At 58.5% G+C, this 112,461-nt stretch carries 103 protein-coding genes, 1 tRNA gene and 9 pseudogenes (1 of these 113 only partly in view); 72 read left to right on the top strand and 41 right to left on the bottom strand.

Translation table 11 applies throughout. The features are described 5' to 3' along the window. Window positions 1-568, bottom strand: partial view of a sulfite exporter TauE/SafE family protein gene (locus HNQ36_RS14270; RefSeq protein WP_184086161.1) — the 5' portion only. Its footprint begins 188 nt before the window's first position; 568 of the gene's 756 nt are visible here — the first part of the coding sequence; its start codon is at window positions 566-568; its stop codon lies beyond the left edge, outside the window. A 107-nt stretch (window positions 569-675) separates the two neighbouring features. Between HNQ36_RS14270 and HNQ36_RS14265 the strand changes: the two are divergent. Next, window positions 676-1,568: pseudogene (locus tag HNQ36_RS14265) on the top strand (LysR substrate-binding domain-containing protein). Window positions 1,569-1,586: 18 nt separating this feature from the next. Here the strand turns inward: HNQ36_RS14265 and hisN are convergent. Both hisN and HNQ36_RS14255 read right to left on the bottom strand, forming a co-directional pair. Next, a complete protein-coding gene (gene hisN / locus HNQ36_RS14260) occupies window positions 1,587-2,369 on the bottom strand; it encodes a histidinol-phosphatase (protein ID WP_184086159.1) in 783 nt (260 codons plus the stop codon). 565 nt (window positions 2,370-2,934) lie between these two features. Continuing rightward, window positions 2,935-3,822 (bottom strand): N-formylglutamate amidohydrolase, encoded by an 888-nt coding sequence (locus tag HNQ36_RS14255; protein ID WP_046827696.1) that lies wholly within the window; start codon window positions 3,820-3,822, stop codon window positions 2,935-2,937. A 226-nt stretch (window positions 3,823-4,048) separates the two neighbouring features. Here HNQ36_RS14255 and cpdR point away from each other — a divergent pair, with 226 nt between their 5' ends. Together cpdR and HNQ36_RS14245 are read left to right on the top strand one after the other, a co-directional pair. Further along, a complete protein-coding gene (cpdR, locus tag HNQ36_RS14250) occupies window positions 4,049-4,411 on the top strand; it encodes a cell cycle two-component system response regulator CpdR (RefSeq protein WP_002713397.1) in 363 nt (120 codons plus the stop codon). Window positions 4,412-4,517: 106 nt separating this feature from the next. Continuing rightward, a tRNA-Val gene (locus tag HNQ36_RS14245) sits at window positions 4,518-4,592 on the top strand. A gap of 258 nt (window positions 4,593-4,850) precedes the next feature. Here HNQ36_RS14245 and HNQ36_RS14240 read toward each other — a convergent pair. The 4 genes from HNQ36_RS14240 to HNQ36_RS14225 all read right to left on the bottom strand — a co-directional run bounded on the left by HNQ36_RS14240 (window position 4,851) and on the right by HNQ36_RS14225 (window position 7,773). After that, window positions 4,851-6,455 carry a recombinase family protein gene (locus HNQ36_RS14240; protein WP_184086157.1) on the bottom strand — a complete coding sequence of 535 codons (1,605 nt, stop codon included), beginning with the start codon at window positions 6,453-6,455 and terminating at the stop codon, window positions 4,851-4,853. Next, a complete protein-coding gene (locus HNQ36_RS14235) occupies window positions 6,452-6,961 on the bottom strand; it encodes a DUF2924 domain-containing protein (protein WP_184086155.1) in 510 nt (169 codons plus the stop codon). The genes HNQ36_RS14240 and HNQ36_RS14235 overlap by 4 nt, the downstream gene beginning before the upstream one ends. Window positions 6,962-6,965: 4 nt before the next feature. After that, window positions 6,966-7,439: a DUF3489 domain-containing protein gene (locus HNQ36_RS14230; RefSeq protein ID WP_184086153.1), complete on the bottom strand. Its 474-nt coding sequence runs from the start codon at window positions 7,437-7,439 to the stop codon at window positions 6,966-6,968. Window positions 7,440-7,542: 103 nt separating this feature from the next. Further along, window positions 7,543-7,773, bottom strand: a complete 231-nt coding sequence (locus HNQ36_RS14225) for a hypothetical protein (RefSeq protein WP_184086151.1) — start codon at window positions 7,771-7,773, stop codon at window positions 7,543-7,545. Between the two features lie 656 nt (window positions 7,774-8,429). Here HNQ36_RS14225 and HNQ36_RS14220 point away from each other — a divergent pair. The 4 genes from HNQ36_RS14220 to HNQ36_RS14205 all read left to right on the top strand — a co-directional run bounded on the left by HNQ36_RS14220 (window position 8,430) and on the right by HNQ36_RS14205 (window position 12,302). Continuing rightward, complete coding sequence (locus tag HNQ36_RS14220; protein ID WP_184086149.1) at window positions 8,430-8,906, top strand: ParB N-terminal domain-containing protein; 477 nt, start codon at window positions 8,430-8,432, stop codon at window positions 8,904-8,906. 10 nt (window positions 8,907-8,916) lie between these two features. After that, window positions 8,917-10,368 (top strand): DNA modification methylase, encoded by a 1,452-nt coding sequence (locus tag HNQ36_RS14215; protein ID WP_184086147.1) that lies wholly within the window; start codon window positions 8,917-8,919, stop codon window positions 10,366-10,368. Further along, window positions 10,361-10,735 carry a DUF5681 domain-containing protein gene (locus tag HNQ36_RS14210; RefSeq protein WP_184086145.1) on the top strand — a complete coding sequence of 125 codons (375 nt, stop codon included), beginning with the start codon at window positions 10,361-10,363 and terminating at the stop codon, window positions 10,733-10,735. Before HNQ36_RS14215 ends, HNQ36_RS14210 begins: the two co-directional genes overlap by 8 nt. 64 nt (window positions 10,736-10,799) lie before the next feature. After that, window positions 10,800-12,302 (top strand): phage terminase large subunit family protein, encoded by a 1,503-nt coding sequence (locus HNQ36_RS14205; protein WP_184086143.1) that lies wholly within the window; start codon window positions 10,800-10,802, stop codon window positions 12,300-12,302. A 62-nt stretch (window positions 12,303-12,364) separates the two neighbouring features. On the opposite strand, the gene HNQ36_RS14200 is transcribed toward HNQ36_RS14205, so the two are convergent. From HNQ36_RS14200 to HNQ36_RS14185, 4 genes are all read right to left on the bottom strand, one after another. Beyond that, window positions 12,365-12,754, bottom strand: coding sequence for a hypothetical protein (locus tag HNQ36_RS14200; RefSeq protein ID WP_184086141.1), 390 nt, complete (start codon window positions 12,752-12,754; stop codon window positions 12,365-12,367). A 107-nt stretch (window positions 12,755-12,861) separates the two neighbouring features. Then, on the bottom strand, window positions 12,862-13,590 hold the full coding sequence (locus HNQ36_RS14195; RefSeq protein ID WP_184086139.1) for a recombinase family protein: 729 nt from the start codon (window positions 13,588-13,590) through the stop codon (window positions 12,862-12,864). 135 nt (window positions 13,591-13,725) lie between these two features. Continuing rightward, window positions 13,726-14,709, bottom strand: coding sequence for a hypothetical protein (locus tag HNQ36_RS14190; protein WP_184086137.1), 984 nt, complete (start codon window positions 14,707-14,709; stop codon window positions 13,726-13,728). Continuing rightward, complete coding sequence (locus HNQ36_RS14185; protein WP_184086135.1) at window positions 14,706-15,953, bottom strand: MBL fold metallo-hydrolase; 1,248 nt, start codon at window positions 15,951-15,953, stop codon at window positions 14,706-14,708. The genes HNQ36_RS14190 and HNQ36_RS14185 overlap by 4 nt, the downstream gene beginning before the upstream one ends. 72 nt (window positions 15,954-16,025) lie before the next feature. Between HNQ36_RS14185 and HNQ36_RS14180 the strand changes: the two genes are divergently transcribed. The 6 genes from HNQ36_RS14180 (at window position 16,026) to HNQ36_RS14155 (ending at window position 21,755) form a co-directional block, all read left to right on the top strand. Then, complete coding sequence (locus HNQ36_RS14180) at window positions 16,026-16,286, top strand: helix-turn-helix domain-containing protein (protein ID WP_184086132.1); 261 nt, start codon at window positions 16,026-16,028, stop codon at window positions 16,284-16,286. An 854-nt stretch (window positions 16,287-17,140) separates the two neighbouring features. Next, entirely contained in the window at window positions 17,141-17,458 is a 318-nt protein-coding gene (locus HNQ36_RS14175) for a 2Fe-2S iron-sulfur cluster-binding protein (protein WP_184086130.1), read from the top strand. A 37-nt stretch (window positions 17,459-17,495) separates the two neighbouring features. Further along, complete coding sequence (locus HNQ36_RS14170) at window positions 17,496-18,767, top strand: cytochrome P450 (RefSeq protein ID WP_184086128.1); 1,272 nt, start codon at window positions 17,496-17,498, stop codon at window positions 18,765-18,767. A gap of 159 nt (window positions 18,768-18,926) precedes the next feature. Then, window positions 18,927-20,168, top strand: coding sequence for an NAD(P)/FAD-dependent oxidoreductase (locus HNQ36_RS14165; RefSeq protein ID WP_184086126.1), 1,242 nt, complete (start codon window positions 18,927-18,929; stop codon window positions 20,166-20,168). A gap of 103 nt (window positions 20,169-20,271) precedes the next feature. After that, window positions 20,272-21,084 carry a GntR family transcriptional regulator gene (locus HNQ36_RS14160; RefSeq protein WP_235098525.1) on the top strand — a complete coding sequence of 271 codons (813 nt, stop codon included), beginning with the start codon at window positions 20,272-20,274 and terminating at the stop codon, window positions 21,082-21,084. A gap of 107 nt (window positions 21,085-21,191) precedes the next feature. After that, on the top strand, window positions 21,192-21,755 hold the full coding sequence (locus tag HNQ36_RS14155) for a transposase (RefSeq protein ID WP_347339970.1): 564 nt from the start codon (window positions 21,192-21,194) through the stop codon (window positions 21,753-21,755). Window positions 21,756-21,834: 79 nt separating this feature from the next. Here the strand turns inward: HNQ36_RS14155 and HNQ36_RS14150 are convergent, their stop codons facing one another. The 3 genes from HNQ36_RS14150 to HNQ36_RS14140 all read right to left on the bottom strand — a co-directional run bounded on the left by HNQ36_RS14150 (window position 21,835) and on the right by HNQ36_RS14140 (window position 26,199). Next, on the bottom strand, window positions 21,835-22,629 hold the full coding sequence (locus HNQ36_RS14150) for a hypothetical protein (protein ID WP_184086117.1): 795 nt from the start codon (window positions 22,627-22,629) through the stop codon (window positions 21,835-21,837). Window positions 22,630-22,806: 177 nt separating this feature from the next. After that, complete coding sequence (locus HNQ36_RS14145; RefSeq protein WP_184086115.1) at window positions 22,807-24,438, bottom strand: GMC family oxidoreductase; 1,632 nt, start codon at window positions 24,436-24,438, stop codon at window positions 22,807-22,809. A gap of 492 nt (window positions 24,439-24,930) precedes the next feature. After that, window positions 24,931-26,199, bottom strand: a complete 1,269-nt coding sequence (locus HNQ36_RS14140; RefSeq protein ID WP_184086113.1) for a CaiB/BaiF CoA transferase family protein — start codon at window positions 26,197-26,199, stop codon at window positions 24,931-24,933. A 337-nt stretch (window positions 26,200-26,536) separates the two neighbouring features. Here HNQ36_RS14140 and HNQ36_RS14135 point away from each other — a divergent pair, with 337 nt between their 5' ends. The 4 genes from HNQ36_RS14135 to HNQ36_RS14120 are packed head-to-tail and all read left to right on the top strand — an operon-like array spanning window position 26,537 to window position 30,902. Then, window positions 26,537-27,697 carry an ABC transporter ATP-binding protein gene (locus HNQ36_RS14135; RefSeq protein ID WP_184086111.1) on the top strand — a complete coding sequence of 387 codons (1,161 nt, stop codon included), beginning with the start codon at window positions 26,537-26,539 and terminating at the stop codon, window positions 27,695-27,697. Continuing rightward, window positions 27,657-29,018 (top strand): ABC transporter substrate-binding protein, encoded by a 1,362-nt coding sequence (locus HNQ36_RS14130; RefSeq protein ID WP_184086109.1) that lies wholly within the window; start codon window positions 27,657-27,659, stop codon window positions 29,016-29,018. The genes HNQ36_RS14135 and HNQ36_RS14130 overlap by 41 nt, the downstream gene beginning before the upstream one ends. 28 nt (window positions 29,019-29,046) lie before the next feature. After that, on the top strand, window positions 29,047-29,919 hold the full coding sequence (locus HNQ36_RS14125; RefSeq protein ID WP_184086107.1) for a carbohydrate ABC transporter permease: 873 nt from the start codon (window positions 29,047-29,049) through the stop codon (window positions 29,917-29,919). Further along, window positions 29,916-30,902 (top strand): carbohydrate ABC transporter permease, encoded by a 987-nt coding sequence (locus HNQ36_RS14120; RefSeq protein WP_184086105.1) that lies wholly within the window; start codon window positions 29,916-29,918, stop codon window positions 30,900-30,902. The genes HNQ36_RS14125 and HNQ36_RS14120 overlap by 4 nt, the downstream gene beginning before the upstream one ends. A 610-nt stretch (window positions 30,903-31,512) precedes the next feature. Here the strand turns inward: HNQ36_RS14120 and HNQ36_RS14115 are convergent. Continuing rightward, entirely contained in the window at window positions 31,513-32,244 is a 732-nt protein-coding gene (locus tag HNQ36_RS14115; protein ID WP_184086103.1) for a FadR/GntR family transcriptional regulator, read from the bottom strand. A gap of 267 nt (window positions 32,245-32,511) precedes the next feature. Between HNQ36_RS14115 and gor the strand changes: the two genes are divergently transcribed. From gor to HNQ36_RS14060, 12 genes are all read left to right on the top strand, one after another. Next, window positions 32,512-33,897, top strand: a complete 1,386-nt coding sequence (gene gor, locus HNQ36_RS14110; protein ID WP_184086101.1) for a glutathione-disulfide reductase — start codon at window positions 32,512-32,514, stop codon at window positions 33,895-33,897. Between the two features lie 235 nt (window positions 33,898-34,132). Next, entirely contained in the window at window positions 34,133-35,674 is a 1,542-nt protein-coding gene (locus HNQ36_RS14105) for a class I adenylate-forming enzyme family protein (protein WP_184086091.1), read from the top strand. A gap of 46 nt (window positions 35,675-35,720) precedes the next feature. Then, on the top strand, window positions 35,721-37,169 hold the full coding sequence (locus tag HNQ36_RS14100; RefSeq protein ID WP_184086090.1) for an NAD-dependent succinate-semialdehyde dehydrogenase: 1,449 nt from the start codon (window positions 35,721-35,723) through the stop codon (window positions 37,167-37,169). Window positions 37,170-37,506: 337 nt separating this feature from the next. After that, window positions 37,507-39,141: an FAD-binding oxidoreductase gene (locus HNQ36_RS14095; protein WP_184086089.1), complete on the top strand. Its 1,635-nt coding sequence runs from the start codon at window positions 37,507-37,509 to the stop codon at window positions 39,139-39,141. A gap of 51 nt (window positions 39,142-39,192) precedes the next feature. Then, window positions 39,193-39,492, top strand: coding sequence for a glutathione S-transferase N-terminal domain-containing protein (locus HNQ36_RS14090; protein ID WP_347339977.1), 300 nt, complete (start codon window positions 39,193-39,195; stop codon window positions 39,490-39,492). Window positions 39,493-39,519: 27 nt separating this feature from the next. Then, on the top strand, window positions 39,520-39,846 hold the full coding sequence (locus HNQ36_RS14085; protein ID WP_184086087.1) for an NIPSNAP family protein: 327 nt from the start codon (window positions 39,520-39,522) through the stop codon (window positions 39,844-39,846). A 30-nt stretch (window positions 39,847-39,876) separates the two neighbouring features. After that, complete coding sequence (locus HNQ36_RS25950; protein WP_210312043.1) at window positions 39,877-40,032, top strand: hypothetical protein; 156 nt, start codon at window positions 39,877-39,879, stop codon at window positions 40,030-40,032. Between the two features lie 88 nt (window positions 40,033-40,120). Further along, entirely contained in the window at window positions 40,121-41,563 is a 1,443-nt protein-coding gene (locus HNQ36_RS14080) for an FAD-linked oxidase C-terminal domain-containing protein (RefSeq protein ID WP_184086086.1), read from the top strand. Window positions 41,564-41,581: 18 nt separating this feature from the next. Continuing rightward, window positions 41,582-42,769 carry an FAD-binding protein gene (locus HNQ36_RS14075; protein WP_184086085.1) on the top strand — a complete coding sequence of 396 codons (1,188 nt, stop codon included), beginning with the start codon at window positions 41,582-41,584 and terminating at the stop codon, window positions 42,767-42,769. A gap of 18 nt (window positions 42,770-42,787) precedes the next feature. Continuing rightward, window positions 42,788-44,089 (top strand): glycolate oxidase subunit GlcF, encoded by a 1,302-nt coding sequence (gene glcF, locus HNQ36_RS14070; protein WP_184086084.1) that lies wholly within the window; start codon window positions 42,788-42,790, stop codon window positions 44,087-44,089. A gap of 350 nt (window positions 44,090-44,439) precedes the next feature. Further along, window positions 44,440-46,077 carry an FAD-binding protein gene (locus HNQ36_RS14065; protein ID WP_184086083.1) on the top strand — a complete coding sequence of 546 codons (1,638 nt, stop codon included), beginning with the start codon at window positions 44,440-44,442 and terminating at the stop codon, window positions 46,075-46,077. A gap of 43 nt (window positions 46,078-46,120) precedes the next feature. Further along, window positions 46,121-46,804 carry a glutathione S-transferase N-terminal domain-containing protein gene (locus HNQ36_RS14060; RefSeq protein ID WP_184086082.1) on the top strand — a complete coding sequence of 228 codons (684 nt, stop codon included), beginning with the start codon at window positions 46,121-46,123 and terminating at the stop codon, window positions 46,802-46,804. A gap of 569 nt (window positions 46,805-47,373) precedes the next feature. Here HNQ36_RS14060 and HNQ36_RS26575 read toward each other — a convergent pair. Beyond that, window positions 47,374-47,667: a DDE-type integrase/transposase/recombinase gene (locus tag HNQ36_RS26575; RefSeq protein WP_184086081.1), complete on the bottom strand. Its 294-nt coding sequence runs from the start codon at window positions 47,665-47,667 to the stop codon at window positions 47,374-47,376. 604 nt (window positions 47,668-48,271) lie between these two features. Between HNQ36_RS26575 and HNQ36_RS14050 the strand changes: the two genes are divergently transcribed. The 6 genes and pseudogenes from HNQ36_RS14050 to HNQ36_RS14025 all read left to right on the top strand — a co-directional run. Further along, window positions 48,272-49,288 carry an ABC transporter permease subunit gene (locus tag HNQ36_RS14050; protein ID WP_235098530.1) on the top strand — a complete coding sequence of 339 codons (1,017 nt, stop codon included), beginning with the start codon at window positions 48,272-48,274 and terminating at the stop codon, window positions 49,286-49,288. Further along, on the top strand, window positions 49,288-50,193 hold the full coding sequence (locus HNQ36_RS14045) for an ABC transporter permease (protein WP_210312041.1): 906 nt from the start codon (window positions 49,288-49,290) through the stop codon (window positions 50,191-50,193). The genes HNQ36_RS14050 and HNQ36_RS14045 overlap by 1 nt, the downstream gene beginning before the upstream one ends. A 27-nt stretch (window positions 50,194-50,220) precedes the next feature. Then, on the top strand, window positions 50,221-51,921 hold the full coding sequence (locus HNQ36_RS14040; RefSeq protein ID WP_184086080.1) for an ABC transporter substrate-binding protein: 1,701 nt from the start codon (window positions 50,221-50,223) through the stop codon (window positions 51,919-51,921). 82 nt (window positions 51,922-52,003) lie between these two features. Then, on the top strand, window positions 52,004-52,984 hold the full coding sequence (locus HNQ36_RS14035) for an ABC transporter ATP-binding protein (RefSeq protein ID WP_184086079.1): 981 nt from the start codon (window positions 52,004-52,006) through the stop codon (window positions 52,982-52,984). Next, window positions 52,977-53,951, top strand: a complete 975-nt coding sequence (locus HNQ36_RS14030; RefSeq protein ID WP_184086078.1) for an ABC transporter ATP-binding protein — start codon at window positions 52,977-52,979, stop codon at window positions 53,949-53,951. The genes HNQ36_RS14035 and HNQ36_RS14030 overlap by 8 nt, the downstream gene beginning before the upstream one ends. A 133-nt stretch (window positions 53,952-54,084) precedes the next feature. Further along, window positions 54,085-54,339: pseudogene (locus tag HNQ36_RS14025) on the top strand (transposase); the annotation flags it as partial. A gap of 74 nt (window positions 54,340-54,413) precedes the next feature. Here the strand turns inward: HNQ36_RS14025 and HNQ36_RS14020 are convergent. Next, window positions 54,414-54,575 (bottom strand): annotated as a pseudogene (locus tag HNQ36_RS14020) (transposase); the annotation flags it as partial. Between the two features lie 82 nt (window positions 54,576-54,657). On the opposite strand from HNQ36_RS14020, the pseudogene HNQ36_RS14015 reads away from it, so the two are divergent. Beyond that, window positions 54,658-55,338, top strand: a pseudogene (locus tag HNQ36_RS14015) (IS3 family transposase); the annotation flags it as partial. A gap of 77 nt (window positions 55,339-55,415) precedes the next feature. On the opposite strand, the gene HNQ36_RS14010 reads toward HNQ36_RS14015, so the two are convergent. Beyond that, window positions 55,416-57,017 carry a GMC family oxidoreductase gene (locus HNQ36_RS14010; protein WP_184086077.1) on the bottom strand — a complete coding sequence of 534 codons (1,602 nt, stop codon included), beginning with the start codon at window positions 57,015-57,017 and terminating at the stop codon, window positions 55,416-55,418. 837 nt (window positions 57,018-57,854) lie between these two features. On the opposite strand from HNQ36_RS14010, the gene HNQ36_RS14005 reads away from it, so the two are divergent. Then, window positions 57,855-58,586 (top strand): FadR/GntR family transcriptional regulator, encoded by a 732-nt coding sequence (locus HNQ36_RS14005; protein WP_184086076.1) that lies wholly within the window; start codon window positions 57,855-57,857, stop codon window positions 58,584-58,586. A 101-nt stretch (window positions 58,587-58,687) separates the two neighbouring features. Next, a pseudogene (locus tag HNQ36_RS26675) lies at window positions 58,688-59,072 on the top strand (transposase); the annotation flags it as partial. Here the strand turns inward: HNQ36_RS26675 and HNQ36_RS13995 are convergent. Continuing rightward, window positions 59,064-59,279: pseudogene (locus HNQ36_RS13995) on the bottom strand (transposase); the annotation flags it as partial. The pseudogenes HNQ36_RS26675 and HNQ36_RS13995 sit on opposite strands and share 9 nt — an antisense overlap. A 349-nt stretch (window positions 59,280-59,628) precedes the next feature. Here HNQ36_RS13995 and HNQ36_RS13990 point away from each other — a divergent pair. The 3 genes from HNQ36_RS13990 (at window position 59,629) to HNQ36_RS13980 (ending at window position 62,184) form a co-directional block, all read left to right on the top strand. Beyond that, on the top strand, window positions 59,629-60,048 hold the full coding sequence (locus HNQ36_RS13990) for a hypothetical protein (protein WP_184087053.1): 420 nt from the start codon (window positions 59,629-59,631) through the stop codon (window positions 60,046-60,048). Window positions 60,049-60,312: 264 nt separating this feature from the next. After that, window positions 60,313-61,818, top strand: a complete 1,506-nt coding sequence (locus HNQ36_RS13985; RefSeq protein WP_246395387.1) for a class I adenylate-forming enzyme family protein — start codon at window positions 60,313-60,315, stop codon at window positions 61,816-61,818. Window positions 61,819-61,902: 84 nt separating this feature from the next. Then, a complete protein-coding gene (locus HNQ36_RS13980; protein ID WP_184086072.1) occupies window positions 61,903-62,184 on the top strand; it encodes a helix-turn-helix domain-containing protein in 282 nt (93 codons plus the stop codon). A gap of 28 nt (window positions 62,185-62,212) precedes the next feature. Here HNQ36_RS13980 and HNQ36_RS13975 read toward each other — a convergent pair. Next, a protein-coding gene (locus HNQ36_RS13975) for an IS3 family transposase (RefSeq protein ID WP_184086070.1) occupies window positions 62,213-63,354 on the bottom strand; the annotation gives its coding sequence in 2 pieces (ribosomal slippage) (window positions 62,213-63,090 and window positions 63,090-63,354; 1,143 coding nt in all). A gap of 64 nt (window positions 63,355-63,418) precedes the next feature. On the opposite strand from HNQ36_RS13975, the pseudogene HNQ36_RS13970 reads away from it, so the two are divergent. From HNQ36_RS13970 to HNQ36_RS13955, 4 genes and pseudogenes are all read left to right on the top strand, one after another. After that, window positions 63,419-63,691: pseudogene (locus tag HNQ36_RS13970) on the top strand (cysteine hydrolase family protein); the annotation flags it as partial. Window positions 63,692-64,117: 426 nt separating this feature from the next. Beyond that, window positions 64,118-65,731, top strand: coding sequence for a heavy metal translocating P-type ATPase (locus HNQ36_RS13965; RefSeq protein WP_347339976.1), 1,614 nt, complete (start codon window positions 64,118-64,120; stop codon window positions 65,729-65,731). A gap of 292 nt (window positions 65,732-66,023) precedes the next feature. Next, window positions 66,024-66,944: a universal stress protein gene (locus HNQ36_RS13960; protein ID WP_184086068.1), complete on the top strand. Its 921-nt coding sequence runs from the start codon at window positions 66,024-66,026 to the stop codon at window positions 66,942-66,944. A gap of 190 nt (window positions 66,945-67,134) precedes the next feature. Further along, a complete protein-coding gene (locus HNQ36_RS13955) occupies window positions 67,135-67,977 on the top strand; it encodes a universal stress protein (protein ID WP_184086066.1) in 843 nt (280 codons plus the stop codon). A 468-nt stretch (window positions 67,978-68,445) separates the two neighbouring features. Here the strand turns inward: HNQ36_RS13955 and HNQ36_RS13950 are convergent, their stop codons facing one another. Then, window positions 68,446-69,168 carry a Crp/Fnr family transcriptional regulator gene (locus HNQ36_RS13950; RefSeq protein WP_184086064.1) on the bottom strand — a complete coding sequence of 241 codons (723 nt, stop codon included), beginning with the start codon at window positions 69,166-69,168 and terminating at the stop codon, window positions 68,446-68,448. Window positions 69,169-69,389: 221 nt separating this feature from the next. Between HNQ36_RS13950 and HNQ36_RS13945 the strand changes: the two genes are divergently transcribed. The 6 genes from HNQ36_RS13945 (at window position 69,390) to HNQ36_RS13920 (ending at window position 72,531) form a co-directional block, all read left to right on the top strand. Beyond that, window positions 69,390-69,545 carry a cupredoxin domain-containing protein gene (locus HNQ36_RS13945; protein WP_347339969.1) on the top strand — a complete coding sequence of 52 codons (156 nt, stop codon included), beginning with the start codon at window positions 69,390-69,392 and terminating at the stop codon, window positions 69,543-69,545. Window positions 69,546-69,633: 88 nt separating this feature from the next. Then, a complete protein-coding gene (locus tag HNQ36_RS13940; protein ID WP_184086062.1) occupies window positions 69,634-69,840 on the top strand; it encodes a hypothetical protein in 207 nt (68 codons plus the stop codon). Then, on the top strand, window positions 69,837-71,204 hold the full coding sequence (locus tag HNQ36_RS13935; RefSeq protein ID WP_184086060.1) for a hypothetical protein: 1,368 nt from the start codon (window positions 69,837-69,839) through the stop codon (window positions 71,202-71,204). The genes HNQ36_RS13940 and HNQ36_RS13935 overlap by 4 nt, the downstream gene beginning before the upstream one ends. Continuing rightward, window positions 71,201-71,704, top strand: a complete 504-nt coding sequence (locus tag HNQ36_RS13930) for a DUF2249 domain-containing protein (RefSeq protein ID WP_184086058.1) — start codon at window positions 71,201-71,203, stop codon at window positions 71,702-71,704. The genes HNQ36_RS13935 and HNQ36_RS13930 overlap by 4 nt, the downstream gene beginning before the upstream one ends. Next, window positions 71,701-72,018, top strand: a complete 318-nt coding sequence (locus HNQ36_RS13925) for a metal-sulfur cluster assembly factor (protein WP_184086056.1) — start codon at window positions 71,701-71,703, stop codon at window positions 72,016-72,018. The genes HNQ36_RS13930 and HNQ36_RS13925 overlap by 4 nt, the downstream gene beginning before the upstream one ends. 81 nt (window positions 72,019-72,099) lie before the next feature. Beyond that, window positions 72,100-72,531 carry a hypothetical protein gene (locus HNQ36_RS13920; protein WP_184086054.1) on the top strand — a complete coding sequence of 144 codons (432 nt, stop codon included), beginning with the start codon at window positions 72,100-72,102 and terminating at the stop codon, window positions 72,529-72,531. Between the two features lie 117 nt (window positions 72,532-72,648). Here HNQ36_RS13920 and tnpC read toward each other — a convergent pair. Together tnpC and tnpA are read right to left on the bottom strand one after the other, a co-directional pair. Next, window positions 72,649-73,674 (bottom strand): annotated as a pseudogene (gene tnpC / locus HNQ36_RS13915) (IS66 family transposase); the annotation flags it as partial. A gap of 56 nt (window positions 73,675-73,730) precedes the next feature. Continuing rightward, window positions 73,731-74,237 (bottom strand): IS66 family insertion sequence element accessory protein TnpA, encoded by a 507-nt coding sequence (tnpA, locus tag HNQ36_RS13910; protein ID WP_184086052.1) that lies wholly within the window; start codon window positions 74,235-74,237, stop codon window positions 73,731-73,733. Between the two features lie 444 nt (window positions 74,238-74,681). Here tnpA and HNQ36_RS13905 point away from each other — a divergent pair, with 444 nt between their 5' ends. Both HNQ36_RS13905 and HNQ36_RS13900 read left to right on the top strand, forming a co-directional pair. After that, a complete protein-coding gene (locus HNQ36_RS13905; protein WP_184086051.1) occupies window positions 74,682-76,445 on the top strand; it encodes an outer membrane protein in 1,764 nt (587 codons plus the stop codon). A 105-nt stretch (window positions 76,446-76,550) separates the two neighbouring features. Then, window positions 76,551-76,763 carry a hypothetical protein gene (locus HNQ36_RS13900; protein ID WP_184086049.1) on the top strand — a complete coding sequence of 71 codons (213 nt, stop codon included), beginning with the start codon at window positions 76,551-76,553 and terminating at the stop codon, window positions 76,761-76,763. Between the two features lie 70 nt (window positions 76,764-76,833). On the opposite strand, the gene HNQ36_RS13895 is transcribed toward HNQ36_RS13900, so the two are convergent. After that, a complete protein-coding gene (locus HNQ36_RS13895) occupies window positions 76,834-77,157 on the bottom strand; it encodes a polyhydroxyalkanoic acid system family protein (RefSeq protein WP_184086047.1) in 324 nt (107 codons plus the stop codon). Window positions 77,158-77,328: 171 nt separating this feature from the next. On the opposite strand from HNQ36_RS13895, the gene HNQ36_RS13890 reads away from it, so the two are divergent. After that, window positions 77,329-77,526 (top strand): DUF3606 domain-containing protein, encoded by a 198-nt coding sequence (locus tag HNQ36_RS13890; protein ID WP_184086045.1) that lies wholly within the window; start codon window positions 77,329-77,331, stop codon window positions 77,524-77,526. A gap of 116 nt (window positions 77,527-77,642) precedes the next feature. Here HNQ36_RS13890 and HNQ36_RS13885 read toward each other — a convergent pair whose 3' ends face one another. The 6 genes from HNQ36_RS13885 to HNQ36_RS13855 all read right to left on the bottom strand — a co-directional run bounded on the left by HNQ36_RS13885 (window position 77,643) and on the right by HNQ36_RS13855 (window position 82,159). Continuing rightward, window positions 77,643-78,143 (bottom strand): tetratricopeptide repeat protein, encoded by a 501-nt coding sequence (locus HNQ36_RS13885; RefSeq protein WP_184086043.1) that lies wholly within the window; start codon window positions 78,141-78,143, stop codon window positions 77,643-77,645. A gap of 208 nt (window positions 78,144-78,351) precedes the next feature. Then, on the bottom strand, window positions 78,352-78,723 hold the full coding sequence (locus HNQ36_RS13880; protein ID WP_184086041.1) for a CsbD family protein: 372 nt from the start codon (window positions 78,721-78,723) through the stop codon (window positions 78,352-78,354). 130 nt (window positions 78,724-78,853) lie between these two features. Beyond that, complete coding sequence (locus tag HNQ36_RS13875) at window positions 78,854-79,678, bottom strand: alpha/beta fold hydrolase (protein WP_184086039.1); 825 nt, start codon at window positions 79,676-79,678, stop codon at window positions 78,854-78,856. A 305-nt stretch (window positions 79,679-79,983) separates the two neighbouring features. Next, window positions 79,984-80,583, bottom strand: a complete 600-nt coding sequence (gene wrbA / locus HNQ36_RS13865) for an NAD(P)H:quinone oxidoreductase (RefSeq protein WP_184086035.1) — start codon at window positions 80,581-80,583, stop codon at window positions 79,984-79,986. A 56-nt stretch (window positions 80,584-80,639) separates the two neighbouring features. Beyond that, window positions 80,640-81,338, bottom strand: coding sequence for a pirin family protein (locus tag HNQ36_RS13860; RefSeq protein ID WP_184086033.1), 699 nt, complete (start codon window positions 81,336-81,338; stop codon window positions 80,640-80,642). A 71-nt stretch (window positions 81,339-81,409) separates the two neighbouring features. Next, window positions 81,410-82,159, bottom strand: a complete 750-nt coding sequence (locus tag HNQ36_RS13855) for an SDR family NAD(P)-dependent oxidoreductase (RefSeq protein ID WP_184086031.1) — start codon at window positions 82,157-82,159, stop codon at window positions 81,410-81,412. Window positions 82,160-82,290: 131 nt separating this feature from the next. Here HNQ36_RS13855 and HNQ36_RS13850 point away from each other — a divergent pair, with 131 nt between their 5' ends. Further along, window positions 82,291-83,205, top strand: coding sequence for a LysR family transcriptional regulator (locus HNQ36_RS13850; RefSeq protein WP_184086029.1), 915 nt, complete (start codon window positions 82,291-82,293; stop codon window positions 83,203-83,205). A gap of 83 nt (window positions 83,206-83,288) precedes the next feature. Further along, complete coding sequence (locus tag HNQ36_RS13845; RefSeq protein ID WP_184086027.1) at window positions 83,289-84,863, top strand: gamma-glutamyltransferase family protein; 1,575 nt, start codon at window positions 83,289-83,291, stop codon at window positions 84,861-84,863. Window positions 84,864-84,895: 32 nt separating this feature from the next. On the opposite strand, the gene HNQ36_RS13840 is transcribed toward HNQ36_RS13845, so the two are convergent. Then, complete coding sequence (locus HNQ36_RS13840; protein ID WP_184086025.1) at window positions 84,896-85,636, bottom strand: haloacid dehalogenase type II; 741 nt, start codon at window positions 85,634-85,636, stop codon at window positions 84,896-84,898. 58 nt (window positions 85,637-85,694) lie between these two features. Between HNQ36_RS13840 and HNQ36_RS13835 the strand changes: the two genes are divergently transcribed. Next, window positions 85,695-86,693: a tripartite tricarboxylate transporter substrate binding protein gene (locus HNQ36_RS13835; RefSeq protein ID WP_184086023.1), complete on the top strand. Its 999-nt coding sequence runs from the start codon at window positions 85,695-85,697 to the stop codon at window positions 86,691-86,693. A 7-nt stretch (window positions 86,694-86,700) separates the two neighbouring features. On the opposite strand, the gene HNQ36_RS13830 is transcribed toward HNQ36_RS13835, so the two are convergent. The 3 genes from HNQ36_RS13830 to HNQ36_RS13820 form a co-directional block, all read right to left on the bottom strand. Then, window positions 86,701-87,183, bottom strand: coding sequence for a YbaK/EbsC family protein (locus HNQ36_RS13830; protein ID WP_184086021.1), 483 nt, complete (start codon window positions 87,181-87,183; stop codon window positions 86,701-86,703). 53 nt (window positions 87,184-87,236) lie between these two features. Continuing rightward, the gene (locus HNQ36_RS13825) at window positions 87,237-88,106 is read right to left on the bottom strand and encodes an amidohydrolase family protein (protein WP_046827680.1); all 870 of its coding nucleotides are present in this window, start codon (window positions 88,104-88,106) and stop codon (window positions 87,237-87,239) included. A 96-nt stretch (window positions 88,107-88,202) separates the two neighbouring features. Further along, window positions 88,203-88,973: an IclR family transcriptional regulator domain-containing protein gene (locus HNQ36_RS13820; protein ID WP_184086019.1), complete on the bottom strand. Its 771-nt coding sequence runs from the start codon at window positions 88,971-88,973 to the stop codon at window positions 88,203-88,205. 103 nt (window positions 88,974-89,076) lie between these two features. Between HNQ36_RS13820 and HNQ36_RS13815 the strand changes: the two genes are divergently transcribed. From HNQ36_RS13815 to HNQ36_RS13795, 5 genes are read left to right on the top strand one after another with little or no spacing between them, the layout of a single operon-like run. Further along, on the top strand, window positions 89,077-89,553 hold the full coding sequence (locus tag HNQ36_RS13815) for a MaoC family dehydratase (protein ID WP_019195537.1): 477 nt from the start codon (window positions 89,077-89,079) through the stop codon (window positions 89,551-89,553). A 17-nt stretch (window positions 89,554-89,570) separates the two neighbouring features. Beyond that, window positions 89,571-90,023 (top strand): MaoC family dehydratase, encoded by a 453-nt coding sequence (locus tag HNQ36_RS13810; RefSeq protein ID WP_184086017.1) that lies wholly within the window; start codon window positions 89,571-89,573, stop codon window positions 90,021-90,023. Window positions 90,024-90,039: 16 nt separating this feature from the next. Further along, entirely contained in the window at window positions 90,040-91,284 is a 1,245-nt protein-coding gene (locus HNQ36_RS13805) for an FAD-dependent monooxygenase (protein ID WP_184086015.1), read from the top strand. 46 nt (window positions 91,285-91,330) lie between these two features. After that, complete coding sequence (locus HNQ36_RS13800; protein WP_184086013.1) at window positions 91,331-92,311, top strand: Bug family tripartite tricarboxylate transporter substrate binding protein; 981 nt, start codon at window positions 91,331-91,333, stop codon at window positions 92,309-92,311. 58 nt (window positions 92,312-92,369) lie between these two features. Continuing rightward, window positions 92,370-93,341 (top strand): tripartite tricarboxylate transporter substrate binding protein, encoded by a 972-nt coding sequence (locus tag HNQ36_RS13795; protein ID WP_184086011.1) that lies wholly within the window; start codon window positions 92,370-92,372, stop codon window positions 93,339-93,341. 99 nt (window positions 93,342-93,440) lie between these two features. Here HNQ36_RS13795 and HNQ36_RS13790 read toward each other — a convergent pair whose 3' ends face one another. Continuing rightward, entirely contained in the window at window positions 93,441-94,478 is a 1,038-nt protein-coding gene (locus tag HNQ36_RS13790) for an acyl-CoA desaturase (protein ID WP_184086008.1), read from the bottom strand. A gap of 315 nt (window positions 94,479-94,793) precedes the next feature. Between HNQ36_RS13790 and ykgO the strand changes: the two genes are divergently transcribed. The 5 genes from ykgO to HNQ36_RS13760 all read left to right on the top strand — a co-directional run bounded on the left by ykgO (window position 94,794) and on the right by HNQ36_RS13760 (window position 99,366). Next, complete coding sequence (gene ykgO / locus HNQ36_RS13785; protein ID WP_002718645.1) at window positions 94,794-94,919, top strand: type B 50S ribosomal protein L36; 126 nt, start codon at window positions 94,794-94,796, stop codon at window positions 94,917-94,919. 137 nt (window positions 94,920-95,056) lie between these two features. After that, the gene (locus HNQ36_RS13780) at window positions 95,057-95,722 is read left to right on the top strand and encodes a tetratricopeptide repeat protein (RefSeq protein WP_184086006.1); all 666 of its coding nucleotides are present in this window, start codon (window positions 95,057-95,059) and stop codon (window positions 95,720-95,722) included. 111 nt (window positions 95,723-95,833) lie between these two features. Beyond that, a complete protein-coding gene (locus tag HNQ36_RS13775; protein WP_184086004.1) occupies window positions 95,834-96,802 on the top strand; it encodes an alpha/beta fold hydrolase in 969 nt (322 codons plus the stop codon). 219 nt (window positions 96,803-97,021) lie between these two features. Then, window positions 97,022-97,426 carry a phasin family protein gene (locus tag HNQ36_RS13770; protein ID WP_184086002.1) on the top strand — a complete coding sequence of 135 codons (405 nt, stop codon included), beginning with the start codon at window positions 97,022-97,024 and terminating at the stop codon, window positions 97,424-97,426. A gap of 458 nt (window positions 97,427-97,884) precedes the next feature. After that, window positions 97,885-99,366 carry a DUF1254 domain-containing protein gene (locus tag HNQ36_RS13760; RefSeq protein WP_246395386.1) on the top strand — a complete coding sequence of 494 codons (1,482 nt, stop codon included), beginning with the start codon at window positions 97,885-97,887 and terminating at the stop codon, window positions 99,364-99,366. Window positions 99,367-99,382: 16 nt separating this feature from the next. On the opposite strand, the gene pyk is transcribed toward HNQ36_RS13760, so the two are convergent. Together pyk and HNQ36_RS13750 are read right to left on the bottom strand one after the other, a co-directional pair. Further along, window positions 99,383-100,819, bottom strand: a complete 1,437-nt coding sequence (gene pyk, locus HNQ36_RS13755) for a pyruvate kinase (protein ID WP_184085998.1) — start codon at window positions 100,817-100,819, stop codon at window positions 99,383-99,385. Further along, on the bottom strand, window positions 100,816-101,367 hold the full coding sequence (locus HNQ36_RS13750) for a DUF1036 domain-containing protein (RefSeq protein WP_184085996.1): 552 nt from the start codon (window positions 101,365-101,367) through the stop codon (window positions 100,816-100,818). The genes pyk and HNQ36_RS13750 overlap by 4 nt, the downstream gene beginning before the upstream one ends. 302 nt (window positions 101,368-101,669) lie before the next feature. On the opposite strand from HNQ36_RS13750, the gene HNQ36_RS13745 reads away from it, so the two are divergent. Beyond that, window positions 101,670-101,972 carry a DUF1244 domain-containing protein gene (locus HNQ36_RS13745; protein ID WP_184085994.1) on the top strand — a complete coding sequence of 101 codons (303 nt, stop codon included), beginning with the start codon at window positions 101,670-101,672 and terminating at the stop codon, window positions 101,970-101,972. Window positions 101,973-102,158: 186 nt separating this feature from the next. Beyond that, complete coding sequence (locus HNQ36_RS13740; RefSeq protein WP_046827668.1) at window positions 102,159-102,434, top strand: DUF2312 domain-containing protein; 276 nt, start codon at window positions 102,159-102,161, stop codon at window positions 102,432-102,434. 90 nt (window positions 102,435-102,524) lie between these two features. Here HNQ36_RS13740 and HNQ36_RS13735 read toward each other — a convergent pair. The 4 genes and pseudogenes from HNQ36_RS13735 to HNQ36_RS13720 all read right to left on the bottom strand — a co-directional run bounded on the left by HNQ36_RS13735 (window position 102,525) and on the right by HNQ36_RS13720 (window position 109,498). Next, window positions 102,525-103,337 (bottom strand): annotated as a pseudogene (locus HNQ36_RS13735) (enoyl-CoA hydratase). A gap of 113 nt (window positions 103,338-103,450) precedes the next feature. After that, a complete protein-coding gene (locus tag HNQ36_RS13730) occupies window positions 103,451-105,079 on the bottom strand; it encodes a peptidoglycan L,D-endopeptidase MepK (RefSeq protein WP_184085992.1) in 1,629 nt (542 codons plus the stop codon). Window positions 105,080-105,490: 411 nt separating this feature from the next. After that, on the bottom strand, window positions 105,491-107,623 hold the full coding sequence (locus HNQ36_RS13725) for a L,D-transpeptidase family protein (RefSeq protein ID WP_184085990.1): 2,133 nt from the start codon (window positions 107,621-107,623) through the stop codon (window positions 105,491-105,493). A gap of 363 nt (window positions 107,624-107,986) precedes the next feature. Then, a complete protein-coding gene (locus tag HNQ36_RS13720) occupies window positions 107,987-109,498 on the bottom strand; it encodes a sigma-54-dependent transcriptional regulator (protein ID WP_184085988.1) in 1,512 nt (503 codons plus the stop codon). 154 nt (window positions 109,499-109,652) lie between these two features. On the opposite strand from HNQ36_RS13720, the gene HNQ36_RS13715 reads away from it, so the two are divergent. The 3 genes from HNQ36_RS13715 to HNQ36_RS13705 all read left to right on the top strand — a co-directional run. Continuing rightward, window positions 109,653-111,545 carry a M3 family oligoendopeptidase gene (locus HNQ36_RS13715; protein ID WP_184085986.1) on the top strand — a complete coding sequence of 631 codons (1,893 nt, stop codon included), beginning with the start codon at window positions 109,653-109,655 and terminating at the stop codon, window positions 111,543-111,545. A gap of 198 nt (window positions 111,546-111,743) precedes the next feature. After that, a complete protein-coding gene (locus tag HNQ36_RS13710; protein WP_046827662.1) occupies window positions 111,744-111,896 on the top strand; it encodes an aa3-type cytochrome c oxidase subunit IV in 153 nt (50 codons plus the stop codon). Between the two features lie 71 nt (window positions 111,897-111,967). Further along, window positions 111,968-112,461 (top strand): Rossmann-fold NAD(P)-binding domain-containing protein (locus HNQ36_RS13705; protein ID WP_488225939.1); only part of this gene is annotated, 494 nt, incomplete at its 3' end.

Here is a 112,461-nt window from a genome sequence, read left to right as displayed (position 1 = left end):
CCGCGCTGGTGAGGTTGAATGCCAGTGCCACAGTCGCCGTGGTGAAGAACACACCGAGCGCCTGGACCAGCTCGTCCTTTTCCATCCCGATGGCCTGCATGAAGGGCATCGATGGAATCACCTGCACGCCGGTCGCGGCCGAGATGACACCCGTGACCAGTCCGACGATGCCGCCGACCCATTTCTCGTTCCGGCGGGCGACGCTGAAGCGGACTTTGGACAGGCCGATGATCGCGTAAATCACCAGCAGCACACCGAGAATGATGGTGCCATAACGCGCATAGGGGCCGGTCATCAGTCCCGCGCCGAGCCAGATGCCGATCATCGTCGCGATCATCAGCGGCCACAGCCTGCGCACGATGTCGCGCAGATAGGGGCCGACGAAGGTTTGCCAGATGTTGGTGACGATAGCGGGCACGATCACAATGGCGAGGGCGTGTGCCGGCGGCATCCGCGTCGCAAGAAGGCCCATGGCCACAGTCGGCAGGCCGAGACCGATGGTGCCCTTGACGAAGCCCGCAAGGAGAAACACGGCGGCAATGGTGACGATGAGAATCGGATCTGACATTGAGCTGGGCATGGCACGCACATTGACCGGCAGCGGCATACTGCACAATCTGGAGAATACGGAGTTAGCCTTCGGGTTTGGCGAAGGCCGTGTAAAGGGCCCTGGCCATGCATTTTGATCTGGTGGATATGCGGCTGTTCGTGGCGGTCGCCGAAGCGCGCAGCATCACCCACGGCGCGGAACGATCGGCGCTGGCGCTGGCGTCGGCCAGCGCGCGCATCAAGAGCATGGAAGCGGCGCTGGGCGTGCCGCTGCTCGAGCGGCAACGGCGCGGCGTCCGGCTCACGGCGGCGGGTGAAAGCCTGCTCGATCATGCCCGCGTCGTGCTGCATCAGGTGGCGGCGATGCAGGGCGAACTCACTGCCTACGCGCGAGGCCTGAAGGCGCGCATTCACATGCTCGCCAACACGTCCGGCGCGAGCGAACACCTGCCGAAGGCGCTGGCGTCGTTTCTCGCGAAATATCCCGCGATCAGCGTCGACGTCGAGGAACGCGAGAGCGCGGAGATCGCCACGGCGGTGGCGTCCGGCGCGGCCGATATCGGTCTCGCTGTCGAGGCCATGCTGCCCGAGAGGCTCCACCGCTTTCCGTTCTGCGACGATCGGCTGGTGCTAGTCGCGCCGCCGGGTGACGAGATCACGCAGCGGCGGCAGACGAATTTCCGCGATGTCGCGGCGCGCGATTTCATCGGTCTCACCGAAGCCAGCGCGCTGCAAAATCATATCGCGATGCAGGCCGCTAAACTGGGAGTTCGCCTGCGGATACGGGCGCGGCTCAGAGGCTTCGATGCGACCTGCCAGATGGTGGAGGCGGGCGTCGGTCTTGCGATCATTCCGGATGCGGCCGCGCGGCGCTACAGCCGGCCATGCGGATCAGGATGGTCCGCATGGCCGATCCATGGACCAGCCGCAGGCTGGCGATCTGCATGCGCAGCCGACAGTCATTGCCCCGGCCGGTGCAGCAGCTGGCGGATCATCTGAAGGCGTTTGCGAAGGTGTAGTGCCGAGGGCTGAACGCCTTATGTATTCAGCAGCTTCAATGCCTCGTCGTGTAGCCGCTTGTCGCCGGCTGCGACGATACGGCCGCCGGACTGCGCGGGCTTGCCGTCCCAGGTGGTGATGATGCCGCCGGCGCCGGTGACGATCGGGATCAAGGCGGCAACGTCATACGATTTCAGCTCGGTTTCGATGATGAGATCGAGATGACCTGCGGCGAGCATGCAGTAAGCGTAGCAATCGCCGCCGTAGCGCGACAGCCGCACGCCGGCTTCGACGCGCTCGAACCGGGCGCGGTCCGGCGCATTCATCAAACGGGGGCTTGTGGTGAACAGCGTGGCCTCCGCAAGCGTCGCGCAGCGCCGCACCGACAGTTTGCGCTTGCCGGACGGCCCTTCATAGCGCGCGGAGCCGCCGTCGCCGCTGAAGCGCTCGCCGATGTAAGGCTGATGCATCATGCCGAACACCGGCGCGCCGTTGTGCATCAGCGCGATCAGCGTCCCCCAGATCGGCAGGCCGGCGATGAAGGACTTGGTGCCATCGATCGGATCGAGCACCCAGACATACTCCGCATCGGCCCGCTCCGATCCGAACTCCTCGCCGACGATACCGTGCAAGGGAAAGCTGTCCTTGATCATCCGGCGCATCACGGCCTCGGCGGCGCGGTCGGCTTCGGTAACCGGATCGAGGTCGCGACCCACGTTCTTGTTCTCGACGCTCAGCGAGGTGCGAAAGAAGGGAAGGATGGTGTCGCCTGAGGCGGTCGCCAGTCGTCCGATAAAAGCGGTGAAGTCGATAACCGTCACGGGGATTCCTTTGAAGCGACTGCGAGTGGGGTGGACTGTAAATGCGAACTGGTGACGGCCCTAATAAGAGTCCGGGCGACGGCGGCAAGCATCGAAAATTTGACCCACGTACCACTAATCCAAATGTTCATTCCTTACTTCCTGATTCCAAAGCGAAGGTCGAAATGAAAGGCTCTCGAGCCAAATATGGTAATATAGATTCATTTTATGGGCGCGATTCCAAGCTTTTTTGGCGGTTTGGAGAGGGCTATATTTCGATTAAGCATTTGTATTTAAAAGGGTATTTCCTCAGAAATCCCGATTTCGGTCGCAAGCCTGTTATGCGTTCAGAGCATGACAAAATCTTTAAAAATACTTGCCCTGAGTGCGCTGCGATTGCATATTGTTGCGGTGCGATAACGCCTCGCGTTATTGCTGCCCTCCTTGGGCGTTTCCTCCCTAGACTTGGGCCACTTGCTTTCGCGAGTGGCCCTTTTTTCTGTCCGGCGATGGGGAAGCAAACGCCGGCATTGATTCATCATGCACAGGAGAAATTTCGCGCGCTGAAAGAGGCGCGGGAAGATGCCTATTCAGCCGCGGCCTGGAATGGCCCGAGACTGTCGAGCGGGATCGCGGCCAGTGCCTCGGCGAGCACGATGAAATCATCAGCCACCTTGCGGAATTGCGGGCCACGCTCGCGCCGCCGCTCGTCCATGTAAATCGCGCGGTTGAGTTCGAGCTGAATCGTATGCAGTCCGCTGGCCGGGTTGCCGTAGTGTTCGGTGATAAAGCCGCCTGCGTAAGGCTTGTTGCGGCCGACCGAATAACCCTGTGCCGTCAGCGTTTCCTCGACGACATCGGGCAACAGGCTTGCGCAGCTCGTGCCGTAACGGTCGCCGATCACCACGTCGGGACGCTTCGGCTCGTCACGCGACACGCCGACCGACGGCATCGAGTGGCAATCGACCAGGACGACCGTGCCGAAAGCCTGATGCGCCTTGTTGATGAGGCGGCGCAGCGCACGGTGATAAGGCTTGTAGAGCGCCTCGATCCGGTTCAGCGCGTCCTCGACATCGAGTCGCTCGAAATAGATCTCCTGGCCGTCGCCGACCACGCGCGGGATCGTCCCGAGGCCGCCCGCGACCCGCATCGAGCGGGTATTCGCGAAACTCGGGAGCCGGCCCGCGAACATGCGCGGATCGAGCTCATAAGGCTCGCGATTGACGTCCACATAAGAGCGCGGAAAATTCACCCGGACCATGGGAAATCCGCGGCCGGTGAGGTCCGCGATGATTTCGTCCATGAACGAATCTTCCGAACGGCGCAGCGCAGCCTCATCGATGCGGGACGCGGCCAGAAACTCGCGCGGATAGACCGATCCTGAATGCGGGGAATTGAAAATGATCGGCGCGCGCCAGACCGGCGGCTCGATAATTTCGAATGGAGGCGACAACTCGTCCTCGAACTGGGTCATTGCCACCTCTCTTCGCCATTCGCACCCGCGGCGTTATTTGCGCCGCTGCTGAAATGCCTGACCGGACAACACATTTTCGCCGGAAAAGCGGGTGTTTTGTGCAACATCATTGTCCGCAAACCTGACCGATCTGCCAATAGGAACTTGGCCTTCACCCGAAATTTACTACCGTGCGGGCAAATAGAGGGCAGGGGACTTTCTCCATTCACGGGACTACACCAAGACCATGCAGCACAAAATTCTCCTTGCCGAAGACGACAACGACATGCGCCGCTTTCTGGTCAAGGCGCTGGAGAATGCCGGCTTTCAGGTGTCGTCCTACGACAACGGCTTGTCAGCCTATCAGAGGCTGCGCGAAGAGCCTTTTGAAATGCTTCTAACCGACATCGTGATGCCCGAGATGGACGGCATCGAGCTGGCGCGCCGCGCGTCGGAGCTGGATCCCGATATCAAGATCATGTTCATCACCGGCTTTGCCGCCGTGGCGCTGAATTCCGACTCCGAGGCGCCGAAAAACGCCAAGGTGCTCTCCAAGCCCGTGCATCTGCGCGAATTGGTCAGCGAAGTGAACAAGATGCTGGCGGCCTGAGGCGGCGGTCGATTGGGGGCAATTTGCCCCGAAAACACGGTTTCCCGTCCTTGCCTGCGGCGATCCAAGCCGATATAGGGACGCATCCCGGCACAAGTGGTCTTAAGGGCGCGTAGCTCAGCGGGAGAGCACCTCGTTGACATCGAGGGGGTCACAGGTTCGATCCCTGTCGCGCCCACCACCCAGTTTCCCCCGAACCGCACTCTTTCGGTTCGACTGCAAAGAGGCTGTTTTAGCGGGGATTTCCGCTGTTCTCATCTCGCATTTTCGGTCTCTGCGGGTGATTGCGGTCTCTGGGGGCGATTTTGGGCGTCCGGTCTCTGCATCCGAAAATTCCGTTCCTGGTGGCTCGAGATGGAGCGGGCAGAACGGCCGATTTCAGCACAGGAGTGACCGTGTGCATTCCAATCTGGAGACAGTTTATGGGGAGTGCCGGGAGTTATCGCGGGTTGAGTCCAAGGGCCTCGAACTGTCGGGTCCACTCGGCGGGAGCATCGCGGAGCCGCTCGACACCAATGCCACGTGGCAGCCGGCCTTCGACTGCGGCTTTAACGAGAGCGGGCGCAAGGAAGGCCAGCGAGATCGTCATATTAACCTGACGAACGCTGCACTTTTCGCGGGCGGCAATTTCTTCGACCGCCTTGATCTCACCTGACACAACCTCGTTTAGCCAGCGCCGGCCGCGAGCGATGGCAGCCACAAGGCGCGTGCGCCGTTCGGTGCGGATCGGCCGGACGTCAGCTCTCGATTTATTGTGCGGTAGCAGGATCTCTTTGAATTTTCGAGATGGCGGCTTCTCCCAAGCGATGGTTAGGCTCTCGTCGTCGCCATCTGGATGCTGCGATTTCAGGGTGAGGATCAGCCGATCAGTGTGCACATCGATGCGCGCAACATGCTCCAAGATGGAGTTACGGTCGGCCCTTTGTGCCGGGTCGGAACGAGGCTTCTCGTTTTGCGCAATGAGATGTTCATTCAGTGCGTTGGTGACGGCGTCCTCGACCTGAGTTGCAGCAATACGAGAGACCGATCCAACTAACGCAATTTTTGACTGCCCATACAAATGAGGCGACGAGACGTAGTAGCGATACCGAATGCCGGCTTTGGTCGCGTGGGTAGGGATCATGCGGTGGCCGGAACCATCGTATAGCAATCCCGTTAGCAAATAGTCCGACTTGTTGCGCTGGATGGTGCGATGAGATCGTTGGCTCGTCAGTTTCTGCTGAACCGCTTCAAACAACTCTCGTTCCACAATTGCGGGCTGCTCGCCCGATAGAATCTCATTCTTGTATGTGACCTCACCGATATAAAATCTGTTGCGCAAAAGATAACAGAGTGAGCCCCGGCCGAAGGGAATTCCCCCACGCGTTTGGCCTGTTGCAAGCAGCTTCGACTTTGTGAAGATCTTTTGATCACTGAGGTTCCGCATCAGCGCGTGCACGCCGCCGAGTTCAAGGTATCGTTGGAAGATCGTCCTGACCCGGTCGGCCTCCTCCTCGACGACCGCGATCTTGCCGTCGTTCATCGCATATCCCAAGGGGAGGGGGCCGCCGACCCATATGCCTTTACGTTTTGAGGCTGCGATTTTGTCGCGAATTCGCTCAGATGTGACTTCTCGTTCGAACTGGGCAAACGACAACAGCACGTTCAACGTCAGCCGACCCATGGAGGTCGTCGTATTGAACTGCTGGGTGACCGAGACGAACGATACGCCGTGTGCATCAAACAGTTCCACGAGCTTGGCGAAGTCGGCCAGCGATCGTGTCAACCGATCGACCTTATAGACAACGATGACGTCAATCTTCCGATCACGGATGTCGTCCAGCAGCCGTTGCAGGTCAGGACGGTCGGTTGACCCACCGGAGTACCCGCCATCGTCATACCGCGACCGGATCAGCGTCCAGCCGGCATGAGCCTGACTCTGTATATATGACGACGCTGCATCGTATTGGGCATCCAGCGAGTTGAACTCCTGATCGAGTCCATTGTCGGTCGAGACTCGCGTATAGATGGCGCAACGTACAGCCTTGATTGAGGTCGTCTTCACGATCGTGCCTCAGTCACCGATTCTTCCTTGTCTCTGAGGCCGAAGAAGCGAGGACCGTTCCATCTGGTGCCGGTAATTGCGAAGGCAATCTTGGTGAGACTGTCATAAGTTTTGCCATTCCACGCGAACCCATCCGCCGTCACCATCACTCGTTGCGACTTCCGATCCCATTCCCGCACCAATACTGTTCCGGGCGTAAGTTCAGTCCGTTTCTGATCGGAGCTTGCCAAACGCGCGGATAGCTCAATCCGTGATTCCTTGACTGTGGTCCGGTCCAGAATTTTTCTCGTCTCGTGATCAAGATCGCTGAGGCGGTCGGCCTGGATCTGATAGGCGAGAATCCTAAACAACAGATGTCGCGGCAAATGATCAGGGGCGGGTCTTTGAAACACGCTTTGCCATCGCATGCGGAGGCCCTTGAAGCCGAGACCGCGCAGATGCGCGGTCTCGTCCTCAATGGAAACTTTGACTGTGTTACGACCGTTTCCGTTTTTCCTATCGCCCATCGCATCAGGCCGCCTGTTTCGGCCTGTCGACCGCAACAGGAGAGGCCTTGCGATCCCTGATGCGATAAACCCGTCCCTTATCGCTTTCTTCGGAAACAAGATTGAGACCGAGCTTCTTCTTGACGACGCCTGCGAAGAAGCCGCGTACCGAGTGTTGCTGCCAGCTGGTCGCCTTCATGATGGCGGTAATGGTCGTGCCTTTTGGCTGGCACAGCATCGTGAGCACGGTAGCTTGCTTTGAAGACTCACGTGCGGGCTTTGCCACTGGAGCTTGGGCGGGAGGCACTTTGGATGGCTTCGAATGTGGAACAGTTTCGAAGGAACGTGCGGAGGACTGTTCAGTGACGCCTTGAACGCGTGAGCGTGCTGCCTTGGCTAAACGAGTCGTGTTCACTTTCGATGGTTGTCGTGCCTTGGCGGCGGGTTTACGCGCTACACCTCCTTTGCGGGCGGGATCTTTGGCTTTTTGGATGTTCATGGGATCTCCTGTGGGTCAACGGCAACATCGGGTGCTGCCACTGACCCGGCCCGCCGATCTCAATGCGAGGGCGGGGGAGGTCCCAGTTAGGGAAAGATAGTGATTATGTGGTTTCAGCAAACAGGTTGCGTTTGATCGTCAGCGCTGCCTTGAACAGGTCCCGTGCCTCATGCACCAGACCTTCAAAGTCCATCAGGATCTGCACGGCACGATCCACGCTGCCATCGCGCGCGCAGCTCTCGGCAGCTTTCGCGATACTTAGAGTTTCTTCCAGCTTGCCGCGGATTTCCGTTACGAGTGCGGCGACCACGTTATTTGCGGCGACATCGGTCATCAGGGTGCTCCTTTTTTGCGTACCACCACACACGCTCCGTTCGCCGCTGAAGTCGAGCGGATTGTGAGTAATCTTGTGGCTTTGTTGGCCGGTAACGGAGCATCCTGTGATCCTGGTTTTCAAGGAATTTCGCCGAGCTGCGCACGCGGAAATCACAGTGCAATTCGGGGGCGACATGGGTGCTTTTAACCGCTTGGTCGGCGTGGCCAGATACTAGGTGAATAACGCATTGCAACGGGGCTGGCTTATTGAGGTACCATCGGCGCGTGTTTCTAATAGGAACTATTTTCTCGGATTTGGCTTAGGTTAGGGCCGTGGATACGTCCGGGGCTTTCGTCCCGCGAGGTTGATGTGCGCTTTTTGCGTCATAGTGGCATTAACAAGGGGCTCACCCGTCTCCTGATGCCAATTTTATAAGTAGAGTCAGCTATATAGCGATCTACAAAGTCTCTTTTTGGCTGCCGCATAGCCCAATCCTGACAATTCGCGATTTTTGGCAAACGCTCGGGACCATGGCCGTATCTGTTACGGACGTTATGGAGACGCATTAGCGCAGCTCACCATCTCGGGCAGCGCAGGCAGATATCTCTCAAGGCGTGCAATTCGAGCTGTATGCACGTCGTCCGCCGGTGCTCCAAGGTCTAAGGAGCCCCAAAATGGTTCAAAAATTGAATACGAAGGTCATCCCTTTTTCCCGCATCCAAGTGTCCCCTTCGCGTTTGCGTCGCAAGAATGTCGCGGCGCTGCGTGAGGCGATGCAAGTGATCCGCAAATATGGTCAGCCGCGCCCGCTGATCGTCGGTCCGGACTATCAGCTTCTTTCCGACACGACTTCTTATCTGGCACTCAAAGCGTCGAACTATGAGTTTGTGAAGACGCTTAAGCTGACGACGCCTTCGCCGGCGGCCGTTCGTGCTGTCGGCCGCCTGCTGGTTTGCTTTGAGGTCATCAATCGCCAAGCGGAAGTCTTCAATGAGGCGCTGGCATCTCTCGACCGCATCGCGGAGCTTGATGTCCAATATCTTGTGCTCGAACTGCTGCCGGTCATGATTACCGGTACTGGTGAGCTGTCGCATTGCGTTTCGCCGGCCTTGGTTTCGGACGCGGGCGACCGCACCCCGCTCGAAATCTAATGGGTGCGACATGACCCATAAAAACTCTCTCGAGATTGTCTATCTCAAGGCGACGGCTATCAAGCCGTCGCCCCATGCTGCGCGCCAGCACAGCAGCGCGCAGCGTCGCAAGCTGAAGGCCATTCTGCGGCAGTTTGGTCAAGTTGTGCCGCTTCCGTTGGACGCGGCGACCGGCACGCTGATTGATGGCCATGCCGTGTTCGATGCTCTGGTCGAACTCGGTCACGACGAGATCGCCGTGGTGCAGTTGGAAAACCGCTCTGAGCCGGAGGTTCGTGCCCTCCGGCTTGCCCTGAATCGCGTCGCCCAGGACGCTGTCTGGGATAACGCCAAGCTGCGCGGCGAGTTCGAATACCTGATCAGCGTTGGTTTCGACCTTGATCTCGGCGGCTTTGAAGCGGTGGAGATCGATATGGCCTTGTCGATCGATACGCCGGCCGCCAACACCGTTGAGGAAGAAGCGCTCGATGACCTTGCGCCGATGGCTGGTCCGTCGGCCGCAAAGCCTGGCGATGTTTTCCGCCTCGGTGATCACCTGATCGGTTGTGGCGATGCCCGCGATACGGCTTTCATCCGTGACCTTGTAGGCACCAATACAGTCGCCTGCGTGTTCAGCGATCCGCCTTACAACGTGCCGATCGATGGCTTCGTGTCTGGTCTCGGCAAGACGCGTCATCGTGAGTTCGCTATGGGTACCGGCGAGATGTCGCGCGACCAGTTCGTGGCGTTCCTGAGCACGACGGTGGCCGCAATTAAGCCCGTTCTTGCCGACGGCGCGATTCTTTTTCTCTGCATGGATTGGAGGCATGGCAGTGAATTGTGCGAGGCTGCGGCGCAAAACCATCTCGAACAAAAGAATCTTTGTGTCTGGACGAAGAGCAATGCGGGCATGGGAAGTTTTTATCGCAGCCAGCACGAGCTGATTTACGTGTTCAAGCATGGCGAGGGACCGCATCAGAACAATTTCGGTCTTGGCGCCAGTGGCCGCTCCCGCTCGAACGTCTGGCAGTATCGCGGCGTCAATGCCTTCGGCAAGGACCGCATGGACCTCCTTGGTATTCATCCGACCGTGAAGCCGGTCGCGATGATCGCCGACGCATTGCGTGACGTCACCCGTCGCGGTGATCTCGTGCTCGACGTCTTCCTGGGCTCGGGGTCGACGTTGATTGCGGCCGAAGAAACCGGCCGCGTCTGCATCGGCGTCGAGCTTGATCCGGTCTATGTCGATGCCGCCATCCGGCGCTGGCAAAAGCGAACCGGCAAGAATGCGGTTCATGCCGCCACCGGCGAGACCTTTGACGCGATCGCGGAACGCGTCGTGTCGCCGGTGACAACGATGGACGTGGCTGTCGCCGAGCTGCCTGCTGGCGCGGCCGCCACCGGCGCCTTGGTCGCCGCAGACCTGCCCATCGCTTCCACCAACGTGACAGAGGCTAGCGTGACGGAGGCCGGCGATGTCTGAGCAGGAGGATGATAAGGTCGGCTACCGCAAGCCGCCCGCCGGAACCCGTTTCAAGCCCGGACAGTCCGGCAACCCGAACGGCCGCCCCAAGGGCAGCGTCAATCTGAAGACGGATCTGCGCAGTGAGCTTTCGGAAAAGATCCGGATTCGGGAGGGCGAGCGCAGCCTCAAGGTCTCCAAGCAGCGCGCCATGCTGAAGGCGCTTGTCGCCAAAGCACTGAAGGGCGACGCTCGCGCGGCCAACGTTGTCTTGACGCTGGTCGGTCGGTTGTTCGAGGCTGAAGCTGTGGCAGAGCAGGTGCCGGCGCTGACATCCGACGACCAAGCGATCCTCGAGCGCTTTCTCGCGCGGCGTCTGGCCGAATAGGAAATGCGGATCATTTCGGCCGGCGCCGATCGGCGCCGGCCGCTCGTTTCTGAAAGTAGGACCTATGCGTTCTGATCTTCAAATCTTTCGTGCGGTCATGAAGAACGACCTTCAGGCGTTTCTGGAGGGCGCCTTTCCGGTCGTTGATAACCGCTGGGCGCTCGAGGTCGCGCCCTATCTGGAATATTTGGTCAACGAACTGACGGGGGTTGCTGAAGGCCGTGACACCCGGCTCATTATCAATCTGCCGCCACGTCACCTGAAGTCCGTGTTGACGTCCATCGTGTTCGTTGCTTGGCTTCTCGGTCGCAATCCGAAGCTGCGCATTGCGGTGATTTCTCATAGCCAGGCCTTGGCCTCAGATCTGGCATCCAAAACGCTGCAGCTGATCAACTCGGATTTCTACCAGCGGGTTTTTCCGAGCTTTCAACTCCGTGACAACGGCCGCAAGGCCATGGACTTTGTCACCGTCGAGGGCGGTGGCCGCTATGCGGCCTCGTTCGAGACCGGCATCACGGGCCGTGGTTTCGACATCATCATTATCGATGACCCGATCTCGGCCCATCACGTCAAGTCGGAAAAGGAACGCCAGAACGTCAACGAAAACTTTGACGCGATGATCGCGTCGCGCCTCGACGACCAAATCAGAGGCGCCATGATCGTGGTCGGCCAGCGTATGCATGAGGATGATCTGTCCGGCAGTCTGCTTCAGAAGGGCGGCTGGAAGCACGTCTGCCTGGCTCTGGTGGCCGAGGAAGACGCGGTTTATTCCTTCGGCAACTCGACCTGGGATCGAAAGACCGGCGAGCCGCTGCTGACAAATCAGTGGCCTGCCGAGGTCATCAAGCGGAAGCGGGAAGAGGTTGGCGAGTCGATCTTTGCTGCCCAGTATCAGCAGAACCCGTCAGCGGCACTAGGTGAGCTGATCCGGCCGGGCCAGATCAAGCATTTTGATGACCTGCCGCCGGACGCGCGGCGGATTACGCTGAGCTGGGACACGGCCGTCAAAACCGGATCGGACAATAGCTACACGGTGTGTCTCGTGATCGCCCGCGATATCCGGCGTCACTATGTCATCGACGTGCTGCGCTCACGTCTCGACCCCGTTCAGATGCGCGATGCCGCTCTCGAACTGATTACGGCCTACAAGCCGGCAAAAATCCTGATTGAGGATGCCAGCTCAGGAAGCGGCCTTTACAGCATGCTGTTCGAGCGTGGTCATCATGCCGAACTTCGCCCGACCGGTGGACGCGGCAAGGAAGAGCGGCTTGAGAGCCAACTCCACGTTTTCGCGCAACACCGGGTTCTGATCAAAAAGAATCAACCCTGGACGGTTGAACTCGAAAGTGAGCTGATGCGTTTCCCATTCGGAAAGCACAACGATCAGGTGGACGCGCTGACGCAGTATCTCGCCTGGGTCGCTGAAAGTCCCATGGCCAACCCTGTGGTGATGGGCACCGGCGGGATGGATGCGCGTATCGAGCGCGCGCTTTCTCGGCGACTTTGGCCCCTCGCAAAGGGCGACAATCCACTCCGTCCACGCGGCAAACCCCTTCGCCGGCGGTAGTGACGATCGGAGGATGCGACCGGAAGGTCTCCATACGGACGTCGAAGGCCTCCTGATTGCCGTCAGAACGGCAGCATGGGTGCCTCGAGGTAGACTTGCCTTTTTTCGACGTCGGCCCAGGACATGTTGAAGTACACCGGCTTCCGCCCAAGGTTCGTAAAGACGTCGGCGACGCAAACGCGGTGACGGACTTCGTTGTTATCGTCGAGCAGGTCCTTCCCAACGACTCCTATTTCGCCGATCTTGAGCAACTTCAGGCCGAGCGCAGCTTGAGGCGCATTCTTGAAGGCATCCTGCAGCATGTCGCGGGTGGTGTTGCTGTTGCATTCGGGAATGCTGGCTGGGCCACCATAGCCGCCTGTTGCAAGGCGTAGCGTGGCGATGACACCTCCGAACAGAGTTGCGAACGCAATACTGGTCATAAGGTTCGATTTTGAAAACGACATTGTCATGGGTGGCTCTTTCTCTGTGGGAGTTTCGAAACGATCAGGTGATGGGCATGAGGCATCGTTCGCCGCCGCCGTTGAAAGGCGTGCGTCGAGGCGTCGAAGAGTGAGTATTATTTTTTCAGGTTGAGGTAGGCCGATGACAAGGGCGCAGCGCCGAGGAGTGCCGTCAGTCGCTGCGCCTGTTCGTACTGATCAATCAACGTGATCTCGAAGGCGGTGACAAAATCGCTGTCGAACATCGGATTGTAGCGATCAATCACAGCGGCGCAGCGCGCATCCAGCCGGTCGAGCGAAAATGCGGTCGGTGTCGTCGATAAGGGCTGTTCGGAGGCAGAGCCAGTCTCGTCAGCGATGGTCGGATTTGGTGTTATGAATTTCGAAGTCAGGCCGATCGTCCTGACCGTGATGGTACGAATGGCCGCATCTGTGCCATTGCACAGATAGACCGGCATGGTCTTCGGGCTGCGGAAGTCCGGAAAATACAGAGTGAGGCTGGCCGGCGCTTTCTCAGGTGCCGGGGTGACATAGCCGCGCTCCCGCGATGGCTCCGGCGCGAACGCTACCGGAATGCTTGAAATCCGCGGCGAAAACTCCGACCCGCTGCCGATGGCCTCGGTACGCGCGATCAGCAGGGTGGCGCCGGACTGTTTGCTGTCCTCCATGGCTTGCCGCAATTGCGGGCGCGCGAAGCCGTCAGTCTCGGGCTCAATGTATTCAGCCTGGACAGCTGCCTGATGGGCTTCGATCCAGGTTTTGACGGCCTCACGTTGTTCTTGCAGTGCAATATCAGAGTATGCGGGTTCACTCGATCGGATGCGGTAATAGGCAATAACCTTCATGTAGAATCCCAGATTAAAGGCACGGACAGCCCGTGCCCCTTAGATTCAAATGAGGCCCCGAGGAATTGCGGGGTTTTGCAAAGAAAGACCGAGTGTCTCCCGAAAGCCGCATTTCAGGGCGCGGGCACTGCGACATCAGAAGAATTCACCCGCCGACCGGGTGCTTCCGATCGCTTTGATTTTAAGAGCTGGCTGGTGCTCCCGCAGGCGCTTGGCGTCTCGTTCCCAGCGCCCATCGCGCTGATCGCCATCGAAACCGAACACAATCAGCCGGGGATCAGGATCAATCTCGGCCTTGACTTGGCCTGAGGCGATGGCGGCGATCAGGGGATCAGGTTCGAGTGGCAATCTGCTTGAGGGAAGGGCAGTGCGGGCCGCAGTTTGCATGGTGTGGAGACGGACCAGCGCCTGACAGACAGCGACGTAGCGCTGTCGCAGTGTTGCATCATGCTGTCTGAGCGTTGCCTGGTAACGCACGATCTGAGCCAAAACGGCAGGCTCACCTTTGGCCCTCAAGGCCGGATTGCTGAAATGCTTGGCCTCATGGAAAACGATGAACGGCTTGCCGCCGCGGTTCTCTACGGTGACGACATCCAGCCGGTCCTGAGACCGATCAATCGGCGGGGCGTCCGCTGAATGGGCATCAGTGTCTGCCAGACTTTCGTCTATGGAAGAGTTTGCCCGCAGCAGCGACAGTTCGACGTCGATCACTTTTGAACTGCCGACGATCAGCGGATGCAATCCGCTCTTTTCAGCTCCAGCAAGATCGGTGGCCGAGCGGATCATGTCGGAGAGTGTCGATGGGCCAGCGTATTGCGACCAACCGATATCGGATGGTTGAAAGTGTCCATCGTGATGAAGCTGAGCCAGCACCTGCTGCTGACGGATCAGGTATTTAGTATGGGTCCAGGGAATAAGTCGGCCGTTTCCGCCATCGTCGATCCGGAAGATCGAGGCACCCCGGTGGTAGACATTGAGTGAGTTTGCTCGCACCGCAATGAACACGTCGTCCCGTAGCAAAACGTCGCGCCACCACGATGGCTTCTGAGCGAGATTGTCGAGCGCATCGAGGAACGCCTTACTCACACCGTAGCTTGAGGACGTCTGCTGAATGGTCATGTTGCAACGTCCCACCATTCGCCATCATTCTTGAGACTGACAGCCTGGAAATGCGCTGGAAACTGCTCCGGCTCATAGGTATGGATCGGCACCAGCATCTTCGGCTGGATCGCCTCCGCCAATCGCTTCAGATCGGGGATGCTGGCGTGGCCGGAGGTATGGGCGTGATCGAGCGGGATGCCTCGTGCTTCGAGCTCGGCGAGGAGGGCGAGGCCGCGCTCCTGTTTGAGATAGCCGTCCCATTGCGACCAGATGGCGCGTGCGCCGGACAGGCAGCCGGCATGATCGAGATCGCGCAGCATAGCCGGTCGAAAGAGCATCGCCGCCCGAGGAGCCAGGTCCTCAAGTCGCTCCACGAAAACGCGGTTGGTCTTGTGAGGATCGAGCAGGTCAAAGCGGCCGCCGCGCTTGATCTGGATGCGCTGATACTGCGGGACGTACACCGCAATATGTGGCCAGTCCGATTGAGGGATACTGGCGTTCTCCGTCGCGCGAAGAATCTCGGCGGCATAGAGATCGATGATCAGCGTTCTGCCGGTGCGCTTGCAGGCCCGATACAGGCTGACCATGCGATCGATGTTTTGCGCCGAGGCTGCGACCAGCGCTAGGCCGTCCGTTGCCTCAAACAGGTCAACGAAGCGCTGTTCAACTTCGGCCTCGGCCGGAAAGACGTGATCAGAGCTGAGGCGGCCAAAACTCGATCCTTCCATCAGCATCACGTCGATGGATCGTGGAGGATGGGTCACAAGGCGCTCGAACAGTGCAGCTTTGCGGCCGTGCGCCCGGATATCGCCAGAATAGAACAGGCGCTTGCCGTCAGCTTCCACCTCAAGGGCGTAAGCATCATAGGCGGAATGATCGACCAGATGTGGCGTTACCCGGAACGGGCCGAACTGCAGCGCCGTGCCACTTGAGAACTCGATTGGTCTTACCGGCACGTATGGCTTGGGCACGAACGGGGCTGCGGCCTTCAGAATGCGGTGGGTTGCAGCGCCCAGCGCAACCGGCAGATCAGCGCCCGCGAGGTGGGCCAGCCCCCAATGATCGACATGACCATGGGACAGAACCAGAGCCAGCAAATCCCCGCCGCCTGCAAGTCCGTCTACTGACGGATGGACGCTGACCTCGTCCGCATCGCCGTTCAGAGGCAGTCCTAAATCCAGCAGAATTCGGCCACCCTCGGCGGCCAGTTCGATGCAGGTCCCGCCAATTTCCTTAGTCCCGCGATGAATGCGAATGCGCACAACTGCCCCAAATCAGTAATAGGGACATTATAGTGCGTGTTTTAATGGGCCGCCAAGTCGTTTGTTTCGCTTATGAAAGCGACAGCGCTCGTGGCCTGGAATGTCCGAAAACTGCGGGTTAAGCGCGGCCTGTCGCAGGAAGCGCTGGCGGTCGATGCCGGTGTGGACAGGTCGTACGTCGGGCGAATTGAGCGTGGGGTCGAGAATCCTACCGCCGAGACATTAGAGAGATTGGCCGCGGCCTTGGACGTCCCTGTCGCTGACCTTCTGATTGTCCCAAAAGCAAACGAAAAGCCGCCGGCTACGCTTCGGAAGGGGCGGAAGAAGCGATAGGTCGGCTTTGTTCTACGATAATAAAGTTCTGCTTGAACCCACCGCCGCATCTTCGGAATTGCTGATGCATTCACAGCAGCTCTGTCGAGTTGCCGCGTCCTACCGACGAGGCTTAGGTAATAGTGGGAATGCAGATAAGGGTTGCGTAAAAGAAGAAATCGACTCGCGGACCGCGCACTAGGCGCTTGCCTTGCCCGAGACGAGTACCTCGTGAATGAGGGGCTCCTAGCGCAAAGGCGATCTGCTGATCACTGAACTTCGACTTCTTCATCGGCCAGGCTCCCTTCGATATTAGACTAACCGGAAAACTCTCATTCAGATCGGTCCAAACTTCTCAATGCAGACCACTTCGATCAATGGGCATTCGTGATCGACCGACGTCGCGGCGTTCACCTGGCAAAACGCATTTGCTGAACGACTGATCGGTTCCATCCGACGGGAGTGTCTTGACCATGTGGGTGTGTTCGGCGAGCGCATCTCCGTCATGTGCTGCTGTCGTATATGAATTACTATAATGAAACGCGCACGCACCTTTCCTTAGATAAGGATACGCCGGTATCGCGCGCCGTCAATCGCGCCGGGCGCATTCTTTGTCGCTCAATCCTCGGCGGACTGCATCACCAATATGTTCGGAGTTGATTTACGACAGGCACAGGAAGGAGCCGTGGAAAGTATTGGCGCGCGATGTGTCGAGCGCTCGTCACCCCTGCCGTCAACGAAGATTCTCGCAGGGCATAACCGTGCCGCTGTAGGTAAGGGACGCTCAAGTTGATCCAGATTTGTTTATTATTGACATACTTATAATTTTTTACTAATATACATTATTAGGCAAGGCAGCAAGCGAAGGGAATCTCATGTCGAAATTGGTCTTCATATTGCCTGACGGTACAACGCAGACGGTAGCCGCCGTCCCTGACGCAAGTGCAATGAGGCATGCTGTCGATAACGGGGTTCCTCTCGATGCGGATTGCGGCGGCGAATGCATGTGCGCCACCTGTCATGTCCACGTTGATCCGAGATGGTTCAGCAAGCTTGAGCCAGCCGAAGAACAGGAAATCGATATGTTGGGTATCGTAGATGACCCGAGCCCAACTTCACGCCTGTCGTGCCGAATCCGAATGACCGAAAGGCTTGACGGTCTTGTACTGCATCTGCCTCCGACGCACCGCTGACCGCGCCGTCCGACGTCAACTGACGGGGAGATCTTTTATGAGTGTTGTGACCACCGAAGTCGTTCGTAACTTAGTCGCTGAGCACGAGCGTTTGGCCTATGCAATGCCTATCGAGGACATTGTCGTGGCAGACTCCGCGCTGTTTCAGCAGGGGGTATGGATGCCGTATTTTCAACGTCTGCGGCACGAGGATCCCGTTCACTTTACGCCCAAGAGCCGCTTTGGCGCGCATTGGTCAATCACGAAATTCAAGGACATCCAAACCGTTGACTCAAACTGGCGCGTGTTCTCATCCGATACTGACCGCGGTGGAGTGCATATAGGCGACAAGCCGCCGGAGAAACGCATACGTAGCTTCATCGCGTCGGATCCGCCGAGGCAAGCAGAGCAGCGGAAAGCCATCCAGCCAATTGTATCCGCCGGTAGCCTTGCAGAGATTGAGACACTCATACGGCAACGAACTGGAGCTCTTCTTGATCGATTGCCGCGTAATGAGACGTTCGATTGGGTAGCTCGCGCTTCCATCGAGCTAACGTCGATGACTCTCGCAACTATCTTTGATTTTCCGATCGAGGATCGGCGCCTACTTGCCCATTGGTCGGATGCCTCAATTGTCGATCTGTTGGCTGGTGGCCCTATAGATAGCGAGGAGAAACGAGGTGTAGAACTCGCAAAATGTTTGGATGCGTTCAAACTGCTTCGGGAGGAAAAACTTAAGCGTCAACCGGAGAACAATCTCATCTCCATGATCGCTCACAGCCCGGCTTATCAGGGCATTTCTGAGAGGGAATTTCTCGGCAATCTACTGCTGCTCATAATCGGTGGTAATGAGACAACGCGAAACTCTATGAGTGCAAGCGTTTTGCTCCTTAATGAAAATCCCAACGAGCAATGCAAACTACGTGAAAATCCTGAATTAATTGAGAGCATGGTAAGTGAGGTTATTCGCTTCCAATCACCAATTCTCGCGTTCCGGCGAACCGCGACTCAGGATACGCAGTTGGCTAATAAAATCATTCGCGAAGGCGAGAGAGTGGTAATGTGGTATATTTCGGGAAATCGGGACGAAGACGAGTTCGAAGAGCCTCACCGTTTTCTGTTGGGTCGCGACAACTATCGCAAGCACATCGCATATGGTTTCGGAGTGCACCGTTGCGTTGGGAATCGGCTAGCAGAGATGCAGTTGCGCGTACTTTGGGAAGAGATCCTCGCTCGCGACCTCAAGATTGAGGTAGTGGGTCCGCCTAAGCGGCAGTATTCGACCTTCGTGCATGGCATCATGGAATTGCCAGTGATCATCCGGCCGTAAGCAGAAAAAATTGCAGCGTTTGCGGACGATCTGTCACGCTGCATCTTGCAGGATACCCGCGAGCGCACGCAGTCTTTCGGAAACGTGCAATTCAAGCGGTCGTCACTCAGGCTGCGCAGTTTGCCCTATTAGCTGCATTATCTTTGGGAGCGCGATGACTTGGCACTCGATCCTATCGTTATCATCGGCGCCTCTCATGCGGGAGTACAGATGGCAGCTTCGGCTCGTGACGCGGGTTGGGAGAATGAAATCGTTCTCTTAGCGGAAGATGCGCTCCTACCTTATCATCGCCCACCTCTATCCAAAGGTCTCCTTACGGGAAAAATCTCCGTTGCGGAAATCCCTCTGCGTGGAGAGTCTTGGTACGAAAAGAACAATATAGTTCGCCTGACCGGACGCCGAGTCACTGCGGTCGATAGACAGCGCCATCGAGTAATTCTTCAAGGTGGCGAGCAAATTCCATACTCTCGTCTCGGACTTGCAACAGGCGCCCGTGTGCGACGTCTTTCCTTACCGGGAGGTAAACTAGACGGCGTATTGTATCTAAGAGATTTCGCAGACGTCGAGAAATTGAAGTCGCAGCTTAGACATACACACTCGGTTGTTGTTATCGGAGGTGGTTTCATAGGATTAGAGGTGGCATCTAGCCTCTGCAAAATGGGCAAGAAAGTGACCGTGCTTGAAACGTTTCAGCGCCTTATGCCCCGCGCGGTAAGCTCGGTGATTTCCGGCTGGTTTGGCCGTCGCCATACAGAACGAGGCGTCAATCTAATTTTCAATGCACGAGTTGAAATGATTTTGAATGACGGCCGCGGACGCGCGGCGGGAGTGCTCCTCAGTAACGGGCAAAAAATAGCCGCCGATTTGATCGTCGCGGGGATAGGGGTTACGCCCGCTGTTGAACTTGCCAAGGCGGCGGACCTTACCTGTAGCGATGGGATCGTTGTTGATTCATTAACTCGTACAAGTGATCCCTTTATTTTCGCCGCTGGGGATGTAACCAATCATCCGTCTGTATTTTCCGGTGGGCAACTGAGACTCGAGTCGGTCCAGAACGCAACCGATCAGGCCAAAGTAGCGGGACAGATGTTGGCCGGAATAGCCTCTATCCCTTATGACGGTGTGCCTTGGTTTTGGTCCGATCAGCACGACGTGCCATTGCAGATAGTCGGCCTAGCAAGCAGCGCGGACAACTGCGTGGTACGCGGTGATTATGCTGGTGGCAAATTCTCGGTTTTCTCTTTCTCCGGGAGGAAGTTGGTGTGTATAGAAAGCGTCGATAGCTCCCGCGATCACGTCGCGGGACGCAAGCTTTTGGCTCTAACGAACGCACGATTGACCCCCGAGGAGGCCGCAGATCCCCAGTTTGATTTACTCGCAGCCGCCCGTGAAAGAAGCTGAATCTCGGCAGAAGAGGAACATAATCCAGGCGACGATGGCCCAGATTGTCGATACCCGCTAGGCAACGGCGGTACTTGAATGCGATCTGCATTGAATGCTAAAATTGCGTCTGGAACTCGTCGATATGATAGATGACGCGCAAATACCCCGTAAAGGACCTCAACGCTCTGGATCGGCGCGGAGTGTCGATAGCGCTTCGCGCGTTGTCGCTTCAAAAGTGAAATTTACGGGCTTGGGTGCTGATCTGATCAACCACGAAGTAGATTATGGACCGGAGCCGGAGCTCAATCTAGCCGATAGCGCCTACCGCGCGATCGAGGAGATGATTTGCACCCTAGAACTGCAGCCAGGAGCTCGAGTTTCGGAAAGTTCTCTCGCAAAGCGTTTAGGAATCGGGCGCACGCCGGTGCGAGAGGCCTTGCAGCTGCTGTCACGCGATGGCCTTGTTGTTGTCTTGCGAAGACATGGGGTCCTCGTTAGCGAGATTGATGTCCGCACTCAGCTGCGAATTATCGAGGTTCGGCGGGCTTTAGAATCGCTCATGGTGCGCTTGGCTGCAGAACGAGCCACTGAGGAAGAAATTGCGCAATTCGCCAAAATCGCTGCCGCTATTTATGCCGCCGTTGATGCTAACGACGATCTTGCCTTCGTTCGGCTTGATTCGCAGCTAAATGAGCTACTCGCCCGCGCCTGCGGGAACCGTTTTGCTAGTGGCTCAATGAGTTTGATGACCCCGCTTTCGCGGCGTTTCTGGTATCGGAATTACAAATCTGCCGGTGACATGATGCTGGGTGCTCGTCTCCACGCTGAGATCGCTGACGCGATCGCCCGCAGGAAACCCGATGAAGCGGAGCAGGCAGTGAAGCGCTTGCTCGATTATATCGAAGATTTCTCTCGCAAAACACTGGATCGCTAGGGTTCGGACCCAAAACCGGGTAGCGCGACCGGGATTCCAAAAGGCTGGCGAGTCGGATTCCGTTCTCCCAAGGAGGACGGCGATGGGAGATTACGTCTGGTTTCCGGATGCGTAGTGGGCTCGGATTGAGCCGCTTTTGCCGAAGGATGTGCGCGGTAAAATGCGTAAGGATGAACGGCGGATTCCGAGCGGGATTGTCCACGCGCTCAAATGCGGTGGACGGCTGGGCCGACTGCACCGATGTCTACGGACCGAGAAGACGCACTACAATCGCTAATTGCTTTGTGCGCTGGTTTGAGCGCGGTATCTGGGGAGACATTTGCAGTACGCTGGCAGAGGTCGAGGGTGTGCTGGACCGGATATCTATCGACAGTTCCTGCATCAAGGTCCATCGTTGTGCGGGCAGCGGAAAGAGGGCCTTGGCTCATGATATCGGCCGCACGAAAGGCGGACGCAACACCAAGCTCCAGGCTATCTGCTACGAGAAAAGCCGCCCTTGGGTCCTGCTCCTGACGCTCCGAAACGTTAATGATTGCAAGGTTGCGCAGCTTTGCATCGCGGCCGCGCCGCCATCTGCCGAACTCGTCGCCAACAAGGGCTATGACAGCCAGGCGTTGTGCGAACGGCTTGAGGCGCGCCTGCGGCCGACATTGTCGCTCTCGCCGATATAGGCGATACAGAAATCAGACATCGCCGACTCGATCGCGTTCGCGGTACACCTCATAAGTATGTCAGCACCGGGAGCATGCCTCATACAGCTTGAGGTCGAGGCTGGTAGATCGCAATATGCTGGCAATGGGCGACAGGAGTCCGGCCGTTAGCAACGATGAGGGCGTCCAATTCCACAAACAAATGGCCCTTCTTTTCGTAGTTGCCCGTGATCCGTGCACGTGCGGTCAGTTGGTCGCTGTCGATAGCGGCTGATATCAGTTGCATGCGGCTGCCGATATGAATCCATGGCCCGAGAAGGGCATTTTCCATGAGCACCCTATTCATGATCTGTTGCAATACGCCAGGATGGACGAGGCCTTCGCGCGCATAGATTGGGTCGGTCTCGCGCACTCCGGCGCGGTATTCTGCACCAGCCTTACCCTGCCAGGAGCGCGGAGCAGTGCCGAGCCATTTGCCGATTCGATAAGTGTCAGCGTCGATGGGCTTCCGCGTCGCAACCGGTTCGGTCTCCGGAAAATCGGCGAGCGAGAATACCGGCGCTGTTACCGCCAACGAGGCATGTCCTGTGGCTTTGGCCTCGCCGTGTTCGACGGTTAGCGAGAGTCCTTCGCTGGACTCCTCCGCTTGAACCAGTAGGGCTTCACCATCATAGATCGGCTTAATGAACCGCGCCTCGATCAATCCTCGTTCGAGGAATGCTCGACTCCAGTTCGCAACTGGAACGTGGATCATGTAGGCGAGAATATCGATCCCCGGCACCAGACCACCTCTGAAACCGTACTTCAGGGCCACGGAATCATCGTGCATCTTATTTTCGGATAGTTTGGCGGTGTTGTAAGCCTCTACACGATACGGTTCGAGCCGCTCAGTCATGATCCATCCTTATGATTGCGGGAGACGACGGTGTTGCTTCGCGAATTACCGCAGCCTAAAGTCACGGTCTGGCATTTACCCCACGCAGTGGTCCATCAACGAAATGGGTTACTCAGTGGTTCCGAAATATTCGGACCCGATGAGTGACATGTACTCCCGCATCAAGCTGGCTGGCTTCTAGGGGCACCCGGCGCCCGGCAAGAACTGCCTTGTCTCATTACCCTCCGTAATCAACTCGGCAGCTTTTTCCGCCATAGCCATGATCGGCAGATTGGTATTTCCACTGATCACTGTCGGCATGATCGAACCATCGATGACTCTGAGATTGTCGATTCCTCGGACCCGCAACTGACCGTCGACAACAGCGTTGCTGTCTTCGCCCATGCGACAGGTGCCAACAGGATGGTAGATCGTTTCGGCGCGCTCCCGTATCCATTTTTTGCGGGAGTCCACACTGGTAAACGCATCGATGTCGATCCTTCGTTTCACGAATTTACTCAGACCCGGTTGATCGATAATCTCAGACAGTTGTCTGACACCTTCTTGCATGCTGACGAAATCCGAATCATCAGAGAGAAAACGAGGATCGATAGCGGGAGTGTCAGATGGGTCCGCCGATCGCAATCGCAGTGTTCCACGGCTCTTGGGCCGAAGTTGGCAAACGCGAATCGCGAAACCGTGAGCGATGCGTTCGTTGGGTGGCGGGTTTCGGAGCGCGACGATGAGATGAGCTTGCCACTCCGGCAGTGACGAATTTTTGTCAGGCCCCCAGAAGGCGCCAGCTTCGACGCCTTGAGACGTTGCGGGACCCGTGCCTCGGAGAATGTATTGTGCGCCCGCGAGGCCGCCCTTGATCAAGCCGAGATACGGCGTCAGCGTAACTGGCTGAGATGCCTCTAGGCGAATAGCGCAGTCCAGATGGTCGTGCAGGTTGTCTCCGACGCCAGCGGAATCGAGAACGGGCTTGATGCCAAGCGATTGCAGGTGATCCGCCGGCCCGATCCCCGACAGCATCAGCAGTTGCGGTGAGCCGATGGCTCCAGATGTCAGCAACACCTCGCGCTCTGCCGAGATGGTTACCTCGCGTCCTCCCTTCTCTATTACTACGCCGCGCGCGCACGTCCCTTCCATGGCGATCCGGCGAACTCTGCAGTTGGCCATAACGGTGAGATTGCTTCGTCCCTTCGCTCGATCAAGATATTTGAAGGCTCCGGATCGCTTCCCTTCCGCGATGGTGAGTTCGTAGAATCCGGCACCAACCTGGGACGGGCCGTTGAAGCCATTGTTCTCCGGCAAACCTGCTGACACCGCGCTTTCAATGAACGCCTTTGAAATGGGATGCTGCAGGGTGCCATAGGACAGACGAATAGGGCCGGAGTATCCCCTGTCCTGATCGCGCTTCCTTGTGACCAGGGTGGCGTCCTCGATTTTTCTGAGGTAAGGGCGCAGGTTTTCATAGCTCCATGACGGGAGGCCCTGGGCGGCCCACGAGTCGTAGTCCCAAGCGTTGCCTCGAATCGCAATCATTGAGTTAATGGAGGACGATCCACCCACAACCCGGCCACGCGGGATGTAAATCTTTCGATTATTGAGTTGAGCTTGGGGCTCGGTCCAGAACTGCCAGTTATACTTAGGACTTGTGTAGAGCACGCGAATGCCGGCCGGCATGTGGACGAAGACAGACGCGGAGGGGGCTCCGGCCTCAAGCAGCAGGACGTTAACATTTGGATCTTCGCTCAGTCGCGAAGCCAGCACGCATCCCGCCGATCCCGCGCCGACGATGATGTAGTCATATCCGGATAGTTTCATTTTCGAATCCCTCTTGGGAATGCCGGCGGCTAGTTAGCGTGTCTGGTGTAGCATGAAGCGAGTAGCCGCCGGACAAGATCCATTCCGATACGGGTGTCGTACATCGCCGTTGTATTTGAGCCGCTTTGGAATATCATTTTGGTATGTCCAAATGTATTGGCTGCGGTTCTGGCGTCAACAGAGAGATGTTTCGATGATCAGTCGCGTGTTGACTGCGGCGCTTGTGGTGTTGGCCTTCGTTGTTCTTCTTTGGGGACCGAAAGGCCCACAGCATTGGGATGCGAATATGTCCCCCCAGGAGAGGGCGGTATTTGAAAAGACAGTCTGGGCCCTCGGCCATTAGTTGAGACGGTATTCGTCAGAGCCCCGCCCGCTACGCATCAGCAACTCCGTCGTCAGATCTACGGGCAAACGGGAATATCGTCACGGGTGCTGCCACTGTGATTATCTCGGCCGTTCTCACTTCGTGGGTGCGAGTAGTGCACCTTGAACTTATTCGAGCCGGCTTGGTGAAGCCCGCCGCGGATGCGTGCCGGTATCGACGACCCGGCTGGCGTTCAGGCGCTGAATCTGCGCCTCGTCAAATTTGAGAACAGTCTTGAGGACATATTCGGTGTCCTCGCCCCGTAGCGGCGGGCTCTTCGAGTATTCGATCTTCGTTCGCGAAAACTTGATAGGGTTGCCGACGAGAGGTGAAATGGCACCGGAGGAATGAGGCAGATTGATCTGCAGCTCTCTATGGATCACCTGCGGATGGGCAAATACTTGGTCCAGCCGGTTGATCGGCGCGCAAGGAACTCCGACTGGCTCAAGCACTGATATCCACTGGTGCGTCGTTTGCGTTGCTAAATGCACATCCAGAAGTGGAATGAGCAGGTCGCGATTGTGAAGCCGATCGGTGTTCGTGAGAAAGCGGATGTCGGCTGCCAATTCCGTCAATCCCGCCGCTGCACAGAATTTCCTGAATTGTTGGTCGTTTCCGACAGCCAGCACAAACGAGCCGTCCATTGTCTTGAACACCTGATACGGGACGATATTCGGATGCGCATTACCGGACCGTTTGGGTGGAGTTCCCGTCGTGAGATAGTTCATGTTCTGGTTGGCAAGTACCGAAACTTGGACATCGAGCAGTGCCATGTCGATGTGTTGGCCCTCGCCGGTACGCTCGCGATGCAGCAACGCCGAAATAACGCCCGTCGCGCTGTACATACCGGTGAGAATATCGACGATCGGAACGCCAACTTTCTGCGGGCCGCCACCCGGCATATCGTCGCTTTCGCCCGTGATGCTCATCAGGCCGCCGATGGCCTGAATAGCCATGTCGTATCCTGCAGCATCCTTCATTGGGCCGGTTTGACCGTAACCCGTGATGGAGCAGTAAATGGTATCCGGCTTCAGTCTTCGCAGTGACTCGTAGTCCAGCCCGTATCGGGCCATGTCGCCGACTTTGTAATTTTCGATCACGATGTCAGCTTGTTGCGCTAGTGCGCGCACGATCGCGCTGCCTTCGTCAGTTGCTATGTCGATGCAGATTGAATGTTTGCCGCGGTTAGCGCTGAGAAAATACGCGCTCTCGGTTGTGTCATTCGATTCGCCATCTTTCAGGAATGGGGGACCCCATTGTCGTGTGTCGTCGCCGGTGCCGGGGCGTTCGATTTTCCAGACCTCGGCTCCGAGATCGGAAAGAAGTTGGCCCAACCACGGTCCTGCGAGAATTCTTGAAAGATCGAGTACTCGGTAGCCCACCAGAGGTCCAGCCATGACATTTCCTTGCTATTGGCGCGATCCGTTCCTGGTAAATCGTACGCCTGTTATAAGCGCACTATAATAGGATAAACCAAATTGGACAAACCAATAATAGCTTTTGGTTGATCGTCGAGTTGGTTTTGAGGCGAGATTCTGGAACGGAGGGTCTTCTCGAAAGTGCTTGTCGGGTTTTGATTCGCGAGCATCGCACTGCGCGAGTTGCTTGACAGCAAGTATATGGAGACATACGGTCAGCCAAAATGGTCTATCCAAAACGGATGGCGACTGTGCGGCTTTAAGCTTGATGCATGGTGACAATAGCTAGAGGCAACGCGAAGCGAGGTTTTGCTGTATGGCGCGAGTAACTCTCCAGAATGTATCGAAATCCTTTGGCGGAGATCGTGGGCCATGGGCAGTGCAGGATTTCTCATTGGATATTACCGACGGAGAACTGGTCGTTTTTGTCGGGCCGTCCGGCTGCGGGAAGTCGACCACGTTGCGCATGCTTGCCGGCCTCGATGATGTGACATCGGGCAAGATCATGATCGGCGGGCGGGATGTGACCGCACTCCCGCCGAAAGATCGCAATATTGCGATGGTGTTCCAGAACTACGCGCTCTATCCGCAGAAGACCGTATACGACAATATGGCATTTGGTCTTCGCGTGCGCGGAGAACCGAAAGACGAGATTGATCGTCGCGTGCGCAGCGCGGCGTCGAGCCTCGGCCTTGATCCTTTGCTCGAGCGGAAGCCGCGGCAGCTGTCGGGAGGTCAGATGCAGCGGGTTGCGCTTGGTCGTGCGCTCGTCCGAGACCCCGATGTCTTTCTGCTCGATGAGCCTCTTTCCAACCTCGACGCCAAGCTGCGCGTGAAGACTCGCGAAGAAATCGCGACGCTGCATGCCCGGCTCGGAGCCACGATGATCTTCGTGACTCACGACCAGGTCGAAGCCATGACGCTCGGTGACCGGATTGTCATCATGCGCGATGGCTGGATCCAGCAGGCCGGACGGCCGCTGGATCTTTACGACCGGCCGATGAATGTCTTTGTGGCCGCCTTCATCGGTTCGCCCGAGATGAACCTGGTTGAGGGCGATCTGCTCCGTGACGGTGATGGTCTGAAGGTTCGTTCTGGCGAACTGCAGCTCGGATTGCCGGACGGCGAGTTTGTCGAGACCGAGAAGAGCGTCACTATCGGCATCAGACCAGAGCATATCATTCGTGCTGAAGCAGCATCCGACATCGAGATGATCGTTAGCCTGGTCGAGCAAATCGGCGCCCAGACCTATGTGCTGGGGACGATATTCGGCCATAAATTTCGCGCGGTGTTTGCGCGCGACGATGTGCTCGTGGCCGGGGATAAAATCCCCGTCGTTCTGCCCGCGCAGCGGCTGCATCTATTTTCACGTGAGAGTGGAAAGGCGTTGAGGCAATCAAAATCAGTAAGTGAAATTAATATAGGGAGGGAAAATCATGACCGTGCGCAAGTCGAACCAATGGAATTCCAAGGGTAAATCATTCGGCTTTAGCCGACGGGGCTTCCTCAAAACGTCCGCGGGAGCAGTGGTTGGAGCGACAAGCTCCCTGGCGGCTCCGTACGTGAATGCTCAAGCCGGAGTGACGCTCCGATTTCTGAACAATGAAACTGCGGCCGACAGCCAGGCCGTGCTGCGACGCGCATGCGGCGCGTACGAGAGCAAGTTCGGTGTTAAGATCATCGTCGATTCGACGCCGATCAGCGGCGCATATGCGAAGACGATGGCGGCGATCAATGCCGGCACGCCGTATGACATCTCCACTCAAGGCTATATCGCCCATATTCTGCAGTACGCCCGCGGCGGTCATCTTCTTCCGATGACCGATCTTGTGAAGCAGCATTCCTGGGGGCAGATGGGCGCCTGGAAGTATCAGGGAGAGAACTGGTTCTATCCTTACGACTACAATCTGGTGACCTGTTACTATCGGAAGGATCTGTATGCCGAGAAGGGCCTTAAGATTCCTAATACATGGTCGGAATATCTCGACAACTGCCGGGCGCTGACTGTCTCAAAGGACGGCAATATCGAACGTGGCGGCTGCGTAATGCCGCTGGCGAGCGACAGTGCGACCAACTGGGCGAGCTTCGGAAACCTGTTTGCGGAAGCTCCGCAATTCTATGACGACAAATGGAATGTCGTTCTGGATGCACCTGAGAATGCGGATCGGACAGCGCGTTTCCTCGATCTTTACGGCGAACTCTACAAGACTATGCCCCCCGGATTGAACACGGTGGGTTATGCCGAGCTCATGAGTCTGTTTGTCACTGGAAAGGTCGCGCATACCCTGTATTCCGGGCGTGTGGTCGAGGCGCTCGAGGCGCGAAATCCGGATCTCGCGAGCAAGTATGGCATCTTTGCCGCACCAGACAGTGCGGGCAAGCAGAAAGCGCTGCCGTTCTCCTTCGACGGATTTGTTGCATTCAAGACCAAGCAAAGCGAGGAGACGCTCAAGTTCCTCAAATGGTTTATCGATGAGCACTACGTCGACTGGCTGCATTCGGCTTGGATGAACTTCCAGCCGGTGCGATTAGACATTTACGAGGATCCGCGCTGGAAGAAGCACCCGATGATTCAGAAGCATTGGGCAACAATGATGCAGATGAAGTCGTTCATCGATCCGGACAGCAAGGTGAGGCTCTCGTCGGTCGACTTGATCGGCCCATCGATTGATCTGCTGCCGAGCAAGGTCTTCGATGCGAACGTCATGCCTGAGATGTTGCAAAATAAGGTGCTTAAGAACATGTCATCGGCCGATTGCGTGAAAACAGCGGCCAATCGCATCCGGAAGCTTGGTTGAATTATTCGGACAAGAAGGTAGGTACCTTATGAGGCAGGATTGGCGGATCATCAGCTTGTTCGTTGGCGGCGTTTTGATACTCGGCGCCATCGTTGGCGGGCCACTCCTGTACTCTATCAAGCTCTCGTTCTACGCGGCGGAGTCCTTTATCGCTCCGCCGCGATGGGTGGGACTTGGGAATTATCTGGCCGTCCTGGAGGACAGGAATTTTTGGGACGCGTTGCTAAACGGGATAGTAATTTCTATTTCCGCGATCGTGTTGCAGGTCATGCTCGGCGTGACCATTGCGCTCGTTCTGAATCGTCAGTTCGTGGGACAAACGGTCGTTCGCGCGCTGTCGATCGTTCCTTATTTTCTTCCGACGGTAGTTGCGTGCCTTATTGCGCAATGGATGCTCGATCCGAATTACGGATTGATTAAAAGTATCTTGGCGTCGTTTGGATCCAGCATGTTTGATTGGGGCGCCAACTCGGCAACCGCAAAAGGAACGATTGTTCTCGTTAGTGTGTGGATATGGACACCATTTGTGGTGACGTGCGTGCTGGCCGGCCTGCAAACAATTCCGGCCCAGCTTTACGAAGCAGCTAGGGTCGACGGCGCCGGTGCCTGGAAGCAGTTCTGGCACATCACTCTGCCGGGCCTCAGACCTGTACTGATCGTGGTCATTCTGCTGAGAGGCATCTGGATGTTCAACAAGTTTGACGTGATCTGGTTGTTGACCAAGGGGGGGCCGCTGAATCAGACGGAGACGCTCCCGACGCTTGCTTATCGAAGAGCTTTTCTGGAGTTCGATCTCGGAGGGGGGGCGGCGGTAGCGACAATCTCGTTTGCGATTCTGGCAACCATTATGCTGATTTATCTGCGGTTTTTCCCGATCGATGAAGCAAAGCAAGGCCGATGACAGTGACACAACAGAACTCGCACTTTTCCATCGTTGCTGCTGTTGCTGACCCGCGGCAGGAGCGACTCCTTCGCAGCACGTCCCAGTTCGATCGTTTGCCGCAGGAAGCTTCAACACCTGCATCAGAACAGAAGTTGTTCGGCATTGTGGGCAAGCCAATCAAGCAGATTGCCGGGCGTATCGGTCTCTACGCGGCTGTTCTCGTGATCTGCATCTACTCGTTCTTTCCAATTTACTGGATGATTGTATCTAGTCTTCGGCCCGCGCAGCGGTTGTTTCTGGACACGTCGTTGGTGTTCTGGCCGCCAGATCTCGCTTCCTACAGATCCCTACTGGAGCTTACGAATTACACGACCAATTTTTTCAACAGCGCCCTGATGGCGATGGCAACGATCATCGTTGCTACAACGCTTTCGGCGTTCATTGCCTACGGCGCGACGCGGCTGCGGTTCCGCGGCAAGACAACATTAGTCGCGTCCATGTTGTTTGCCTATATGTTCCCGCCGTTGATGCTGGTCATTCCAATGTCAGCTTTGTTCCGCATGGTCGGGCTTTCCGACAGCCTGTGGGGTCTGCTGATTGCTCATCTCGCAATATCACTCCCGTTGGGCGTCTGGCTTCTGTGGGGCTTTTTCAAGTCGGTGCCATTTGACCTGGAAGAAGCAGCAATGGTCGATGGGTGCTCGCAGTTCAGTGCGTTCCTCAAGGTTGTCTTGCCGCTTTCCGCACCGGGTCTGATTACGGTCGGTATCTTCTCGTTCCTGCTTTCCTGGGCCGACTACGTGTTCGCTCTCATCCTGATCATGAGCGATCAGAACAAGACGCTTCCTGTCGCCTTGGCGTCGATGTTGGGGGCACAGGATCTGCGTTGGGGCGAGATCCTTGCCGGCGCATCGCTCATAGCGCTGCCGCTGTTTGTCATCTTTACGTTCTGCTACCGCTACTTCGTCGCAGGACTTACGGCAGGCGCCCTTAAAGGGTAGGTGGTATTCTAGGCCCAGGACACATATATTTTCTCGCGGATTGAAAGGATAACTGGTTCATTAGCGGCGCGCGGAGGCGTTGCAATGACTGTTTTTTGTTGTCGAAGGCGCAGATGCGCAGGATCCGCAGAAGACGATCTACAACAAGGCGCGAATGCTGGTTATCACTGCGCTAGCAAACAAATAGGCGCGCACGGTGTGAGCATTGTTCGCGCTTAACGAAGTTTACCGAGCTCCCGCCGAGGCCGCCGCATAAGCAGCGTCGCAACGCGAGGTTGTCGATGGAGTAAAGGGCGAAGGCAGGTACGGCGCAACAGTCGATGAGACGGGATCGGCATAACCCGATAGACTCACCCGGCTTCCAAGCACGCAGCTCTGATATGGAGTCGGTCCGCGAGCTCTCATACGGGCTTGCGGCATCTTATGGTCGCATCATGAGGTAGGATAGATGACAGCGCCCGACTAAAGCGCGAATGTCAAAATCCCTATTGTTTCTCCGGGGAGTCCGCAGATGAGCCTAGATGCCGCCCTGGCAAGGGATCAGTTCTGTATCCGGCCGCGCCACGAAGGATTCGAGCGGTTCGCTCGGATGGGATCTTTTGACGAGAGCCTATCGTCTTGCGAGTATTTTTGGCTCTCCCAACAGCGTCTCCCAAGTTTCTATGGTCTGGGACAGGTGCTCATTCATTTTCTGTTCTGCCTGACCGACGCGACGCCCCTCAATGGCATCAAGAATCTTGCAGTGATCTTCATAGGAGCTGCGACCGCGGTTGCGATCGGAAAAATAGATGCGGCGGCGTTGTCTGGATAGTTCATAGAATGATTTTACGACGCGGAGCAGGATATCATTTTTGGTGGCGGCAAAGATGGCCAGGTGAAATGCTTCATCTTCAAGCTCGATCGTCTGCTTTCTGGAGAGGCGCTTCTCGGTGTCGTTCAGAATGGTGCGAAGATCGCAGATGTTGGCAGATGTCCTACGAGTGCAGGCCAATCTGGCGGCCTGCACTTCGAGCATGCGTCGCACCTCGAAGACATCGGCGATTTCGTTTGACTGGAAAAGAAGGCCTGACTCGGCATAAAGGACGAGAGCCTCGATGCTGCTTTCGTTTGAATTTCGCAGGTATATGCCAGAGTTTGGCCGTCTCTCGATGACACGCATGGCTTCGAGAGCAGCCAGCGCCTCACGGACAGCGCCGCGACTTGTGTCGAACTTCTCTGCGAAGTCTCGTTCGGACGGTAGACGTTCAGCGGGCTGATAGTGGCGCTCGCGGATGAACGAGAGGATTTTTCCGATGGTGTTCGAGGGAGGCTCAGGATTGTTGGTTCGATTTCGTTCTGTCATTGCGTTTACTCTTTCTAGCCTGCGTCCAGGGAAGCCCGTCTGCTAAGCCGCCGCGCACCCGGGTGCCTGCAGATAGCCACCAATCTGAGTGATGTTCACTCTAGTCGATAGTTGATGATGTTGCAGTTACTTTGCGCGAATCCCGATCCGCAGGATAATAACGCTCTGCTAATTACGTCTTCGCACGGTCGATCGCTTGATTCCGGCGTACTGGTTATATAAGATTGGTATACCAAATAGGTACGACCGAAAAGAGCGCGCACTGGTATGTCTGATTTTGATGTCGATCTGTTTGTGATCGGCGGCGGTTCGGGTGGCGTTCGCGCCGCGCGGATCGCGGCCAGTTACGGTGCCAAGGTTATGCTTGCCGAAGAGTATCGCATGGGCGGCACCTGCGTGATCCGCGGTTGCGTGCCGAAGAAGCTGTTCGTCTACGCCTCGCACGTCCGTGAGGAAATCAGCGACGCTGCGGGTTTCGGATGGAGCATCCCCTCCGCGACGTTCGACTGGCCGGTGCTGGTCGCCAACAAGGATAAGGAAATCGCACGATTGGAGGCCGCCTATACGGCCAATGCCGAGAAGGCCGGGGCGCGGGTCGTCAAGGCTCGTGCGGTGTTCGAGGATGCGTATACGCTGCGCCTTTCGACCGGCGAAACGGTGCGGGCGAGATACATCCTGGTCGCCACCGGAAGCGCGCCGAGCCACGGCGCGGCCATTCCGGGCATCGAGCACGTCATCTCGTCGAACGAGGTCTTCCACCTGCCGACATTCCCGAAACGCATCGTGATCCAGGGTGGCGGCTACATCGCGCTGGAGTGTGCCTGCATCTTCGCCGGCCTCGGCTCCGACGTGACGCTGGTCTATCGCGGCGACAACATTCTGCGGGGGTTCGACGAGGACGTCCGCGCGCATGTGCGCGGAGAGGTCGAGAAGGCGGGTATCACCATTCTCACCGGCTGCACGGTGAGCAAGATCGAGAAGCACGGCGAGGTCTTCACCGCGTATCTGTCGGAAGGATCGCGCATCGCGGCCGATCAGGTGCTGTTCGCCATCGGCCGTCATCCGAACGTCAAGGGTCTCGGGCTCGAGAAGGCCGGCGTGGCGCTCGGTCCGACCAATGGCGGCATCGCCGTCGACAGCTTCTCACAAAGCAATGTGTCGCACATCTATGCGGTGGGCGACGTCACCAACCGGATCAATCTCACGCCGGTTGCGATCCGCGAAGGACATGCCTTCGCCGATACGGTGTTTGGCAAGCGTCCAGTACGCGTCGATCATCTCGATATTTCGACTGCGGTGTTCTCACAGCCGCAGGTAGGAACGGTCGGGCTGACCGAAGCCGAGGCGAGGGCGCGGTTCACTCACGTGGACATCTACAAGACCGATTTCAGGCCGATCAAGGCAACACTGTCGGGTAGCGGAGCTCGCGTCCTGATGAAGCTGATCGTGGATGGAACATCCGATCGCGTTATCGGGTGTCACATTGTCGGGCCGGAAGCCGCCGAGATCGTTCAGGCTGTTGCCATCGCTGTTAAGATGAAGGCGACCAAGGCTGATTTCGACGCCACCATGGCGCTGCACCCCACCTCTGCGGAGGAACTCGTGACCATGCGCACGCCGACGCAGCGTCACGTTCGCCAAGCGGCGGAATAGGCAGCTCAGAACTGTCTTTCCGCCCTGACATACCGGACGTCAGAAATCTGCGGATCGGCGCGGACTTGTCAAATACGGGTTGACAGGACTTAGTTAAATATACCAAATTGGTATTACCAATACGGCGAATAATTTCAATGATGGCGAACGCGCATCCCGCTATGACGAATTTTCATCGCGACGCGGATGCCGGTTGTTGAGTTTCAGCCCTGACCGGGAAGATGGATCGGCGAAAATGGATTTGATATCAAACCTGCCGCCCCGCATTCACGAGATACTTGATGAGGGTGCAAGGGGGGACGTTTCTCGCGTTGCGTTTACCGACGAACATGGTGTCGTATGGTCTTATCGCCGTCTGATCGACACGGTCGAGCTTGTTGCCATTGAAATGAGCCGGCTCGGTATTCGTCCGGGCGATCGAGTCATGATCGTGTGTGAAAATTCAATCGCGGCAATCGTATTGCTGTATGCGTTGAGTCGAATCGACGCATGGGCGGTCGTCACAAACGCGCGGCTCAGTCAGCATGAGTTGGACTTGATCGAGAACGACTGCCAACCGCGGCGTGTGTTCTATACTCATGCTATTTCACCTGAGGCAGATGCTCATGCATGTCGCCGGCGTGCCGATATCGAGTCGTTCATCGGGATAGGTGAGATGAAAATCGGAAGGCTTGATGCAGATTCTGTCGCGGAAAGGGTTCATCGGGATTCCTCACGGCAGGTTGCCGTTGTTATCTATAAGACGGGCACCACCGGGCGCCCAAAAGGAGTGATGCTTAGTCATCGCAGCCTTGCGTTTGTCGCGTGCCGCGGCAAAAGAACCGATACAATTCGTTCGGACGACGTCTCGCTGTGCGTGATGCCGATTTCCCATTCGTATGGGCTTACGCTCTTGCAGGGCATGCTTTTTGCGGGTGCGCATCTGAGAATCATGCCAAGATTCGCACTTGCGCAGGCGATCGATGCCATCGCCGACGGGGCGCTTACGATTTTTGCCACCGTACCAGCGTTGCTGTCGCGTATCGTCGCTCACGTCGATCAAGCTGGCCTTCAGCTCACACCGAACAGGCTCCGATATGTTTATAGTGGTACCGCTCCGCTGGACCTTTCATTGCGCCAGAACGTCGAACGTGTGTTCGGGGTGGTTCTCCACAATGGTTATGGTCTCACCGAAACGTCGCCCACGATCAGCCGGACGCAGTACGCAATGGGCAGAGACGAAGTCAACATTGGTCCCCCCATCCCAGGAGTCGAGATCAAGATTGTCGGAGCGGACGGTCATGAGGTTGAAGAGGGTTTGCCGGGAGAACTTCTCGTGCGAGGACCAAATGTCATGCTTGGCTATTATGGCCAGCCGGAGCTTACCGCAGAGGTTATCGATGAGCAGGGCTATTTGAAGACCGGCGATATTGTCAGCCGCAATACGAGCGGCGAATTGATCGTCCAAGGCCGATCAAAGGAATTGATCATTCGCTCGGGGTTCAATGTGTACCCGCCTGAGATCGAAGCGGTTCTCAACACGCATCCGACGGTTCTCAACTCTGCCGTCGTTGGACGATCGGTTGAGGGCAATGAGGAGATCATAGCCTTTGTGCAGCCGGTTCCTGGAGGTTCCGTCGAGACCAACGACCTGTTCACGTTCATCGAGGGACAGTTGGCCAGATACAAGAAGCCTCAGCAGATCATCGTGATGCAGCAGCTGCCGGTCGCGCCAAACGGCAAGATCAGAAAGCATGATTTGAAGAAGTACGCTGAAGCGTCGGCGCTTTCGGTCTAGTCATTCCAAATCGTTTAATCCCCATCGAAGGCCAATGGACATCGCCATGAAGCAGGAACGGACCTATCCGGACGTCAAAATGTTCATCGACGGGGCCTGGTGCGACGGGTCGCAAGGCAAAACTGGGGCCGTGCTGAATCCAGCGACCGGGCTTGCGATTGGGTGTGTTCCGCACGCTTCTATTGACGACCTTGATCGCGCGTTGGATGCCGCATCACGCGGCTTCAGTATATGGCGCAAGACGTCGGCGTTCGACCGCTACAAGCTCATGCGGTCGGCTGCCGAAAAGCTGCGCGAGCGGTCCGGTGAAATCGCTCGCATTCTTACGCTCGAGCAGGGAAAGCCCCTGGCGGAAGCGAAGCTGGAGGTGCTGCTCGGCGCGGACATCATCGACTGGTTTGCCGAGGAAGCTCGTCGATCCTACGGCCGCGCTATTCCTTCGCGTTCTGAGGGGGTGCAGCAATTCGTGATCAAGGAGCCGGTCGGGCCGGTGGCGGCGTTCACGCCGTGGAATTTTCCGATCAATCAGGCCGTCCGCAAGATCTCTGCTGCAATCGCGGCTGGTTGCTCCGTGATTCTCAAGGGGCCAGAGGAGACACCGGCCAGTTGCGCTGCTCTGGTGCAGGCCTACGCCGATGCCGGTCTGCCACCCGGCGTGCTCAATCTGGTTTTCGGCGTGCCCGCTGAGGTATCTTCCTATCTGATCGCTCACCCGCTCATTCGCAAGATTTCCTTCACCGGCTCGACCCAGGTCGGCAAGCAGCTTGCCGCTCTGGCGGGAAGCCATATGAAGCGTGTGACGATGGAATTGGGAGGCCATGCGCCGGCGCTCGTGTTCGGCGATGCGGACGTGAAGGAGTCAGCCAGACTGCTGTCTGCAGCGAAGTTCAGGAACGCCGGCCAAGTTTGCGTCTCGCCCACGCGTTTCATCGTGCACAAAAGCGTCTACGAGGAGTTCGTCGATCACTTCACGTCGGCTGCGAAGAATCTGGTCGTTGGCGACGGTCTTGATGCAGCGAGCCAGATGGGTCCGCTGGCCAATCATCGCCGCATAGAGGCGATGGAGGCCTTTATCGCCGACGCTATCTCGCGCGGCGGACGCGTCAGAGCGGGCGGAAAGAGAATCAGAAACGAGGGATTCTTCTTCGAGCCGACAGTTCTTACGGATGTCTCGCTGAACGCGCGCATCATGAACGAAGAGCCCTTCGGCCCCGTCGCCCCGATCAGCGCCTTCTCTGATCTGGATGAGGCCATAGCGGAGGCAAATCGTCTTCCATTTGGCCTCGCTGCCTATGCCTACACCAAATCGGCTTCCGTCATTGCTGCCATCAGCACGGGAGTCGAAAGCGGAATGATGTCGGTGAACCATCATGGCCTTGCGCTACCTGAAACGCCGTTTGGGGGCATCAAGGACTCCGGTTATGGCTCGGAGGGAGGGATCGAAGCCATGGAGGCCTACTTGAACACCAAGTTCATAACTCAAATGAACGGTTAGCCTCACGCCGGCAATCGCTTGGCCTCGAAAGAGGCGCGAGATTCCCTCGCGAAATCAAACTCTGAAGATGTTCAGAAGCCTGAATCTGCGGGCTCGCTTGGCTGTGTCCGCATCAACGAAACGCGGGCCCAGCCACTGCAATGGTGGTCTACGGCGATGATGAAATCGAGCAGCCATTGAGTATGCGCTTGACAAAAAGCATCGTTTGGGTCTTTTTGGTAAGACCAATTTGGAAGGATCGGTAGGCTACCGTAGGTTTCTTTCCCGAGTGTCGGGAAGATGAATCAGTTCGGGTGGCTTTCTAGTTTAACACGAGCGAGAAGCAAGGAGCGAAGCAATGAATGCACCGATAAGCGCGCCAAAGGGGCGCAGGAAGTTCTGGAGCTGGGGCTACGAAGGCCAGGATATCCCGCAGTCTGAAGTCGATTCGATGCACGAGCGGGTTGCGAAGCGCCTCGGGATGACCGACTTCACGATTCTCACAGATCCGACTCTTGACGAAATTGAGCTTCGTGCTCCGCGGATTCAGCCACCCGCCTCTTTGGCGAGTTTTTGCACAACCGAAAAATGGGATCGCGTTGCTCACACGTACGGCAAGAGCTTCCGCGACCTGGCAATGATCTACAAGCGCAAGTATCCGAATCCGCCGGACATCGTGGCGTATCCTCGCGACGAAAAGGATATTGCGGCCGTTCTCGACTGGTGCGGCGAAAATGGGTACGCGGCCGTGCCTTTCGGTGGCGGATCGAGTGTCACAGGCGGTATCAATCCGCCGGATGACGGTCGCTACAAAGGAATCGTGACGATTGACCTTGAGAATTTTAACCAGGTGCTTGAGGTGGATCCGATTTCACGCGCCGCTCGCATTCAAGGCGGCACGTTCGGTCCGTCGCTTGAGGCGCAGTTGAAGCCGCACGGGTTCACGTTACGCCATATTCCCCAATCTTGGGAGTTTTCGACCCTCGGCGGTTGGATCGCCACGCGCTCCTCCGGGCATTATGCGACCCACCTGACGCACATCGACGATATGGTGGAAAGTCTGCGCGTTGTGACGCCGACCGGCACCATTGAGAACCGCCGTTTGCCGGGATCCGGCGCCGGCCCGAATCCTGACCGCGCCTTTATTGGTTCGGAAGGAACCCTCGGTATCATCACAGAGGCGTGGATGCGTCTGCAGGGTCGGGTGGTCTTTCGTGCCAATGCTTCTGTCTCCTTCAAGACCTTTTACGAGGGGGCAAAGGCCGTTCGCCAGATCACCCAGGCAGGTCTCTATCCTGCAAACTGCAGGTACCTGGATGAGAAGGATGCTTTCTTCTATGGAGCTGGCGATGGCACCGAGTCTATGCTCTTGATCGGTTATGAGTCGGCGGATCATCCGGTCGATGCGTGGTTGGAACGGTCTCTAGAGATTTGCCGAGACTTTGGTGGCACGGTGAAGCAAAAGGCCGGATCCGGTGGCGAGGCCCTCGAAACCAGTCGCTCGGGTGCGCAGGGGAGTTGGCGCAATCAGTTCCGATATCTTCCGTATCTCATGCATGTGCGTGCGGCGATGGGTATCGTCAGCTTCACCTTCGAGACGGCCTATACTTGGGACAAGTTCGAATCGCTCGATACCGAGATTATGCGTCGAGTGGCTGAAGCTCAGAAAAGAATCTGTGGCGGGGGCATTGTTTGCCGGCGCTTCTCGTTCCTTTATCCAGATGGACCCGCGCCGTATTACTCAATTATGGCTCCGTCTTCCCATGAGAAGAACCTCGAACATTATGCGGCGCTGAACAAGGTCGCTTCGGACGCCCTGCTGGAGCTTGGTGCCACCATCACGCACCATCATGCCGTCGGACGCAGCTTCCGGCCTTGGTACGACAAGGAAATCGATCCGGGCTTCATCCGCATGATGAAGGCGAGCAAGCGGGAGGTCGATCCGAACTGGGTGCTCAACCCTGGCATTCTTTTCGACAGACCGGCGTCGTAATCTACCTGTCATGTCATTCGGATCAATCAAATGAAGTTGCCGCTATAATCGATCTTTGACTTCTGGACCACGCCGAATGGATACAAGGTCACGATAATGCTGGCCGAACTCGGCCTGCATTATTGTGTTCTGCTGATTGACATCACTAAGGACGATCAATTTCGTCCGGAATTTCCGAAAATCAGCCCGAACAATAGGATACCAGCCATCATCGATCATGATGGACCTGTAAGACGAGGGTTTCCGATTTTTGAAACGGGGGCGATCCTTCACTACCTTGCGGAAAAGACCGGCAAGCTGCTTCCTGGAGGCAGGACGATGACGATTGAGGTCGGAACAGATCGATCATAACGATACTGAAGAAAGAGGAGCATTCGCTTGATTTACGAGATGCGCGTCTATCGCTGTGTACCAGGGCGTTTGCCTGAGTTGCTCAAGCGTTTCGAGACCACTACGCTTAAGCTGTGGGAGAAGCATGGCATCAGGCCGGCGGGGTTTTTTACCACGCTAGTCGGAACATCGAATCAAGAACTGACCTATTTCCTGGCATGGGGTTCGATGGCTGAACGTGAGAAGAAGTGGACGGCTTTCGCCACCGATCCCGTATGGGCCTCAGCTCGAGCCGAGAGTGAGAAGGACGGTCAGATCGTCGACAACATCGTCAATCAGTTCCTGCAGCCCACGGCGTTCTCTTCTGTGAAATAGTCGCCCGTTGCACCCTTGCGCTCGCTCGCAATGGCTTGGTCGTTGGTCGCCAAGGCAGCGTGCGGATTGGATTTCATCATCCTCGGCGAATTCGGCTACCTCGATGTGCCAAAACCTAAGTTTCAAGAGAGGCTTGCTGTCATTGCTGTGGATGGCACCTGCCTAACGAACGCGGCGGACCGCTAAGATCATGAACGTTACCTTAGGCGAGGCCAACGTTTCCCACGCTGAAGATTGAAGCCTCATCGGAAATGTCGCGATGTAAGAGGTGTTTATGAGTGCTATCGCATTTTCTGAACCAGACAAAACAGTTCTCAAACGTCGCGATGAAATCGTCGAGCGTTTGGCAAGTTTGGTTTCGTCCGATGGCCTTATCACGGATAGAGATGAATGTAGGGCGTATGAGACCGACGCGCTCGCGGCCTATCGTAAGATGCCACTAGCCGTTGTATTGCCGATCTCGACGGATGAAGTACGCTCCGTTCTCAAGTTTTGCCACGACAATGACGTGAAGGTCGTGCCACGCGGTGCAGGCACCTCCCTTGCGGGAGGGGCTATTCCGACGGAGGACGCGATCGTGCTTGGGCTCTCAAGAATGAGCCGCGTGCTCGAGATCAACTACGATGATCGCTTTATTCGGGTCGAAGCGGGCGTTACCAACCTAAGCATAACGTCCGCAGTGGCGGACAGAGGCTTTTTCTACGCGCCAGACCCGTCATCCCAGCTTGCTTGTACCATTGGCGGCAATATCGCCAATAACTCGGGCGGTGCGCATTGCCTGAAATACGGCGTTACGACAAACAATCTTCTCAGCGTCAGAATGGTTCTGATCGATGGAACGATCATCGATCTAGGTGGAAATGGTCTCGATAGCGGTGGCCTGGATCTACTGGGTGTTGTGGTGGGGTCTGAAGGTCAACTCGGGATCGTGACCGAGGCTACCGTCCGGATACTGAGATCGGCCGAAGCCGCACGTCCCGTTCTGTTTGGATTCCCCTCATGCGAGGGAGCCGCCAACACAGTTGCAGAAATTATCGCCGCCGGAATCATTCCGGTTGCAATCGAATACATGGACAGAGCTGCGATCGAGATATGCGAGGCTTTTTCCAAGACCGGGTATCCTCTCGACGCGGAAGCTCTTCTGATCATCGAAGTGGAGGGCTCGAAAGCAGAAATGGACGCGACGCTTGACCGTATTATTTCCATTGCGCGAGCCAATGGCGTGCAGACGATACGGGAGAGCAAATCCGCGATTGAAACCGCGGCGATCTGGAAGGGGCGGAAGTCAGCGTTTGGTGCGACTGGGCGCGTTGCGGACTACTTGTGCATGGACGGAACCGTGCCGACGGGCAAGTTATCCTACGTGCTCGCACAGATCACCGAGATCGTGAAGCGCTATGGATTGCGTGTAGCCAATGTCTTCCATGCCGGCGATGGAAACATGCATCCTCTCATTCTCTATAACGCGAACGATCCGGCGGAGCAGTCGAAAGCAGAGGCCGCGGGCAACGATATCCTCAAGCTTTGCGTTGAAGTCGGTGGTTGTCTCACCGGCGAACACGGCGTCGGTCTTGAGAAGCGCGATTTAATGCGTCACCAATTCAGTGAGATCGATCTTACCCAACAAATACGCGTGCGTGCAGCGTTCGATTCAAAATGGCTGCTCAACACGGAAAAGGTGTTTCCCATTGACTGCCGAAACAAAAATCAAATGTAACGCTGGACGAGATGGGCAATGTCAGGAGATCTGAAGCCGCGCGACGAAAAGAACCTGTCTCAATCGATCAGGATGGCAGCGACGGAAAAAATGCCGTTGATTGTCAGCGGTGCGGGTAGCAAGTCGGGTATCGGCCGGCCGAATGGGTATGCAATGTCTGTTACAACGCAGCGCATGCAGGGAGTATCGATGTATGAGCCGACGGAGTTGGTGATCGGAGCTCTTCCTGGAACACGGTTGTCCGAGATCAACGAGGCACTTGCAACGCAGAATCAAATGCTGCCGTTCGAGCCGATGGACTATCGGCTGCTTCTCGGTGGGAGCAATGAGCCGACGATCGGCGGAATTGCAGCGGGAAACGTTTCTGGCCCGCGACGTATCATGGCAGGAGCCTGCCGTGACAGTTTGATTGGTATCCGGCTGGTAAATGGCCGCGGCGATATCGTGAAATCGGGTGGACGGGTCATGAAGAACGTCACCGGTCTCGATCTTGTAAAGCTCAGTTGTGGGGCGTGGGGTACGCTCGGTGTGTTCAGCGAGGTTACTTTCAAGGTTTTGCCAAAACCGGAAATCGCGTCCTCGCTGGTGCTGTGCGGGTTGAGTGATGCGACGGCAATCGCCGCATTGACGACGGCTCTGGGATCTCCATTTTCCGTTTCCGCTGCAGCGCATCTGCCGAAGGGCGTGGTGTTGGACCCCATGACCATTGTCCGCATCGAGGGGTTCGCGCCTTCCGTGGCGTATCGTTGCGGCGAGATCGCCAAGCTTTGGCGGCCATATGGAAAGGTAGATGTGCTGGAAGGGGAGGTGGGCACAGATATTTGGTCTGATGTGCGGGATGCGCGATGGCTGGCGGATCCTGAAGACAGTGCCATATGGCGGCTCTCGCTGGCCCCGTCGAAAGCAGCCGGTATTGTTGCCTGTATCAAGCGGATACTCGATGTGCGTCATTTCTATGACTGGGGCGGCGGCTTAGTTTGGCTCGCTGTTAACGCGTCAGAGGATGCGGGCTCCAAGGTGATCCGGGATGCAATGCGAGGCCTCGGCGGCCACGCGACGCTTTTGCGCGCAACGCCGGAGATTCGAAATAAGGTGGATATATTTGAGCCGCTTCCACCTTCGCTCGCAGAACTGACTCGAAGGATCAAGTTTGCGTTTGATCCTGACCGTATCCTTAATTTCGGAAGAATGTACTCGGGCATTTGAAGCGAAGATCGGAATCCCATGCAAACGAACTTCTCGCTGACGGCGCTCGCCGAGCCGCACATGAACGAGTCGGAGAAGATTCTTCGCGCCTGCGTCCATTGCGGTTTTTGTATTGCCACATGCCCGACCTACCTGCTGCTGGGAGACGAACTCGACAGTCCGCGCGGGCGAATCTACCTCATCAAGAATATGTTCGAGAATGAGAAGCCGGCGAGCGAGAAGGTCGTCAAACATGTGGATCGCTGCCTGTCCTGTCTCTCCTGCATGACCACATGTCCGTCCGGGGTGCACTATATGCATCTGGTGGATCATGCGCGGGCCCACATTGCGAAGACCTACAAGCGCCCTTTGGTCGATCGTGTTCTGCGGGGCATGCTGGCGGCGGTGCTGCCGAATCCGAAACGACTGAGATTGGCGCTATTGTCGGCGGCCGCGGTCAGGCCGATGAGGAAATGGCTCGCTGGGCTTCCGGGCGGCGCGCAGTTCTCCGCCATGCTCGATCTTGCTCCGGCTCTAAAACCACGGAGGTCCGCTCCCCAGGAATTGGTCGCGCAAGATAGGCGCGGCAGGGTCGCAATATTGACGGGCTGCGCCCAGCAGGTCATCGACCCGAACATCAACGACGCTGCGATCCGGCTGCTGAATCGTCATGGCATCGAGGTGACAAGCCCGCGCGATGAGGGATGTTGTGGGGCTCTCGTACATCATATGGGTTACGAGGAATCGGCGCTGGAGGCAGCCCGGCGCAACGTCGATGCCTGGACACGGGAGCTTGACGAGAGCGGGCTCGATGCCATCATTATCACAGCGTCAGGCTGCGGAACGACCATCAAAGATTATGGATACATGCTTCGCGAGGACAAGGCATACGCCCGTAAGGCTGCGCGCATTTCCGCACTCGCGCAGGATATCTCGGAGTATCTCCATAAACTTCAGCTCCAGGAGCCCGTTAGGACTACGGGGCAGATCGTCGCGTATCATTCGGCGTGCTCGATGCAGCACGGTCAGCGCATCGCGGATCAGCCGAAGTCCCTTCTGACGCAGATGGGATTTGTCGTGAAGGACGTTTCTGAAAGCCATATCTGTTGCGGTTCGGCGGGGACCTACAATATTCTGCAGCCCGAGATTGCAAACCGACTCCGGTCACGCAAGGTAGCGAACATCGAAAAGATAAGGCCGCAGATCATCGCGAGCGGGAATCTTGGGTGCATGACACAGATCGGTGCCGGGACGGCTATTCCGATAGTTCACACCGTGGAGTTGCTTGATTGGGCTACTGGCGGTCCCTTGCCCGGTGCCATGAAGGACCGCTTCAGCTAAGGGGCGTGATCTGCGTTGATAAGTTTAGACCAAGCTGAATAAATTTTCCGGTTAGGCTGATACTGAAGGGAGTCCGACTGATGAAGAACTCTAAGTTTAGTGATCAGCAGGTCGCCTTTACGTTGCAAGCCTTTTTGCGCGGATGAAGGTTCTTCCAATGATAGCCACATCAAGGTCGGAAATTGTCGATTAATACCGAAAGTGCTCTTGACAGTCAGCCTCGCTACTTTATGGTGGTAGTACCAATTTGGAAGGCGAGCGCAGAGAACAGTCAAGCCTTTCGCGAGCCCTGCTCGTAAGTAAACGCAAAAAGTTGCTGCCAGCAGCTTATGAATTGAGGAGAAGCGAACGTGAACGTACCCATAAGTGCACCCAAGGGACAACGCAGGAAATTCTGGGGGTGGGGTTACGAAGGCCAGGATATCCCGCAGTCTGAAGTTCTTGCCATGCAGCAGCGAGTTGCAAAACGGTTAGGAATGACCGATTTCACGATTCTCACCGATCCGACTCTTGACGAAATTGAGCTTCGTGCTCCGCGGATTCAGCCACCCGCCTCTTTGGCGAGTTTTTGCACAACCGAAAAATGGGAGCGCGTTGCTCACACGTACGGCAAGAGCTTTCACGATCTGGCGATGGTCTACAAGCGGCGATTTCCGAACCCGCCGGACATCGTTGCGTATCCTCGCGACGAAAAGGATATTGCGGCCGTTCTCGACTGGTGCGGCGAAAATGGGTACGCGGCCGTGCCTTTCGGTGGCGGATCAAGCGTCACGGGCGGTATCACTCCCCCAGATGACAGTCGTTACAAGGGTGTAGTCACTATCGATCTTGAGAATCTAAACCAGGTGCTTGAGGTGGATCCGATTTCACGGGCCGCTCGCATTCAAGGCGGCACGTTCGGTCCGTCGCTTGAAGCGCAGTTGAAGCCACACGGGCTCACGTTGCGCCATGTTCCGCAATCCTGGGAGTTCTCGACCCTCGGCGGTTGGATCGCCACGCGCTCCTCGGGGCATTATGCGACCCACTTGACCCACATCGACGATATGGTGGAAAGTCTGCGCGTTGTAACGCCGACCGGCACCATTGAGAACCGCCGTTTGCCGGGATCCGGCGCCGGCCCGAATCCTGACCGCGCCTTTATTGGTTCGGAAGGAACCCTCGGTATCATCACAGAGGCGTGGATGCGTCTGCAGGGTCGGGTGGTCTTTCGTGCCAATGCTTCTGTCTCCTTCAAGACCTTTTATGAGGGGGCAAAGGCCGTTCGCCAGATCACCCAGGCGGGGCTGTATCCTGCAAACTGCCGTTATCTCGATGAGCAGGATTCTCTCTTCTACGGAGCTGGCGATGGCACCGAGTCAATGCTCTTGATCGGTTATGAGTCGGCGGATCATCCGGTCGATGCGTGGCTGGAACGGTCTCTAGAAATTTGCCGAGACTTTGGCGGCACGGTGAAGCAAAAGGCCGGATCCGGTGGCGAGGCACTCGAAACCAGTCGTTCGGGTGCACAGGGGAGTTGGCGCAATCAGTTCCGATACCTTCCGTATTTGATGCACACCCGCATGGCGATGGGGATTGTCGGTTTCACCTTCGAGACGGCCTATACTTGGGACAAGTTCGAAGCGCTCGATACCGAAATATTGCGTCGAGTGGCTGAAGCTCAGAAAAGAATCTGTGGCGGGGGCATTGTTTGCCGGCGCTTCTCGTTTCTCTATCCAGATGGACCTGCGCCGTATTACTCGGTCATGGCTCCGTCTAGCCATGAAAAGAACATTGATCATTATCAAGCCCTGTCCAAGGTTGCTTCAGATACTCTGATTGAGTTTGGCGCGACGATTACTCACCACCATTCCGTGGGCCGTAGTTTCCGTCCTTGGTACGACAAGGAGATCGATCCGGGCTTCATTCGCATGATGAAGGCGAGCAAGCGGGAGGTCGATCCGAACTGGGTGCTCAACCCCGGCATTCTCTTCGACAGGCCTAATGCCTAATCCGCACAACGCTATCCATTCGATTGTTTCACAGGAAGTTCGTATGATTGATCTCTATTTCTGGACGACGCCGAATGGATACAAGGTCACGATAATGCTGGCCGAACTTGGCCTGCATTATCGTGTTCTGCCGATCGACATCACTAAGGGCGATCAGTTCGGCGCGGAGTTCCTCAAGATCAGCCCGAACAACAAGATTCCAGCCATCATCGATCATGATGGACCTGGAGGACAAGCGCTTCCGATTTTCGAAACGGGGGCGATCCTTCTCTATCTTGCCGAAAAGACCGGCAAGCTGCTTCCTGCAGAGCCGCGAGCACGAATGGAAGTGGTTCAATGGTTGATGTTTCAGATGGGTGGTGTCGGGCCGATGCTCGGTCAAGCACATCATTTTCGGCGCTATGCGCCGGAGCAAATACCGTATGCGGTCGAGCGTTACACGAAAGAGGCCGCCAGACTGTACGGCGTGATTGATCGTCGCTTGGCCGATCGTGAATATCTCGCCGGCGACTACTCGATCGCGGATATTGCGACTTTTCCTTGGATTCGTCCCTACCGGTGGCAGGGGCAGGAGCTGGACTCCTATCCTAATCTCAAGCGGTGGTTCGATGCCATAAAGGTGCGTCCTGCGGTGCAGGAGGGGCTCGCTGTTATGTCCGACACGAAGAAGTGGGATGCAAAACCGGGCACGGAATCTTGGAAAAACATGTTCGGTCAAAAAGTCTGACAACCTGCTGTCGCACAGGTGAGCAGCGGATAGGGTGTCCTCGTCGCTTTTAGGCTTGGGTTACGAATGCGATGTAGGGGCCCCAAGTTGAGTCCCTAGACGACTAAACCAGCAACGCTACGATGGTTTATGTGAACCTTCCAAACTGAGCTTGCCGAAAATAACGGCTGGCTCATTTTTTTGGTTAAACGTCGGTCATGAATGGCGATGCTCAGCTTGCATCGGAAGGATTGGTTCAAATAAGGCTAATGTTCCCAACGCTCGGTGTCGCCATCAGTGACGATTTACCGCCGTGATGTTTCAGGTCGATCGCGCGCTCCCGCATGTGTATGAGCTGTTTCCGGCTATCTGAACAGAAGCTCCGCATCGACAAGTGGAGTCTCTGCCGACGTTAGGCTGCCGTGCGGAGCAGCGGCGGAATGAAGTCGGCTTAATCCGGCGTACTACCGCGGCTGTTAGTCGAGATAGTGGCCGATCGAGTTAAGCGTCTCGCTGACGCTGCGTAGGCTCACAATATGCCCCTCGTACTCGAGGCCGCACCACAGCCGTTCGACAAACACATTATCCGGCTAAGCCCTCTTACCGTCCATGCTGGTGCCAACGCCGTTGCTGGCCAGCACACCGGTGAAGGTCGCACCTGCGAACCCTGGTCGATGTTTGAATATTTCCGGCCTGCCATGACGCTCCAAAGCATTCTCTAGAATCTCGACGTAGAATGCCGATTCCATCGTGATCGATAGCCGCCGCGCAAGAACCCGACGGGTTGCCCAGTCAAGCAACGACAGCGAGATACATGAAGCCACGCGCCATCGGATATAGGTGACGTCCATCGCCCAAACTTGGTTTGGACGCGTGATCACCATGCTGCGTAGCAAATATGGATAGATCTTGTGGCGGGGCTCAGGCTTCGTGGGGGACGGACGGTGGTAGAGCGCTTCTGTCCCCATTGTCTAAATCAGCATTTTGACGTGCCGGCGGGCGATCTTGCCCCCCGCCCTTGGCGACTGGCAGGCCTTGAAACATCCGCGAGCCCGCGGTTGGAAATTTCTAATGCAATTGGGCAAGGCGCCGCATGGTCGCGAAGTTGGTCCAAGACGCGGGGCTGGCAGATAATAAACGTTACTACGGCTCATCTTTAAAACTTCCGCCTGCCGGGTTAGCTGCAAGCAACGCAGTTGACATAGCAATCAATCGTGCACATTATTGGTCGTTCCAAAGTGGAGATACCAATCGGAGTGAGCCAAATTTGCATGGCGCATGCTATTCATGACTGGCTATCGAGTGCCCACCAACAGGTGTGATGGTTTTGGATGCGCATGCACCAGCATGCGCATAAGAGGGTGGAGTTTAGATGCGACAGCTGCCCGTTGGCTATGGGAGATACGACATGCGGGCCCGAAAAACTGTTTCAGGCTATCGAAGCGTTCCATTGGTTGCTGATTTTGCAGTCTGGAGGCTTACTGGAGCGTGCGCGGCCATTTGTCACTCAAGTTTCTTGCTTTCCAAACTTGCAGAGGTGCAGTTGTGATAGGGGGATATGTCGCGCGTCGCATTCTCGCTCTTATTCCCACGCTCTTCTTTGCCAGCCTGATTGTCTTCTTCACTATTAGGCTCATACCTGGAAGCGTCATTGATCTGATGTTGTCGCAAAATGACGGGAGTGCGTCCGGATTACCACGCGCTCAATTGGAAGCGGCGCTTGGTCTCGATCAGCCAATATACATTCAATACTTTCGCTGGCTCGGCTCGCTTCTGTTGCACGGGAACTTGGGAAACTCGCTCTGGACCGGTGCGCCCGTTATGGACGAAGTCGTCCATCGCCTTCCGGTTACGTTTGAATTAGGCGCCATGGCGCTCATCATTTCGTTGTCAATTGGCGTCCCGATTGGGGTTTACGCGGCGTTGCGTCAGAACACGATCGGCGATTACATTTTCCGTAGCGTTTCAATCTTGGCACTCGCTATTCCGGGCTTTTGGATTGGTACGCTGGTGGCGGTACTCCCTGCTTTGTGGTGGGGTTGGTCGCCAGCAATCAGCTATGTCTCACTATTACAAGATCCCGTTGCACACTTGGTGCAGTTGTTGGTCCCGGCTCTGATTCTAGCAATGGCGTCATCCGCGCTCATCATGCGGCTGACCCGAACAATGATGCTGGAGGTATTGCGGCAGGACTATATCCGTACTGCTTACGCCAAAGGTTTGCCGGTTAGGACGATCATGGTGCGCCATGCACTGCGCAATGCATTGATTCCGGTCATAACTCTCATCGGTCTTTTGGCTCCCTTACTGTTTGGTGGCACAATCATTATGGAGCAGATTTTCGCAATTCCCGGCATGGGACTCCTTTTGCTGGAGGCTGTTGGCAACAGGGATTATCCAATGATTACCGGTGTTTTTCTGATAACCGGCGTTGCTGTCATAATCATCAATTTGTTGGTCGATTTGAGCTACGGATGGTTTGATCCGAAGGTGCGGACACGCTGATGACCGAAATCACTTATCGTTCGAACTCCTCCGGTACACAGTTTATGCGCAAGCTCAGCACGTTTCGATCTTTTGTGGTTCGCTTATTCCGTGAAAACCCGTTGGGTGCGATCGGCGCCGTTGTCTGCCTAATTTTCCTGTTCGCTGCTATCTTCGCTGACCTGTTAGCGCCATATGGCTTCAACCAGATTATGCCGAGCAATCGGATGAAGCCGCCCAGCTGGCAGTTCTGGTTCGGTACCGACCATCTCGGCCGCGACGTATTTTCTCGCGTTCTTTATGGCGCGAGGCTGTCGATCATTGTTGGGCTATCCGCATCAATGCTTGCGACCATCATCTCTGTCGTCATTGGCATCATAACCGGCTACCTTGGTGGCAAGATCGATATGATTGCTCAGCGCTTCGTCGATGCATGGATGAGCTTTCCCGACATCGTCATTCTGATCGTCGTAGTGGCGGTCGTCGGCCCCGGCATGCTCCAAATCATCCTTGTACTTGGTTGTCTGTATGGGGTGGCAGGCTCACGCATCATTCGCAGCGCGGTTTTATCAGTCCGCGAGCAGAGCTTTATTCATGCCGCTCAGTCAATCGGTGGATCGAATACACGTGTGATTTGGCGTCATATTCTGCCGAACGTCATGCCTCCGATTATTGTGTTGTTCACGATGCGTGTTGGCGCGGTGATACTCGTAGAGTCCGCATTGTCTTTTTTAGGGCTGGGCGTTCCGCCTCCTACGCCGACGTGGGGCGGTATGCTCACGGGAAGTGCTCGCAACTACATGCATCTTGCGCCATGGATGGCGATAGCGCCGGGCATATGCCTGACGATTGTGGTCTTTAGCGTCAATATGTTTGGTGACGCACTACGCGATCTGCTGGACCCGCGGATGAGTGGAACTCGTTAACGATATTAGAAACTTAAGGAGGAAAAAATGCGAAACCAAGTGTGGCGTAAGCAGGTTGGCGCAGGGCTAACTGGCTTACTTCTCTTTGCAAACACAGCTATCGCTCAAACGATGGAAACTCCGAAATACGGCGGTACCCTGGAAGTCGCAAGCGTCTGGACTGCGCTTCCGGCTCTTTCCTGGGACAATTACGACTGGCAATGGAAACATAATCACGACACCGGCCAGATCTACGAGCAGCTCTTTGCGGCTGATATATCTCAGGCGAGGAGTCGCGGTGGAAAGGACTCATTGGTCCTTGATGCCTTCATTTCAAATAAAAGCATGCGTGGAGAGCTTGCGGAGAAATGGGAGTGGGAGAATCCTCTTACGCTCAAAATCACCTTGCGTAAGGGAGTGATGTTCCCGGATAAGCCTGGTGTTATGGCCTCGCGCGAACTCACCGCTGATGACATCCAATACACCTTCAATCGGCAAAATTCGAGTCCGAAGAAGATGGACGGAATTTATGACTATGTGACGAGCGTGAAAGCGACGGACAAGTACACTGTCATTTTCAATTTGAAAGAATACAACGCTGAGTGGGCTTACCGGTTCGGGTACGGATACTATTCAGCTATCATCCCTAAGGAGGTGGTTGATGCAGGTGCCGCTAACTGGAAAAACGTTAATGGTAGTGGCCCATTTACGCTGACAGATTATCTGTCCGGAAGCTCCACTACTTACGCGAAGAACCCGATCTATTGGGATGCCGAGACGATAAACGGAAAGCAGTTCAAACTCCCTTACGTTGACAAACTCGTATTGCGATCCATCAAGGATACGGTGACTCAAACAACAGCACTGCGGACCGGTAAACTCGACATACTTGAGGCTATTGGTTGGGAGGACGCCGAAAGTTTGAAGAAGAGCACCCCGAGTCTCAAATGGAATCGATGGCTAGCTACCAGCGGAACATTCTTGGCAATGCGTGTTGATACCAAGCCGTTCGACGATGTCCGTGTTCGCCGAGCGATGAACATGGCGATCAACAAGGAAGAGATTATCAAGGCTTACTACCAAGGCAATGCCGAGATGCTGGGTTTCCCGCAATATAAGGAGTTTGGTGAATACTACGAAGGTCTCGATAAGCAGCCGGTGAGTGTGCAGGAGCTATTCAAGTTTAATCCCGCGAAGGCCAAAAAGCTGTTGGCTGAAGCGGGGTATCCGAATGGCTTCACGTTCAAAACGCAGGTGTGCTCCTGCACTTCCAGTCACATGGAGCTGTTGCCGCTGATCGCGGGCTATCTGGAACAGATCGGTGTGAAGATGGAAATCCAACCGATGGAATACGCGGCGTTCCTATCGGCAATGACGTCGCGGACTAATGCAGCCGGGTACTTTATGAGCAACGGTCGGTCCAATCCTACGCGAACGTTGCACAGGAGCTTCGTCGCCGGTCAGGTCTGGAACCCCTCACAATGGAACGATCCCGCCTTCAACGTTAAGATGGATGAGGTTTACCGTGAGAGGGACGAGAGTAAGCGCATCGTGATGGTCCGCGAAATGACGACGGATATTCTCGACAAGGCACCATACATCTGGCTGCCAACGCCTTACGTGTTCACAGCCTGGTGGCCGTGGGTAAAGGGCTATGAGGGCGAGCTACGTGCGGGCGCCGAGCGTCCAGGTCCAATCTATGCGCGCATCTGGCTTGACCAGGATTTGAAGAAGAAGATGGGCCACTAAATGCAGTTCGTGTTGAAGGTGGGCAGAGGCTAATATTGACAGCAGTGCTTGAGGCACTGCTGTCGTATCTAGGAGTAAAGATTTGGCGAGTACACCTCTTCTTCAGGTTCGCAACCTCACAACTCAATTTGGAAGTGGTGCAGGGGCGTTCACCGCTGTCAACGATATCACATTTGATGTCAGCGCCGGCGAAACGGTCGCAATCGTGGGTGAGAGCGGATCTGGCAAAAGCATCACTGCGCTGTCAATTCTTCGCCTCGTGCCTAACCCCCCGGGTCATATCGTCGCTGGAGAGGTTGTGTTTGAAGGCATTGACCTTCTAAAGCTCAGCGACGCGGAGATGCGAGCGGTGCGCGGCAATCGTATAGCCATGATTTTTCAGGAACCCATGACGTCGTTGAATCCATCTCTAACCATTGGCCTGCAGATAGCGGAGCCCGTCAATTTACACAAAAGAATGCCGTGGAATATGGCCTACAAGAAAGCAAAGGAGTTGCTAGAACGAGTACGAATGCCTGATGCGCAAGGCCGACTTAACACCAATCCGCATCAGTTTAGCGGCGGCATGCGCCAGCGGATCATGATTGCGATGGCGTTGGCATGCCAGCCGAAGTTGATCATCGCTGACGAGCCGACTACTGCGCTGGACGTTACGGTGCAAGCACAGATTCTTGGACTTCTGAAGGAACTCGTACACGAAACCGGGGCGGCATTAATCCTGATCACGCACGATCTCGGCGTAGTCGCGAGGTATGCAGACCGTGTCTGTGTAATGTACGGCGGCAAGATCGTCGAAACCGCCAATGCAGGCGATCTCTATGAACAGCCGATGCATCCCTATACACGTGGCCTAATGGCCTCGATCCCGCGGCTTGATCAGCCTGCCGGCATGCGGCTTGTGCCGATAATCGGACAGCCACCCAATCTAGCACAATTACCGTCGGGGTGCGCATTCAATCCGCGTTGCAGCGAGGCGGCTGAGCGTTGCCGGCGCGACATCCCAAATCTTATGAAGGTCGGCGATGATCATTCACACGCGTGCTGGATGGTGCCCCATGGTTGACAACATTCTTGAAGTCGAGGCGTTAAAGGTCCACTTCCCTGCCCGTGGCGGATTTCTACAGCGTGAAGCCGACCCGGTGAGGGCAGTAGATGGCGTTTCGTTTTTCGTGCGAGAAGGCGAAACGCTTGGGCTCGTTGGGGAGAGCGGCTGCGGAAAATCCACGACGGGTTTAGCGGTACTGCGGATGTTGCCAGTCATGAGCGGCAAGATCACCTTCGAGGGTATCGATATAACGAACTTCGACCAGCATGAGATGCGGCCGATTCGGCGCCGTATGCAGATGGTTTATCAAGACCCCTTCGGATCGCTTGATCCACGAATGTCGATCGGCGATATCGTTAGTGAGCCGCTTGAGATCCATCGTCTGCATAACAACAAAGCCGATCGACGCGACCGCGTCCTTGAGCTGTTGCTGATGGTTGGGATTCGGCTTGACATGATCGAACGCTACCCACATCAACTTTCCGGCGGTCAGCGCCAGCGTGTAAGCATTGCGCGCGCGCTGGCGGTTGAACCACGACTCTTGATCTGCGATGAGCCAGTTTCCGCTTTAGATGTGTCGATCCAAGCGCAGGTCGTCAATCTGTTCCAGGAGTTGCAAGAAAAGCTAGGTCTTTCTACCATTTTTGTAGCACATGATCTCGCGGTGGTCCGCCATGTTAGTCAGAGGGTCGCAGTGATGTATCTCGGTATGATTGTGGAGATCGCATCTAGGGATGAGCTGTATGCAAGCCCGAAGCATCCTTATACCAAGGCATTAATGGCGGCAATTCCAGTGCCGAATCCTGTTCTTGAAGCGAGCCGAGTACACCAGACGATCGACGGCGAAATACCTAGTGCGCAGAGGCCACCAACCGGTTGTCGTTTCCACACCCGATGCATCCACGTGATGCCGATCTGCAGCGAGATAGCGCCGGAGCTACGCAGCGAAGGAAACAGCAGCGTTGCTTGTCACCTCTACTCCTGAGCAATGCAGCACTTGTTCCTACGCATAAATTTGCTCGTGCCAAAATGAGTTTCATGCGATGAAGAGTCGCTCTGAGCTGCTGCCGGTTTGATGGACATCAGGTTTTGGTGTTTCATGAAGCTGAAAACGGGTCATGCGGAGACGAAGATTCCGCCGAGGGTTCAAGCTTGAGCCGATCAGGCTAGTCAGGGAGCGCGAGGTATCGGTAGCACAAGCTGCCCGCGACCTGGACGTTCATGAGAATGTCCCGCGCAAATGGGTAGGGAAGTTCGACTCCGATCCGGTTCAGGCGTTTCCGGGCCATGGACAGATGAATCCGGAGCAGCAGGGGATTGAGCGACTGCGGCTCGAAGTTAACAAGCTAAAGGCTGAGCGGGATATCCTAAAAAATCCTTGGTGGATTCAACCGGTGAACGCAACACCTTGCGCGAGCTTAGCGCCGGGCGTGATGACGCCATGTGGTTTCATCTCCGAGGGCACGAGCCCGGCGTACTTCTTGCGCCAGTTGTAGAAGGTTGCTTCGCTGATCCCCGCCTTGCGACAGACCTCGGCAACGGCTGCGCCATCTTCTGTCTGCTTCAAAACAAATGCGATCTGCGCTTCTGAAAACTTCGATGCCTTCATGGAACTCTCCTTGTCCCCGTCCGGGGATCATAAGTGGAAAATTCCAGTTCAAACTGGCCTAATTTGGCGGGGGCACGTCAGCCTGGCGGCCAGTCGGGTGCGCCACGGCTATCGGCGTCTCCACATCCTTCTGCTGCGGGAAGGCTATCGTTTGAACCACAAGCGAACCTACCGGCTGTATCGCGAAGAAGGGCTCTCCATCAGGTCGAAAATACCGAAGCGGAAGCGAGCCTGGCGCTATCGCTCGGGTCGGCCAGAGATCGCCAGCGTGAACCAATGCTGGGCGATGGACTTCATGTCGGATGCGCTGTTCGACGGCCGCCCGTTCCGGCTTTTGACCATTGTCGATTGCCACACGCGAGAATCACTTGCGATCGTTCCGAGAACGAATTTTAGAGCCCCCCAGGTCGTCGATGTTCTCGACCAACTGGAGAAGGAGCGCGGCAAACCCCAGACTGTCCGCTGCGACAATGGCCCGGAGTTTGCCGGCAGAATGCTGGATCAATGGGCACATCTTAGCGGCGTGGAGATCGACTTCTCCAGACCTGGAAAGCCAACGGATAACGCATTTTGCGAGGCCTTCAATGGGCGGCTACGCGCAGAATGTCTCAACGCATCATGGTTCCTGTCGATGGCTGATGCCATCGATCGACTCGACGAATGGAGGCGCCACTATAACAACGACAGACCACATACCTCGCTCGGCAACTTGACGCCGAACGAGTTCGCGCGACAAACTCAAACAGCCCGAGAAATTGCCTAGAACCTGGACCACAAAACGGGGCAGCTCTAATAAGTGGAAAATTCCAGTTCAAACTGGACTAATTTGGCGGGGGCACGTCACGCGGAGTCGCCGTTGAGAATGATATCTGCAGCCTTTTCCGCTATAGCCATAATTGGCAAGTTTGTGTTCCCGCTGATCACAGTTGGCAGTATGGAGGCGTCGATAACCCTAAGGTTATCGATGCCTCGGACTCTCAACTGGGGATCAACAACAGCTTCATTGTCTTTACCCATGCGGCAAGTACCGACTGGGTGATAAATCGTTTCTGCGCGCTCACGTATCCATTTCTTAAGGGATGCCTGACCAGAAAACGCGTCGCAGTCCAGCTTGCGTTTGATATGTTGCTTCAGCGCCGATTGCTCAGCGATTTCGCACATACTCTCGATCCCGCTCTGCATGCTAACAAGGTCTGATTCCTCAGAAAGGAATCGCGGATCAATTGCAGGAGCGTCTGACGGATCCGCTGTTCGAAGTTTGAGCGTTCCTCGGCTCTTGGGACGAAGCTGGCAGACGCGGACAGCGAAACCATGAGCAATTTGCTCGCCGGACGGGGGGCTTCGCAACGCTAGGATAAGGTGGGCCTGCCATTCGGGCAGGGAAGAACTACTGTCAGGGCCCCAGAATGCGCCGGCCTCGACCCCCTGAGATGCGGCGGGACCGTTTCCGCGAAGCATGTATTGTGCACCCGCCAGACCTCCTTTTAACAGCCCAAGATAAGGAGTAAGTGTAATTGGTTGGGACGCTTCGAAACGAAGCGGGCAGTCGAGATGATCTTGCAAATTTTCTCCCACGCCGACAGAATCTAGAGTGGGTTTTATGCCGACTGATTTAAGATGATCAGCTGGACCTATCCCCGACAACATGAGGAGTTGTGGCGACCCGAGCGCTCCGGCGGCTAGTAGCACTTCGCGCTCTGCCGTGATTGTCATTTCCCGACCGCCCCTTTCGATCACCACGCCTCGCGCGCGCGACCCTTCGATCGCTAGTTGCCGGACCGCGCAATCGGTCATGATCGTGAGGTTTCTTCGATCTTTCCCCAGGTCAAGATATTTGTAAGCCCCAGATCGCTTGCCATTCGCGATGGTGAGTTCATAGAAGCCTGCACCAATCTGGGAGGTGCCGTTAAAGCCATCGTTCCTTGGCAAGCCAGCGGATACGGCGCTTTCAATGAATGCTTTAGAGATTGCATGCTGTAGCGTGCCATATGAGAGCTGAATAGGTCCTGAGTACCCTCGGTCAGGATCACAATCGTCTGCGACCGACCTAGCATCTTCAATTTTTCGAAAATATGGTCGCATAGACTCGTGACTCCAGGACGGCAGTCCTTGGGCGGCCCACGAGTCGTAGTCCCACGGATTGCCACGGATCGCGATCATGGAATTGATCGAGGACGATCCTCCGACGACCCGACCGCGAGGTATGTATATATTCCGATTGTTCAGATGGGTTTGAGGCTCAGTCCAAAAGCGCCAGTTGTACTTTTTGCTCGTGTAGAGAACACGAATGCCCGCCGGCATATGAACGAATACGGAGGATGCGGGCGATCCTGCTTCGATGAGCAAAACTTTGATCTTAGGATCCTCGCTTAACCGCGAAGCCAATACGCATCCAGCCGAACCTGCGCCAACAACGACGTAATCATATGCAAGGGATTTCATTTCCAGGTCCTCTTGAGCAAAAAGTGAGCACTCGCGGGAGAGTGTCAGCCAAACGTCACGGTAACTATTTCAATCCCGCTCGGCGTCCAAAACTTAGTCGCTCGACTTCAATTGTTGGATGGGTCTACCATATTGGTAGACCAAAATAGCTCGCCGTGGGCTCGACGTCAACCGATAGGGGGATTGTTTGGTCGCCGAGCATTGATGATCATGCTTGTTACCGCGTCCTTTCTGATCATACTGATGAAGAAAGCCGGTGACGCGCCACTGGGTCGCTTATCCAAAAAAAGAGCGAGAAGATCGTAAAATCTCTAGACCGTTAGCACTCAAATTCTGCTACGAGTAGTGATCGTACATAAAATGCGTCTGCATTCGGGGACCGCGCGTAAGCGCCCAATTCTGCGCCGATGACAAAGATCGAGCCATGTCGGTCCGAGCTGCGATATGCCCTCAAGAGGGTCGGCAACGGACTTTGTACGCCACGCCGAAGGCCGCGTTACTTGAATATCGTTCAGGGCCAGATCGGGCCTACCAATTTAGTGCACCGCAACTATATCCGTGAAGTGGGCAAAATCGAGCAGAACTGCGTCAGATTCGAATAATTTCACTTTCCATTCAATGGCCACGCTGCTGTCGATAATGCCTCGCACCCGTCTGTAGACGCTGGCTTATTCAGTGTGATCCTCCTCTAACCGAGAACACAACCTTTCAAATACACCTACTTATCGATTAAAGTGACGCATTGCAGATTTGGGCATTCTCGCGGTTGCTTGGAACGCGATCCCTATAATCGCAACCACGTGTCTTGCAGGACCAAACAACAAAGAGTGCAAAACAATGACCGAGCGCGATCGAGCTGATCAATTTATGGTACCTTCAAATGCCGTGGGAAAAATTCTCTCATTCATCCGCGAACGTCGCTACCAACCTTCGGAGCGCCTTCCGTCTGAACGCGATTTCGCTGAGAAATTTGACACCAGCCGTGGTGCTGTTCGTGAGGCATTGGCAACTTTGGAAGCGATGCGCGTTGTTGAAAGGCGCCCCAACTCCGGCATATATCTTCGAAATTCCGACGACAGTAGTATCGAAGCGCTCGTCCTTCACGCCGAATCCGGACTTCCATTCCAAGCCGATGAGATCGCCGATGTATTCGAGGTGCGGCGTATGCTTGAAGTGCAAGCTGTCAGGCTGGCTTGCAGCCGCAGAACAGCTGATAACATTCGTGATCTGCATACGATTCTAACAAACACTGCGAAGCGCATCGCAAAAAAGCAGACGATTGAGTTCGAAGATGAGGCTTTTCACCTTGGGATTTTTATTGCGACCAAAAACGACATTCTGCTTCGTGTTGTAAAATCCTTTTATGAAAGGTCCCGACAGCGGCGGCGCGTCTACTTTACGGATCAAGGGCGAGGACGTCGCTCGTATGAAGATCATTGCAAGATTCTTGAAGCGATCGAAAATCGTCGCGTCGGTCAAGCCGAACAAGTGATGAGCGACCATCTATCCCAAACGATAGAGAATTGGCAGCGCTTGCTTGGCGAGCCAAATTTGCCCAAGAAACGGTAGGCGCTCCTGAAACTTCCGAGGCTCGGCCACCGATGCGGAGATTCTGTTCAGACTGACCTGCCACTGTCGATTTCCTCCACGGAGAGTTAGAGTCCGGCCTTGTGAAGGGTGGACAAAAGCGAGCCAAGTTTACGGAAGAGCAGATTATCGAGGTTTTGCGAGAACACGAGGCGCGCGCGAAGACAGCGGATCTCGCCGCGCAAGCACGGCGTCTCGGAGGCGACGCTATTATTGGAAGCCAAATATGGTGGCATGGATGTTACCGAGGCCAAGCGACTGAAGCGGCACGAGGACAAGAATGCCAAGCTGAAGAAAATTTTGGCGGAGCAGATGCTGGATGCAGCCGCACTCCGCGAGCTTCTGGTAAAAAATGGTAGGGCCCTCGCCGCCAAGCGCGAAGGTGTCGCGCATCTGCAGGCCGCATTGGGCCTCTCAGAACGTCGGGCCTGCAACGTCGTCGATGCCGATCGCAAGATGATCCGCCACCACCCGCTTCAGCTTCGCGTTCTCGTCTTCAAGCTGTTTCAGCCGACGGATCTCGGCGACGCCCATGCCGGCGTAAACTTTCTTCCACCGGTAGAACGTCGGCTCTGAGACCCCCATCTTGCGGCAGATCTCCTCGATCGTCGTGCCGCTGTCAGCCTGCCTCAGCGCAAAGGCAATCTGCTCCTCCGAAAACCGCTTCCGCTTCATGGCATCCTCCCTCCGTGGGGTTCAGAATGCCGATCCCGAAGAGAAGCGCGGCTCCTGCGAGTTACATTTTACGTCGGATTGGTGGGAAAGGCTTGAAAGTGTTTGACCTCGATTGGCCAATTAGAGAAGTCTCTATCCCGCTGGTCCAAAATATCCGTCAGGTCATGGCGTCGCGCTCATTCCCTCAATGGTGAGATATCAGTCAGGAATTAGTTCTAGATATACTTGTCACATATCAATGTCGTGCTGACGTAACCCATCGCATCAATCTTACGCTCGTTGCGATCCGTGAGAGCCAAGCGCGTATTCGGCTATCACTCACGACGGATCGACCACAACGATATGTTGACTGTGGCATTTCCCAGCTTTAGGTCTGCACGGTAGGGCTGACCGAAGCGGAAGCCGGCGCGCAGTTCATTCGCGCCGGTATCTACAAAACCAATTTCAAGCCGATCATGGCGACGATGTAGGCAACACAAGTCGCATTTTCATGAAGCTCATTGTCGATGTTTCGACCAGTCACGTGCTTATCGGTCACACCACATCACCTGACGCCGCCGAGACTATCCAGATTGTCGGTGATGTAATCAGGATGCAAACGACTAAGGCAGATTTCGACGTCACCATCGCGGTGAATCAATCCTCGGCGAAAGAGCTTATGACCATGCGCGTGCCCACGCAGCATTACGTCGCGCGAGTGCCGGAATGGGCGGATCAGAAATATTCTCCGAACACGATGTTCCGTGCGGCCTTCCATCTCTTACGCTGATTCAGCCCGCTGAACGACGCACGGCAACTGAGGATACCTGTCAAATCTCCATTCTTGACATGGCAAAAAAATGGAATTACCAGATTGGTAGTATCAGTAGTCCAGCATCTTCTTGGGTGTGATCAACCAGTGTCGCAAGATAACATTTGGCTCCGTGTACTGAGCGGTTGTTGTGTTCTTGAGAATGTTCCCAAAGATATACATTGTGGAGAAAGATGATCGATGATTCCGGATCTATTGTCGAATTTGCCACCTAGAATCCACATGATATTGGAGGAGGGTGCAAAGGAGGGGGCGTCCCGAATTGCATTCACTGATGAAAATGGTGCGGAGTGGAGCTATCGGCGTCTGATCGACACTGTTGCCGATGTTGCTGGGAAAATGGCAGAATTGGGTGTTCGTCCTGGCGACCGTGTTATGGTGGTTTGTGAGAATTCGATCGCCGCAATTGTCCTGATGTACGCTGCAAGTCGATTGGACGCGTGGAGCGTGATGACTAGCGCTCGTCTCAGCTCACGCGAGATTGATTTAATCAAGGAAGACAGCAGTCCCCGCCGTGTATTCTACACCCACATCATTTCTTCGGAAGCGGACGCTCACGCACGGCGCCATGGCGCAACTCTGGAGCTATTTGACGAGATCGGTAGGGTGAAAGTTGGAAGCCTCGATGCGGGAACCATGGCCGAAAAGGTTGAAGGTGATCCCGCAAAGCAGGTTGCTACGCTGATCTACACAACGGGAACGACAGGCCGCCCCAAGGGGGTGATGCTGAGCCATCGTAATCTTGCATTTGTTGCCTGCCGTGGAAAAGTAACGAAGACCATTTTCGCGGATGATGTTTCGTTATGCCTCATGCCCATCTCGCATTCGTACGGGCTTGCTCTGATGCAAGGACTGCTCTTTGCGGGAGGCCATTCGCGAATTATGTCGCGCTTTTCTCTCGCGCAGACAATCGAAGTCATTCAAAATGGTACGCTGACATTTTTCGCAGCCGTGCCAGCTTTATTTGCCCGCCTCGTTGCTCATGCTGACCAAACTGATCTTCAACTCATGCCAAATCGGTTGCGGTACGCCTACACTGGGACGGCGCCGCTCGATCTATCGCTTCGCCAAAATGTCGAGCGGGTGCTCGGCGTGGTACTTCACAACGGTTATGGCCTAACTGAGACGTCGCCTACTATTAGCCGCACTCTGTATGAGATGGGAAGCAATGAGGTCAACATAGGTACTCCAATTCCTGGAGTTGAGATCAAGGTTGTTGGGTCCGATGGCTGCGAGATTATGGATGGCTCTCCGGGTGAGCTGCATGTGCGTGGACCTAACGTGATGCTTGGCTATTTCCGTCAGCCAGAGCTTACGGAGGCGGTAATTGATAAGGATGGATACTTGAATACTGGCGATGTTGTGAGCGTTAATTCAAAGCAAGAGCTGGTAGTGCAGGGGCGCACTAAAGAATTGATCATTCGTTCAGGCTTCAACGTTTATCCTCCGGAGATTGAGGCGGCGCTCAATACGCATCCAGCAGTTTTGAATTCTGCCGTCGTTGGGCGGTCAATCGAAGGTAATGAGGAAATTATCGCCTTTGTTGAGCCGGTTCCCGGCTGCCATATAGAGATAGACGCACTGTTTGCGTTGCTGGATGAGCACCTCGCTCGGTACAAAAAACCTCAGAAGATAATCGTGATGCCACAGCTTCCAATTGCTCCGAACGGCAAGATCAGAAAGAATGACTTGAAGAAGTACGCTGAAACGCTGCCTTCTTTCGCCTAGTAGGTATCTTCAAAGCTTGTAGGAATGTACGGACTTGCGAGACATCCTTTAACCTAAGCCTCAACGGCAGGAAGGATGATCAGGATGTACAAATTCAGGCGCGATGTGGACCACAAGCTGCGGGTGCTCCAACACGCTGACAAGATTGGTGATGTCGGCAAGGCGTGTCGGTATTTTGGCGTCGGCAGAGCCAGCTTCTATCGCTGGCGGACGGCTTTTCGGCAGCACGGCCTGGCAGGCCTCGAGAACTGCAAAACAGCGCCGAAGAATCCCGCCAATGGCACGTCTCCGGAGATCGTCGAGAAGGTCCTGCACCTTCGTAAGACCTATCGTCTCGGGCCCATACGGATCGTCTGGTTGACCTGACGGATATTTTGGAGCAGCGGGATAGAGATTACTGCATTGCTGCGCTCCGATCCAGATGCGTCGGTGGGGCTGATGTTTGGGGCGCCGGTGGTCGATAATTCAGGGAAGAGTGCGGTCTGATCGCGTTGTAGTGCTTGCGCCATTGCTCGAGGACGACGGTAGCCTCCTTCAGACTGAAGAATATTTCGCCGTTCAGGCATTCATCGCGCAGTTTCCCGTTGAAGGACTCGCAGTAGCCATTCTCCCATGGGCTGCCGGGCGCTATGTAGAGCGTCTTCGATCCCAGCTTTGCAAACCAGCTGCGCACAATCTTTGCCGTCATCTCCGCGCCGTTGTCAGAACGCACGTGTTCCGGCACACCGCGCTCGATCATCACGTCGGCCATGGTCTCGATAACGCCAAAGCCAAAGCTGTTGATGCGACGGGCCACCCTGATCGCCAGGCATTCCCGCGTGAACTCGTCGATCAAAGTCATCAACCGGAGTTTGCGCCCATCGTGGGTTTGCGCTTCCACAAAATCGTAGCTCCAAACATGATTGCGATGCTGCGGTCGCAACCGGATGCAGGATCCGTCGTTGAGCCACAGCCGGCCGCGCGGTCGCTGCTTCCTGGGTACCTTCAGCCCCTCACGGCGCCAGATTCGCTGAACTCGATCACAACCCACTTGCCAGCCTGCGTCGACCAGCAGAGATGTGATCCGGCGATAGCCATATCGTCCGTATTGCGATGCTAGAGAGACAATCGCTCTCGTCAGCGCATCTTCATCGGCCCGAACGATGCTGGTGTATCGCTGTGTCCCGCGAGGCTGGCTGACGATCCGGCAGGCATGGCGTTCGGAGATACCATACTTCCCTCGAATGCCCTCTACCGCCTGCCGGCGCCGCTCAGGGCTTATAAGTTTCCCGAGGCAACGTCCTTGAGCACCTGCTTCTCAAGCGACAGATCGGCGACGAGACGCTTGAGGCGGACATTCTCCCGCTCCAGGTCCTTCATCCGCTTCGCCTGATCGAGCTCAAGGCCACCGTATTCCTTTCGCCAGCGATAATAACTCTGTTGCGAAATCCCGGCTTCCCGGTACGTCACTGGCGCACCCTTACCCTGCGACATCAACACTTCGATCTGACGGAGCAACACCACGATCTGCTCCGCGCTGAACCTCTTCTTCGGCATACCAAAGCTCCTTTCCAAGCTGACTTTCTCACAAAGCTTGGTCCAAGAAACCCAGGTCAGGTCACTGCAGAATCTTGGTGTGACCCATCTCATTCTTCGCGGTATCACGACCGATGTCTGCGTGCACACGATCATGCGGCAGGCTAACGATCTCGGATATTGGTGCCTGTTGCTCAAGGACAGCGTCGGCGCGACCGATGTGGGCAACCACGATGCGGCAATCAAAATGGTAAAGATGCAGGGTGGCGTTTTCGGCTGGGTCTCGGATACCTTTCGTTTGCGTGAGGGGTTGAAAAGGGGCGAATCTGATTACGCAGTAGAGGCGCTTCAGCATTAAAGCACTTGCGATCGGCTCGAGGCAGCTCGGTCTGGAAACCTCAGGCAGGTTCAGAATGCTCGAAAAAATTGCGCTCAACATGGAACAGTTGGTGGTCAGGATCATAGCAGTATCGGCATGCCAGGCGCTGGCATGCATATTTGAGAATGTGCATGATCATAAGAATGCTCGACATTGACCGTCTTCGATAGAGTTGAATCTGCAGTGCGCCGCGTCGGCTATCGGCGCTACGGCTCCCGTCTGCTGGTTTTCGTCGCGCTGCTTGGCCTGGCGGTGGGCGGCTGGTTCTGGTGGCATGGCGATGCTGATCGGTCCCATCTCACTTGGGCGCTTGGGACGATTCCCGTTCTGCTCGCATTGTTCGTGCAGATTATCGGATCGCTGCGCCGGGGCGATATTGGGCTCGACGTCGTTGCGGCGCTTTCCATGTCGGCGGCGCTTGTTTTCGGGGAAACTCTTGCCGGCAATGTCGTAGCGTTGATGTATGCTGGCGGCCAATTGCTGGAGAGTTTTGCCGAAGGACAGGCACGGCGCGAAATGACAGCGCTTCTCGGTCGCGTCGCGTTCACTGCGATGCGCTATCGCGATCATGCCCTTGAAGAAGTTCCGATCGTGACGATCCGGCAAGGAGACCGCCTGCTCATTCGGCAGGGCGAGGTTCTACCGGTGGATGGTCACATCGTCGACGGCGTAGCTGTGCTTGACCTCTCGGCCTTAACCGGAGAATCAATACCCAAAAGTCTCACGCGCGGTGGCGAGGTGCTGAGCGGGTCCACCCTTGTCGGCGCGCCCTTCGATCTAATCGCGAGCAGGCCAGCCTCCGAAAGCACCTATGCGCGAATTGTCCGCCTCGTCGAGGCGGCTCAGGCGAGCAAATCGCCGATGGCGCGCTTGGCCGACCGCTATGCCATTGGCTTTCTGGTGCTGACCGTATCCATCGCCGCCATCGCCTGGGCCGTTAGCAACGATCCGATCCGCGCTTTGGCCGTGCTGGTGGTGGCGACGCCTTGCCCTTTGATCCTCGCCGTTCCCGTGGCGATTATCTCCGGCATGTCGCGAGCCGCGAAATCCGGGGCGTTGGTCAAAGACGGCGCAGCGCTGGAAGCGCTGGCCCGCGTGCAGACGGCTATTCTTGATAAAACCGGGACGCTCACTGAGGGACGCCCCGCGATCACGGAAATCAGGACGCGCTATGGCTTTTCCGATAACGACGTGCTCGGGCTGGCCGCAAGTTTAGATCAGGCATCGGCGCACGTCGTGGCGACGACGCTCATCCAGGCGGCCACTGAGGCGGGGCTGACGCTCTTGCCGCCCTCCGATATCACGGAAGTTCCCGGCAAGGGGATCGAGGGTACGGTCGGCGGTCGACGTGTTGCGATCGGCGGCGATACCTATGTGCGCAACCGCAGCAGTGGCGACGGCCAAATGGTTGGCGGACTCGACCCGCCCCCTGGCGTGATGTCGGTTGCGGTTGCGGTGGATGGCGTGGTCGCGGGCGTCATCCTGCTTCAGGACCAATTGCGGGAGGATGCGCGCTCCACGCTCGATGCGCTGAGGGCGGCCGGAATCGAACGGATCGTGCTGGCTTCCGGCGATATGGATCACATTGCGCAGGCGGTGGGCCAATCCCTCGGCGTCGACGAAATCCAGGGAGATTTGACGCCCGAAGGTAAAGTCGCTGCCGTTCGACGTGAAGCAGCAACGCGCCAAGTGATGATGGTGGGTGACGGCGTCAACGATGCGCCGGCTCTGGCCGCAGCCGATGTCGGGGTGGCGATGGGCGCGCGAGGCGCGGCTGCTTCTTCGGAGGCCGCGGGCGTGGTTCTGCTTGTCGATCAGCTGCTGCCGCTCGCCAGAGCGCTCGATATTGCGCGGCGGACTCGTGGCATTGCGCTGCAAAGCGTATTCGTCGGGCTGGGCCTATCCGTCTCCGGCATGGTGGTCGCGGCATTCGGCTATCTACCGCCCGTGCAGGGTGCGCTTATGCAGGAAGCGATCGACGTTGTTGTCATCCTCAATGCGCTGCGGGCGCTGCGATAGCACGGCCGTTCAGTGAATCGGCCGAGCCTTCGCGCATGCTTTTCGATCGAGGTCGAGGATCACGTGACGCCGGACGCGGCCAGCCAGCCGCTGCACGCCGTGACCGATTGGGGCCGCTATACGGAAGCTCTTTCCTACGATGATCAAACGTAAAATGTTGAGCCTGGATAACGTCTGACTTATTTCGTCTGCTAGCTTATCATTGCTTCAATTATCGTTCGGGCAGTCAACAGCATTTTCGTCGGTGCATCGGCAGTTCCGAGAACGGTCCCGATGACCACATAAAGCTGTGATGGAGGAGTATGATGATTATGATTTCGGGAGTGCCTCAAAGATGAAGATGATTCTGGCCGCTCTCGATCTGGAGATTCGAAGCGATGCGGTGCTGGCCCGAGCGGTCCAGTTGGCTGTGACACATGCTGCCCAGCTCGTGCTGCTCCATGTCATCGAAAGGGAGACGTTGTCCTATGTTGCCGGCGTATCGGGTCGCAGCGAAACCGATCTGCAGGATGAACTTAAACAGCAAATGCTCACGAGGCTTGAGGCTTTATTGAGCGAAACCGGGCGCACTCGGCGTAGCGTCTGCCGCGTTGAATTTGGATCGCCACACGAAGTCATTACTCGAGTGGCGCGTGAGATTTCCGCAGGTCTGATCGTAATCGGGCCGGGCAAAACACAATCGTTGAAGGAGAAGATTCTAGGCTCGACAGCTGACCGGGTGATCAGGACGGCGCCCACGCCGGTTCTTGTGGTCAGGCGCCAGCCAGTAAAGCCTTATATACAAGTAGCTGTCGCGGTTGATTTCTCGCCTCAATCGGCAGCTGCCGCTAGGGAAGCGCATAAACTGGCTCCGGATGGTAAAATCACGCTGATTCATGTTGACGATATTCCGCTAACCGTCGAGCAGGTCATGTTACGCGCTGGGACATCACAGGCGGCGATGGAAGAATACCGCTCGGCCAGAATCACCAAGGCTAGTCACGATCTTGCCGGATTCGCGCTTGAAGTGGCGGGCCCTAGCAAAACACAGAAGCGCAATCTGCAAGGCGTTCCTGGCGTCGTCCTCGGCCGTCTCTCACGCAGCAGCCGCGTCGATCTGCTGGCCCTCGGACCGCATGGCCGCAACGTGATTCTCCCGACCCTTCTTGGCAGCGTCACGCAACGGGTACTCAAGGAAGCAGCCTGCGACGTTCTGGTCGCCGGCCCCCGCTAACGCCCCTTGTACGCAAAGATAAAATATAACCTGATGTGGTCGTCATCGGCGGCGCGGGCATGGCCTCCTGCCGTAGTCCCTGCTCTGTAGCGTCGCGCAGGAATTTCGTCGGAAGCCAGCCGGTGATGTTCTGATTGTGGTTGATTCTCCGGACACAGCCAGGCGTTGCCAAAAAGGAGAGAGCTTCAAGATGTCGTTTAAGAAGATTCTTGTTCCGTTAGCCGATGTTGATAGTGACGCAGAAGCAATTGATGCTGCGCTCCACCTCGGTCGCGAGTTCGGAGCTCAGATCGTGGCGCTTTACGCCAAGATGGCAAACGGCAATCCATCGACCAATCGGACCAAACTTGCGGGCTCTGTCGAACGCGAGAATGGGTTCACAGATGAAACGGAGGTGGAGCGCGCCCGCACGCTGTTTCGGAATTGCTGCGCATCCCATCGCATCAACTGGCCCGGTGACATAGCGACTGAGGGGCTGTCGGCAAAGTTTCTAGAATTGCAAGGGATCGAAGCCGACTTAATTGCTCAGCATGGTCGCGTCTCCGATCTAACCGTATTCACGCATCCAAATTCACACGAATTCGACTGGCCAAACATTTCTATCCAGACCGCGCTGCGGGAGACATCTCGGCCTGTTCTGCTCGTACCAAGAACGATTACGCGAGTTGGCCAACGAAGTATAATTGCCTGGAATGGGTCATTAGAGAGTGCCCGCGCCATCGCATTTGCGATCCCTATTCTTCTGCGAAGCGCAGACACTCTCGTAGTCACAGTCGGCAACTACGACGTCCAACCCTCTGGAGAAGATGTCGTTGACTATTTAAAATGTCACGGAATCTTCGCGAAGAGCATGGTTGTTCCCATTGAACAAGAATCGGAGAGCTTAACGTTGCTTGCCGCCGCTTCGAATTTCGATGCGGATCTGACCATTCTCGGCGCATATACCCGCCATCGTAGCGGGCATCCTGTATTTGGCTCCATGACGATCGAAATGATCGAACAAAAGCAGATCGCAGTATTTATGTCTCACTAGAAATCGCTGCACTTGCCGTGGGCCTTCACCGTCAGGCTTGAATGCGTCATTGGAACGCTCTGACGGTCGTCGCTCGCGTCTAATGCGACAAGAACACTGGAATTTTGAGATTCGCACCGAAGATATCTATCGTCGCGCTACCGAACATGAGCGTTCGTTCAAATCCGTGAGCGTGTCCTCCCATTACAAGTAAATTCGCGTCTGCGCGTCTCGCATGTGTTAGGAGACTCATGCCGACGGTGAGATTCTCCCGATTGATAGTCTTGAATTTGGCATCAATGTTTCAGCGTGAGAGATAATGGCGGAGCCCGCTTTCCGAATCGGCTACCGAAAAGGTCTTGTCATCGATCACAGACACGATGTCTTCGGGAAAGTCGACTGGCGGATTGATGATGGGGGCTCGCGACCAACGGCACCATGTTTCTTCCGACGGTACGTCGGTCAACCATGGGCCTCCAGATACTGAAATCAGGGACCGGGCGTGCCGGGCCGGTCGTCTTTGTTACCTTCGGCAAGGCTGTGGAGCCGCTGCGAGTCGCGCAGGACGATTCGCTGCCGCCCGCCTTCGACCAGCCCCTGGCCTTCCCAAGCGCTGAGGATCCGGCTGACCGTGTGCAGCGTGGTGCCGGTCATCTCGGCGACGTCCTGACGGCTGATCGGGAAATCGATCTCGACCCCGGCCTCAACCTTGCGGCCGGCTTGTTTCGCAAGACGGAGGAGCGTGTGCGCGATCCGCTGTTCGACCTGTTCGTTCGAGATTTCGATCACGCGGGTCTGGGTATCCTGTAGGCGGCTACCGACGGTTTGCAGCGCGCTGCTGGAAAGGCTCGGGAATTTGGCGATCAGGCGCTGCCAAGACGATGATGGCCAAGCGAGGGCGATGCTATCGACCGCGGCCACTGCCGTCGCAGGGTAGTGTGACAGGTTCATGGCCTGTGCGACGCCGAACAGTTCGCCTGCGGACACGTAGCGAACAACGGTCTGCTGGCCTTGCGGCGTCGTCTTCTCGACGCGGAGATGGCCGTGGAGCAGCACGAAGAAGCGGTCGGCTTCCGCGCCCTGCTCGAACACGGCGGTACCCCTCGGGTAGCGGACCGAGCGAGCCTCGCGCAGCAACTCCTCCTGTTCGCCGGGATTCAGGCCGGAGAACATTGAGAGACTGGCGACCAAAGAACGGTCGACTGAGGCCATGGCACCTTTCCTTGCAATGCGCCGGACACTAACCGCCACCGCTGCAGGCCACAACACCGGGCCGAGCCTTGGGCACGGGAACCCGCCGGCTGGTTGCGCTGGCGCAAAGTCCGGGATCGACGGGTTGGATATCGAAGAAGGCGGAGCCCGGCAGTCGCCGGTCCGCAAAGGCGAGGACGAAATGACAGTAAGGTTGAAAGGCGGCACTGGTCGCTGCGATCGTGGTGCTGGCGGGAGCCGCGCATGCTGCGGAAATCGAAGTGAAGATGCTCAACAAGGGATCTGACGGGGTGGCGATGGTATTCGAGCCGTCCTTCGTGAAGATTGTGCCGGGCGATACCGTGAAGTTCGTGTCCACTCACGAGGACAACGCATGAGCGGACCGGAAAGCCGCGAAGCGCAGTTTGGGGATGCTCCCCGAAGCGGCGGCGCTGCTTGCCACACTATGGGATGGGGATAGTTGCCATGGGTTTCGAGCTTGTCGAAAAGCGTGGCGAATACCTGCTTGGCCTTGCCCGTTTGAGGCACGGCCTTCGCCTGATCGACGTTGGTCGGCGAACCGACCACGATCACGCTTCTGGTTTGCGTCGGGACAAAGAAACCGGATCGCTCCTGACTATTTTGAGGGAGACAATTGGAGGTCTCGTAATGGCGACTATGGCTCCATCATGATCGGCGGCAACCTTTCAAAATGGGCGATGAGCTACTTTGCGGCTGCGATCGTATGGTTGTTGGCAGCCGAGATCCTCATGGTCGCTGGCTTTGGCTATCCTGCTGTCGACGTCGCATCGCCCGATACGCTGGTGATAGTCCACATGATCTGCGTCGGCTGGCTCAGCATGGCGATGTGTGGGGCGTTATTCCAGTTCGTGCCCGTGCTGGTCGCGAAGCCCTTGTTTTCCGAGTGCTGGGAGCTGCCCGCTTTTGGTTTGCTCACGGCGGGTTTGATTGCACTATTGGCGGGTTTTCTGGCGCTGGGTGGGCGCCTGCCGGCCTGGCTCTGGCTGCTTCCGCTCGGTGCGACTTTGCTGATCGCCGGATTCGGTCTCATGACGATCGACCTTGTGTTGACGGTGTGGCGAGCCCGTCCCACCATGGGTCCGGCACATTTCGTGCTCGTCGGACTCGCTTCGCTGTGTGCGACAGCGTTGCTCGGCAGTGTGTTTGCGTGGTCGCTAGCCGGGCATGGTGGCGCCGCGTTCGGGGCGATTCTGGAATCGGGCGTTCCGCTTCACGCGATCGCTGGTTTGGGCGGCTGGCTGACGCTCACTGCAATGGGCGTCAGCTATCGCCTATTGTCGATGTTCATGTTGTCGCCGGACGTCGAAGGACGTCAGACTCGAGTTACGCTCCTCGCCGGTGCGGTGACGATCAGCATTGTCGTGACCGGCGGACTTCTCGCCATCGCGATGGAAACCGGACTTGACGTCGTGCTTCTGGCGACCGCTGTTCTGAGCCTCGCAACACTCTCTCTCTACGGCCGCGACATCGCGGGGCTCTACCGCAACCGCAAACGACGACAACTCGAGCTGAATACTCGCATGGCGGCCTACGGTTTCGTTAGTCTGGCCGCAGCGGCATTGCTCGGGATCGAACTGGTAGCCACCGGCTCGTTCTCGGCGCATGTCGGAGCCTTCACGTTCCTAATCGCCTTCGGTTGGCTTTCGGGGCTCGTCCTCGCCAAGCTCTACAAGATCGTCGCTTTTCTCACCTGGCTCGAAACCTATGGCCCTGCGATGGGGCGCGTGCCGACGCCCCGCGTGCAGGATCTTGTTGCCGAGCGGCGCGCTGCCAAGTGGTTCGCGGGCTATTTCATATCCGTCTGGATAGCGACCGGCGGTTTGCTGGCCGGCCAGCCGTCTGCTTTCCGTCTCGCTGTCCTCGCGATGACGGTGGCGACTGCCGGCATTGTGCGGCAACTCGTCCGGACGCGTCGCCTAAGGGATGTAGTCGAGCCGCTCCGTCTGCCGAGCGGAACGAGCTTTCCGCGACTTTTGTATTCTCGACCTGAACCATGCCGAAAGAAACAGTCATGACCCATTACATCGACGTTGACGTCCGTCCCATCCTGCGCGCGGGCGGTGAGCCGTTTTCGGCGATTATGGCTGCCCTGGATAATCTTCAACCCGACAATGGATTGCGCCTCTACGCGACCTTCAAGCCCATCCCGCTGTTCAGCGTCATGGCCGACAGGGGCTTCGTCCACTCGGAGAGAGAACTCGACGGTGGCGAGTGGGAGGTCCTGTTCACGCCAGCGGGGATAGCGCTCGCCGAATCTCCGCCGCCATCGCAAGTTTCGGATACTTGGCCGGAACCGGTCGTGCGGCTCGACAACCGGAACCTCGATCCTCCTGAACCGATGGTGCGGATCCTCAGCGCCGCCGAACAGCTCCTTCCCGGGGAGACGCTCGCTGCGCTGCTTCGCCGCGAGCCGGTCTTCCTGTTTCCGCATCTGGAAAAGCGGGGCTTCCAATGGCTCGGCGGTTTCACGTCGGACGGATCGGCCTACGAACTCACTGTCCGGGCGCCGGCATGAATGACGATGACCTCGTTGAACTGATCGGGGAAGCGCTCCGGACTGTCATCGACCCCGAACTCGGGCACAATATCGTCGACCTCGGACTTGTCTACACAATCATGGTCACCGACGGCCTCGCGCATATCGTGATGACGGCCACCACGCCGGGATGCCCGGCCGTCAGCTTTCTCAAGGATGGCGTCGCCAACTGCGCATCGCGCGTGCCTGGGGTCCGGTCGGTCGATGTCGTCATAACGTTCGACCCGCCGTGGACGCCGTTGATGATAGCAGCCGACGTCAAAGCCTTGCTCGGGTTTGCTAGCTTGCATTAAAGCTACGGCAAGTTGCGATGGCGCAAAGACGATACTCTCGCACCAGCTATCGTGATCGCGTTCAAACAGACGGAGCGCACCATGGTATCCCGTTCAAGCCCGATCCTCGGCCGCGTGATCGATAGTCTCACCGCATGGCTCGCACATCGCCGCGACATCGGAGAGCTTTCTCACCTGCCGCCGGGAGAGTTTTCCTCGATCGCAAGTGATCTTCGCCTCTCCCCGACCGATTTTGCGAGGCTGGCCGGCAAACGGCGCGGCAAGGCCGACAATCTTTGCAGACTGCTCAGCGCTCTTGGAATCGATAATTCGGCAATCGCCCGCACCGAACCGGCCGTCATGCGCGACATGGAACGCGTATGTGCTGCGTGTCTGAACACCGCGATATGTCAGGACGAACTTCGTGCCGGAACGGCGGCTCGGACCTATCAGGAATTCTGTGCAAACAGCGGCACGCTCGATGTGCTCGATCGAGAGGAGAGGCTGCCGCCGGCCCCGGCGAGAGCCTCATGAAACTCGGTTACTGAGAAAAGCCATTAGAAATGCAACAATGGCGTTGCCGGTGCTGATAACGCACCGCGCCCCTACCGTCGTTGAATTAAGTGTAAGCGTCCATTTCTTACACAAGGCCTAGGCTTTGCCTTTGATAGGTTGCCAATTCCATGGCAGCGTCTCGTCGAGACGGCTGGCGGGATGGCCGTCGATCATGCGTTGCAGGATGTCCTTTAGATAGCCAAACGGCTCGACGTTGTTGAGCTTTGCAGTGGTGATGAGTGAACAGACGGTTGCCCATCGCGCACCGCCGCCGTCCGAGCCCGCGAACAGATGGTTCTTGCGTCCCAGCGCAACGGGACGGATGGCGCGCTCGACGGTGTTGGTGTCGAGTTCGATACGCCCGTCATCGATGAACCGGCCAAGATCGCTCCAACGGGTCAACGCATAACGGATCGCATCGGCGAGGCCGCTGCGCGGCGGGATGTGTAGCAGCTTCGTCTCGAACCATAGCTTCATCGCCTCGACCAGTGGCAGTGACCGGGCTCGTCGCACGCCCTTGCGTGTACCGGCGCTCTCGCCACGGATGGTTGTCTTGATCGCATAGAGTTCGGCGATGCTCCTTAGCGCTTCAGCCGCAATGGGAGAGCCGGTCGCCTGATGGACCTCATAGAACTTGCGCCGCGTATGGACCCAACACGCGGCGAGCTGTATATTGCCGCCGACGCGGAGCCGGTCGAAGCCGGGATAACCGTCGACCTGAACAACCCCTCTGAATTGTGCCAGATGAGAAGCTGGACGTTTGGCCTTGCGATCGGGACTGTAGAAGTAGATCGCCGCCGGTGGATCAACTCCGCTCCAGGGACGGTCATCGCGGGCGTAAACCCAGAGCCTGCCGGTCTTGGTGCGACCGCCGCCGGGATCGAGCACCGGGATTGGCGTATCGTCGGCGAACAGTTTTTGCGAGGCGAAGGCGTGCTCGGCAAGCTTTGCCTGCAGCGGCTCCAGCCACCAGCAGGCGCCGCCCACCCAGTTCGCCAGGGTCGAGCGGTCGATCTCGACGCCGTGCCGGGCGAAGATTTGGCTCTGCCTGTAAAGCGGAAGGTGATCGCAGTACTTGGCGACCAGGACATGAGCGAGAAGACCGGGACTGGCGAGGCCCTTGCGCATATCGATGAAGCCGAAGGCCAGATGCACCTTTACGCCCGGAGGAAGCAGCGTCATGACACATGCTCCTTGTCGCTCAGCACCGCGTCAGTGATCTGCACGGCCACGAACATTGGCTCACCACCAACTGTCATCTCCTGCTTCCATCGAAACAGCACGCGCTCCGCGATCCCATAGTGCCGGGCAACGTCGGAGAAGCGCGCGTCTGGTCGTATCGCCTCCGCGAGGATTTGCCGTTTGTCGGCCTCGCTGAACTTCCGACGACGACCTTCACGTGCGGGTGGAATGACGGGGACCGACACTGGTAAGTCATGACTAAGACCATGACTAAGGGTATGACTTAGTCCATGACTTAAGTGGCGCCGCCGGTAGAGCAGCTTCGGTTCGGGCAGCCGGGGCTCGGCCTTGAACTTCGCCCGCCAGTTGCCGAACGTCTTGAGCGGAATGCCTTGAGCCGCGCAATACTCACGTTGATTCAACTCACTACGACACCACGCCTCATGATGCGCCCGCCAGAATGCTTCGCCATAGCGCTCACGCGGATGAAAACCCTTCGACATCTTGTCCTCCTCACCTGCAAATTGCTGGTGAGAACAGATCGCTTCCGCGATGCTAGGAACAAGTGTGCGAGAAATGGACGCTTACTTATTTGCAGGTAAAATTCCCTGTTTCGGCTTGAAAATTCCCTATTCTCCGAAAATCTTGCCTGATAAGTTGCGTAGGGAATTGCGGGAGAAGTCGCTGCAGCGCAGAGGGTTCTCGCTATGGAACTGGCTATTGGTGCCCTGGAATTGCAGAATTCCCTGTATTTTTCCCTGTTCGCAGGGAACTGCGTTGGAGACCGGTTCGCGGGTGACTGCTTCCACCACCATCCTTCCTTCTCAATGCGCGCAGCTGCGTGACTTGGCAGAGACACTCCTGGTTTGAATCTCGGCCCGCGGACGTGCGCCGATTGTAACCCACAGACTCCCCCTCTACGACTTCTTCGGGGACTGGGGGATTTCATGACCAAAACAGCCGTTTTTTCGGTGATCGCGGTGCTTGCCTTTTCGGCGCTGCCCGCATCTGCTCAAACTGCCCGCGACACTGCACTTCGGGCTTCGCCACCGGCCCCGGTGGCCAATCCCCTTTCGTGGGGCGGCCTTTACATCGGCGCGGGTTTTGGCCGCGAAAAGAAATCGCTCGATCAGGGAACGGCCTACCAGACGGTCACGCCAAGTGGGCCTGGCTTCGCGACGAACGAGCCGATCCCGTTGCAGACCACGAATTATCTCAATCGCGGTCACGTTCTTGGGGGATACCTCTGGCAGTACGAACGGCTTTTGCTCGGAGCCGAGGGAGACTATTCGTTCGGCGACCGTGTCCCGACTTCGATTCCGTTCGGGCCTGAGCCCGGCGCATGCGGCGTGGGAACGACCGGCAACTTTATCTGCGGCAGCCCGACATCCTTTGGCTCGGTCGAAACGATGGGACATTTGCGCGCGATCGCGGGCGTTGCCATCAGCCCGAACCTGATGGCTTTTGTCAGCGGCGGTGCCGCCTTCGGCAAGAGCGATACCGTCGGCTCCCATGTCGGGTTCTTTATGGCGAGCAGCCCGAGTCTACCTGTTCTTGTCACCGGAAACTCTTTAGCTCCGAACAAGAATCTGGTCGGCACATCCATCGGCGGCGGCATCCAGGTGAAAGCCAGCCAGAATCTCGTCGCCCGGCTCGAATACCTGAAGGATACCTACGATGGCGTGGTGACGAGCGGCGCTGCCGTTCAGGCCAACCTCGGCGGCACACTCGTAACGATGACGTCGCCGAGTGAAAAAGTGAAAATGACCAACGAAACCATTCGTGCGTCGCTGATCTATCGCTTCGATCCTGACATGTCGCCATCTTCGGCCGCCGCCCTCGGTTGGCAATCGTTCACGACCGATCCCGCGCTTTATGCCAACACATGGGCCGGCTTCTATGTCGGCGGCGGCATCACCCAGAACAATTACAGGATCAGCCAGGACAGCGGCATGACGCTGACCATCGATGACAGCAATACACCCGGCCTGGACGTGTCCAAACAAGGAGGTTTTGCCAGAACGATGGATCGCACCGGCGATCACCTTCTTCTCGGCTATCGCGCGCAGTTGCACAGGTTCTGGCTCGGAATCGAAGGAGATTTCGAGTTCAATTCGCTCTCAAGTCTCGCGAGCCGCAAGAGCCCCGGACAGTTCGGAGGCCCGGCGGGAGGTAACATGACCTGTTATCTCCAGTTCACGAACGCCACTCATTGCCTCGGATTGTCGATGGAGGGAAATCTTTCCGTCGAAACCAAAAATCATCTTCGCTTGATGGCCGGCTTCGTCATCACGCCTCAACTGACTGGATTTTTCTCCATCGGAAAGGCCTACGGCGTGGTCGCGGGCAGCCTCGGAACGAGCTCCGGCGGCATTGTTTCGGTCCCGCCGAGTGCGCCGCTTGTCGGCGGGGCAACGGTCACCCGGACATTCGCTCCTGAGAACCTGATCGGCAACACGATCGGCGGCGGGTTCGAATTCAAGGCGACGGAAGACCTTTCCATCCGGGGCGAATATCTGCGCGACACGTATGCGTGGAAGCATCGCCCGATCGGCGGTGCGGGCTTTGGAGGGACGATTGGTACCGTTACGACCAACAGCTTTGCTGCCGCAGCCAGCGAACATCAGATTGTGAACGAGGCGTATCGGGTCTCGCTGGTCTATCGTTTCCTGAATCCGCAGAGCGATCGGTTCTGTTCGTTCTGCTGGTGATCTTCGCTACAGGCAATCGCGCCCGCCGGTCCCGAGATCGGCGGGCGTTTTCGTGTGCGGAACTCTAAAGGCGCTGCCGCGTTGCATGTGTCGGAGGACGATCACATGCGAACTTTTCCGGGAATGGTACTGGGCTGCCTGCTGACCATCGGCGTGGTTTACGTTCATGATTCGATGGCAACATCGACGGTCGCCAGCGGCGCATCGGCGGGCACGTCACGCCAGATCGTGAACTGGGATGTCGCCGCCAGTGAGTGGGGACAGGTCAAGGAGAATGTCCGCACCACATGGCTGAAACTGAAGGCCAACAACGGCTGATAGGTTTTTGACTAGTATGTTTGAGATTGAACGAGGCTCGGCAGCAATGCCGGGCTTTTGTTCGGATGGATCAGACGTCCGTTGTCTTCTTTTCCAGCATGCGCGTAGCGCGGGATCGAATCGTCGCCTGAACGCCGTGCGCCAGGCCTGCGAGCAGCCAGGGCAGCATCACCTCGACCTTGACGTGATCCTCCGCGACATCGACCGTTCCGCTGACCTGCTGTTTCAGTGCCGTCAACTGAAACGCAAGACGGTCTCCGCTCCAGATCTCCTCGTTGATCTGGAGAATCCTTGCGTATTCCGAACGGACGCTGCCTAGCCCGGCTTTCAGGCGGCGGGCCGCTTCCTCTTTGCCGAGCTTGTGGGGAATGGAGACGATGAACGGTTGAGCCAATGTCGTGCCTCGGAACAATGCGATCCGCGTTTTGGGGCCGACTATAGCAATTCGGGCTCCGCGACGGCGGAAAATTACCCGGCCCGCGGTCCCGGCGACGGCGTTTCATCTTCATTAACGCTGAGGCGTGCGGCTGCGTGCGGCGCGGGCCTTCTCGTGCTATTTTGAAGCATGCTCCGCCTTGTGACAGTCGCGTCCGTGCTGTCGTCGAATACCGGTGCGCGTCCCGCACCTGTGATCGACATGACGGATGATGCCGCCACCGGTTATTGGGCATATCGCCTCAGCGTCTCGCCGCAGGATCTCATCGCCGCGATCGAGGAGGTCGGACCCGCTGTTGCCGCCGTACGCCGACATCTCGGCAGATAAACATCCTCCGAGCAAACAAAGCTGTCCGGTCGTTGCGCATGGGCGCACGCAAAAGCCCGGCGCGGGGCCGGGCTTGAATTCGCAACATCAGATGATCGGCTAAGCTCGCCGTTCCATCAATCGCATTGCTGATAGCCGGACGATGCGCACTTCTTCGCCTTCGCACGTGCTTCGGCGACCTGCTGTGAGCTGAGCTGGCTGGACACGGCCGCGAGTTCTTTCCTGGCCTCGTCATTCCCCTGCGTCGCGGCGATGTCGTACCACATGTACGCTTTTTCGATGTCGTCGGATTCTTTGCCTTCGCCTTTGTAGTACAGGCTTCCCAGCAGGACCTGCGCGTCCGCGTTGCCCTGCTTTGCGGCGAGCCGGCTCCACTTCTGGGCCTGTTTGCGATCCTTGGAGACGCCCAGCCCCATCTTGTGCATCAACGCAATTCGATACTGCGCGACGGCGCTTCCTTTTTCCGCAAGCGGACGAAACAGTTTCGCCGCGGCCGCATATTCCTTGCGCGCAAAAGCCTTCACGCCGTCTTCCCACGTGCCTGCCTGCGCGACAGGAGCACTGACAATCAATCCGAACGCAACGACCGCCGCAGTCAATCCAGTCAGCCTGAACATTTGCAAGACCCCGTTCCCCGATGAAATTCAGCAAGTATGGAGTTCCATATATCCTGAACGTCACATCGGCACAACGCGGACACGTTTAGCAAACTCGGCGGAGCGGGCAGCCATAGTGCAATGCACATTCTCAATCCGCGCACGCGCCTATCGCGCGCGCCAAGGCGCGCGTTGATACGCGCGCCTTTTTTGCATCTCTTGTTCGAGATTAGTAGTAGTCGCGCAACGATCTGCGGCGGCGCGGCTGCCGGTTCAGCATCAAGGCCAGCGCGAAGCCGACCGCGCCCGCGACAAGCAGCGCGCCGAGCGGCTGTTCGCGAACGGTGGATGCCATTGCCTTGCTGCCATCGCGATAAATGTCGCTGCCGGCATCGAGCGCATCCTTGGCGTAATCGCTCGCCGCATCGCCGATGTCGCGCGCGGCATCCTTCGCCTGACCGTACAGATTCTGCACAGTTCCTGCGGCTTCGCGCGCCCGCCCCGAGGCTTCGGTTGATGCATCGCCGGTTGCGCGGCCGAACGCACCTTCCACCTTGCCTGCGGCGTCCTTCGCGGCGCCTGTGATCCGATCCTTGTCCATCGTGTTGTTCTCCGGGGTGATGGACCGACAACGGTCTGACCCGCCATGGGTTCCGTCCGAAGGCGCCGCAATCTCTGAACAAATAAAAGGCCCGCTCAATGAGCGGGCCTTTCGCAGCATTCACTGCCTGTCAGCTTTTGATGAATGCCAGCAGATCGGCGTTGATCGTCTCAGCTTCGGTGGTGGGCATGCCGTGCGGAAAACCCTTGTAGGTTTTCAGGGTGCCGTTCTTCAGCAGCTTGGCGGACAGCGGCGCTGAATCGGCATACGGCACGATCTGATCGTCGTCGCCGTGCATCACCAGCACCGGCACCGTGATCTTCTTCAGGTCTTCGGTGAAATCCGTCTGCGAGAAGGCGACGATGCCGTCATAGTGTGCCTTGGCGCCGCCCATCATGCCCTGCCGCCACCAGTTCTGAATGATGCCTTCCGATGGCGTCGCGCCGGGACGGTTATAACCGTAGAACGGCCCCGCCGGCAGATCGCGATAGAATTGCGCGCGGTTGGCTGCAAGCTGCGCCTGCAGTCCGTCGAACACTTCCTTGGGCAGCCCGCCGGGATTGCTGGCAGTTTTCACCATGATCGGCGGCACTGCGCTGATCAGGACGCCCTTGGCGACGCGGCTCTCGCCATGACGCGCGATATAATGCGCAACTTCGCCGCCGCCGGTCGAGTGACCGACATGCACTGCGTTTTTCAGATCGAGATGCGCCGTCAGCGCAGCCAGATCGTCGGCGTAGTGATCCATGTCGTGGCCGCCGCCGGTCTGGGTCGAGCGGCCGTGACCGCGCCGGTCATGGGCGATGACGCGAAAGCCTTTGCTCAGAAAGAAGAGCATCTGCGTATCCCAGTCGTCCGCCGAGAGAGGCCAGCCATGGCTGAAAACGATGGGCTGTCCCGTACCCCAGTCCTTGTAAAAGATTTCAGTGCCGTCCTTGACCTTGATCGTCGGCATAATGCCTGCTCCCTCTTGCCTTGAAAGACAGAATAAACCCGGCGGAGCGGAGCCTAGCGTTTTCCGATGGCAATTGCGCGACCGTCATTGGTCGTAGCCGCGTCGCATCTGCCGCAGTGCCGATCCAACCCTGTCGTGCCGCGCAGGGCCGTGCGGCGAAGACCTCGGCACATCCAGTTTCGCGCCAGCGCGCGCAGCGGTCCGCGCGCAAGATTGAACAGATGTATTGCGTCGTTCATGGCAGTCTCTTCATCTCGGGGAGTCATGGAAACGGCGGCGCTGTTGCCAGCGCCGCCGTTTGTCGATTAGCCGTGGAGCTTCTTCGCGGTTTCCGCGATGGTGCGGCCCTGATAGCGCGCGCCGTCGAGTTCGTTCTGGCTCGGCTGGCGGCTACCGTCGCCGTCGGTGATGGTGGTCGCGCCGTAAGGCGAGCCGCCGGTGACTTCCTTGACGCCCATCTGGCCGGCGAAGCCGTAGTTCAGGCCAACCACGACCATGCCGAAGTGCAGCAGGTTGGTGATGATCGAGAACAGTGTCGTTTCCTGGCCGCCGTGTTGTGTGGCGCTTGATGAGAACGCACCGCCGACCTTGCCGTGCAGCGCGCCCTTCGCCCACAGGCCGCCGGCCTGATCGAGGAAGTTCGCCATCTGCGACGACATGCGGCCAAAGCGCGTGCCGGTGCCGACGATGATCGCGTCGTAGTTCACGAGATCGTCGATCTTGGCGACAGGGGCCGCCTGATCGACCTTGTAGTACGACGCCTTGGCGACGTCAGGCGGAACCAGTTCGGGCACGCGCTTGATGTCGACCGTCGCGCCGGCTTCGCGGGCGCCCTCGGCGACAGCATTCGCCATCGCTTCGATGTGTCCGTAGGCGGAATAGTAAAGTACGAGAACCTTGGCCATGGTGGCTTCCTTCAGTTTTTCAGAGGTGGTGGAATTGGGTGATGGAGGGATGCGGCTTACGCCGCATCCACCAGCACGAGTTCGGTGTCTTCGAGCGCGGTGATCTTCACCGACGCTTCTTTCTGGACGGCGATGCCGTCGCGGGTGTTGGCGCGCACGCCATTCACCTCGACGCTGCCGCTGGCCGGCACGAGATAGCCGTAGCGCTTCTCGCCGAGAGCATATTCGGCGGTCTCGCCGGCCTTCAGCGTGGTGGCGAGCACGCGCGCATCGGCACGGATCGGCAGCGCATCGTTGTCGGCCTTGAAGCCGCTGGCGATGGTGACGAACTTGCCGGAGCGATCGGCCTTCGGAAACGGCTTCGCACCCCAGGTTGGCTGTCCGCCGTCCTGCGTCGGCACGATCCAGATCTGGAAGATCTTGGTCGTCACCGGCTCAAGGTTGTATTCGGAGTGGCGGATGCCCGAGCCTGCACTCATCACCTGCACATCGCCGGCTTCAGTGCGTCCCTCGTTGCCGAGCGAGTCCTGATGGGTAATCGCGCCTTCGCGGACGAAGGTGATGATTTCCATGTTGGCATGAGGATGCGCAGGGAAACCGGTGTTCGGAGCGATCTCGTCGTCGTTCCAGACGCGCAGGCTGCCATGGCTGATGTTGGCAGGGTTATGATAGCTGCCGAACGAGAAGTGATGCCTGGCCTTGAGCCAGCCGTGGTCCGCGCTGCCGAGTTTATTGAATGGTCGAAGTTCGATCATGGGATATTCCTTCATTGAATATGCTTGAGGGATTGCCGGGCGCGTGATGCACCTGGCGTTGTCAATCTGGATCAGGCGCCGAAGCCGCCATCGACGTTGAGCACTGTGCCGGTCACGAACGACGCACCGGGGCTGGCGAGAAACACGACACCGGCCGCGATCTCTTCCGGTTTGCCGTAGCGCTGAAGCGCATGCAGCGTGCGCTGCGCTTCCGAGCTTGGTCCGTCAGCCGGATTCATGTCGGTGTCGATCGAGCCGGGCTGAAGCACGTTGACGGTGATGCCGCGCGGGCCGAGGTCGCGTGCCGCGCCCTTGGTGTAACCGACGATCGCAGCCTTGGTGGCGGCGTAGTCGGCCATGCCGGGGAACGATGCGCGGGTGGCGATGTCAGAGCCGATGGTGACGATGCGGCCGCCGTCGCCCATCAGTTTCGATGCGGAGCGGATGGCCGTCACGACTCCATCGATATTGATCGCGTACTGGCGGTCGAACGCGGCGGTGTCGCTGTTCGGATCGTCGACTGCGCCGGTCACCGCGACGCCCGCGTTGTTCACGAGGATGTCGAGACGGCCGAAATGCCTGGCGACGTCCTTCACCAACTGATCGACTTCGCCGCTGTTGGCCTGGTCGGCCTTGAAGGCTTTCGCCTCGACGCCCTTGGCCTTCAGGTCGCGGACGACGGCCTCGGCCTTGTCGGCGGACGCTGAGTAGCTGATGGCGACGTTCGCACCTTCATCGGCCAGCGCCTTCGCGCTGGCTGCACCGATGCCGCGCGATCCGCCGGTAACCAGAGCGACTTTGCCTTTGAGTGACTTGGACATTGGGGTCTCCTTGAGTGGGAGTTCGCTTGTTGAATTGTTCGATGGGCAATGGATAAGCGCTCGCGGATGGTGCATAAATAGAAACTATTGAAACTCATTGTTTCCATATCTGCCCCTTGAAAGGTTCCGATATGTCCAGGCTCCCGGACTTTGAGGCCCTCGCGATCTTCGCCAAAGTCGTGGAAATGCGGTCGTTTGCTGGGGCCGCGGCAGAATTGGCGCTGTCGAAAGCGACCGTTTCCAAGGCGGTCAGCCGGCTTGAAGAACGGCTCGGGGCGCGGCTGTTCAATCGCACCTCGCGGCAACTGGCGCTGACCGATGCCGGCCAGAAATTGTCCGAGCGTGCGGCGAGGCTCCTGATGGATGGCGAAGCCTTGGAAAGCGACGCGCTGGCCCAATCGTCCGTGCCGCGCGGGCTGGTGCGGTTCGCGGTGCCGATGACGTTTGGCGTCAGGGTCATCGCGCCGCTGCTGCCGGAGTTTCTCGCCGCTTATCCCGAGGTGTCCATCGACCTGCATCTGAGTGATGCCATGGTCGATCTGATCGGCGACGGCTTTGATGCCGGCATTCGTATCGCGCGCCTGCCGGATTCGTCGCTGGTGGCGCGCCGGCTGTGCGGCATGCGGCGGTACACGGTGGCGGCGCCTTCTTACCTCAAGAAGCATGGTCGTCCGACGCATCCGATGCATCTCGCCGACCACAAATGCTTCGGCTACGCGTATCTCTCGACGCCAGGGGTCTGGCACTACGTCAACTCTGCGGGCGAGCAGGCGACGGTGCGGCCTTCCGGACAGTTACGTGTGAACAACGGCGAGGCGCCAATGCCGGCGCTGCTGGCCGGGCTCGGCATTGCCGATCTGCCGGATTTCATTGTCGGCGAGGCCATCGCCGACGGGCGGCTTGAAGTGATCCTCAAGGACTGGAAGCAGCCCGAGGGTGCGGTGCATCTGGTGATGCCGCCGGGTGGCCCGCGCCCGGCGCGTGTCGAAGTGCTCGCGGATTTTCTCGCCGACAAGCTCGGCCGCACCAAACGCGCGGCGAGATAGGCATGCATCACATTCCCGGCGAGGGGTGGATCGAAGGTTCAACTCGGCTTAAAAGGGGTTTCCATCCTCGAAGGTTTCCCTGAATGCGCAATTTCATCTCGCCGTCCCGCTCCATCGCAGTGGGGGAACGCGGCATGGCCGCGACCTCGCATCCGCAGGCAACACTCGCCGCGCTCGACATTCTGAAAGCCGGCGGCAACGCCATGGACGCCGCCATTGCGGCGGTTGCGCTGCAGGGCGTGGTCGAGCCGCAGATGACCGGCGTCGGCGGCGACTGTTTCGTGCTGTATTCGCCGAAGGCCGGTAAGCCGGTGGCGCTGAACGGATCGGGCCGCACGCCGGCGAAGACCGATCTAGCGGCCGTGGCCAAGGACGCGAAGGCTCTCACGCCGACCTCGATCGAGGGCGTCACCGTTCCAGGCGCGATCGATGCATGGTGCACGCTCGCTGCGAAGTACGGCAGCAAATCGCTGGAAGAAATCTTGAAGCCCGCGATCGACTCCGCGGAGAACGGCTTCCGCATCACGCCGCGCGTCGCGTTGGACTGGTCGCGCAATCGCGCGCGGCTGGAAAGCAATCCGGCGGCGAAGGAGCAATATCTTCCCGGCGGCGTTGCGCCCGACATCGGCGACCGGCGCAGTCAGCCCACGCTCGGCAAGACACTGCGGCGCATCGCGCGCGAAGGCCGCGCGGCTTTCTATGAAGGTGAGGTAGCAGAAGAACTCGCCACCGTGCTGCAAGGCCTTGGCGGTACGCACACCGTCGCAGATTTTGCTGCGAACACGCCGGAAGACGTGACGCCGATTTCCACAAGCTACGGCGGCCATGACATTCTCGAATGTCCACCGAACGGGCAGGGCCTCGCGGCGCTGATGATCCTGCGCACGCTGGCCGGTTACGACATCAAGGCGCTTTCAGAGGTTGACCGCGTGCATCTGCTGGCGGAAGCGAGCAAGGCGGCCTACCGCGCGCGCGATGCATTTTTCTGCGATCCGGCGCACGGCAAGGTCGATGCGGCGCATTTTCTCTCGGACAGCTATATCGGTGCGATCCGTAGCAAGATCGACATGAAACGCGCGAGCGCGGCCGTCGACTGGGACGACATCGAGCACAAGGATACGGTGTACGTCACGGTGGTGGACCGCGACCTCAACGCCGTGTCGTTCATCAATTCGCTGTTTCAGCCGTTCGGCAGCGGCATCTACGCACCGAAGTCCGGCGTGCTGCTGCACAACCGCGGCTGGGGTTTCCGGCTACAGCCGGGTCATCCCAACGCGCTCGGGCCGAACAAGCGGCCGATGCACACCATCATTCCCGGCATGGTCATGAAGAACGGGCGCTGCATGATGCCGTTCGGCGTCATGGGCGGCCACTATCAGGCGACCGGCCACGGCAATTTCCTGTCCAACGTGTTCGACCTCGGCATGGACATTCAGGCCGCGTCGGAAGCGCCGCGCTCGTTCGCATTCGAAGGCGTGCTGTCGCTGGAGCCGACATTTGGCAAAGAGATCGGCACTGAACTGGCCGCGCGCGGGCATGATGTGAAATGGGCCGACGCCGCAATCGGCGGCTGTCAGGCGATCTGGATCGATCACGAACGCGGCGCCCTGCTCGGCGCCACCGACCATCGCAAGGATGGTGTCGCGCTCGGCATCTAAGCCGCGCGCCTCATCTTTGCAGCATCAGCGCGTTAGCCGGAAGCCACAAGGCTGGGCAAATCCGCCAGCGCGGAAATGCGATAGTCCGGTTCCAGGCCGTACTCGTCCATCTGCATGCGGATCGCCTTGAACATCGATAGGGGCCGCACAAGGTCGGCCTTCACGAACTCGGCCGCCATTGCCTGCGGCGTCACACGCTCGATCCATGCCACGTTCAGGCCGAAGGCCTTGGCGCCGCAGGCGTCGAACGGATTGGATGAGACGAACAGCACCTCGTGCGGCTTCACGCCGAGATTCGATTCAATCAGCTCATAAGTGCGCGGCGACGGCTTGAAGATCTTCGTCGTATCGATGCTGATAGTGGCGTCGAGAATTGTGTCGAAGCCGGTGTTGCGCACCAGCGCGTTGAGCATGTCGGTGCTGCCGTTCGACAGAATTGCAAGCTTCTGGTCTTTCAATCCTGCCAGCGCCTGTTTCGCATCCGGATAGAGATCGAGGTGGACATACTTGTCCATGATGCGCTCGAACATCGCGGCATCGAATGTCAGGCCGAGCGCCTTAAGGGTGAACGTCAGTGAGTCCCGGGTGATGACCGAGAAATCCTCGTAGCGGTCCATCAGCGAGCGCAGCCAGGTGTATTCGAGCTGCTTCAGCCGCCAGATCTGGCTGATCAGTTCGCCGTAGCCGGGAAAGGCCTCGTCGGTAACGGCGGCGACCGACTGCACGTCATAGAGCGTGCCGTAAGCATCGAACACAACGGCCTTGATCGTCATCTGCGCTTCCTTCAGGGTGTAGCGATAAAGAATAAAAACAAATTCTCAGGGAGGCATCATGAATCGGCGCGAGGTTTTGAAGGCGGCCGCTGTTCTGCCGCTGTCTCAGGTTGCATTGCACACGATCTCCGGCACTTCTCATGCGCAGGCGGCATGGCCGTCGCGCAACGTCACCATGATCGTGCCGTTTCCCGCCGGAGGACAGGCGGATCTCGCGGCGCGTCCGGTGGCGCTGGCGCTGGAGCGCATTCTCGGCAAGTCCGTGATCGTGGACAACCGCGCCGGGGGCGGCGGAGGTTCCGTCGGCAATGCGGCGGCAGCGCGCGCCGAACCTGACGGCTATACGCTATTGATGACGCTGTCGTCGCTGGCGGTCTTGCCGGAAGCGGACCGGCTGTTCGACCGCCCCGTGGCCTATGAAATGTCGCAGTTCGCGCCGGTGGCGCGGGTGCTGGCCGATCCGACCATGCTCGCGGTGCCTGCGTCCGCGCCATGGAAAACGGTGAAGGATTTCGTGGACGATGCGAAGGCGCGGCCGGGCCAGATTCCCTACGGCTCATCCGGTCCCTACGGCACGCTGCACATTGCGATGGAAATGTTCGCGGCCAGCGCCGGGATCAAGCTGCTTCATGTGCCGTTTCGCGGCGCAGCGCCGGCGCTCAACGCGCTGCTGACGGGCACCGTGCAGGCGGTGGCCTCCGCGCCGGGTACACTGCGCGCGCAGGTGGATGCCGGCAAGATGCGCGTGCTGGCCGGGTGGGGCGCAAAGCGCGTCGCAAGCTTTCCGGACGTGCCGACGTTTCAGGAACTCGGCTACAAGGATGTCGAGTTCTACATCTGGGCGGGATTGTTCGCGCAGGCGGCACTGCCTGCGCCGATCATGACAAAGTTGCGCGAAGCGATGGGCGAGGCGGTGCGCGCGCCGGAAGTGGTGAAGACGTTCGAGACCGCAGGCAGTCCCGTCGCCTACATGGATGCGCCGGAGTTTGCGAAATTCGTGGAAGCGGATAGCGCGCGGCTGATCGCGGCGGTGAAGAAGATCGGCAAGGTGGAATAGGAGGCGCTCACACCACCTCGGTCTGCTCCCGGACCTCGCTGACGTCGACCCATTCGGCGCCAGTCAGTTCGGCCATCCGCGCTGGCGAAATGCGCACGGCGCTGTTGATCGAGCCCGCAGCGGGCACGACCTCGTTGAAAGCCTGCAGCGAGACGTCGCAATAAACCGGCAGCGGCGTCTTCAGTCCGAACGGACAAATCCCGCCGACCGGATGGCCGGTGGCGTCGAGCGCTTCCTCGGCATTGAGCATGCGCGGCTTGCCGCCGAACACGGCGCGCGCCTTCTTGTTGTCGAGCCGGGCCGTGCCGCAGGTGACTACCAGCAGCACGCGGTCACCAACGCGCAGGGACAATGTCTTGGCGATTTCCGCCGGCGAGACGCCAAAGGCTTCGGCGGCGAGCGTGACGGTCGCGGAGCTTTTTTCGGATTCAATCACCGCAATGTCGGGGGCTTTGTCAGCGAAGAATGCGCGGACGGATTCGACGGTCATGCTTTTGTATGTCCAGAACGGCTGTTGGATGCAGCCTTATGCACGGTCTGGCTTCAGATGCCCAGTAGCTTGCGCGCATTGGCCTTCAGCACCTTGGGCCGCACCTCGTCGCGGATGTCGAGCTTCTCGAAATCCGCCATCCAGCGGTCGGGCGTGATCACCGGCCAGTCCGATCCGAACAGCATCTTGTCCTGCAGGATGGTGTTGACGTAGCGCACCAGGATCGGCGGGAAGTATTTCGGCGACCACCCGGAGAGGTCGATGTAGACGTTCGGCTTGTGGGTCGCGACCGACAGCGCTTCCTCCTGCCAAGGGAACGACGGATGCGCGAGAATGATTTTCATGTCGGGAAAATCCACCGCGACGTCGTCGATATACATCGGGTTGGAATATTTCAGGCGCATGCCGTTGCCACCGCGCATGCCGGAGCCGACGCCGGTCTGTCCGGTATGAAACAGCGCGATCGAGCCGGATTCGGCGATCGCCTCGTAGAGCGGATAGGCCATCCGGTCGTTCGGATAAAAGCCCTGCATGGTGGGATGAAACTTGAATCCCTTGATGCCGTAGTCGGCGACGAGTTTTCGCGCCTCGCGCGCGCCGAGCTTGCCCTTGGCGGGATCGATGCTGGCAAACGGAATCAGCACGTCGGAGTTCTGCGCCGCCAGTTCCGCCATCTCGTAGTTGTTGTAGCGGCGGAAGCCGGTCTCGCGCTCGGCATCGACGGGGAAAATCACTGCGCCGATCTTCTTGGCGCGGTAATAGGCCGCAGTCTCGGGCACGGTGGGAGGATGCTTGTGCGGCGACTTGAAGTATTCCGACATCGCGGCCTGGAAATCGTCGTAGCCGTCGTCGCCGTGGGTGCCGCAAGGCTCCTCGGCATGGGTGTGGATGTCGATGGCGATCAGGTCGTCCGGATTAAGCATGCGCATGTCCCGGCTGAGGCGTTCCCGCGTGGACGCGGGTCGCCGTGAATTGATTATAGTCTATAATCAAATCGCGCCGGGACGCAACGCGCGGCTTTAGTTGTTGGCGGTGGTCTGGGTCCGGATGTCCTGTGCGGTGCGCTTCAGCGCCACCAGGAACTTCTTCTTTGCCTCGGCCTCGGTCACCGTGCCAGAGATGGTGTTAATGCTGACGGCGGCCACGACGTGGCCGGCCTGATCGCGCACCGGCACCGCGATGCCGCAGATCGCGGGATCAAGTTCGCCGTCGATCCAGGCGTAGCCCTGCTGCTCCACGCGCGCGAGTTCCTCGGCGAGTTGGGTCGGGGAGGTCACGGTGCGAGGCGTCACCTGCTTGAATTCGATGCTGGAGATATATTGCGCGCGTTGCTCCGGCGGCAGTGCCGCGAGCAGCACGCGGCCGAGCGAGATCAGATGCGCGGGTAGGCGGCTGCCGATGCCGAGATTGGCGGTGAGAATGCGCCGCGCCGGCAGACGCAGCGCATAGACGATTTCGGTTTCGTCGAGCACCGCCAGCGCGCAGGATTCACCGATGTCGTTGCGCAGATCTTCCAGCGCGCGCTGCGCGTAGCCCCAGTAAGGCAGCGCGTTGAGATAGGACAATCCAAGGCCGAGTGCGCGCGGGCGCAGGCTGAAGTAGCGGCCGTCGGCCTCGCAATACTTCAGCGCCACCAATGTCGCCAGCATGCGCCGCGCGGTTGCGCGCGTCAGCCCGGCCGCAACTGCAGCCTCCGACAGCGTGTGCCGTCCGGGTGGACGCCCCAGCGCCTCGACCACGGAAAATCCTCTGGCAATGGCACGGACGAAGCCGTCGCTTTCCTTGGACATTCAAGTTCCCTCATCTTCCGGCTTGTCAGGTGCTGAAAGCCAGACCATAATGTTCGTGTGGTGAGTATAAAGTTCGCCTGATGAACATAGATGAGAGATTGCCATGGCGCAAGCACAAGCTTTCGAAACGGACTTCTGGAAGGACGAAAATCTGCGAAAGGTCTGGGACGAGATCGTTCCGGGTGAACCGCGCAAGACGATCCCCTACCTGCTGACGAAGGAAGCCATCGCGCTTCTTTGCAAGGCGGTCGGTGAAACCAACCCCCTTTACCTCGATGAAGCCTATGCGAAGACCACGCCTTGGGGCGGGATCATCGCGCCGCCGTCGATCCACATCCTGCTGATGTTCTCCTGCACGGAAGCGGACGACTGGATGCGCTCACCGGGCACCGTGAACGCCGGACAATCCTGGAGCTACAACAAGCCCGCGCGGCCCGGCGACACCATCACGCTGCAGGCCCGCGCGCTCGACAAGTTCATCAAGCGCGAGCGGCTGTTCGTGGTCCACGACAACGTCTTCTTCAATCAGCACGGCGACGTGATCTGTTCCGGCCGCGGCCAGACCATCCGGCCGATGTAACGCGAGGAGTTGAAAACATGACGACGACATTCGAAACCCTCACGGTAGGCGACAGCATCGACGGTCCGAAGTTCTCGGTCTCGCGCGAATCCATTCGCCTCTTCTGCGATGCATCGCTCGATTACAATCCGCTGCATCTCGACGACAACTACATGAAGGGCGATTTCGGCAAGACCAATTTCGGCGGCATCATCATGCACGGCATGAACAACTTCGGGCTGATCACCCGGATGCTGACCGACTGGGCTTATCCGGCGGGTGCCATTCATCGCCGCCTCGAAACGCGCTGGGTCAAGCCGGTGAAGCCGGGCGACACCATTCAGCCGGTGGGAATCATCAAGGCCAAGCAGACCACCAAGAATTCTCGCTTCGTGCTGATCGACGTGCTGGTGAAGAACCAGAACGACGAGAAGGTGGCTGTCGGCGAAGCCATGGTGGAATTCCCCGTCGCAGCTGCTGCTGCAGCCTGACCGGAGTTGAAGCGCGATGTCGATCGCGATCATAGGAGCGGGGGTTGGCGGACTGACGGCGGCGTTGTCTTTGCACGCCGCCGGCCGCGACGACATCCTCCTGTTCGAAGCGGCACGGGAAATTCGCGACGTCGGCGTCGGCATCAATCTGCCGCCGCATGCCGTTCGCGAATTGAGCGAGCTCGGTCTCGGCGATGTGCTTGAGAAAGCCGGTGTGCCGACCAAGGAACTGGCCTATTACGATACCACGGGCCGCCTGATCTGGGCCGAGCCGCGCGGACTCGATGCCGGTTACAAATGGCCGCAATACTCTATCCATCGCGGCACGCTGCAACGGCTTCTCGTCGAGGCGGTGCGCGAACGTCTGGGTCCGTCGTCGATCCGGATCGCGCAGCGCGTAACGGGTGTAAGCACAGCGGATGACAACAAGGTCGTGATCGAGGCGATCGATCAGACCGGCGCGGATCGTCCGGTATCTTATACTGCGGATGTTGCGATTTGCGCTGACGGTATCCGCTCGCCGGCACGCGAGAGCCTGTATGGCTCGGTCACGCCGCTCGCATCGAACGGCTGGGTCATGTATCGCGGCGTCACGAAAACCGCGCCGTTTCTCAGCGGCCGCTCGATGGTGATCATCGGGGATGAGGCCCAGCGCATCGTGGTCTATCCGATCGCGGACGGCGTGCTCAACTGGCTGCTGGTCCGTCCGAAAGACACAACGCGCGCGGAGACCGAGCTTGGAAACTGGAATGTTCCGGTTTCGACCAGTGCTATTGCAGAATTCGTCAAGGACTACCGTTTCGACTGGCTGGATGTGCATCATCTCGTGGCGTCGTCATCGGAAGCCTACGAGTATCCGATGACTGACATCGATCCGTTGCCGCGCTGGGTGTTCGGGCGTTGCGCGCTGCTTGGTGATGCCGCGCATGCGATGTATCCCTTCGGCTCCAATGGCGCCTCGCAGGCGATTCTGGATGCACGCGTGCTAGCGTATGAACTCGCCACTGCTGCGACCATCGACGATGCGCTGCGCGGCTATGAGACGCAACGCCGTCCGGTCGCCAGCGAAGTACAACTCGCGAACCGGCGGCAGGCCGGTGACGTGATGGCGCGGGTGAGCGCGCTGGCGCGCAGCGGCGCTCACGGCGATGCTGCGACCGAACTGCAGGACGTCGAGCGCCGCTACAAGCAGCTTGCGGGCTTCGACGTCGATGCCCTGAACACCCGGAAATCGTGGAGCGTTTTAACAGCTTCGCGATAACCGACCGATAAAGAGCCGGGAGCAAACCGGAACAGAGGAGACAAGAATGCGCTGGTATTTGGATGCGATGCGGTCTGGATTGCTCGCGATCGGATTGATCGCGATGCCTCAGTTGGCCGCCGCCCAGGATCCGTACCCGACCCGGCCGATCAAGCTGCTGGTCGGCTTCGCGGCGGGTGGTGCGACCGATACGACATTCCGCAAGCTCGGTGAACTCGCTGCCAAGGATCTCGGCCAGCCAATCATCATCGAAAACAGGCCGGGCGCAGGTGCGACGCTGGCGCCGTCGACGATGGCGAAAACGGAAGCGCCCGACGGATACACCATCGCGGCCGCCACAGCCGGATTGCTGCGCTATCCCTACATGCAGAAGGTGGACTGGGATCCGATCAAGGATTTCACGTGGATCACGGGTCTCGGCGGCTACACCTTCGTGCTCGCGGTCAATGCCGACTCGCCGATCAAGACCACCGCCGATTGGGTGGCCTACGCCAAGAAAAATCCCGAGAGCCTGACCGTCGCTACCGCGGGCGCTGGCACCACCATGCATCTGCTGGCGGAAGCTCTTGCCGGCATGGCCGACGTGAAGATCACCCATGTCGGCTACAAGGGCAGCAGCGAAGCTGTCACCGCGATCCTCGGCGGTCACACCATGGCGACGGTCGATGCCATCGGCACCATTCTGCCCTATGTCGAGTCGGGCAAGATGCGCGTGCTGCTGTCGTTCGATCCGCAGCCGGTCGCGTCGCTGCCCGGCGTGCCGACGGCCAAGAGTCTCGGCTACGATCTCGTCTATCCCGCGCCTTACGGATTGGTGGGACCGAAGGGTATGCCGCCGGCCGTGGTCGACAGGCTCTACAAGGCATTCAAGACCGCTGCTGACAGCGATGAATACAAGAAGCTGCTGGTGACCCTGGGTCAGACCCAGTGGCAGAAGGCCCCGGCCGACTATCAGAAGTGGGCCGGCGAATTCTATGTGTCCGAGCGCTCGCTGGTCGAACGCGCCAAGCTGTTGCGTCAGCCGTGACAACGGCTGCCGTTCGCCAACGAGATCACGTCATACAAACTTGGGTCAGGTTGAAATCATGAAGTCAGTTCTTGCAGCAGTCCTGTGCGTGTTCATGCTCGGCGCCGCCTCCGGCGATGCCAAAGCCAGCGAACAGTTTCCGCCCAACAGCATCAAGATCATCGTACCATTCCCGGCCGGCGGCACCACCGACATCCTGGCGCGTTTCGTCGCGCAGTATCTCGGCGAGAAGCTCGGTGTCACCACCATTGTCGAGAACCGTGCCGGCGCTTCGGGGACCATCGGTTCCGAAACGGTGGCGAAGTCGCCCAATGACGGCAGCGTGCTGCTGTTGACCGCGACCCATCACGTCATCAATCCGAGCCTCTACGTAAAGCTCCCTTACGACACGCAGAAGGATTTCTCGCCGATCGCCGTGGTGGCGAGCGCGCCGAACGCGCTGGTGGTCAACAAGGACTTCCCGGCGAAGAGCGTTGCCGACCTGATCGCAATGGCAAAGAAGGAGCCGGGCAAGCTGTCGTTCGGTTCAGCCGGCATCGGCGGCGCCAATCATCTGTCCGGCGAACTGTTCAAGCAGATGGCGGGCGTCGACATCGTGCACGTTCCCTACAAGGGCGCTGCGCCTGCGATGAACGACCTGATCGGCGGACACATTCCGATCATGTTCGACACGCTGCCGACGGTGTTGCCGGCTGCTGCGGCGGGCACCATCCGCGTACTGGCCGTCACCAGCAAGGAGCGTGCGGCGTCGCTGCCCAACGCGCCGACGCTCGATGAGTCCGGCGTGAAGGGGTTCGAGGCGACCGCATGGTTCGGCCTCTATATGCCGGCCGCCAATGGTAACGCGGCTCACACCAAGCTGGTTGCGGCAATGAAGGAGATCCTCGCAGCGGCGCAGACGCGCGAGAAGTTCGCGACGCAGGGCGTCGAACCCGGCAAGCTCACCGGCGCGGATTTCACCAAGTTCGTCGATGCGGAAATCAGCAAGTGGTCGGGCGTGGTGAAGACCGCGAAGGTCCCGCAGCAATAACAACCAGCCTCAAGATCGCTGAAAGCCCGCTCCGAATTGTCCGGGGCGGGCTTTTCTGCATCGAGATATGGTTGGAGAAAGAAGCGGAGTTCGCTGCGATCACTCGTCCGGCGTGTTGCTGCCGCCGCGTGTAACCATGTTCACGCCGGCCTTGGCCATCACATGGGGACTTGGCCCAACGACGTCGGTTGCGAGTCCGAGCTTTTCGAACAGGCGGATGGTCAGCCAGGTGGTGTCGAACTCCCACCACTTGTGACCGTGCCGCGCCGAGCGCGGATCGGCGTGGTGATTGTTATGCCAGCCTTCGCCGTGGGCGAGCAGGCCGATGAAAACATTGTTCCGGCTGTCCTCGTCGGTCTGGTAATTCCGGTAACCCCAGAGGTGGGTCACGGAATTCACCGCCCAGGTCTGGTGCCAGACGAACACGGTGCGCACGAACACGCCCCAGAGCAGGATGCTCAGTCCGAATTGCAGGGCCTGCATCGCCGTGCCGCCCATCGCCAGTTCGGCGAGGAAGCCGAGGCCGAAAAATACGATCCATTGCGCGAGAATGATTTTGACCTGAAGCCAGTTGCGCTCGATCGCGACATAGAACGGATCGCGCAGGATGTCCTTGGCGTAGCGGTCGTAGATTCCGAGGCGGTTCAGCTCCGGATTCTTGATGATCAGCCAGCCGATGTGGCCCCAAAGGAAATTCACCAGCGGGCTGTGCGGATCGGGCTGTTCGTCGGCATGCTGATGATGCCGGCGATGCACCGCGACCCAGCGGGCCGGTGTGTCCTGCACGCAGCAGATCGCGATGACCGCCAGCGTATGCTCGAACCACTTCGGGCACTTGAAGCCGCGATGGGTGAGCAGGCGGTGATAGCAGATGTTGATGCCGAGCAGCCCGGACAACCGTGCGGCGATGATCGCGACGATCACGCCGGTCCAGCTGAAGGTCCAGGGGATAAAGGCGAGCAGGGCGACCAGATGGTAGGCGAGGATCACGGAGGCTGTCGGCCACTCGATCCGGCGGAGGAGCACCCCGTTTGGCAGCGGCAGGCGGCCTGACTGTTCAGGCGCGGCAAGGTCGGTCCCTGTGAGTGGCACGGCCTTCGCGGCTGCCGGACGATGTGTGGTTATTTCGGCGGTCAACGGTCCAGATCTGCCTTCCGGGGGGCCAAAGCCATGTTTACCGCACGCGCCCGGGAAGATGAAGGATCGTGGGCGCGACCGGGTCCAGTCGTTTGCTTAGTAGCTGATTTGGGCCGCGGAAAGTCCGAAAATGGGTTCCAGTCGGGTCATTTTGCCCCGGTTTGAGCTGTTGAATTGGCCTGATCGGATTGACATTTGTCCCCCCGATGGCATAGAAACCGCCTGTCTCGCGCGGCCCTTGGCCTGCGGGATATGCCCATCAACCAACGGTTCATACTCGGCCCTGCAACGCGGCCTTCCAGAGAGCATTGTCCCATGAAGGTCCGTAATTCGCTGAAGTCCCTGCGCGGCCGTCACCGCAACAACCGTCTGGTCCGCCGCAAGGGCCGGGTTTACGTCATCAACAAGGTTCAGCGCCGCTTCAAGGCGCGCCAGGGTTGATCCAAACGGGCTGATTTTTCGCCTGTTTGTTCCATGACGTGTGCCGCCACCGAGGCGGCAGGTTCCTCCCCACATCACAGCCGTTTGACGCCGCTTGTACTTTGCACGCGGCGCTTTCCGCGTTTAGACTTTCCGTCATGGCATTGCGGTCCACAACCACGGCGAACTGGACGCGGGTTTTAAGGCTCGCGATCGGCATTGTTGTGCTGGCAGCAATCGCCGCGACGCCCGCCGCTGCGCAGGCTCCGCAACCGACGCCGCCGGGCGCGCAGAAGAAACTGCCGCAGGCCCCTGCCAAGCTCCCGCGCGTCATCGGTGACAAGGCCAAGAATCTCGATTTTCTGTTCGGCGCGCTGAAGGCCGCCCCGGATCAGGAAAGCGCCAAGGCTGTCGAGGCCCGGATCTGGGCGGTATGGACCGCAACGCCGAGCGATACCGCCGCGCTGCTGATGGCGCGGGCGAAACTCGCGATGGATAGCAAGGACACCGCTGTCGCCTTGAAACTGCTCGACGCCGTCATCAAGCTGCGTCCTGACTATATTGAGGCCTGGAATCGGCGCGCGACAATCCACTACCTGAAGAACGATTACAGGCGCTCGATGGAAGACATCCGGCAGGTCCTGATTCGCGAACCGCGCCACTTCGGCGCATTGGCGGGCCTCGGGATGATCATGCAGGAAACCGGCGACGAAAAGCATGCGCTCGATGCATTCCGCAAAGCGCTGGCCATCAATCCCCATCTCGAACGGGTCCCGGATCTTGTGAAGTCGTTGACCGAGAAGGTCGAGGGCCGCGATATTTAACCAGGCATTTCTGAACCCGGCCGGTTTGCGGGCGGGCGCGATTTCGACGCGAAACCTATTCAACAGCCGTTCGTATTTTCCGCCGTGCAGAAAGTTTTCCGGATTTCTTTCATGATTGTTTTGGCTGTCGCGGTCACGCTGGCGGTGCTGGCGCTGGTCACGCAGGCGGGCGTCTCCGTGCTGGAGCGCAACCATCCGCCGGAGGGCAGGTTCGTCGACGTGAAGGGCGCGCGGCTTCACGTCGTGGAGCTTGGGCCGACCTACGCGCCCGGTCTGCCGATCGTCCTTGTTCACGGCGCAAGCTCAAGCCTGCAGACGATGCGCAAGCCGCTCGGCGACAGGCTGGCGAAGGACCGCCGTGTCATCCTGATCGACCGGCCGGGCCATGGCTGGAGCACGCGCGAACGCTGTGAGGATTCCACGCCTGCGATTCAGGCCCGCATGATCGACGAGGCGCTCGGCAAACTCGGCGTCGATCGGGCGATCGTCGTCGGCCACTCATGGGCCGGCGCGCTGATGCCGGCGCTGGCGCTGGCCTATCCCAAACGTGTCGCCGCCATCATGATGCTGTCGCCGGTGGCCTATCCGTGGCCGGGCGGCGTCGGCAATTTCAACAAGATCGCGACTATTCCGGTGATCGGTCCGCTGCTCGCCTATACGATCACACTGCCGCTCGGCATATTTCTGGTTGATGGCGGAACTCGTTACGTCTTCGCGCCGCAGACGATGCCGGACGGCTATATCGCGGCGACGGCGGTGCGCATGGTGTTGCGGCCGCAGGTGTTTCTCAGCAATGCCTGGGATCTCACGACGTTGAAGGCGGAGACGGTCAAGCAGTCACCGAGCTATCCATCGATCAAGGTTCCGGTCACGATCATCGCCGGTGATGCCGACAAGACGGTTTCGACTGAAATTCACTCGCGGCCTTTCGCCGCTGCAGTGCCCCAGACCAAGCTTGTGGTGTTGCCGAACGGCGGCCACATGCCACAGGTCTATGCGGCCGACGTAATCGTATCGGAGGTCGAGGCGATCGCAGCGAAGGCGCAGGCCGGATCATCGGCATCGGCCGTTCCTTATTGATTGCACATTGCAATCTGTCGTTCGGTCATGAACGGTGACCTTTGACTATTTCAAGAAATCTGAATCTTGAGTGCGCGCATGCAACATGCACCTGCATCGGAGAGAAATTTTTCTTTTCGGTCATGATGCAATGAGCATCATACTGCTGCCATCGATCAGTGATGGAGTGTCGGCGTTAGACGTGTCCTTTTCTTGCTCCAGCAGAATGAAGGTCCGACAATGGCACCCACATCCACCAGCGACAACGTATTCAACAAGGCGGCGGAAACGATTCCGTTTCCCGATCTTGCGCGCGTGAGCGAGATCAATGGAACCATGCTGAACGAAACTGCGAAGTTCAACGCGCAGGTCGGCACGGCCATGCAGAACATCGGCAAGGAATGGTCGGAGTTCGTCGGCATGAGGCTGCGCGAGGACGTCCAGTTGTTCCGGACGATCCAGGACTGCCGCTCGCTGCAGGATTTGCAGCAGGCCTATGCCCAGTTCTGGCAGACCGCGTTCGCGCAGTATGGCGAGGAAGCGCAGCGCATGCTGCGGCTCACTCAGGGAACGGTCGAAGATGTCACCCGCGCTGCGAAGGAAGCGCGCGAAACGACAGTCCACGCCGCCGACAAGGCGGCCTGAGAGCGGCTTGCGCCGGACATTATAACTATAACTGTCGTGCCTGACGATGTGGGGCACGACAGCCACCACGTGCCGGAGTTTCGCCTCGCGAAACGCGGTGCGGCTGTTCGCCATTGCGGGCGCGCAGTGAAGCACGCTCCCCGATCGATAAAGTTCAATTCAAGCATGATACTTACCCCGATGGTTAGCTAGGCTGACCTATCGGAACTGGATTCTGTTGCCTGACGAAGGACCGGAGAGCTATTCTTGCTGGGACAGCGTTGACGGGGTTTTCCCAATTTCAGTCACGTTGTCCATTTCGATGCGATTGATCGGCTGATTTCCAACAGACAAGGCCGCCTTACTCTCAAGGCGAGCAAGCTTTGGAGGAACCAAACAATCGGGGCGTGGCGCGCGAACCTGCGTGCCCTTTTTAAAAGCCATCAGGAAAATTGAAACCGAACAGCGGAGGACGTGTGATGCTTACTCCCGTTAAGAGAATTCGTTTTGGATTGATCCTGTTAACTGCTTTGGCTGCGACAGGGACATTACAGATCCCATCTGCGGCAACGGCGCAAACCGCTCAGCTCTCCGAGCAGGAAGCCCTTGCCATCGCCACCGACGCTTACGTTTACTTCTATCCTTTGGTGACGATGGATGTGACGCGCAAGCAACTGACAAACATGGAGCCGGGCAAAGGAATTGGCGGTCCGGCGAATACGTTCGCGAACATCCCTGAATTTCCGGCTGCCGACATGAAGGCCGTGGTTCGTCCGAATTTCGATACGCTGTATTCGAGCGGCTATCTGGACATGACGAAAGAGCCCGTTGTCGTCTCCGTGCCGGATACAGGGGGACGCTTCTATCTCATTCCCATGCTCGACATGTGGTCGGACGTTTTCGCGTCGCCGGGATCACGCACCACGGGAACGCAGGCCGGAAATTTCCTGATCGTTCCGCCGAACTGGCGGCCTGACCTGCGAGAGCGGCTTGTTGAGGAGTTCAAGCTTCCGCAGGACACGCAGGTAATTCACGCGCCGACGCCGCATGTCTGGGTCATCGGGCGCACCAAGACCGATGGTCCGCCGGACTATGCCGCGGTCCACAAGATTCAGGCCGGCTACAAGATCACGCCGCTGTCGGAATGGGGAAAGCCGGCAAAGCCGGTCGAGGCGAAGATCGACCCATCGATCGACATGAAGACGCCGCCGAAGGTCCAGGTCGATACCATGGTGGGCGGCAAATATTTTACCTACGCGTCTGAAATTCTGAAGGTCAATCCGCCTCACGTCACCGATCAGCCGATCATCGCACAGATGAAGCGCATCGGCATCGAACCGGGCAAGAGCTTCGACATTGCGAAGGTCGATCCCGCGGTGAAGAAGGCCATCGAGGCCGCGCCGGAGGCTGCGCAAAAGCTGATGGAATGGAAGGTGGCGACTCTCGCCCGTGTCGCGAACGGCTGGTCAATGAACACCGACACCATGGGCGTGTACGGAAATTATTATCTCAAGCGCGCCGTCGTTGCGCAGGTTGGTCTCGGCGCAAACCTGCCTGAAGACGCGATCTATCCGCTCAACCTTGCGGATGATACGGGAAAACCACTCGACGGCGCGAACAAGTACACGATCAGTTTCGAGAAGGGGAGCGCGCCGCCGGTGAACGCGTTCTGGTCGGTCACGCTTTACGACCCCGAAGGCTTCCAGGTCGCCAACAGCCTCAATCGTTTTGCTGTCAGCAGCTGGATGCCCTTCAAGACCAATCCCGATGGTTCGTTGACGCTCTACTTCCAGAACGAAAGTCCGGGCAAGGACAAGGAGGCGAACTGGCTCCCTGCGCCGAAGGGGGCGTTCAACCTCACGATGCGTCTGTATGGTCCTCAGTCCGACGCGTTGACCGGGAAGTGGAATCCACCACCCGTGACGCGAGTCCAGGAAACGGTGGGTCAGTCAGCGAAGTAGGACGGAGCTTTCGCCTTCAGATGTCGGCGTCGCGCTCGGGGCCGACATAGGCGATGCGGACCATGTTGGTCGTGCCCGGCGTGCCGAGCGGTACGCCGGCGACGATAATGACGCGCTGGCCAGCCTTCGCAAAACCGTCGCGGAATGAAATGCGTGCCGCGCGGTCGATCATGTCGTCCTGATCGTGGGCGTCTTCCGCGATCACGCAATGCACGCCCCACACCAGCGACAGTCTGCGGCCGGTATTCACGTTCGGCGTGATGGCGACAACCGGCGGCTTCGGCCGTTCGCGCGCGACCCGCAGCGCGGTCGAACCGGAACTGGTCCAGCAGATAATGGCGGAAAGATCGAGCGTTTCGGCGATCTGCCGCGCCGCGTCGGCAATGGCGTCGCCTGCGGTGGCTTCGGGATCGGGCCGTTGCGCGGCGATGACGCCGCGATAGGTCGGATCGCGCTCGCACTCCTCGCCGATGCGGTTCATGGTCAGCACCGCTTCGACCGGGAATTTGCCGGCGGCGGATTCCGCCGACAGCATGATGGCGTCGGCGCCCTCAAACACGGCATTGGCGACGTCAGAGACTTCGGCGCGGGTCGGCACCGGCGATGTGATCATCGATTCCAGCATCTGGGTCGCGACCACCACCGGCTTGCCGGCGCGGCGCGCCATGCGCGTCATCTGCTTCTGAAGTCCGGGCACGCGTTCGGCGGGCAGTTCGACGCCGAGATCGCCGCGCGCGACCATCAATGCGTCTGACGCCTCCATGATTTCGGCGAGGCGCTCGATGGCCTGCGGCTTCTCGATCTTCGACATCACGGCGGCGCGGCCGCGCACCAGCTTCTTCGCCTCGATCACGTCGTCGGCGCGCTGCACGAACGACAGCGCGACCCAGTCGACGCCGGTTTCAAGCGCGGCTTCGAGATCGGCGCGGTCTTTCGGCGTCATCGCCGACACCGGCAGGTCCGTGTCGGGCAGGCTGACGCCCTTGCGGTCGGACATTTTTCCGCCGGTGACGACGCGCACCAGCGCGTGGTCGGGCGAGGTCTCCTCGGCGATCAGGCGCAGCTTGCCGTCGTCGATCAGCAGCGCATGGCCGGGGCGCAAGGCTTTGAGAATTTCAGGGTGGGGCAGGTGGACGCGGGTCTTGTCGCCCGGCGTCGGATCGGCGTCGAGCGTGAACATCGCGCCGTTGTTGAGTTCGACAAAGCCGTTCTCGAAATTTCCCAGCCGCAGCTTCGGTCCCTGAAGATCGATCAGAATTCCGATCGGCCGCCCGTAGCTGCTCTCCACGTTGCGGATCGTCGCCACCATCTCGCGCATCTTGTCATGCGGGGTATGGCTCATGTTGATGCGGAACACGTCGGCGCCGGCCTCGAACAGCTTGCGGATCGATGCGCTGTCTGAAGAGGCGGGCCCGAGGGTGGCGAGGATCTTGATGCGTCGCAGACGTCTCATTTAGGATTTCCAGGAGCTGCACCGGGAAGTGCGCCGGGTTGTGCAGCCCCCGGCGCATTCGGCATGCCGGGCAGGCCGGGCGAGCGCGGGTTCTGTTCGGTGGATTCGGTCAGTTGGACGGTCCAGGCGCGTTGTTCGCCGGTATCGACCTCGAAATATCCGGTGCGGTCGAAGCCGCGCGCCAGACAGTCTTCAGTGCCTTTGATGGTGAATTCCTTGTCGCGTGAGCACATGAAGGCTTGCCCCGACCACTCTCCGCCGCGGTCATAGTCGATGGCGTAGATATAATAGTATCGTGCGACAAGCGTTCCACGCAGCAGGGTTTCGCAGGCGCGGGACGACACGTTCCACCAGCCTTCGGTGACCCAGCCTTCATTGTCCTTGTAGCCGAGCGCGATGCCGACCCGGCTCGAGGTGTTGTTGCAAAGCCGGAAATCAGCGGCTGCCGGATCGTTCCACGCGCACAGTGCGAGCAGCGCGACAAGCCCGGTGAGGGCAGCGGTGATCGTACGATGGAACGTCATGCGGCGGGAAATGGTGGCTGTCATCTAATCAGGTACTATCAACCATTCGTTGATTTCGCGTAACACATTGAGCATGATCGGCAAAAGCGGAGATCCGATGTCCGGTCAGTGCCGGTCAGTATAGGGCGGGTTGGCGGTTTCGCCAAACCGCACACAAGCGTTATTAGGCCCGTTGCCGAGCGGTGGCGCGGGTATGGCTGGCTTTTCTCGCCATATGGAAAAATCATTAGACCTGTCACGCGGGGCTTAAAATCACGAGGCCCGGCCCCATGTTAGGAGGCCGGTGGCGGGACAGCCAGCCGGCCTCAAATTGCGGATAAATGACCATGGCGATCGATGAGAAGACCCGGACGGAATTGGAAGCGGCGGTTTTTCGCCGCCTAGTCGAGCATCTGCGCGAGCGAACCGACGTGCAGAATATCGACCTGATGAACCTCGCGGGCTTCTGCCGCAATTGTCTCTCCAACTGGCTGAAGGATGCCGCCGACGACAAGGGCGTGGCCCTCAGCAAGGACGAGAGCCGCGAGGCGGTGTACGGCATGCCGTATGAAACCTGGAAGGCGAAGCATCAGACCGAGGCGACGCCCGATCAGGTCGCCGCGATGAAAAAAAACCACACCGGCCACTGAAACACGCAAGTGAAATCGGCCCGATTGGCGCCGGCTTTTCTTTCGCCTGTGGGTCACTGTGGATGACCGTGACTCCGTCTTGACGCGGCAGGCCTCTCTCTTGAGTGTGATACTTGAATGACGTGCCGCGCACGCCAGCGATCAACCCCATTGATCAAGCCCCATTAAAGTTCAGGAGTACCTCCGATGGCCACCACCTCGGCTGCCGTGAAAGACGACGACACCGCGCACAGCTTCGCGAAGGGTCAGCTCAAGGCCATCATCGAGCGCATCGAGCGGCTCGAGGAAGAAAAGAAAACCATCAGCGACGACATCAAGGATGTCTATGGCGAAGCCAAGGGCAACGGCTTCGATGTGAAGGCGCTGCGCACCATCATCCGTATGCGCAAGCAGGACGCTGACGAGCGCCAGGAGCAGGAAACCATCCTGGAAACCTACATGCAGGCGCTCGGAATGCTGTGAGCGTTCGCGTCCGGCAACGGACGCTGACATCCTGACGGGATTCCCCGGTCTGATCCGGGGAATCGCACCCTCTACAAGACGACAGGCGTTCTATCGTCCCGTGAAAGCGGGCGCTCGCTTCTCAATGAAGTGTTTCACGCCTTCCTTGAAGTCCTCGCTCTTGAGACTGAGCGCCATTTCGTGGTCGGCGACGTCCATCGCCTCGTCGAGCGTCTGCATCGGCGTTTCCCACAGCTGCTTCTTGATCACGCGCAGTGACCGCGGCGACGACAGCTCGGCGAGGTCCTTGGCGTAGGCCATGACCGACGGCATCAGGTCGGCCGCCGGATAGACGCGGTCGACCAGTCCCAGCCGCAGCGCTTCATCGGCGTTCACCTTCCGGCCCGACATCAGCAGGTCGGTGGCGGCCGACAGGCCGATCAGCCGTGGCAACGTCCAGCTCATGCCGTGCTCGGCGATCAGGCCGCGCCGCGCGAACGCTGTGGTGAACACGGCCTCCTGCGCGGCGAAGCGCATGTCGCAGAACAGCGCGAAACACATGCCGAGGCCGGCGCAGGGGCCGTTGACCGCCGCGATGATCGGTTTCGGAATAGCCGGGAAATAGGTGTTCTTGCGCTGGAAGTCGGGGCGTGAATTCGCGTCGATGGGGACATCGGCGACTTCGGTCAAACCGCCGGCCGCGCTGATGCTGGATAGCCGCTTCATGTCGGCGCCGGCGCAGAAGCCACGGCCCGCACCGGTCAGCACGATGACGCGGACATTGTCGTCGGCCTTGGCTTGCTCCATGGCCTTGCGGACTTCCTGACCCATCACGGAAGTCTAGGCATTGAGCTGCTCGGGACGGCTGAGGGTGACGATGGCGACGCGGTCGGTGACCCTGTAGTCGATCTCGGCAAAGGACACGGTATTTCTCCCGGTACTTGTTGTTGGTTGATGGAGCACAGAATGCGCGGTCCCGATGACGGGCGCAATCGTGCGACAGATTTAAGAGGAAAGCGTTGAAGCGCCGCGCCGTATTACCGCAGCGCTGCGGTGCGCATGGCGAACGAGGTCGTCGATAGCGTCGCGGTCGCCGAGCCGGTGAACTTCTCGCAGACGATGCCCATTTGCGGATCGTTCGAGAACGTCATCGCCACCGCTGCGTTCGGCTTGACGAAGTGCGTGCGCATCACCGTCATGTCCTGATCGCCCAGAACGGAAGCGACCATCGAGGTGCTGGCGCTTGGCGCAAGGATCATCGCACGCAGCCAGATGTCGTTCGTCTGGGAGGCCTGCTTGATCCGGGTCGCAGTCGCGATCTTGCCCTGCGGTGCCTTGGCGATCGTCGCAGCGGAAGCGTTGATATCCGCGCCGGACATGGGGTTCGGAGCGAGCGGTGCAACGCGCGGGCTGCGCGGCAGCGGCGCGCTGGCCGCGACGACCTTGGCGCGATCCAGCGGAGCTTCCGCCGGCGCGTAGGCGAGCGCCTGCGAGACGTTCTGCGGCAGGCTTGCGGTGAATTGCGGATCGGCGGCGACGACGGCGCCGCGGGCCTTGAGGGCGGCGATCTGGGCCTCTGCCGCGGGCTTCGGCGCCGGTTCGTTATCCCAGAAGCCGCGGGCGTTGATGACGTCGATGGGCGATTGCGGGGCGTATTCGTCGGCGGGAATCGGCTTGAGTGCGGCTTGCGGCTTGGGCAGCGGAACGGTCTTGGTATCAGCCGAAGCGACCTGATAGGACGCCGCGCCTGCGGGCTTCGCGCGCGGCAGCGGCACGCGATCGAGAAGTTTCTCGGCGGCGGCCGTGACGGTGGCCTTGGCGTTGTCGGCGGCAGCCAGCGCGACAGGAACAACCTTGCGGCGTGCCGCGTCATTGCCGGCTTCTTCCTCGTCATCCGCCTGCTTGCGGCCGAACAGTGAGGCGAGGAAGGTGCGCGACTTCGATGGCGCTGCGACGTCCTCGCCATTGCCGCGGCGTTCGATGTCGGCGAGCGCCAGCTCGTAACCCTTCAGCGGCTGGCCGTTGGACGGCACATGCACCGTGCGGCCGTCCGGGAAGACGCGCGCGAGCTGATCGTGGGTCATGCGCGGCCAGTGACGGATGCTGCCGACGTCGAGATGGACGAAAGGCGATCCGGAGGTGGGGTAGAAACCGACGCCGCCGCGCTGCAGGCGAAGTCCGGCGAAACGAATCTGCTCGAGCGGCACGCTGGGGATGAAGAAGTCCAGCGCCTGGCCCTGCATATGCTGGCTGTGGCGCGCCACTCCGGACGAGCGGCGGCGGAGCATGGAATTGGTGGCTGGCGAGCGATAGGCGGAGATGATCTGGATCGGCTGTTTGCCGTCAACGTCGCGATAGACCTCCCAGACGATGTCGAACAGCCGGCGATCCATGGTGGTGGAATCCTGGCTGCGCCAGTCGCGCAGGAAGTGATTGAGCTTCTTCAGCGCGGCCTCGTCGTAACGGCCCTGGCGCTTGAAGGTGACGGTGAGGTCTTCGCCGGAATGGGTGTGGTGGAAGGAGAGGGTGCGGGTGTCGCCGTCGGCGGTGGCGTTATGGACGGAGCGGGCGTTGGTCGCGATCAGCAGCAGCGAGGCGAGGCCGACACGCACCGAGGTGCGCGAAAGCCATTCAAAGCCAATGCTGCGTGGAAAACCGCCCGCCACTCAGAATCCCGTCAGCCGTCAGTTTGTTTAGGTGATCCCCCGCTACCCCACGCAACGGGAGAGGATGAACATGGTCTTAAGGCAGGGGGGTTAAGCGTTATTTACCAATCCCCGCGCCGCGTTGGTTAGCTTCCCAAGTCTTGTTCTTCCCAAGTCTTAGCTTGCCCAAGTCTTTAGCGATCCCAAGTCTTTACGAACCCAAGTCCCCGAGCCTGACCCAAGTCTGTCACAGGCCCGTGAAGACCGGAGTATGCCCCCCGGAGTATGGCAAAAAAGGGCCGTCGGGCCGATCCGGCCCGGAATGCTTTGTCGGCAATGGTTAATGAAAAAGGGCCCCGCCGACGGCGGAGCCCTTGAGACTGTGGAAATCGGGGAAAATCGGCGCTTTTGGGCCGGTTCCCGCGAAGTTCCCTAGCGAACCACCCGGCGCTGGCGCACCGGAGCCGGCGGCGGGGTCGGAGGTCCGAACAGGCGCTCGAAGAAGCCCATGCCGCTGTTGCTGGCGAAGCTGTCGCCGGGAACGCGCACGTTGGTCGGGCGGACGTAGTTCGGCTGGGCGTGAGACACCGCAGTTTCCATGTCGCGGCCTTCGCTGCCCTTGAGCAGTGCAAGCACCCTGGAATCGCGGCTGTAGATATCCTTGCGGAATTCGAGCTTGCCGGCGCTGTCCACGAACGCGGTCTGATAGGCGATGTTGACCGGGATCGGCGTCGGGAAGTTGATGTTGACCTCGCTGCGGCCGTACATGCCCTTGATCTTCTCGGGCGTGTAGTTGTCCTTCGGCAGCACGATGCTGAGCAGGTTCGCCGCGTACTGGTCGGGGTTCTGCACGCGCATGCAGCCGTGGCTGAAGGCGCGCTCTTCCTTGGCGAACAGGTGCTTGTCCGGCGTGTCGTGCTGATAGACCAGGAACTTGTTCGGGAAGTTGAAGCGGATGCGGCCGAGCGCATTGGCTTCGCCCGGCGGCTGCGAGATGCGGATGCTGCCGTCAGCGGCGCGCGCGAGTTTCAGGCCCATGCGGTCGAGCACGGTCGGGTCCTGCGCCAGTGCGGGCAGATACTCGTTGTAGATGATCGACGGCGGCACGTTCCAGGTCGGATTGACGGTGATGAACTTCATCGTCTCGGTCAGTTCCGGGGTCGCATGCTTGCCCGGCTTGCCGACGACGACGCGCGTGGTCCAGACCTGCTTGTCGCCTTGCATCAGCTTGAGCGAATAGTCGGGAATGTTGAGGATCACATAGGCGTCGCCCAGCGCCTTCGCGCCGAGTTCGCGCGGCAGCCAGCGCCAGCGCTCCATGTTGACGCGCACGATGTCGATCTTGCGGTCGTTCCTGGGGCCGTTGAGCGCGCGCACCGTGGCGTTGTCGAGCACGCCGGTCGCCTTCAGGTCGTTGCTCGACTGGAATTTGCGGACAGCATCGGCGACCGCCGCATCGTAGCGCTTGTCGGCAGCGTTCTCGGCGACGTGAAGCTTGGCGCGCAAGGCCGGCACGCGTTCGTCTTCCATAACGACCGGATTGGCATTCTTCTTGGTCGGCTTGACGAACTTAAGCACGTCGCCTTCGGCGATGTGCTTCGAGGTGTCCTCGGTCACGCCGCGCAGTTCGGCGAGCTTCGCCTTCAGCGCCTGATAGCCCTTGTGCGGCGGGTTGTAGCCCGCCAGAGCCGCCGACGCGTCGCGCGCCGTCGATACATTGATGAGGACCTCGACCGGATCGACCGGATGCTCGGGGTACGAGATGTCCGCGCTCACGCGCGAGTAGTGCATGCGGCCGCTTTGCGCGTGGCGCGCATAGTCGAGCATGCTTTCGGTCAGGCGCAGTTCGGCCTCAGCCTGTGCGTCAGGGGTGGTCGCAGCGGCGAAATCCGGCGTGGGGTAATCGGCTGCGTTCAGGCCGTCACTGTTCGCGTCCTTGAGGCGCGCGATCACGCTCTTGGCGCGGGCGGTCGCAGCACCGGCTTCGCTCCAGAGCGGAGCGTAGTTGCGGTCCTTGTAGAAGTTCTCGACAGCGGTGCGTTCGTTCTTGCGGTCGAAGTAGCGCGCGCCCTTGGCTGCGATCAGGTCGCGCAGCTTGTCGGCAACCGGCTGATCGGCTGCGGCGACGGCCGGAGCGGCCTTCGCGGGTTCAGTCTTGGCAGGTTCGGTCTTCGGAGACTCGACGGCAGGCGCTGCGGCTGTTGCGGCGGGCGGAGTCGCGGTTGGTGCCGTTGCGGTCGGCGCCGTTGCAGCCGGAGGAACAGTTGCCGTGGTGGCCGGTGCAGCGGCTGGCGCTGCAGCCTCTTCCTTCTTCGGTGGCGTGGCGGCGGCCGGAGCGGCGGCTGCGGTGTCGGGCTTGAAGTCGTTCACCGTCGGCGGCGGCACGTTGGCGGGCTCGGGAAGCGGGACCGCCGCGTCGATGGCGAGATCTGCGGGGCTCTTGGCGGGACCAGACTGCGCATTGGCGGTGGTCGCGGCGACAGAGAGGAATGTAGCGGCCACGGCCATCAAAATCCGGTCGAAGCCCTGAGGGCTCTTGCGGTGGCCGGTCGAAAAGTCACGCATTCTCGCACCCCAATTCTCGCACCCTGTCGGGTGAAACTGCCCCGGCATGGAACAGCTCATGATGGTTTCCGTCACTGCCTGATGCAAAAGCGCCGGCCAGATCGGAGGTTGCTACGCAGTTTCGCATTGAAAACACTGCGAAACATACACGCACGAAACGCTACACGCGCCAGCTTGAAGCGGCCAGCCGCCGCCAGATCAACTCGAAGTCATCTCACAGGAAGTGACTTCAATTCGGCATGTCTTGCAACGGCTTGCGCGCATTGCCGCGCGCTTTTCCTGTGTCTGTCACCGCGCCGCAACGGTTCGAATATGAGTAACGAAAAAGCCGTGCCTGCGTTCCATGTCGCAGTGATTCGCGTTTCAGCGCGAAGGGTCGGATTCCGTGCCGGAGGCCGCGGCCTCGTCCAGTTTCCGGTACAGCGTTGAGCGGCCGATCTTCAATCGCCGCGCGACCTCGGACATCTGGCCGCGATAGTGGGCGATGGCGAAACGGATGGTTTCCGCCTCCATGTCATCGAGAGCGCGCATTTCGCCGTTCTCGCCGAGCATGGACAGGGTACCGTAAGCGGACGTGAATCCGGCTGGCGCGGGGGATGGAGCGATCGGTATTTCGGCACCTGCGATAGTGTCGGCTGGAGAGGACGGCGGGCTGTCCATGATCACCGGCTCCGCCTCGTAAACCGGGGCCAGGAACATTCCACCGGTCTGCGGAAAATCATCCGGTCCGAGCTGGCCGCCGTCGCTCATCACCACGGCGCGGTACACCGCGTTTTCAAGCTGGCGGACGTTGCCGGGCCAGGCCAGTTGTCCCAGCATCGCCATGGCTTCGCCGCTGACGCTGGTCACCGGCCGGTTTTCCTCGGCCGCGATGCGCGTCATGAAGTGACGCACCAGATGCGGGATGTCCTCGCGGCGCGTACGCAGCGGCGGAATCGTCAGCGGCAAAACGTGCAGCCGGTAAAACAGATCCTCGCGGAATGCGCCGGCCTTCACCTGATTGAGCAGGTTGCGGTTGGTCGCCGATACGATCCGTACATCGACCTTGACGGGTTTGCGTCCGCCGACCGCTTCGACCTCGCCTTGCTGCAGGGCGCGCAGCAGTTTCACCTGCGCCGCCAGCGGCAGTTCGCTGATCTCGTCGAGGAACAGCGTGCCGCCATTGGCCTCGACGAATTTGCCTGCGTGCCGCTCGGTGGCGCCGGTGAACGCGCCCTTCTCGTGACCGAACAGCAACGACTCCACCAGATTGTCCGGGATCGCGCCGCAGTTCACGGTGATGAACGGCTTGGCGCTGCGCTCGGAGGAGCCGTGGATGGCGCGGGCGATCAGTTCCTTGCCGACGCCGGATTCGCCTTCGATCAGCACCGGTATCGTGGAGGCTGCGGCCTTCTTGCCCATCGAAATGACGTGGTTCATCGTCTCGGAGCGGGTGACGATGTCGGCGAAGGTGAGTTTGCCCTCGCGGCGATGGCGGATGCGCTGCAATTCGCCTTTCAGCGCGCTGGCATTGAGGGCGTTGCGCAAAGACACCTGCAGGCGCTCGATGCCGACCGGCTTCACCACGAAATCGTGCGCCCCGGCCCGCATCGCGGACACCACGTTGTCGATGCCGCCATGGGCGGTCTGCACGATCACCGGCAGATCGAGGCCGATATCGCGAATCTTCGCCAATACGCCCATGCCGTCGAGGCCGGGCATCACGAGATCGAGCACCATGGCATCGACGGGTTTCGTATCGGGATCGATCAGATGGGCGAGGGCGGCATCGCCGCTATCGACTGTCACGGCGTCGTAACCGCAGCGTTGCACCATATTCTCGACGAGGCGCCGCTGTACGGCATCGTCGTCGGCAATCAGGATGGTGGCAGCCATGGCATTCCCCGCAACTCTGGACTATCTCAACAACATGTCTCGAATCGGGGCACTCTCGCCGATGCCGATTAACGACCTCTTAAGAGTTGGCATCTCCGGCAAGTGCTGCAATCGTCACGCGTCCTGAACGATCTTGAACATCACGGATTGAAATATGGCTTCGCGCACATCGGCTCTCCGCAAATCTCCGGCAAAACCCAAATCCGCGCCCAAGGCGAAAGCCTCCGCCAAAAAGCCGTCTCCTAAAAAGGCATCCGGCGCGGCAGGCAAGGCGGGAAAGCTGCCCGAGTGGAATTTGACCGACCTTTATCCGGCCATCGATGCGCCGGAGGTGGCGCGCGATCTCGACAAGCTCGATGCCGACTGCGTGGCGTTCGAGGCTGCCTACAGGGGCAAGATTGCCGAGCAGGTTGCAAAGCCCGAAGGCGGCGAATGGCTGGCCGAGGCGATCAGGAGCTACGAGGCGATCGATGATCTGGCCGGGCGGCTGGCGTCATACGCAGGGCTCGCGCATGCGGGCGACACCGTCGATGCCGCGATCTCGAAGTTCTACGGCGACGTGTCCGAGCGCATCACTGCAGCCTCGACGCATCTTCTGTTCTTCGCGCTCGAACTCAACCGCGTCGATGACGAGGTGATCGAACGCGCGATGGCGGTGCCCTCGCTTAATCACTACCGGCCATGGATCGAGGATCTGCGCAAGGACAAGCCGTACCAGCTCGAGGATCGCGTCGAGCAACTGTTCCACGAGAAATCCGTCAGCGGCTATGCAGCCTGGAACAGGCAGTTCGACCAGACCATCTCGGCGCTGCGCTTCAAGGTCGGTGGCAGGGAACTGGCGATCGAGCCGACGCTGACGCTGTTGCAGGATCGTGCGCCCGCCAAGCGTAAGGCGGCGGCGCAGGCGCTGGCGAAAACCTTCAAGGCCAACGAGCGCACCTTCGCGCTGATCACCAACACGCTCGCCAAGGACAAGGAAATCTCCGACCGCTGGCGCGGCTTTCAGGACATCGCCGACGCGCGCCATCTTGCCAACCGCGTTGAGCGCGAAGTGGTCGATGCGCTCGTGGCATCGGTACGCGCCGCCTATCCGCGGCTCTCCCACCGTTACTACAAGATGAAGGCGCGCTGGTTCAAAAAGAAGTCGCTGCCGTTCTGGGACCGCAACGCGCCGCTGCCGTTCGCGGCGAAGAGCCAGATCGGCTGGAGCGACGCGAAGAGCACAATCCTGAAAGCCTATGGCGACTTCTCGCCGCAGATGGCGAACATCGCGGAGCGCTTTTTCACCGACCGCTGGATCGATGCGCCGGTGCGACCTGGCAAGGCGCCGGGCGCTTTCTCGCATCCGACCACGCCGTCGGCGCATCCCTACGTGCTGATGAACTATCAGGGCAAGCCGCGCGACGTGATGACGCTCGCGCACGAGCTTGGTCATGGCGTGCATCAGGTGCTCGCCGCGAAAAATGGAGCGCTGATGGCGCCGACGCCCCTGACGCTGGCGGAGACCGCCAGCGTGTTCGGCGAGATGCTGACCTTCAAGCGGCTGCTGGCCCAGACCAAAAATGCCAAGGAGCGCCAGGCGCTGCTCGCCGGCAAGGTCGAGGACATGATCAACACGGTGGTGCGCCAGATCGCGTTCTACTCGTTCGAGCGCGCGATCCATACCGAGCGCCGCAACGGCGAATTGACCGCGCAGCGGATCGGCGAGATCTGGCTGAGCGTGCAGGGCGAAAGCCTTGGTCCGGCGATCGAGATCAAGCCCGGCTACGAGACGTACTGGATGTACATCCCGCACTTCATCCATTCGCCGTTTTATGTCTACGCCTATGCGTTCGGTGACTGCCTCGTGAACTCGCTCTACGCGGTCTACGAGAACGCCTCGGAGGGTTTCGCCGACCGTTATCTCGCGATGCTCTCAGCCGGCGGCACCAAGCATTATTCCGAGTTGCTGCAACCGTTTGGGCTGGACGCCAAGGACCCGAAATTCTGGGATGGCGGATTGTCGGTGATTGAAAACCTGATCGCCGAACTGGAGGCGATGGGATAGGCAGGACGCCCTTTTTTGCGGCAATTGCCGGAGAGATTGGGGTCCCCTGTTCCGCATCGCGGAAATTTCCGCGAGAGCCATTGCATGGCATGCATGCGGGTGGTTCTAATCGGCTGTCCAAAGCGGAGGCAGCCGTTGCCCTTGCCCCGCAATTGGGCTAATTCGCGTCAACATTTAGAGTGGCGCTGGAGGGGATCGATGGCTGACCATAACGAAGTTGCTTACACCACGGCGGATGGCATGGACTATCCGGCGCACGAGCAAACCTACGAAGGGTTTCTCGTGATGACGAAGTACGGGACGATTTCCGTCATCGTCATCCTCGCCCTGATGGCGATCTTTCTCACCTGATCGAATTCGGTTGTCCCGGCGGTGTGGCCGGTGATTAAGTCATGCGCGGCCGAACGGCTGCGGGAGGCGTCATGAAAATTGCGATAGCCAAGGAAGTGGATGCAGCCGAGCCGCGCGTTGCGGCGACGCCGGACACCGTGAAGAAGTTCAAGGCGCTGGGCATCGATGTCGCGATCGAGCCGGGTGCGGGCATCAAGTCCGGTCTTTTGGACGCGGACTATGAAGCCGCCGGTGCTGCCGTCAGCGCCGATGCGGTGAAGGATGCCGACATCGTCATCAAGGTGAAGCGTCCGGAAGTTTCCGAAGTTACCAAATACAAGAAGGGCGCACTGGTCATCGCGATCATGGACCCCTACGGCAATGAGCCCGCGCTGAAGGCGCTGGCCGATGCCGGCGTCTCGGCGTTCGCGATGGAGCTGATGCCGCGCATTACCCGCGCGCAGGTGATGGACGTGCTGTCGTCGCAGGCGAATCTTGCGGGTTACCGCGCGGTGATCGAATCCGCCGAAGCCTTCGGCCGTGCGTTTCCGATGATGATGACCGCGGCCGGCACCGTGCCCGCCGC

Source organism: Afipia massiliensis (assembly GCF_014203115.1).
Taxonomy (GTDB): domain Bacteria; phylum Pseudomonadota; class Alphaproteobacteria; order Rhizobiales; family Xanthobacteraceae; genus Afipia; species Afipia massiliensis.
Note: the sequence above shows the minus strand (reverse complement) of the source record. Positions and strands in the feature narration are given on the sequence as shown.

Excerpts from the sequence above, each read along its gene's own strand:
- HNQ36_RS14255 (WP_046827696.1), bottom strand. The coding sequence starts at position 3,822 with ATGACCCAGTTCGAGGACGAGTTGTCGCCTCCATTCGAAATTATCGAG.
- cpdR (WP_002713397.1), top strand. The coding sequence starts at position 4,049 with ATGCAGCACAAAATTCTCCTTGCCGAAGACGACAACGACATGCGCCGC.
- HNQ36_RS14235 (WP_184086155.1), bottom strand. The coding sequence starts at position 6,961 with ATGGGCGATAGGAAAAACGGAAACGGTCGTAACACAGTCAAAGTTTCC.
- HNQ36_RS14230 (WP_184086153.1), bottom strand. The coding sequence starts at position 7,439 with ATGAACATCCAAAAAGCCAAAGATCCCGCCCGCAAAGGAGGTGTAGCG.
- HNQ36_RS14225 (WP_184086151.1), bottom strand. The coding sequence starts at position 7,773 with ATGACCGATGTCGCCGCAAATAACGTGGTCGCCGCACTCGTAACGGAA.
- HNQ36_RS14220 (WP_184086149.1), top strand. The coding sequence starts at position 8,430 with ATGGTTCAAAAATTGAATACGAAGGTCATCCCTTTTTCCCGCATCCAA.
- HNQ36_RS14215 (WP_184086147.1), top strand. The coding sequence starts at position 8,917 with ATGACCCATAAAAACTCTCTCGAGATTGTCTATCTCAAGGCGACGGCT.
- HNQ36_RS14210 (WP_184086145.1), top strand. The coding sequence starts at position 10,361 with ATGTCTGAGCAGGAGGATGATAAGGTCGGCTACCGCAAGCCGCCCGCC.
- HNQ36_RS14205 (WP_184086143.1), top strand. The coding sequence starts at position 10,800 with ATGCGTTCTGATCTTCAAATCTTTCGTGCGGTCATGAAGAACGACCTT.
- HNQ36_RS14200 (WP_184086141.1), bottom strand. The coding sequence starts at position 12,754 with ATGACAATGTCGTTTTCAAAATCGAACCTTATGACCAGTATTGCGTTC.
- HNQ36_RS14195 (WP_184086139.1), bottom strand. The coding sequence starts at position 13,590 with ATGAAGGTTATTGCCTATTACCGCATCCGATCGAGTGAACCCGCATAC.
- HNQ36_RS14190 (WP_184086137.1), bottom strand. The coding sequence starts at position 14,709 with ATGACCATTCAGCAGACGTCCTCAAGCTACGGTGTGAGTAAGGCGTTC.
- HNQ36_RS14180 (WP_184086132.1), top strand. The coding sequence starts at position 16,026 with ATGAAAGCGACAGCGCTCGTGGCCTGGAATGTCCGAAAACTGCGGGTT.
- HNQ36_RS14175 (WP_184086130.1), top strand. The coding sequence starts at position 17,141 with ATGTCGAAATTGGTCTTCATATTGCCTGACGGTACAACGCAGACGGTA.
- HNQ36_RS14170 (WP_184086128.1), top strand. The coding sequence starts at position 17,496 with ATGAGTGTTGTGACCACCGAAGTCGTTCGTAACTTAGTCGCTGAGCAC.
- HNQ36_RS14155 (WP_347339970.1), top strand. The coding sequence starts at position 21,192 with ATGCGTAGTGGGCTCGGATTGAGCCGCTTTTGCCGAAGGATGTGCGCG.
- HNQ36_RS14150 (WP_184086117.1), bottom strand. The coding sequence starts at position 22,629 with ATGACTGAGCGGCTCGAACCGTATCGTGTAGAGGCTTACAACACCGCC.
- HNQ36_RS14145 (WP_184086115.1), bottom strand. The coding sequence starts at position 24,438 with ATGAAACTATCCGGATATGACTACATCATCGTCGGCGCGGGATCGGCG.
- HNQ36_RS14140 (WP_184086113.1), bottom strand. The coding sequence starts at position 26,199 with ATGGCTGGACCTCTGGTGGGCTACCGAGTACTCGATCTTTCAAGAATT.
- HNQ36_RS14135 (WP_184086111.1), top strand. The coding sequence starts at position 26,537 with ATGGCGCGAGTAACTCTCCAGAATGTATCGAAATCCTTTGGCGGAGAT.
- HNQ36_RS14130 (WP_184086109.1), top strand. The coding sequence starts at position 27,657 with ATGACCGTGCGCAAGTCGAACCAATGGAATTCCAAGGGTAAATCATTC.
- HNQ36_RS14125 (WP_184086107.1), top strand. The coding sequence starts at position 29,047 with ATGAGGCAGGATTGGCGGATCATCAGCTTGTTCGTTGGCGGCGTTTTG.
- HNQ36_RS14120 (WP_184086105.1), top strand. The coding sequence starts at position 29,916 with ATGACAGTGACACAACAGAACTCGCACTTTTCCATCGTTGCTGCTGTT.
- HNQ36_RS14115 (WP_184086103.1), bottom strand. The coding sequence starts at position 32,244 with ATGACAGAACGAAATCGAACCAACAATCCTGAGCCTCCCTCGAACACC.
- gor (WP_184086101.1), top strand. The coding sequence starts at position 32,512 with ATGTCTGATTTTGATGTCGATCTGTTTGTGATCGGCGGCGGTTCGGGT.
- HNQ36_RS14105 (WP_184086091.1), top strand. The coding sequence starts at position 34,133 with ATGGATTTGATATCAAACCTGCCGCCCCGCATTCACGAGATACTTGAT.
- HNQ36_RS14100 (WP_184086090.1), top strand. The coding sequence starts at position 35,721 with ATGAAGCAGGAACGGACCTATCCGGACGTCAAAATGTTCATCGACGGG.
- HNQ36_RS14095 (WP_184086089.1), top strand. The coding sequence starts at position 37,507 with ATGAATGCACCGATAAGCGCGCCAAAGGGGCGCAGGAAGTTCTGGAGC.
- HNQ36_RS25950 (WP_210312043.1), top strand. The coding sequence starts at position 39,877 with ATGGCTTGGTCGTTGGTCGCCAAGGCAGCGTGCGGATTGGATTTCATC.
- HNQ36_RS14080 (WP_184086086.1), top strand. The coding sequence starts at position 40,121 with ATGAGTGCTATCGCATTTTCTGAACCAGACAAAACAGTTCTCAAACGT.
- HNQ36_RS14075 (WP_184086085.1), top strand. The coding sequence starts at position 41,582 with ATGTCAGGAGATCTGAAGCCGCGCGACGAAAAGAACCTGTCTCAATCG.
- glcF (WP_184086084.1), top strand. The coding sequence starts at position 42,788 with ATGCAAACGAACTTCTCGCTGACGGCGCTCGCCGAGCCGCACATGAAC.
- HNQ36_RS14060 (WP_184086082.1), top strand. The coding sequence starts at position 46,121 with ATGATTGATCTCTATTTCTGGACGACGCCGAATGGATACAAGGTCACG.
- HNQ36_RS26575 (WP_184086081.1), bottom strand. The coding sequence starts at position 47,667 with ATGGTGATCACGCGTCCAAACCAAGTTTGGGCGATGGACGTCACCTAT.
- HNQ36_RS14045 (WP_210312041.1), top strand. The coding sequence starts at position 49,288 with ATGACCGAAATCACTTATCGTTCGAACTCCTCCGGTACACAGTTTATG.
- HNQ36_RS14040 (WP_184086080.1), top strand. The coding sequence starts at position 50,221 with ATGCGAAACCAAGTGTGGCGTAAGCAGGTTGGCGCAGGGCTAACTGGC.
- HNQ36_RS14030 (WP_184086078.1), top strand. The coding sequence starts at position 52,977 with ATGGTTGACAACATTCTTGAAGTCGAGGCGTTAAAGGTCCACTTCCCT.
- HNQ36_RS14010 (WP_184086077.1), bottom strand. The coding sequence starts at position 57,017 with ATGAAATCCCTTGCATATGATTACGTCGTTGTTGGCGCAGGTTCGGCT.
- HNQ36_RS14005 (WP_184086076.1), top strand. The coding sequence starts at position 57,855 with ATGACCGAGCGCGATCGAGCTGATCAATTTATGGTACCTTCAAATGCC.
- HNQ36_RS13985 (WP_246395387.1), top strand. The coding sequence starts at position 60,313 with ATGATATTGGAGGAGGGTGCAAAGGAGGGGGCGTCCCGAATTGCATTC.
- HNQ36_RS13980 (WP_184086072.1), top strand. The coding sequence starts at position 61,903 with ATGTACAAATTCAGGCGCGATGTGGACCACAAGCTGCGGGTGCTCCAA.
- HNQ36_RS13965 (WP_347339976.1), top strand. The coding sequence starts at position 64,118 with ATGTCGGCGGCGCTTGTTTTCGGGGAAACTCTTGCCGGCAATGTCGTA.
- HNQ36_RS13960 (WP_184086068.1), top strand. The coding sequence starts at position 66,024 with ATGGAGGAGTATGATGATTATGATTTCGGGAGTGCCTCAAAGATGAAG.
- HNQ36_RS13955 (WP_184086066.1), top strand. The coding sequence starts at position 67,135 with ATGTCGTTTAAGAAGATTCTTGTTCCGTTAGCCGATGTTGATAGTGAC.
- HNQ36_RS13950 (WP_184086064.1), bottom strand. The coding sequence starts at position 69,168 with ATGGCCTCAGTCGACCGTTCTTTGGTCGCCAGTCTCTCAATGTTCTCC.
- HNQ36_RS13940 (WP_184086062.1), top strand. The coding sequence starts at position 69,634 with ATGGGTTTCGAGCTTGTCGAAAAGCGTGGCGAATACCTGCTTGGCCTT.
- HNQ36_RS13935 (WP_184086060.1), top strand. The coding sequence starts at position 69,837 with ATGATCGGCGGCAACCTTTCAAAATGGGCGATGAGCTACTTTGCGGCT.
- HNQ36_RS13930 (WP_184086058.1), top strand. The coding sequence starts at position 71,201 with ATGACCCATTACATCGACGTTGACGTCCGTCCCATCCTGCGCGCGGGC.
- HNQ36_RS13925 (WP_184086056.1), top strand. The coding sequence starts at position 71,701 with ATGAATGACGATGACCTCGTTGAACTGATCGGGGAAGCGCTCCGGACT.
- HNQ36_RS13920 (WP_184086054.1), top strand. The coding sequence starts at position 72,100 with ATGGTATCCCGTTCAAGCCCGATCCTCGGCCGCGTGATCGATAGTCTC.
- tnpA (WP_184086052.1), bottom strand. The coding sequence starts at position 74,237 with ATGTCGAAGGGTTTTCATCCGCGTGAGCGCTATGGCGAAGCATTCTGG.
- HNQ36_RS13905 (WP_184086051.1), top strand. The coding sequence starts at position 74,682 with ATGACCAAAACAGCCGTTTTTTCGGTGATCGCGGTGCTTGCCTTTTCG.
- HNQ36_RS13900 (WP_184086049.1), top strand. The coding sequence starts at position 76,551 with ATGCGAACTTTTCCGGGAATGGTACTGGGCTGCCTGCTGACCATCGGC.
- HNQ36_RS13890 (WP_184086045.1), top strand. The coding sequence starts at position 77,329 with ATGCTCCGCCTTGTGACAGTCGCGTCCGTGCTGTCGTCGAATACCGGT.
- HNQ36_RS13885 (WP_184086043.1), bottom strand. The coding sequence starts at position 78,143 with ATGTTCAGGCTGACTGGATTGACTGCGGCGGTCGTTGCGTTCGGATTG.
- HNQ36_RS13880 (WP_184086041.1), bottom strand. The coding sequence starts at position 78,723 with ATGGACAAGGATCGGATCACAGGCGCCGCGAAGGACGCCGCAGGCAAG.
- HNQ36_RS13875 (WP_184086039.1), bottom strand. The coding sequence starts at position 79,678 with ATGCCGACGATCAAGGTCAAGGACGGCACTGAAATCTTTTACAAGGAC.
- wrbA (WP_184086035.1), bottom strand. The coding sequence starts at position 80,583 with ATGGCCAAGGTTCTCGTACTTTACTATTCCGCCTACGGACACATCGAA.
- HNQ36_RS13860 (WP_184086033.1), bottom strand. The coding sequence starts at position 81,338 with ATGATCGAACTTCGACCATTCAATAAACTCGGCAGCGCGGACCACGGC.
- HNQ36_RS13855 (WP_184086031.1), bottom strand. The coding sequence starts at position 82,159 with ATGTCCAAGTCACTCAAAGGCAAAGTCGCTCTGGTTACCGGCGGATCG.
- HNQ36_RS13850 (WP_184086029.1), top strand. The coding sequence starts at position 82,291 with ATGTCCAGGCTCCCGGACTTTGAGGCCCTCGCGATCTTCGCCAAAGTC.
- HNQ36_RS13845 (WP_184086027.1), top strand. The coding sequence starts at position 83,289 with ATGCGCAATTTCATCTCGCCGTCCCGCTCCATCGCAGTGGGGGAACGC.
- HNQ36_RS13840 (WP_184086025.1), bottom strand. The coding sequence starts at position 85,636 with ATGACGATCAAGGCCGTTGTGTTCGATGCTTACGGCACGCTCTATGAC.
- HNQ36_RS13835 (WP_184086023.1), top strand. The coding sequence starts at position 85,695 with ATGAATCGGCGCGAGGTTTTGAAGGCGGCCGCTGTTCTGCCGCTGTCT.
- HNQ36_RS13830 (WP_184086021.1), bottom strand. The coding sequence starts at position 87,183 with ATGACCGTCGAATCCGTCCGCGCATTCTTCGCTGACAAAGCCCCCGAC.
- HNQ36_RS13825 (WP_046827680.1), bottom strand. The coding sequence starts at position 88,106 with ATGCTTAATCCGGACGACCTGATCGCCATCGACATCCACACCCATGCC.
- HNQ36_RS13820 (WP_184086019.1), bottom strand. The coding sequence starts at position 88,973 with ATGTCCAAGGAAAGCGACGGCTTCGTCCGTGCCATTGCCAGAGGATTT.
- HNQ36_RS13815 (WP_019195537.1), top strand. The coding sequence starts at position 89,077 with ATGGCGCAAGCACAAGCTTTCGAAACGGACTTCTGGAAGGACGAAAAT.
- HNQ36_RS13810 (WP_184086017.1), top strand. The coding sequence starts at position 89,571 with ATGACGACGACATTCGAAACCCTCACGGTAGGCGACAGCATCGACGGT.
- HNQ36_RS13805 (WP_184086015.1), top strand. The coding sequence starts at position 90,040 with ATGTCGATCGCGATCATAGGAGCGGGGGTTGGCGGACTGACGGCGGCG.
- HNQ36_RS13800 (WP_184086013.1), top strand. The coding sequence starts at position 91,331 with ATGCGCTGGTATTTGGATGCGATGCGGTCTGGATTGCTCGCGATCGGA.
- HNQ36_RS13795 (WP_184086011.1), top strand. The coding sequence starts at position 92,370 with ATGAAGTCAGTTCTTGCAGCAGTCCTGTGCGTGTTCATGCTCGGCGCC.
- ykgO (WP_002718645.1), top strand. The coding sequence starts at position 94,794 with ATGAAGGTCCGTAATTCGCTGAAGTCCCTGCGCGGCCGTCACCGCAAC.
- HNQ36_RS13780 (WP_184086006.1), top strand. The coding sequence starts at position 95,057 with ATGGCATTGCGGTCCACAACCACGGCGAACTGGACGCGGGTTTTAAGG.
- HNQ36_RS13775 (WP_184086004.1), top strand. The coding sequence starts at position 95,834 with ATGATTGTTTTGGCTGTCGCGGTCACGCTGGCGGTGCTGGCGCTGGTC.
- HNQ36_RS13770 (WP_184086002.1), top strand. The coding sequence starts at position 97,022 with ATGGCACCCACATCCACCAGCGACAACGTATTCAACAAGGCGGCGGAA.
- HNQ36_RS13760 (WP_246395386.1), top strand. The coding sequence starts at position 97,885 with ATGCTTACTCCCGTTAAGAGAATTCGTTTTGGATTGATCCTGTTAACT.
- pyk (WP_184085998.1), bottom strand. The coding sequence starts at position 100,819 with ATGAGACGTCTGCGACGCATCAAGATCCTCGCCACCCTCGGGCCCGCC.
- HNQ36_RS13750 (WP_184085996.1), bottom strand. The coding sequence starts at position 101,367 with ATGACAGCCACCATTTCCCGCCGCATGACGTTCCATCGTACGATCACC.
- HNQ36_RS13745 (WP_184085994.1), top strand. The coding sequence starts at position 101,670 with ATGGCGATCGATGAGAAGACCCGGACGGAATTGGAAGCGGCGGTTTTT.
- HNQ36_RS13740 (WP_046827668.1), top strand. The coding sequence starts at position 102,159 with ATGGCCACCACCTCGGCTGCCGTGAAAGACGACGACACCGCGCACAGC.
- HNQ36_RS13725 (WP_184085990.1), bottom strand. The coding sequence starts at position 107,623 with ATGCGTGACTTTTCGACCGGCCACCGCAAGAGCCCTCAGGGCTTCGAC.
- HNQ36_RS13720 (WP_184085988.1), bottom strand. The coding sequence starts at position 109,498 with ATGGCTGCCACCATCCTGATTGCCGACGACGATGCCGTACAGCGGCGC.
- HNQ36_RS13715 (WP_184085986.1), top strand. The coding sequence starts at position 109,653 with ATGGCTTCGCGCACATCGGCTCTCCGCAAATCTCCGGCAAAACCCAAA.
- HNQ36_RS13710 (WP_046827662.1), top strand. The coding sequence starts at position 111,744 with ATGGCTGACCATAACGAAGTTGCTTACACCACGGCGGATGGCATGGAC.